We start from the raw sequence: 115,343 nt of genomic DNA on the forward strand, positions 1-115,343 counted from the left end.
CGTCAACCCGATGTATGCGATTTCGTTCCTGCACGACCATGCGCTGCAGGCGTTCATCGTGTTGGGTTCGGTGTTCCTGGTGCTGACCGGCGCTGAGGCGCTGTACGCCGACATGGGCCACTTCGGCGCCCGTCCGATCCGCTGGGCGTGGTTCTTTATCGTGGCGCCCAGCCTGCTGCTGAACTACTTCGGCCAAGGCGCGATGTTGCTGACTGACCCAAGCACCATCGAAAATCCGTTCTATCGTTCGGTGCCCGAAGCACTGCAACTCCCGATGGTGGTGTTGGCTGCGGCCGCCACCGTCATTGCCTCGCAAGCTGTGATTTCGGGCGCGTTCTCGCTGACGAGCCAGGCGATCCAGCTGGGTTTTGTGCCGCGCATGCGCATTCGCTACACCTCGGAAGCGGAGATCGGCCAGATCTATGTGCCGATGGTCAACTGGATGCTGCTGATCCTGGTGGTGGGCGTTGTGCTGGCGTTCAAGAAGTCCGACAACCTGGCCGCCGCCTACGGCATTGCCGTGACCACAACGATGGTCATCACCACGGTGCTTGCGGCAGTGGTGATGCGCTCGGTCTGGCGTTGGCACCCAGCGCTGGTGACGCTCGTGAGCCTCTGTTTCCTGGTGGTCGACATGGCGTTCTTCTCGGCCAACCTCTTGAAGATTCGCGATGGCGGTTGGTTCCCGTTGACGCTGGGCGCCGGTGTGTTCTTCCTGCTGATGACCTGGTACAAGGGCAAGAAGCTTTTGCGGGCTCGCAGCCTGGAGGATGGCATTCCGCTCGAGCCGTTCCTGGCGGGGTTGCTGGCGCATCCGCCGCATCGTGTCGAGGGCACGGCCGTTTTCCTCACCGGCAATACTGAATTCGTGCCGGTGTCGTTGCTGCATAACCTCAAGCACAACCGCGTGCTTCACGAGCGCGTGATCTTCATCAGCTTCGTCACGCGCGATATTCCCTACGTGGACGACAAGCACCGCGTGTCCGTGCGCGATCTGGGTAGCGGCATCTACATCGTCAAGGCGGAGTACGGCTTTAAGGAAACGCCGGACGTGTACCGCGTGCTCGAACTCGGTCAGCCGCAGATCGGCACGCGGTGCGAGCTGATGGATACGTCGTTCTTCATCGCGCGCGAATCTGTGGTGCCGTCCAAGCTGCCGGGCATGTCGATGTGGCGTGAGCGTCTGTTTGCGTGGATGCATCAGAACGGCGCCAAGCCGTCCGACTTTTTCCATATCCCCGCGAACCGCGTGGTGGAGTTGGGTACGAAGGTCGAAATCTGACCGACTGTACCGCTGCATAACAAACGGCCCGTGCGAGAGAAACGCACGGGCCGTTTTGTTTGGGTGTCAGGCGATGTTCGGGTTAGATCTTCGAGGCGTCGCGGTCGCGTTTGTGCACTTCATGGTTGCGCGCGTGTACGTCGTGGTTGCGATCCTTGACGTCGGCGTGCAGGTCCTTGCGGTCCTGGTGCAAATCACGGCGATCGGCATTGACCTGATGCTGATCTTGAGCGCGTTGCTTGCTCCAGTATTCGGCACCCTTGACGTTGCCGTTTGCCAGGTCGCGATCTTCGCGGCGTTGCGCGGTATTGCGCTCAGCGCGTTCGTCAGTCAGCGCGGCCTTGTCGTTGCCGATATCGGCACGGTCGTGGCGGATGTCGCGGTTGTCGTGGCGGATGTCACGGTTGTCCTGATGGATCTTCTGATTGTCTTGCTGGACTTGGGTAACAGGCGACACAGGAGCCGGCGGCGTGGTCTGCGCGAAAGCGGCGGTACCGGCAACAGCAAGCAGGGCAGCGACCAGGGTGTGGCTCGTCTTCATGGAGTTTCTCCTCGTGGGTGCCAGGCGGTGTGTGCCTGTGTCTCCATAACGGGCCGAAGAGACAAGGCGACGACGCGCGAGTGTTAGGAAAGATCCATGCGCGTAAGGACTTGTAACGACCGCGCTCAGCCATGAAAAAACCCGCCGAGTCCGAAAACCGGGCGGGTTCCGCTAAACAGGGTCTGCTTTAACGCTTGAGCTTGGCGAACGCTTCCGCCATGGCGCCGGATGGTTCCGGCGCGCGACGTTGCTGGCCGCCGTGGCGACTGCCGCCGCTGCTCGGCCGGTCGCCGCCTCCGGTGCGCGGGGCCGCCTGACCCGGCTCATCCGACAGGCGCATCGTCAGGCCAATGCGGTTGCGCTTCACGTCGACTTCCATCACCTTGACCTTGACGATCTGGCCGGGCTTGACCACCTCGTGCGGGTCGCGCACGAACTTAGTCGACAGCGCCGACACGTGTACCAGACCATCCTGATGCACGCCGATGTCGATGAACGCGCCAAACGCCGCCACGTTTGTCACTACGCCTTCGAGCACCATGCCGGGCTGCAGGTCCTTGATGTCTTCCACGCCGTCCTGGAATGTCGCCGTCTTGAACTCTGGGCGCGGGTCGCGGCCGGGCTTTTCCAGTTCAGAAAGAATGTCGACCACGGTCGGCAGGCCGAACTTCTCGTCGGTGAAGTCGCGAGCGGTCAGGCCGCGCAGCGCCTCGCGGTTGCCGAGCACGTCGCCGATGCCCTTTTTGATGCTGTCCAGGATGCGCTTGACCACCGGATACGCTTCCGGGTGCACCGACGAGCGATCGAGCGGATTGTCGCCGTCATTGATGCGCAGGAAGCCGGCGGCCTGCTCGAAAGTCTTGTCGCCCAGGCGCGGCACTTTCTTGAGCGCGTCGCGGTTGGCGAACGCGCCGTTGGCATCGCGGTACTCGACGATGTTCTTGGCGAGGATCGAATTCAGCCCCGACACACGCGCCAGCAGCGGGGCAGAGGCCGTGTTCACATCCACGCCGACTGCGTTCACGCAATCCTCGACGATGGCGTCCAGCGCGCGGGCCAGCTCGCGCTGGTTGACGTCGTGCTGATACTGGCCAACGCCGATCGACTTCGGGTCGATCTTCACGAGTTCGGCCAGCGGGTCTTGCAGGCGTCGTGCGATCGAAACCGCGCCACGCAGCGACACGTCCAGCTCCGGGAATTCCTTGGCCGCCAGCTCCGACGCCGAATACACCGACGCGCCGGCCTCGCTCACCACGATCTTGGTCAGCTTCAGTTCCGGCGCGTTACGCATCAGGTCTTGCACCAGCTTGTCTGTCTCGCGGCTGGCTGTGCCGTTGCCGATGGAAACCAGTGCCACGCCGTGTTGTTTCGCCAGCCGCGCGAGCGTGGCCAGCGAGCCGTTCCAGTCTCGACGCGGCTCGTGCGGGTAGATCGTGGCCGTTTCCAGCAGCTTGCCGGTGTGGTCGACCACGGCGATCTTGCAGCCCGTGCGGATGCCTGGGTCGATACCCATCACCGCCTTGGGGCCAGCCGGCGCCGCCAGCAGCAGGTCGTGCAGATTGCGACCGAAGATCTTGATGGCTTCGGCCTCGGCGGATTCGCGCAGCTGCGTGAGCAACTCGGTTTCGATATGCGGCTGGACCTTTACGCGCCAGCACCAGCGGCATACATCCGACAGCCACTTGTCAGCCGCGCGGCCCTTGTTTTCGATGCCGACGTGGCGCGCGATCATGATTTCGCACGGGTGCGGGTTCAGCGCGTCCTGTTCTTCGCCCAAACCGAGCTTCACAAACAGCACGCCCGCGTTGCGGCCGCGGAACAGTGCCAGCGCGCGGTGCGACGGCACGTTCCGGATCGGCTCGCTGTATGCGTAGTAATCGCGGAATTTTTCTTCTTCGGCGGTTTCCTTGCCTTCCACCACGGTCGACGAGACCTGCCCCTGATTCCAAAGGTGGTCGCGCACCTTGCCAAGCAGCTCCGCCGTCTCGCCAAATTGCTCGGAGAGGATGTCGCGCGCGCCGTCCAGCGCTGCCTTCACGTCCGGCACGCCACCATCGGCAGTCGGGTTGCCGTTGACGAACTTGGCGGCTTCCGTTTGAGGATCGAGCGTCGGGTCGGCCAGCAGGGCCTGGGCCAGCGGCTCCAGGCCGCATTCGCGGGCGATCTGGGCGCGCGTGCGGCGCTTGGGCTTGTAGGGCAGGTAGAGATCTTCCAGCACCTGCTTGGTTTCGGCCGCCTCGATGGCGGTGCGCAGGGCATCGGTCAGCTTGCCTTGCTCTTCAATGGAAGCCAGGATGGCCGCGCGGCGGTCTTCCAGTTCGCGCAGGTACAGCAGGCGCTCTTCCAGGTTGCGCAGTTGCGTGTCGTCCAGGTTGTCCGTCACTTCCTTTCGGTAACGTGCAATGAAGGGCACGGTGGCGCCTTCGTCCAACAGTTGCACGGCGGCGGCAACCTGCTGCGGCCGGACCGCCAGTTCAATGGCGATGCGGGAGACGATCTTCTGCAACACGGAATCAGTCATTGCTTCCAGAGAGTGCGATGGAAAGCCGCGCATTTTGCCACAACGCGAACCCTGTTCCTGAGCTGAAATCCGTGGCCGCGCGGCGTTTGCCGCACAGGCGCGGTGATAAAATGCGCGTTATGCCTACGCTCCTGTTTTCTGCCCGTCGCCGCGCAGCTGCGCGCCGCGCCTCCCGTCTGGTTCTGCCGGCGTCCATGCTCAGTGTTGCGCTGCTTGCCGCGCCCGCATGGAGCCAGTCTTCGCCGGCCTCCGCGCCAGCCGCGGCGGTGCCCGCCACGCAGCCCGATTTCGGCACCGAGCACGATCGCATTACCAGCGCCAAAGCCTGGGCGGAATACCGCTACGCCCAGGCCGAGCGCGCTTGCTACGACAAATTCCTCGTCACGCGCTGCATCGACAAGGCCAAGGATGTGCGTCGCACGGAGCTCCACACCATCCGCGAACGCGAGCTTGCACTGGACGAAGCCGAGCGTGCCGACCGCGCTGCCCGCCGCGACCAGGAGCGTGCCATCCGCGAGGCTCAGTACAACGCCGAGCGCCCCCAACGCGAAGCCGCCGAGCAGAAGAATCGCACCGATTTCGCGAACAAGCAGGAGCAGCAGCGTCTGAATGAAGCGCAGCGCCAGGCCGAAGCGCCGCAGCGCGCCGCCAATGCGCAGGCGGCGGCCAAGAAGCAAGCCGATTACGACGCCAAGCTGAAGGCGGCGCAGGAGCAGGGCGCCGCCAATGCCGCCAAGCGTGCGGAAAACGTCAAGCAATTCCAGGAAAAGCAGCAAGACGCGGCCAAGCGCCAGAAGGAACTGGAAGAGCGCCGCGAACAAAGCAAGCACCGCAAAGAGCAAAACCAGAACAACACCAGTCCGCTGGGGTTCTAAACTTCAGCCAAGGCCGGGTTTCCGGAGGAGAGCGATGGACAGCGATCTGAATACGATCTCGCGTCGCATCATTGAATTGCAGATCGAGCACCGCGATCTCGATTTCCTGATCGACCGGCTGGCAGCGACCGTCGGTCACGACGAATTGCAGTTGCGCCGCCTCAAGAAGCGCCGTCTGAAACTCAAGGACACCATCACCCTGCTACAGTTGCAGGTTGAGCCGGACGTGCCGGCTTAACGCCTGCCCAAAGCGGGTTCGACTCTCATCCCGAGAGGCCGCAATCACGTGCGGCCTCCGTCATTTGACCCCACGGATTCCGCGTTGACTTCGCTTTCCCCGCTGGCCGAGCCGTCGGCTGATTCCGACGCCGATACCAGCGACGCTTCGGCTCCCGCTGCCTCTGTCCCTGCCGATGCCCATCATGCCGAGCTGGCGACGCTGTTCGCCGACGAAGGCACGCTGGCCAAGGGTATCGATGGCTATCGGCCCCGCAGTGCCCAACTAACGATGGCGCAGGCCGTGGCCAACGCCATCGAGGCCGCCGATTCGATCATCGTCGAGGCTGGCACGGGCACCGGTAAAACCTACGCTTACCTGGTCCCGGCGATGCTCTGGGGCGGCAAGGTGATCCTGTCGACCGGGACGAAAAACCTGCAGGACCAGCTTTTCCTGCGCGACATCCCGACCGTGCGCAAGGCGCTGAATGCGCCGGTGTCGGTGGCGCTGCTCAAAGGGCGCGCCAACTACGTTTGCCATTACCACGTAGAGCGCACGTCGCAGAACGGGCGCCTTTCTTCGCGCCAGGACGCCGCGTGGCTGCGCCAGATCAATCTGTTCCTGAAGACCACGAAAACGGGCGACAAAGCTGAACTTGCGAGCGTGCCCGAGAACGCACCGGTGTGGAATCTCGTCACGTCCACGCGCGACAATTGCCTGGGTTCGGACTGCGCGTATTACAAAGACTGCTTCGTCATGCGCGCCCGCAAGGAGGCGCAGCAGGCTGACGTGGTGGTGGTCAACCATCACCTGTTCTTCGCGGACGTGATGTTGAAGGACACCGGCATGGCTGAACTGCTGCCCGCCGCCAACACGATCATCTTCGACGAAGCCCATCAGCTGCCCGAAACCGCCACGTTGTTCTTTGGCGAGACGATCTCTACGAACCAGATTCTCGAGCTTGCGCGCGACAGCGTGGCCGAAGGCCTTTCGCACGCACGCGATGCGGTGGATTGGGTCGCGATTGCTGCGCCGCTTGAGCGTGCCGCGCGTGATCTGCGCTTGGTTTTCCGTCAGGACGGTTCACGCCTGTCGATCAAACAGATCGACAATGATGCAGCGCTCGCCAAGCCGTTCTACGAGGTGCTGCCCAAGCTGGAGCAGGCGCTTTCCGACTTTACCGGCGCGCTGGAAGCCCAGGCCGAACGCGCCGAGACCATTGAGCAATGCCATCGCCGTGCAGTTGCGCTGTGTGAAAAGCTTGAAGCGTGGGCCGATCCCAAACCGCCTAAGGCGCCCAAGAAAGAAGGGGAGGCTGCGGGCGCGGACAGTGAGAGTGCGGCCCCCGTTGACGAGCGTGTGCGCTGGGTCGAGGTGTTTGCCAATTCCGTGCAATTGCACCTGACGCCGCTGTCGATCGCGCCAATCTTTTCGCGCCAGCGTGCCGGTCAGCCGCGCGCGTGGGTCTTCACCTCGGCCACGCTTTCGGTGCGCGGCAACTTCACGCATTACGCTGCGCAATTGGGCCTGGATCGTGATCGCTCCATGACGCTCGACAGCCCGTTCGATTACGCAGCACAAGGCTTGCTGTATGTGCCGCGCGATCTGCCGCAGCCGAGCGATCCGCGCTTTACCGATGCGGTGCTCGACGCCACCTTGCCCCTCATCGAGGCGGCGGGCGGCAAGACGTTCCTGCTATGCACGACGCTGCGCGCAGTGAATCGCGCCGCCGAGCGGTTGTCAGATGAGTTCGCTCAACGCGGCTGGGATTTCCCGCTGCTCGTGCAGGGCCAGGCCAGCCGTACGGAATTGCTGGACCGTTTCCGCGCGCTCGGCAACGCCGTGCTGATCGGCAGCCAAAGCTTCTGGGAGGGCGTGGACGTACGCGGGGAGGCCCTATCGCTGGTCGTCATCGATAAATTGCCGTTTGCCCCGCCCGACGATCCGGTGCTGAGCGCCCGCATGGAAGCGCTGGAGAAAAAAGGGTTGAGCCCGTTTGCCGTCCACCAATTGCCGCACGCGGTGATCACGCTCAAGCAGGGTGCAGGGCGGTTGATTCGCTCCGAGACCGATCGCGGCGTGCTGATGATCTGCGATCCGCGGCTTGTTGAGAAGAACTACGGCCGCCAGATCTGGCAGAGCCTGCCGCCGTTCAAGCGTACGCGCGAGGCGGAGACGGCTGCCGAATTCCTGCGTTCGCTGCGGCCGGAGAGTTCGGAGGATCTGCCTGCCGGTAACACTGAAGACTGATTCGCGAGCACAAACAAAAAGCCCGGCCAATCGACCGGGCTTTTTGCTGTGCTATTCAAGCCTTGTTTACCACCACTGGTACCAGGGCTTGTCTTTCTTGCGCTGGCCGTAGGCGAGGAAGTCGCTCTTCGGGTAGTTCTGTTTGATGATGCGTTCGGTGTCGTCGCGCATGTCTTTCATGCCCAGCGCCTCGTACGACTTCATCATGATGTACAGCGCTTCTTCCACAGCGGGGGCGCGGTCGTAATCCTTGATGGCGTCTTGCGCGCGGTTCACGGCCGCGAGGTACGCCCCACGGCGATAGTAGTAGCGCGCGGCGCCCACTTCATGCTCGGCCATCGCGTTCACGATGTACTGCATGCGTTGCGTGGCGTCCGGCGTGTACTTGCTGTTCGGGAAACGCGTGATCAGCGTCTTGAACGCGTCATAGGCAGCGCGCGCGGCCTTCGGGTCGCGCTCGCTCAAGTCCTGGTTCGAGAAGCGGCCGAGCCAGCCCAGGTTGTCGTTGAAGTTGATCAGGCCCTTGAGGTAATAGGCGTAATCGACGCTGGGATGATTTGGGTGCAACTGGATGAAGCGATCCACCGCGGCCAGCGCGGCAGCCGTCTCGCCATCCTTGTAGTTGGCGTAGGCGGTTTCGATCTGGGCTTGTTGGGCGTACGGGCCGAATGGATAGCGGCTTTCGAGCTTTTCGTAGTACTTGACCGCCTTGGCGTAGTCGCCGCCGTCGAGCGAGTCCTTCGCTTCCGAATATAATTTGTTGGCTGACCAGCCGGCAGTTTCGTCTTGCTGTTCCGGCAGGATGCCGCAGGCCGAGATAGCCAAGCATGCAACGCCTGCCACCAACACTGCTCCAATTTGTGCGCGGATCCGACTGCCGATTCGGCTGCCGATTCGATTACCAATACGCGCCTGCTTTACGCTCGTGACCGACATGGGCACCTTTTCTGAATGAAAAATCGCATCAAGCATTATAGCCCAAGCCCTGTGTCAGACGACGCAGCAGCTGACGTTTCCCTCACTGTGCAGGAGACGGAAGACACCCTCGATGATGAGGCGCTCGATTTGCCTACGGCCGGTGCGGCCCAGGCCGCCGAGCCGATCATCGTGGAGATCCCTGAAGCCATGCACGGCGAACGCCTGGACAAGGCGCTTGCCAAGCTGCTGCCCGACTATTCGCGCAGCCGTCTCCAGCAATGGATTGATGCCGGCGCGGTGCGCCTGCGTGGTGAGGTGGTGCGCCCGCGCGCGGCCATCTCCGGCGGTGACCGCATCGAAGTCGTCCCGCAACGCGCGGCCGACGAAAACGCCTTCGTTGCCGAGCCTATCGATCTGGATGTGGTGTACGAAGACGACACGCTGCTCGTCATCAACAAGCCGGCCGGGCTGGTGGTGCATCCCGCTGCTGGCAACTGGAGCGGCACGGTGCTCAACGGCCTGTTGCACCGCTATCCCGACGCCGCGGAGTTGCCGCGTGCCGGCATCGTCCACCGCCTCGACAAGGACACGTCCGGCCTGATGGTGGTCGCCCGTACGCTGCCAGCGCAAACCGATCTCGTGCGCCAACTGCAGGCACGTACCGTCAAGCGTACTTATCTCGCGCTCGTGTGGGGCGAAACGCCGGAAGAGGCCACCATTGACGCCCCGATCGGCCGTGACCCGCGTGACCGCACGCGCATGGCCATCATCGAGACGGCCAGCGGCAAGCCGGCGCGCACGCATTTCAAGACGCTGGACGTGGTAGGCCTCGGCCGAGCGCAGGTATCGCTGGTGCGTTGTCAGCTCGAGACTGGCCGTACACACCAGATCCGTGTGCATTTTGAATCGGAGGGGCATCCGCTGCTTGGTGATCCGGTGTACACGCGCAATTTCCGTCGTGGCCAGCCACAGACGATCAAGGCGCCGCTGCCGGTGCCCTTTACGCGGCAGGCGCTGCACGCGGTGCGCCTGGGGCTCGTGCATCCCGCCTCGGGCAAATCGGTGCATTGGGAGGCAGGTGTACCCGACGATTTCGCCGCTCTGCTGGAAGCCCTCGACCTGGATCCCGATGCCGACATCAACTGACTGGATCGTTCCCGACTGGCCCGCGCATCCGCGTGTCAAAGCGCTTGCCACGACTCGCCTGGGTGGTGTCAGCACGGGGCCTTACGGATTGGCCGGTGGTTTGCCCGGTGGGCTGAACCTTGGTCAGCACGTCGGTGATGCGCCGGAAGCCGTTGAACAGAACCGCCGCATCCTGCGTGCAGCGCTGCCGGCTGAGCCGACGTGGATGGAACAGGTGCATGGCACCGGTGTCGCTGATCTTGATCAATTTGTCGGTAAGTCGGCGCCTGTAGTGGCCGATGCTGCGGTGGCATCCTGGCGGGATCGGGTCTGCGTGGTCATGACGGCAGATTGCCTGCCTGTCTTGCTGAGTGACGCTCGCGGCGTCACGGTGGGTGCTGCGCATGCGGGCTGGCGTGGACTATGCGGCGGCGTGATCGAGCGCACGCTGGATGCGATGACGCAACGATTGCGCGCCAGCGGCCAGGAAGCCGATCCAACGTGGTTGGCATGGCTGGGGCCGGCCATCGGGCCGACATGCTTTGAAGTGGGTGCCGAGGTGCGCCAGGCCTTTATCGAGGCGTCCCAGCCCGGCGAATTACCGGCCACCCAGGCGGCCTTCGTGGAAGGCGCACCCGCCGACAAGTTCTTCGCTGATCTGTATGCGCTGGCCCGGCTGCGGCTGGCACGCGTCGGCTGTACTGACGTGTACGGCGGCGGCCTGTGCACGATGACAGACGCCGAGAGCTTCTATTCGTACCGCCGGGAGCGCACCACGGGCCGCATGGCCACGCTGATCTGGCGCGCAGAGTGAGCGTTCAGACGGCGCCATCGCCTCCATCGCTGCTCAGTGTGGGGGCGGTGTCCGCCCGGTCCTGCGCGGCTTCCTGAGCCTTGCGGCGGCGCCTGCGTGCCGGCGTGCCGACAATCCAGAGGAAGAGCGATAACGGGGCCACGCCGTAGAAGACAAATGTGCCGATGCCGGCAATCCAAGATTGCTCAGTCAAGGACATCATCAGTACGACGTAGAGCCAGGCGATGGCGACGATATACATGAGAAAAAGCGGTGCCCGGCATTGGCGCAATGCGGCAGTCTCGCACGAAATTGCGCAAATTGGACCATAGCCCCGGTTCTGCGCTTAACCATTTGGTCGGAGCCGTTTTCGGTGAATGTGGCAAAACCCGCGCTGGCTCTACGTTTCCGGCCGATCATTAACTAACTCCGATTGACAGCCTTGAAACGGCAAGGCAACAATGCCCCGCAATACTACGAGTTGCGCCGCCGTTCCAACCGGAGCGGCGCATATCGTCGGATCGAGGGCACTATGGCATCGCGTCAATCGACATCATCCAAAGCATCTAGCGCCCACACTCAAGCTCCCTGGCAGGGCTTGTCGGACCCTACGCAGTGGGCAGAGCAGTTCAAGCAATGGCAAGCCTTTGCGGGCACCTTTGCACAACCCGGTGCGGCGGCGCCTGGTCTTGGCCAGTTCAACGGCGCAGCGATGGGCGAAGGCGCGGCTCCTTTCGCGCTGATCCCGCACGAGCGCCTGGCCGAAATCCAACAGAAATATCTCGAAGAGTGGCTCCAGATCTGGCGCCACATGAGCACCGGCGAAAGCGCCGAGGCCGTGGCGCCGTCTGATCGCCGTTTCTCGAACGACGCCTGGCGCAAGAGCCCGCTCTACGGCTACGCCGCTGCGTTCTACGTGCTCAACGCCCGCACGCTGATGGAAATGGCAGACGCCGTGCAAGCGGACGCCAAGACCCGCGAGCGCGTGCGTTTTGCCGTGTCGCAATGGACGGCCGCCATGTCGCCGTCCAACTTCCTTGCGACCAACCCAGAGGCACAGAAGCATCTGATTGAATCGCGTGGCGAATCCCTGCGCACCGGCATCCTGAACATGCTGCAGGACATGGAGCGCGGCAAGATCTCGCAGACGGACGAGACGGCATTCGAGATCGGCCGCAATGTCGCCAACAGCGAAGGCGCCGTCGTCTTCGAGAACGACTATTTCCAGCTCATCCAGTACAAGCCGCTGACGGCCAAGGTGCATGCGCGCCCGCTGCTGCTGGTGCCGCCGTGCATCAACAAGTTCTACATCCTGGATCTCCAGCCGGCCAATTCCCTCGTGCGCTATGCGGTGGAGCAGGGCAATACCGTGTTTCTGGTGTCCTGGCGCAATCCGGACGCGAGCATGGCCTCCCGCACGTGGGACGACTACATCGAAGGCGGCGCGATCGAGGCCATTCGTGTCGCACGCGAGATTTCTGCGCAGGACCAGATCAACGTGCTGGGCTTCTGCGTGGGCGGAACGATCCTTTCCACTGCCTTGGCGGTACTGGCGGAGCGCGGCGAGCATCCGGCCGCAAGCCTGACGCTGCTGACCACGCTGCTCGACTTTACGGACACCGGCATTCTCGACGTGTTCGTCGACCAGGCTCAGGTGGAAATGCGGGAGAAGACCATCGGCAGCAATGCGCCGACCGGCCCGGGGTTGCTGCGTGGCGTGGAGCTGGCAAATACGTTCTCGTTCCTTCGACCGAACGACCTGGTCTGGAACTACGTTGTCGAGAATTATTTGAAGGGCAAGACGCCCGCCCCGTTCGACCTGCTGTATTGGAATGGCGACTCGACCAATCTTCCAGGCCCGTGGTACTGCTGGTACCTGCGCCATACGTATCTGCAGAACGACCTCAAAACGCCGGGCAAGCTGAAGGTGAACGGGACCCCGGTGGATCTGGGCAAGATCGACGTGCCGGTCTACATCTACGGCTCGCGTGAAGACCACATCGTCCCGTGGAAGTCCGCTTATGGCTCGGTGCCGCTGCTCAAGGGCAAGCGGCGTTTCGTGCTCGGTGCCTCGGGACATATCGCAGGCGTGATCAACCCGCCCGCGGCCAATAAGCGTTCGCACTGGATCAATGCCAAGCTGCCCGATACGGCTGATGCGTGGTTCGAGGGTGCCAAGGAGCATCCGGGCAGCTGGTGGCCGGATTGGTCTACCTGGCTGGCATCGCACGCAGGCGCGCAGAAGGCTGCACCCAAGAGCTACGGCAATGCGGACTACCCGGCCATCGAGCCGGCGCCTGGCCGCTACGTCAAACAGAAAGCGTAAGATCGCGCGCATGAATCCCCGTTGCCGTCGCGGCTTCGGCCGCTGACGGTGTCCAACGACCCTCTCTTTCGACAGTGGAAGGTAAGCAAATGACCGATGTTGTGATCGTATCGGCGGTACGCACCGCCGTGGGCAAGTTTGGTGGCTCGCTGGCGAAGATCGCTGCGCCTGAGCTTGGCGCAACCGTGATCCGCGAAGCTCTGGCGCGCGCCAAGGTGGCGCCGGACCAAGTGAGCGAAGTCATCATGGGCCAGGTGCTGACTGCCGGCTCGGGCCAGAACCCGGCGCGCCAGGCTGTCATCAAGGCGGGGCTGCCGAACATGGTGCCCGGCCTGACCATCAACAAGGTGTGCGGCTCGGGCCTGAAAGCCGTGATGCTGGCCGCCAACGCCATCATGGCGGGCGATGCCGAGATCGTCGTGGCCGGCGGCCAGGAAAACATGTCCGCCGCGCCGCACGTGCTGCCGGGCTCGCGCGATGGTTTCCGCATGGGGGATGCCAAGCTGATCGATTCGATGATTGTGGATGGGCTGTGGGACGTCTACAACCAGTACCACATGGGCATCACGGCCGAGAACGTCGCGAAGGAATACGGCATCACGCGTGAAGCGCAGGACGAGTTTGCCGTGGCTTCGCAGAACAAGGCGGAAGCCGCGCAAAAGTCGGGCCGCTTCAATGATGAAATCGTTCCGATCCTGATCCCGCAGCGCAAGGGCGATCCGATTGCCTTCGCACAGGATGAGTTCGTTCGCCATGGCGCCACGCTCGAATCGATGGCCGGGCTGAAGCCTGCTTTTGACAAGGCCGGCACGGTGACTGCGGCCAACGCCTCGGGCTTGAACGATGGTGCCGCCGCTGTCGTGGTGATGTCGGCTGCCAAGGCCAAGGAACTGGGTCTGACGCCGCTGGCTACGATCCGTGCATACGCGAGCGCCGGCCTGGACCCGAAGGTCATGGGCATGGGGCCGGTACCGGCATCGAAACGTTGCCTGTCGCGTGCCGGCTGGTCCGTGGGCGATCTGGACCTGATGGAGATCAACGAGGCGTTTGCCGCTCAGGCGCTGGCCGTGCATCAGCAGATGGGCTGGGATACGTCCAAGGTCAACGTCAATGGTGGTGCGATTGCGATCGGTCACCCGATCGGCGCGTCGGGCTGCCGCATCCTGGTCACGCTGCTGCACGAAATGCAGAAGCGCGATGCGAAGAAGGGCCTGGCCTCGCTGTGTATCGGCGGCGGCATGGGCGTGGCGCTGGCGGTTGAGCGTCCGTAAGTTTTTTGCAGTGGGATTGGCGTGGGGTGGAACGAATACCGCACACGCCAATCCGAGACACCTGAGCATCCGCTGCCGGGCAAGAGGCCAGGCAGTTCTAACAACAAGGACTAGGAGTGGACATGACCAAACGCATTGCATACGTCACCGGTGGCATGGGCGGTATCGGAACGGCGATTTGCCAGCGCTTGGCGCGCGACGGTTTCACCGTGGTCGCGGGCTGCGGCCCGAACTCGCCGCGCAAGGCAAAATGGCTCGAACAACAAAAGGCGCTGGGGTTCGATTTCGTGCCGTCCGAGGGCAACGTCGGTGATTGGGAGTCGACCAAGGCCGCGTTTGACAAGGTGAAGGCCGAAGTGGGCGAGGTGGATGTCCTGATCAACAACGCCGGCATCACGCGCGACGTGGTGTTCCGCAAGATGACCCGCGCCGACTGGGATGCGGTGATCGATACCAACTTGACGTCGTTGTTCAACGTGACCAAGCAGGTCATCGACGGCATGGCGGATCGCGGCTGGGGCCGCATCATCAACATCTCGTCGGTGAATGGCCAGAAAGGTCAGTTTGGCCAGACCAACTACTCGACGGCCAAGGCTGGCTTGCATGGCTTCACGATGGCGCTGGCGCAGGAAGTCGCTACCAAGGGCGTCACGGTCAACACGGTGTCGCCGGGCTATATCGCCACCGACATGGTGAAAGCGATTCGTCAGGATGTGCTCGACAAGATCGTCGGCACGATCCCGGTCAAGCGCCTGGGCGAGCCGACCGAGATTGCGTCGATCTGCGCATGGTTGGCGTCTGAAGAGTCTGGCTTCTCCACCGGCGCGGACTTCTCCCTCAACGGCGGCCTGCACATGGGCTGACGCTCCCACGCCCATGCTGCGGCGATGCTGCAGCATGGGTGCAGCAATTTTCCCCCTTGCTTTGCCCTGCATGCTGCGATGCTCGATTGCATTGCAGCAGGCCTTTTGCCGCCTTTCCGGGCAACTGTCCGGGTGCATGAGTCGCATCAAAATGCTGCGGGTTTTTACCGGGGGAGGTCGCCTTTTCTTTGCAGGGCGATCCGCATAGAATCCAATCACGGAGGCGCTCCGCAGGGAGACACGGGGCGTCCGATCATAACCGGATGCATCTGCGCTGCTGTTGAATGCAGCATTCGCGCGCAGATCGGAATAGCCGGGCAACCGCGTAATTTGCTGCATCGCTCGGTGCAGTCATTTCGCACTGCATCGGCTGCACCGCAGCAGCATCGCCAACACGGAAAGGCACGATGGCCACCAGCAAGAAGGGCACCGAACGGCTGATCAAGAAATATCCCAACCGCCGGCTGTACGATACCCAAACCAGCACATACATCACGCTTGCAGACGTCAAGCAACTCGTGATGGAAACCGAAGAGTTTCGCGTCGTCGATGCGAAATCCGGTGAAGACCTGACCCGCAGCATCCTGCTGCAGATCATCCTCGAAGAGGAAACCGGCGGCGTGCCGATGTTCTCCGGCGCGATGCTCGCTCAGATCATCCGTTTCTATGGCAACGCCATGCAGGGCATGATGGGCACGTACCTGGAAAAGAACATCCAGGCGTTTGTCGACATCCAGAGCAAGCTGGCTGAAAACTCAAAGGATCTGTACAGCGGCAATTCCTTCAACCCTGACATGTGGTCGCAGTTCATGAACATGCAGGGGCCGATGATGCAAGGGATGATGAGCAACTACATCGAACAGAGCAAAAACCTGTTCGTGCAGATGCAGGAACAAATGCAGAGTCAAGCCAAGAACATGTTCGGGACTTTCCCGTTCAATCAGCCGCCCGAGAAGAAGTAAGTTCGGCGGGTTGGCAAAACAAGGCGAATCGCAGGGCGGTTCGCCTTTTTTGTTAGGCGCACGCCGCAGAGGACGGCAAGGTAAAATGCCGGTCTTTCAGGTGAGGTGGACGCCTCACCGACGATCACGTTTCCCGCTCCCGTCTCCCATGTTTGATGTTCGCTTCCGGCCCATGCGCCGGCCGTCCTCCCTTTTCGCATGAGCCGTCTTTTGCTTGCCCCAATGGAGGGGGTCGCGGATTACGTCATGCGAGACGTGCTGACCCGGGCCGGTGGCTACGACGGATGCGTTTCGGAGTTCGTCCGGGTGACGGGCTCGCTGCTGCCAGCGCGCACATACGAACGTGAGACGCCCGAGATCCGCAACGGCGGCTATACGGCTAGCGGTACGCCGATGACCATCCAGCTCCTCGGCAGCGATCCGGAATGGCTGGCCCGCAATGCAGCGTACGCGGCAACCCTCACGCCGCATGGCATCGACCTCAACTTCGGCTGCCCGGCCAAGGTCGTGAACCGGCACGGCGGCGGCGCCATGTTGCTCGCTACGCCGGAAGTGCTGTACGACATCGTCCACGCCGTGCGGGCCGCTGTGCCGGCCAATATTTCGGTGACGGCCAAGATGCGGCTCGGCGTTTCCGATACGTCCCGCGCGATTGACTGTGCAACGGCGCTGGCGGAAGGCGGTGCCGAATCGCTCGTCGTGCATGCCCGCACGCGTGACCACGGCTACCGTCCGCCCGCTCACTGGGACTGGATCGCGCGCATCGCCGACGCCGTGAGCATCCCCGTCACCGCCAATGGCGAAGTCTGGACCGTGGCCGACTGGGAGCGCTGCCGGGCCGTCAGTGGCTGTAGTGACGTGATGATTGGGCGTGGCGCCGTGTCTGATCCGTTCCTGGCCCAGCGCATTCGCGGGCAGATGGACGAGGCGCCGTCCGCGGCGGAATGGCCGGTTGTGCTGGGCTATCTCGCCGATTACCTGAAGAAGCTGCATGCGCGCATCTCGGCCAAGCATGAGCATGGCCGCGTCAAACTGTGGCTGAGCTATCTGAAGCGGACGTGGCCCCAGGCTGCGGAGCTGCATGATGCCATTCGCAGGCTGCAGGACGCGCTGGAAATCGAGCGCGTGATTGAACAGATGCAGCTTCGGCTTGGTCGCCCAAACGCGGCGAACGGTTAAAATACGCAATCGCGCGGCACACCCCACGTGCGCAGCGCAAATCCTCTCCCACATCAGGTTGTTCCCATGTCCGACGTCAGTACCCAGAGCCCCAAGGTGGGGTTCGTCAGTCTCGGTTGTCCCAAGGCCTTGGTCGATTCCGAGCAGATCATCACCCAACTGCGCGCGGAGGGGTATGAGATCTCCGGCACGTACGGCGGGGCGGACCTGGTGGTTGTCAACACCTGCGGCTTCATCGACGAGGCTGTGCAGGAGAGCCTGGATGCGATTGGCGAGGCGCTGGCCGAGAACGGCAAGGTGATCGTCACCGGCTGCCTGGGTGCCAAGAAGGACGCCGCGGGCCAGGACATCATCACCAGCGTGCACCCGAAGGTGCTGGCTGTGACGGGCCCTCACGCGTTGGGCGAGGTGATGGAAGCGGTGCACACGCACCTGCCCAAGCCGCACGACCCGTTCATTGATCTTGTGCCGCCGCAGGGCATCAAGCTCACGCCCAAGCACTACGCATATCTGAAAATTTCGGAAGGCTGCAACCACCGCTGCAGCTTCTGCATCATCCCGTCGATGCGGGGTGACCTCGTCTCGCGCCCGGTGGCGGAAGTGATGCTGGAGGCGGAAAACCTGCTGAAGGCCGGCGTCAAGGAACTGCTCGTCATTTCGCAGGACACCAGCGCTTATGGCGTCGACGTCAAATTCCGCATGGGCTTCTGGAACGGCCGCCCGCTGAAAACGCGCATGACCGAGCTGGTCGGCGCGCTGGGCGAGCTGGCGTCGCAGTACGGTGCCTGGGTGCGCCTGCACTACGTCTATCCATACCCGAGCGTGGATGAGGTGATGCCGCTGATGGCCGAAGGCAAGGTTCTTCCGTATCTGGACGTGCCGCTGCAGCACGCTCACCCCGACGTGCTCAAGCGCATGAAGCGCCCCGCCAACGCCGAGAAGACGCTAGACCGCATCCGCGCTTGGCGCGAGGTGTGCCCGGAGCTGACCATCCGCAGCACATTCATCGCCGGCTTCCCCGGTGAAACGGAAGAAGAGTTCCAGACGCTGCTCGACTTCATCGCCGAAGCCGAGCTGGACCGCGTGGGCTGCTTCGCCTATTCGCCGGTCGAGGGTGCCACCGCCAACGACCTGCCGGGCGCATTGCCCGACGAGGTGCGCGAGGAGCGCCGCGCGCGCTTCATGGAAGTCGCCGAGCGCGTGTCCGCCCGCCGCCTGCAGCGCAAGGTGGGCAAGTCGCTGCGCGTGCTGGTGGATGAGGTGAATCAGGACGGTGGCATCGGCCGTTCGTCGGCGGATGCGCCGGAGATTGACGGCCTCGTCTATATCGCGCCGCCGTCGAAGCCGTACAAGCGCTACAAGGCGGGCGATTTCGTGTCGGTCAAAATTACCGGCGCCGATGGCCACGACCTCTGGGGCGAGGTCTGATCCCCTTAGGTAGTCGTACCTAAATTTTGCGAACGGTCGTGCGTTTATACTGGCCGCCATCCAATTTCGATGGCACAGGAGACAGCAATGGCACGTGAAGTGGTGGTGGTCAGCGGCGTTCGTACCGCAATCGGGACCTTTGGCGGCAGCCTGAAGGATGTGGCGCCGTGCGAGCTGGGTGCACTCGTCGTGCGAGAGGCACTGGCCCGCGCTGGCGTGAAGGGCGAAGAAGTCGGTCACGTGGTGTTTGGCCACGTGATCAACACCGAGCCGCGCGACATGTATCTCTCGCGCGTGGCCGCTGTGAACGGTGGTGTGTCGGCCGAAACGCCCGCATTCAACGTCAACCGTCTGTGCGGCTCGGGCCTGCAGGCTGTGGTGAGCGCGGCGCAGACCATCCTGCTCGGCGATGCCGATGTCGCCATCGCCGGCGGCGCCGAAAGCATGAGCCGTGCGCCGTACCTTGCGCCCGCGGCCCGCTGGGGTTCGCGCATGGGCGACGCCAAGATGGTCGACATGATGCTGGGCGCGCTGCACGACCCGTTCCACACGATCCATATGGGTGTGACGGCAGAAAACGTCGCCCGCGAATTCGGCATCAGCCGCGAGCAGCAGGACCAGACCGCGCTCGAATCCCACCAGCGTGCCTCGCGTGCCATCCAGGCCGGGTACTTCAAGGATCAGATCGTTCCGGTGACGATCAAGTCGCGCAAGGGCGACATCCAGTTCGATACCGATGAGCACGTCCGCCACGACGCGACCATCGACGACATGACCAAGCTGAAGCCGGTCTTCGCGAAAGAGAACGGCACGGTCACGGCTGGCAATGCCTCGGGCCTGAACGATGCGGGCGCGGCACTGGTGCTGATGGAGCGTTCGGTGGCCGAGAAGCGCGGCCTGAAGCCGCTGGCACGCCTGGTGTCGTACGGCCATGCCGGCGTGGATCCGAAGATCATGGGCATCGGCCCGGTGCCGGCTACGCGCAAGGCGCTGGAGCGCGCTGGCCTGTCGGTCAAGGATCTGGACGTAATCGAAGCCAACGAGGCGTTCGCCGCCCAGGCCTGCGCGGTGACGAAGGAACTCGGTCTGGACCCAGCCAAGGTCAATCCGAACGGCTCGGGTATTTCGCTTGGCCACCCGATCGGCGCAACGGGTGCGCTCATCACGGTCAAGGCGTTGCACGAGCTGCAACGCATCGGCGGTCGCTACGCGCTGGTGACCATGTGTATTGGTGGAGGACAAGGCATTGCGGCGGTGTTCGAACGCATCTGAACGCATTTTCTCGATTGAACGCCTGATTCGGCCCGTCGGCGCGCTGCTCGCGCTGATGCTGGCCGTAGGCGTGGCGCCAGCGTCTGCCCAGACGCGGGCCGCCAACAACGGCTACGACGTGTCGACCGGCAGCGCCAACGTGCAGCCGGGTGACCTTGGCCTGAACCGCGCCATTGCCGATGGCGACAAGCGCCGCGCTCAGGCCAGGAAGGGCGACAACGGGTTCTCTGCACAGACTGCGCCGCCGCCTGTGCTGCAACCGCAACCCGACTACGCGAAATATCCCATCTATACCGGTGTGATCGGCGACATGCCGATCCGCATGCGTCTTGGCCGTAAGGCCGGTGAAATCGATAGCGTCCACGGCGAATACGTCGCCGGCAACGCGGCAGGCGTGCGCTTGGTGACCGGCGAATACGAAAACGGCGGCTTCCTCATGGAGGAGTCCGATGACGGTACGCACGTCACCGGCACTTGGGAAGGCGCCATTGACGGTCACGGCGTCGTGCGCGGCACGTGGACGGACGTCGGCCACGACGGTCATACGCTGCCGTTTGTCCTGCGGCCCGTCGCGGTGGTGGTGATTCCGCCATACGATGCCGCAGCCAACAGCAATGCCGCAGTGCCCGCAACGCCAATGACGCCGCTGGTGCCCGCTGCGCCGGGTCAGATTGCGCCACCGTCCAGCAATCCAACGCGATCAAGCGCGCACTGGTAAATGGCCGGCAATCGCTCATACGCCATCAAACAGGAAACCTCGTGAACGACGACACCAAGCTCCCGCCCATGTTTCCCGCGACCCAGGCTGTGCATCCGGAACTGCGGATTCCGCCGGGCTTCACGGCGTTCTCGCATGCCACGCATCGTGCGTCCACGGTGGTGTTCAAGAACCTCGCCGACATGCGCGCCTTCGGTAGCGGCAGCGTGGTGCACTGGCGCTACGGCCTGCATGCCACGCCGACGTCCGACACGCTGTGCCAAGCGCTGGCACAAATCGAAGGCGGCTCGCACGCGCTGCTGCTGCCCTCGGGACTGGCGGCGATTTCGCTGGTGTATTTCTCTCTGATCAAATCCGGCGACGACGTGCTGATTCCGGACAACGCCTACGGCCCGAACCGTGACCACGGCGAGTGGATGGCGCGCCAGTTCGGCATTACCGTGCGTTACTACGACCCGATGATCGGCGCCGGCATTGCCGACCTGATGCGCCACAACACGAAGCTCGTGTGGCTCGAAGCGCCCGGTTCGGTGACGATGGAAGTGCCCGACTGCACAGCCATCGCCGGGGTGGCGCGCAAGGCCGGCGCCATCACTGCCATCGACAATACCTGGAGCGGAGGCGTGTACTACCAGCCGTTCGAGCACGGCATCGACATCTCCGTACAGGCGCTGACCAAGTACCAATCGGGAGGCAGCGATGTGCTGATGGGCGCGGCTATCACCAACGATGAAGCGTTGCATCACAAGCTGCTTGCCACACGCATGCGCATGGGCTGGGGTGTGTCCGCGGACGACTGCTACTTTGTGCTGCGCGGCCTGCCGAGCCTGCCGACGCGTCTGGCTGCGCACGACGCGCACGCCCGCGAAGTGGCCGAATGGTTGGCAGACCGACCCGAAGTCGTGCGCGTGCTGCACCCGGCGCTGCCCGATTGTCCGGGCCATGAAAACTGGAAGCGCGACTTTACCGGCGCAAGCGGATTGTTCTCGATCGTGTTGCACGAGCGCTATTCGCAGGCGCAGATCGATGCCTTTATCGAAGGCCTGCGCTACTTTGCGATCGGCTTTTCGTGGGGCGGGGCGCACAGCCTGGCGCTGCCATACAACATTCCGTCGATGCGCACGGCGACTGCCTGGCCGCCGGCCGATTGGGAGAACGCGGGCGGTTTCGTGCGGTTGTATATCGGTCTGGAAGATCCGCGTGATTTGATTGCGGATTTGAAGCAGGCGATGGAGACGCACCTGCGGGCTTGACCTTTCAAGCGTCAGAGGGCGGCGATGGCGGGGCGTGCGAGTCGATCGCGTCGCCCCGTTTTTAATGGCCGCAGCTACAGTGTTTCAAGCAGGCGCGTAATGATTTCAGGCGAAGGCAACTGGTCCTGCAACTCCTTCGGCAGGCTCTTGGTGATGGCGTAAGTCGCGACGCCAATCGGTTTTCTTGCATCGCGCAGAGCGTATTCGACGATGGTGCGCTTCTTTTCCTTGCACAGGATGATGCCGATGGACGGGTTCTCGTCGTTCTGGCGAACCTGCTCGTCGAGGGCTGCGAGGTAGAACTGCATCTTGCCGACAAACTCAGGTTCGAATTTACCGATTTTCAGTTCGATGGCGACCAGCGAGCGCAAGCGGCGGTGGAACAGGAGCAGATCGATGAAATACTCGTCGCCATCCACTTCAAGCCGGTACTGGCTACCCAGGAAGGCAAACATGCCGCCCATTGCGCGCAGGAAATCTTCGATGCGGGTGATCAGCGCGCGCTCCAGCTCACGTTCGCTATGCTGGTCTCCGAGCTCGAGAAAATCAAAGGCGTATTCGTCTTTTACCGCCAGCTTGGCTTGCGCGCGCAGGGTTGGCGTCAGCGCCTTGTCGAAATTGGTCTGGCCCAGCAGTGATTTTTCGTAGCTCTGGTTATCGATCTGATGGGCGAGAACGTTCTTTGACCAACCGAATTTACGCGTCATGCGCAGGTAAAACTCGCGCTCTTGAGCGTCTTTGCAGCGCTCAAGGATAAGCAGGTTATGGCTCCAACCGATTTCTCGCACCAGTGGTGCGAGTTTTGTCGCGCCGCGGTAGGTTTCGAAGAAACCCTTCATCCGCCACAGGTTGGATGCTGAAAAACCGCCCGTGCCTGGAAAGCTCGCCTGCAGGTCTGCGGCGAGTTGCTGTACGACGGCTTTACCCCACCCTTCGGTTTGCTGCCGCGCCACGATCAGTTGTCCGATGTCCCAATACAGGCCCACCAGCTCTTTGTTGACCGCCCGTAAGGCCGCGTATTGCGCAGCGTGAATGCGCGCCCTGACCTCGGTGAGCAGGGCTGCGTAATCCCGCGCATCTACCGTTTCTCGCACCACCGGTGCGAGTTTTCTGCGGGCAGGTTGGCGAGTCGCCATCGCGGCTTACTGCTGCGGGAACAGATTCAACAGCCCATCCAGGCCGACAACGTTGAACGCCACGTCGGCCTGCGCCTGCACGATGGGCTTGGCGCGGAACGCGACCGACAGGCCGGCCACGCCCATCATCTTCAGATCGTTCGAGCCGTCGCCCATCGCGATGGCGTTGTGTGGCGATACGCCCAGATCCTGGCAAAACGCCTTGAGCGTCTGCGCCTTCACATCCGCATTGACGATCTCGCCGAGCACCCGGCCGGTGAGCTTACCGTCGACGATCTCCAGGGTGTTGGCGCGCGTGCGGTCAAGGCCCAGACGCTCCTGCAGGCGCGAGGTAAAGAACTCGAAGCCGCCCGATACCAGCAGCGTCCGGATGCCCAGTGCCTGCACGGCCTTCAGCATCTTTTCTGCGCCCAGGGAGAGCTGCAGGCGCTCTGCATAGACGCGCTCCAGCACGCTCGCATCCAGGCCCTTGAGCAGTTCGACGCGGCGCGTCAGGCTCTCGTTGAAATCCTTGATCTCGCCCCGCATCGACGCTTCGGTAATGGCGGCCACTTGCGGCTTGAGCCCGCAGAAATCCGCAATCTCGTCGATGCACTCAATCGTGATGAGCGTGGAATCCATGTCCATCGCCAGCACGCGAAAATCGCCGAACGTCCATTCGTCCGGAATCCACGCGTAGTCCATCTTCAAGTTGGCACAGATGGCATCAAGCTGGACGCGCAATTCGCTGGGTAGTTCGTGCACCCACTCGATAGCGGCAACGTTGGGGGCGCGCAGCTCGTAGGTGGCGCTGCCGAACAGGCTGCGGACGGATTCAATGTCGCCAGAGGACAGCGGCGACGGGCTTTGCAGGATGACGGGCATGGAGTGACAGGAGCGGGGGAGCGGGCAGTTCGACGCCGAAGGAAGCCCGCTATTGTAGCGAACGCCCCGGGCAGAACGCGCCCCACCAAAAGGTGAGGCGTTGCTGTGTAAGCATCAGGCGGACGCGGTTTCGACCATCAGGCTGCGCGCCACTTTGGCGAGGAAGCGGTCGCACGCGTCGAGCTGGGCGAGTTCGACATATTCGTTGGCCTTGTGCGCCTGTTCGATGTTGCCCGGGCCGCACAGCACGGCAGGAATGCCGGCGCGCTGGAAGAGCCCCGCTTCAGTGCCGTAGGCGACCTTGCGTTTGTCGTTGTCTTCAGTCAGCACGCGCACAAGCTGCGTGATGGCGGCTTGCTCCGATGCGTCCAGCGAGGGCGCAGCGGCAATCTCGTCGAGTTCGATGCGGGCGTCCGGGTGTTCGCGCTGCATGGCGGGCTCGATGGTTTCGCGCACGTAGTGCTCGACGCGCGCGCGGATGGCCGGTGCATCCACGCCCGGCAGGTTGCGGAATTCGAATACCAGTTCGCACAGCGCGGGGATCGTGTTCAGCGCAATACCGCCGTTGATGAGGCCGGTCGATGCCGTGGTGAACGGCACGTCAAATGCATCGTCGAACGGGCCCTTGGCGCGGAATTCATCGGCCAGGTCGCGCACGAAACAGATGATGCGCGCGGCGTATTCGATGGCGTTGACGCCCTGCGGCGTGAGCGACGAATGCGCAGCGCGGCCGTGCACGCGGCAGCGGTAGGCGTTGATGCCCTTGTGCGCGACGATCGGGCGCATGGAGGTGGGCTCGCCGACGATGCAGCCGGCGGGCTTGATGCCGCGGGCGACCAGGCCTTCGATCATGCGCGGGGCGCCCACGCAGCCGACTTCCTCGTCGTATGACAGCGCAAAGTGCAGGGGCTCGCGCAGCTTGGCCTGGAGCAGCGACGGCACCAGCGCCAGCGACGAAGCGATGAAGCCCTTCATGTCGCACGTGCCGCGCCCGTAGAGCTTGCCGTCGCGCACTTCCGGCGCAAACGGGTTGCTGTCCCATTTCTGGCCGTCCACCGGCACCACATCGGTATGGCCCGACAGAACGATGCCGCCTTGCACACTGCCATCTGCTGCCGGGATCGTGGCAAACAGATTCGCCTTGTTGCCATCGTCGTTGTGCGAGAGGTGCGATTCGAGACCGACGCCGCGCAGGTAGTCGCGCACGGTTTCGATCAGCGCCAGGTTGGAGCCACGGCTGGTGGTATCGAAGCTGACGAGCTTGTTCGTCCAGTCGAGGGTGGAGAACGGTGTGGGGGCGGTGCTCATGATGGTGTCCTTGTTCTGATCGGCCGATCCTACCGGATCACGTCAATTGCCGCATGGCGTGGCGAATGGTCTGCGCCAGCGCGCCGAACTCGGCCGGAATGTTCTCGATACGCAAGCGATCCTGCCCCGCCAGCTTGATCTGCCGGTTCTTCTGCACGAGATCGATAATCTTGATGGCATCGACAGGCGGGTTCGGTATGAACTGCAGCGTGACGGCGTTCGTGCCGGTGTCGATCTTGCGGATGCCCAGTGGCGCGGCGGCAATGCGCAGCCGGTGCGTTTCGATGAGCGATTGCGCCTGCGGCGGCAGCTTGCCGAAACGGTCGATCAGCTCCTCCTGGATGTTGTCGATCGTCTCGCCGCTTTCGCAGTTGGCCAGGCGCTTGTACAGCGACAGGCGTTCCTGCACGTCGCCGCAATAGTCTTGCGGCAGCAGGGCCGGCGTGCCGAGATTGATCTCGGTCGTGGCCGCGAGTGGCGCCATCAGGTCGGGCTCCTTGCCGGCCTTGAGCGACTTCACGGCCTGGTTGAGCATGTCGGTGTAGAGCTGGAAGCCGATCTCGGAAATCTCGCCCGATTGCTTGTCGCCCAGCACCTCGCCCGCACCACGGATTTCCAGGTCGTGCATCGCCAGGTAGAAGCCCGCCCCGAGTTCTTCCATCTGCTGAATGGCTTCAAGGCGGCGCTGTGCCTGCTTGGTCAGGCCGTCCACGTCGTGCACCAGCAGGTACGCATACGCCTGGTGGTGCGAGCGCCCGACGCGGCCACGCAACTGGTGCAACTGCGCCAGGCCGAACTTGTCAGCGCGGTGGATCAGGATCGTGTTGGCGGTCGGCACGTCGATGCCGGTCTCGATGATCGTCGTGCACAGCAGGATGTTGGCGCGCTGGGCCACGAAATCGCGCATCACGCGTTCGAGTTCGCGCTCGTGCATCTGGCCGTGTGCGACGACCACGCGCGCTTCCGGAATCAGCTCTTCCAGTTTGGCGCGCTTGTTCTCGATGGTCTCGACCTCGTTGTGCAGGAAGTAGACCTGCCCGCCGCGTTTCAACTCGCGCAGGATGGCCTCGCGCAGCACGCCGTCTTCCTCGCGGCGCAGGAACGTCTTGATGGCCAGGCGCTTTTGCGGCGCCGTGGCGATCACCGAGAAATCGCGCAGGCCTTCCAGCGCCATGCCCAGCGTGCGCGGGATCGGTGTGGCGGTCAGCGTCAGCACGTCCACCTCGGCACGCAGCGTCTTGAGCGCCTCCTTCTGGCGCACGCCAAAGCGATGCTCCTCGTCGATGATGACGAGTCCCAACCGGTCGAACTTCACGTCCGGCGAGAGCAGCTTGTGCGTGCCGATCACGATGTCGATCGTGCCGGCGTTGATGGCGTCGATCGCGGCGTCGATCTCTTTCTTGTTCTTGAAACGCGAAATCTCGGCAATGCGCACCGGCCAGTCGGCAAAGCGGTCGACCAGCGTCTGGTAGTGCTGCTCGGCCAGCAGCGTAGTCGGCGCCAGGATGGCCACCTGCTTGCCGCCCATCACCGCAACAAATGCGGCACGGAGCGCGACTTCCGTCTTGCCAAAGCCGACGTCGCCGCAGACCAGGCGGTCCATCGGCTTGCCCGACGTCATGTCGGCGATCACCGCAGCAATGGCGGCGGCCTGGTCGGGCGTTTCTTCAAAGCCGAAGCTCTCGGCAAACGTAGCGTAGTCCTCGGGCGTGAGCGGGAACGCGAAGCCCTGGCGCAATGCGCGCCGCGCGTACAGGTTCAGGAGTTCAGCCGCCGTATCGCGAATCTGCTGCGCGGCCTTGCGCTTGGCTTTTTCCCATTGGCCCGAGCCAAGCGAATGCAGCGGCGCGGTTTCCGGATCGGCACCCGAGTAGCGCGAGATCACGTGCAACTGATGCACCGGCACGTAAAGCTTGCTGCCCTTGTCGTAGTCGAGGTGCAGGAATTCTTCCTCGCCGTTGCCCATGTCGATAGAGACCAGCCCCTGGTAGCGGCCGATGCCGTGTTCGCTGTGCACCACCGGATCACCGATCTTCAGCTCGGCCAGATCGCGCACCATCGAATCGACGGCGGTGGCCTGTTCCTGCTTACGGCGACCGGCGCGGCGCACGGTCTGCGCGTACAGCTCGGTTTCGGTGATGAGCGCGATGCGTTCGTCGCCGAGGATGAACCCCTGGTACAGCGGTGCCACGCCCAGCACGAACTTGGCATCGCCGCGCATCAGATCGGCAAAGTCCGCGACGCCCTCGGGGTGCAGGCCGCTGGCGGCAAGCATTTGCGCAAGCGTCTCGCGGCGGCCTGCGGATTCGGCGCAGATCATCACACGGCAATTGCTGCGCATGAGGAACGATTCGAGATTGACCAGCGGGTCTTCTGCGCGGCGGTTGACGGCAACGTTCGGCAACGGCAGCGAAAGCGGTGCATCACCCGGCTCGGCGCGCAACACCAATCGCGCGTGCGGCTTGGCCGCGACGAAGAACGCCTCTTCATCCAGATACAGCGCGGAAGGCTGCAGCAGCGGCCGCTCGCGGTCGTGGCGCATGAAGTTGTAGCGCTGCGTGGTGTCGGCCCAGAAGCGGCGCACCGCGCCTTCGATGTCGCCTACGAAGGCGAGATGCGTGGCGCCCGGCAGGTAGTCGAACAGCGTCGCGGTCTCTTCGAAGAACAGCGGCAGGTAATACTCGATGCCGGCACTCGGCACGCCGTTGCCGATGTCCTTGTAGATGGGCGAGCGCGTCGGGTCACCTTCGAACACCTCACGCCAGCGACCGCGGAAGGCCGTGCGCGAGGCTTCGTCCATCGGAAATTCGCGGCCCGGCAGCAGGCGGACTTCGTTGACCGGGTAGAGGCTGCGCTGCGTGTCGGGATCGAATGAGCGGATGGTCTCGATTTCGTCGCCAAACAGGTCGAGCCGATAGGGCAGCGGCGAGCCCATCGGGAATAAGTCGATGAGGCCGCCGCGCACGGAGTATTCGCCGGGGCGCATCACGGCGCTGACGTGCTCGTAGCCGGCCAGCGTGAACTGCGCTTTCAACGCCGCCTCGTCAAGCTTTTCGCCCTTCTTGAAGAAGAACGTGTAGGCCGCCAGGAACGATGGCGGCGCCACGCGTTGCAGCGCCGTGGAGGCAGGCACCAGCAGGATGTCGCATGCACCGTTCTGGAGGTCATGCAGCGTCGCCAGCCGCTCGGAGATCAAATCCTGGTGCGGCGAGAAATTGTCGTACGGCAGCGTTTCCCAGTCCGGCAGCAGCTTCACACGCGCCTGCGGGGCAAACCAGCGTAGCTCCTCGGCCAGGCGCTGAGCATCGACGGCATTGGCGCAGACCACCGCCAGCATCGGCACGGCGGCGCGATGCTGCTCCAGGTAGCGCGCCAGCAGCAGGGCATCTGCCGCGCCCTGCAGGCCGCTGAAGACGAAGCGCGAGCCCGGTTTGACGGCGGGCAGGGCGGAGAGCGAAAAATCGGACATGGGGTGTCAGGTTCTGGGGGGCACGACTGCAAGACAAAGCACGACACCCCACCGGCATGTGCAGGCGGGGTGTCGTGACGTAGACCGCTATTATAAAATCCGCGCCAGCTGCGTGCTTGCGAGGGCCAAAAACCACGCAAATGCCGCGCCCACGTTCACATTCCCGCCTGTCATGTCGATTTCCTTCCCCGGCCGACGCCGTTTTGCGCTGATTCCCTCGGCCGGCACTGGCTCGCGCGCCGGTGGCGATCTGCCCAAGCAATATCAGGTGATCGCCGGGCGGCCGATGCTCTGGCATACCGCGCAGGCGTTCCTGGCCAGCCCCGAAATCGACACCGTGCTTGTGGTGACGACGCCCGGCGCACAGCCGCTCGTGCAGCGCTTTCCCGACGGTGGTTTCGATGCGCCCAAGCTGGTCGAAGTCGATTGCGGAGGCGACTCGCGCCACGCGTCCGTCGCCCATGGTTTGGCGGCGTTGCGTGGCCTGGGTGCACACGATGACGACTGGGTGCTCGTACATGATGCGGCGCGCCCCGGCTTGACGCCCGCACTGATCGCCCGTTTGGTCGCAGCCGTGGAGGCCGAAGGCACGCAAGCTGCGGGGGGCATCCTTGCGCTGCCCGTGGCAGACACGCTCAAACGCGCAGATGCGGCAGAGCATATCGACGCGACCGTGCCGCGCGACGGCCTGTGGCAAGCGCAGACGCCGCAGATGTTTCCGCTCGGGCTGCTGGAGCGCGCCTTGCGGGAAGCGCTGTTGCAGCATCGCATCGTCACCGACGAAGCCAGCGCCATCGAAGCCGCCGGTCACCCGCCGCTGCTTGTGCCGGGTGCGCTGCGCAACTTCAAGGTGACGTATCCCGACGATTTCGCGCTCGCCGAGGCCATCCTCGGGCAGAACGCACAACCCAACGAGGCATCGCAAGCATGAACTGGATGGACATCCGCATTGGCCAGGGCTACGACGTGCACGCGCTGGTGGAGGGCCGCAAGCTGATCCTGGGTGGCGTGGAGATCCCGCACACGCGCGGCCTGCTCGGCCACTCCGATGCTGACGCGCTGCTGCATGCGATTACCGACGCGCTGTTCGGCGCCGCCGGCCTGGGCGACATCGGCCGGCACTTTCCCGACACCGATCCGGCCTTTGCCGGCGCCGATAGCCGCGTGCTGCTGCGCGAAGCGGTGCGCCGTGTGCACAAGGCCGGTTATGCGGTCGGCAATGTCGACGCCACCGTCATCGCGCAGAAGCCCAAACTCGCGCCGCATGTGCCGGGCATGGTCGCCAACCTTGCCGAAGACTTGGGCATTGCGCCTGAGCGGTGCAACGTCAAGGCCAAGACCAACGAGAAGCTCGGTTTTGAAGGCAAGGAAGAAGGCATCGTTGCGCAGGCCGTGGTGTTGATCTATCGCGCAGAAGCCGCCGAGCAGGACTGAGTTCGGGGCGCCATCACGCCAAGGCAGACGGCAGCACCGGAGCGAACCGGGCTGCCGTTTTCGTTTGTGCAATCGGCGCGATTATTCGGCCGCAATGACCTGCGCCGCCGCATTGATGGCCGCCGCAATACGGCCGACGTCGCGCAATTGCTGCGCGCTCATGCCCTGGTGATTCTTCAGCAGGTCGTAGTGCGATTTGATGCAGAAATGGCACTTCCCGATGATGGAAGCGGCCAGCGCATACATCTCGAACCGGCGCTTGTCGACGCCGCCGTTGTTGGCGTAGGCATTCATGCGCAATTCCGCCTTCTGCTGCGCAAGGTCGGAGTCATCAGCCATCTCGACGTACGGATACCAGACGTTGTTCATGCCCATGAGGGCAGCGGCGGTCAGTGCGCCGTTCACTTCCTCGGGCGACAGCACCCCGGCATTGCGGATGGCATCGGTCAGCACTTTGCTCTTCGTGGCAAACGCGGCCGCCAGCGCGACGCCCACCGCGTCATTGCCCTCTAGCGACGAGCGCGCGATCGTGCTGTCCAGGTTCAGGCGGATGTCTTTGGCGTAGTCGGGAATCCGGCCCTTGATCGTCTGCAGAAATTCCATCAATTCCTCCTGTCAGCGGGCACTGAAAACGAAAGCCCGCGGCAAGGGCGGGCTTCGGCTGAGCGCTGCGCGGCCGTTACAGCGTCGAGCCGCCAACCGCGCGGTTGCACGGGCACAGCTCATCTGTCTGCAGGCCGTCGAGAATGCGCAGCACTTCGTCCGGGTTGCGACCCACGTTCAGATTGTTGACCGACACGTGCTGGATCACGTTGTCCGGGTCGACGATGAAGGTCGCGCGCAACGCAACGCCGGCCTCGTGCTCGCGTACGCCAAGCTGGTCGACCAGCGCACCCGTGGAGTCTGCAAATGACCACTGGTTGAGCTTGTTCAGATCTTTGTGCTCGCGGCGCCATGCAAGCTTGACGAATTCGTTGTCGGTCGAGCCGCCAAGCACGATCGTGTCGCGGTCGGCAAAGTCGTCGTTCAGTTTGGCGAAGGCGACGATTTCGGTCGGGCACACAAAGGTGAAGTCCTTCGGATAGAAGAAGATGACTTTCCATTTGCCTGGGAACGAGGTTTCGGTGATGTCTTCGAACGCCGACTCGCCGTTCTCCTCGTGATTATTGAACCCGGGCTTGACGCCGACGACCTTGAACGGTTCGAGCTTGTCACCAATGGTCTTCATGAGCTTCTCCTGGAGTTGTGTGGCAATGGGTAAGTAACCCAAACGGGGATTTGCAAACACACGCTCACCGGCCGACCGGTCAGGCTGGGGCATCCGGACGGATACGAAGAACGCGCAGGCGTGCAGCCTGGCGGCTGGAGTATTGGCGATGAATTGAAAACCGGCCAATTGATATTCTCAACGCCGGCCATAGCGCTGCCCGCCGCCGCACCTTATCGGCGACGCATGACAGTGGTGGAAGCAGGGGGTGTGCCCGGACGCGCCGGCCAGACGGTGTGCCTGATCAGGCGCGTGCGTAGCAGGCGCTGACGAGCAGTCCCGTTTCGGGCGGCGTGCGGTTCTCAAGCACAAGGCGGCCGCCGCTGCGCTGCAGGATGCGATTGACGATCGACATACCCAGCCCGGCGCCCTTGGCTTCGCTGCGCGCCGATTCAAGGCGGTAGAACGGTCTGGTGAGCAACGCAAGCTGATCCGTCGGCACACCCGCACCGCGATCGGCCACGCACAATACAACCTCGTTGCCTTGCAGGAACGTGCTGACGGTAATCTCGGCGCGGTTCGTGCCTGGGGTCTTGCCATAGCGCCGTGCGTTTTCGATCAGGTTGTCGAGAATGCGCTGCGTTTCCATGCGGTTGCAGCGGGCGATGGCCTCGGGCGCGAGCTTGAGCGTGAGGTCGATATCGTCGTGTGCCGAGTAGACGGGCGCCGTGTCGCGCACGAGTTCGGTCAGGTCCACGTCTTCGAGCATTTCGCCGCTGGGGCGCGCGTAGTCGAGGAACTGGCCAATGATTGCGTCCATCTGTTCGATGTCGGCCACCATCAGTTCGCGCGTTTGCTCGTCGACGGGGCTCATTTCCGTTTCCAAGCGCAGGCGCGTGAGCGGCGTGCGCAGGTCGTGCGAGATGCCGGCCAGCATGACAGCGCGATCAGCCTCAAGCTGTTTGAGGTCGCGCACCATCTGGTTGAAGCTGTGATTCGCCTGCGCCACTTCGGTGCCGCCGCCCTCGGGCAGCGCCTTCGGATCGTCTCCGGCACTGATGGCGCGCGCCGTATCAGCGAGGCGTTTGAGTGGCTGGTTCACGCGTGACGTAATGAACGCCGCGCCCAGCACCGACAGCACCAGCGCCGCCATCGACCACCACAGCCATTGCAACCCCGGCACGTGCTCAAACCGGTCGGGGCTGATGGCGACCCAGTAGTCGTCGCCCTCGATCTGGAAGCTCACCCACACGCCCGGGATGTCATTGACGGCCGTGGCGATTACCGCGTCGGCACCGAGCCGGTTGCGGATTTCCTGCTGGACAAGCTGCGTCAGGTACGGATTGGTGTGCGGTTCGCGGTATTCGTCTTCCTTCTCGCGCGGGTAGACCTTGATGCCCTCGTTCTGCACGAGATCGAGCAGCAGGAAGCGGCGTCGCGACGGATCCGAATACAGCAGCGCCGCCCGCGTGAGCTTGACCACGCTGACCACCTGCATGGCGATCTGCTGCGCGCGCGGCTCACGCTCGAAAATACGGAAGCTCTGGAACCACACGCCCAGAGAGATCGCGATCAGCAATGCGATCAGCATGAAGGTTCGCCAGAACAGCGAACCAAACACACTGATCAGCAGACGCCGCAACGCGGCCGGACGCGGAATGCGCAAGTCGGATGCGGAAAAGAAGGGTTGCTCGGATGCTTACTTGGCGCCGTCGGGAATGAACACGTAGCCCAAGCCCCACACGGTTTGGATGAAGCGGGGGTTGCTGGCGTCCGGTTCGATCAGCTTGCGCAGGCGGGAAATCTGCACGTCCAGGCTGCGGTCGAACACTTCGTATTCACGGCCGCGCGCCATTTCCATCAGCTTTTCGCGCGATAGGGGTTGGCGCGGATGGCGCGCAAACACCTTGAGCACGGAGAATTCGCCCGTCGTGAGGGTGATCTCTTCGTCGTTTTTCTTGAGCGTGCGCGTGGCCAGGTTGAGTACGAAATCGCCAAACGCGAAGGTTTCGGGCGTCTCTGACGGAGCACCGGGGATTTCGGCCGGCCCGCGGCGGCGCAACACGGCGTGAATGCGCGCGATCAGCTCGCGGGGGTTGAAGGGCTTGGGCAGGTAATCGTCCGCGCCCATTTCGAGGCCGACAATGCGGTCGACGTCTTCGCCCTTGGCGGTGAGCATGATGATCGGCGTCTGATCGTTTGCGCCGCGCAGGCGACGGCAGATCGACAGGCCGTCTTCACCCGGCATCATCAGGTCGAGCACGAGCAGATCGAAGCGCTCGCGCAGCCAGAGTTTATTCATGGCCGTGGCGTTTTCTGCCACCAGCACGGTGAAGCCCTGGTCCCCGAGGTAACGGCGCAGCAGATCGCGCAGGCGAGGGTCGTCGTCGACGACGAGAATCTTTTGACCGGAATTTTCCATGGCGCTAATGGTAACGACAAAAACATGGGCCCAATGGACAACAGAAGGCAGTAAAAGCCCAATTGAAACAGACGGTTACATTATTTACCGAGTCACGCGAACAGTCTGTAGGACGCGCAGCTACACTGCTCTGGCAGTTCCTCGCAACGGTTTGGGGTCTGTCGACCCCCGCGGAGGGGACTGGCGTGCAATGCGGTTGCCTGTTATCGATTGTCGCGCAATGATGCATGGCGCATCGGTTTCCAGCAACAAAGACGTGGCTTCTCAACTTCCTTTTTCGAATCGCTCGGTGATGTCTCGGCGGCGCGCGGCGCTGTTGACCTGTGTTCTTGCCCTCTGTGCGGCCGGCTCGCAGGCGCACGCGCGCGGTGAACGCGGTGGCTTTGGCGGATTCGGCGGCTTTTTCGGCGGCGGGCATGCGATGCACGCCGGCGCGCCTGATAAGAAGGGTGGACAGGGTCCGGCGCGCGGCCGTGGGGGCGAGGAACGTAGCCGCCGCGCCGCTGCGATGGAGAACCGCCGTGGAGAGAATGCCGATCGTGGGGCTCCGCAACGCAAGCTGTCTCCGGAAGAGCGCAGGCAATTGCGTCAGAACATCTATGACGTCACGCGGGATATCTACCACCGTGGCGGCTAGGTAGGGGCCGAGGAAAGGCGCGCGAGTCGCTGCCCCGGCAAAGCAGTAGGGTCGTCTCGGGGGACCGACATGCGAATCCGTAGCACCACGATCTTCTTGGCGCTGGCAGCCGCCGGCGCGCTTTCACTGCAGACCGCGCATGCGGCAACGCAGAACACGCCACATCGCCATACCGCGCAAGCCAAGGCGTCCGCCGCCGACGAGCAGCGCCTGGACCGCGACGATGCGCGTTATTTCCTCACCCGCATCGGGTTTGCGCCTTCCGAGAGTGAGCTCGACGCCTACGCCGGGCTCACGCACCGCGAAGCTGTCGACCGCGTCCTTGCTCAAACGGGCACTGTTGCCACGCAGGCGCCGCCCGCTTGGGTGAACGATCCGATCATCCCGTACAACAAGCTCCCGGACGAAGACGCCCGCAAGGCGGCACGCCAGAAGAACGGCGCGCACGAGCTGGAACTGCGTGCGTGGTGGATGGGCGAGATGATCAAGACCCCGTCGCCGCTGACAGAGCGCATGACGCTGTTCTGGCACAACCATTTCGTTTCCAGTTCGCAGAAGGTGCAGTTCGCACAGTTGATGTACCGGCAGAACGTGCTGCTGCGCCAGAACGCAGTCGGCAATTTCGGCACGATGCTGCACGCCATCGGCAAAGACCCGGCGATGCTGATTTACCTGGACGGCGCCGCAAGCCGCAAGGGCAAGCCGAACGAGAACTTCGCACGTGAGGTGATGGAGCTGTTCACGCTCGGCGAGGGCCATTACACCGAGCAGGACATCAAGGAAGCGGCGCGCACCTATACCGGCTGGAGCATCGACCGCGAGCACGATTTCGCCTACATCTGGCGGCCGCAGATTCACGACACGGGCGTGAAGACGGTGTTCGGCCAGAGCGGCGATTACGACGGCGACCAGATGCTCGACATCCTGCTGTCTCGGCCGGAGACGGCGAACTTTATCGTCACCAAGCTCTGGCACGAGTTCGTTTCGCCGGACGTGGATGTGGCACAGGCCCAGCGGGTGGCCGATGCGTTTCGGGCAAGCGGCTACGACATCAAGGTGGCGCTGCGCGGGCTGTTCTTGACGCCGGCGTTCTGGGCTCCGCAATCGCGCGCGACGCTGGTGAAGTCGCCGGTAGAGATGATTGTCGGCACGCTCAAGCAGTTCAACGTGCAGTACACCGACCCCACGCCGTTTGCGATCAAGTCCGCGCAGCTCGGGCAGAACCTGCTGGCACCGCCCAACGTCAAGGGCTGGCCCGGCGGCGATGCCTGGATCAACTCGAACACACTGCTGGGGCGCAAGCAGTTTCTCGATCAACTATTCCGCTCCACCGAGATGAAGGGGCCGCCGGCCAAGCAACAGGCGCAACAGCAGAAGCCCGGCATGATGATGGCCGCCATGCGGGAAGACCTGAAACAGGGAGGCTCCGTGCAGGGCCTGGGCCTGGCGCTCAAGGGCATGGGGAGGGAAGGCCGCTTCAAGCTGGCGCAGTCGCAGACGATGGTGTCGTTCAACTCGGACAAATGGCTCGCGCAGTTCGGTGCGGATGGAGATGACCCGCCGCAACTTGCACCGCGCATCTCGATCCAGCGCGCGGTGTTGCCGATCGAGCCGACCGCGCCGATTCCCGTCAAGCTGGCCGGTACGGCGTACCTGCGCACGCTGATGATGGACCCGGCTTTCCAGTTGAAGTAACACCACCGCCGCAGGAGCACACATCATGGAACGTCGCGATTTTCTGAAGGCCGGTGCCATGCTCGGCGTGGGTGGCGCAGTGCCGGGGATTGTCTTTGCGCAAGGGCAGGACAAGCGCAAGGGCTACGGCAACCTGCTCATCCTCATTGAACTCAAAGGCGGCAACGACGGGCTGAACACCGTTGTGCCGTATACGAGCGCGCAGTACTACGCGCTGCGCCCGCGCATCGCCATCAAGCGGGAGCAGGTGCTGCAACTGGACGACCGCTACGGCTTGCATCCGTCTTTGCAGGCGATGATGCCGCTGTGGCAGGCGGGTGAATTGTCGGTGGTGCAGGGGCTGTCGTATCCGCAGCCGAATCTTTCGCACTTCCGCTCGATCGAGATCTGGGACACGGCCTCGCGCTCCGACCAATACCTGCGCGAAGGCTGGCTGACGCGTGCGTTTGCCGCGAAGCCCGTGCCGTCATCGTTCGGCGCCGACGGCGTGATCATCGGCAGCGCGGATCTTGGCCCACTCGACGGCGGCGCACGCGCGGTCGCGCTGGCCAATCCCGATGCGTTCCTCAACGAAGCCAAGCTCGCGATGCCTTCCCATGCGATGGGCAACGCCACGCTCGCACATGTGCTGAAGGTCGAGGCGGACATTGTCAAAGCCGCCGACGGCCTGCGCCCGAAGTCTGGCAAGTTTGCGTTCCAGACGCACTTTCCCGACGGCGGGTTCGGCAATTCGATCAAGGCGGCGATGCAGGTGGTGGCTGCGCCAGGCCATGGCGGTGCGGACGTAGCCGTGGTGTGCCTGTCGCTCGGCAGCTTCGATACGCATACCAACCAGCCGGGCACGCAGGCGAACTTGCTGCGCCAGTTGGGTGAGGGCATGGCTTCGCTCAAGAGCGCGTTGACCGAGTTGGGCCGCTGGAACGATACGCTGATCGTCACGTATTCGGAGTTCGGCCGCCGCCCGCGCGAGAACCTGAACAACGGTACGGATCACGGCACGGCTGCCGCGCATTTCGTGGCTGGTGGCCGCGTAAAGGGCGGACTGGCCGGGCAGGGGCCGGTGCTGGAACGCCTGGACGGCGGCGGCAATCTCGACCCGTCGGTCGATTTCCGCTCGCTTTACGCCACGGTGCTGGAGCGCTGGTGGGGGATGGATTCCCAATCCGTGCTGGCGGGCCGGTTTGCGCCGCTGGATCTCATCAAAGCCTGAGTAACGCCTATCGGGCGGGCAGATTGCCTCTGCAGGCGTTAAGCCCGCCCAACTCCATCGATCTTCTCTGATAGGTTTCGCGCTTGCCATGGCGATGCACGGGAAAACCCTGCCTTGACCATTGATATATCAATAAATAGATTCTGATATATCAAAAAGGCGTGTGCCGACCCAATTGGCGGACCACAACAACAATGAGGAGACCTTCGTGAGTGCATTGCAGACAATGAAAAAGCGGCACCGACAATCGGCTGGCTTGATTGCGATGCTGATTGCAGCGGCAATCGGGCTGGCGGCATGCGGCGGCGGCGATGCGACATCGTCGAACACATCGGGCACTGGCACCGGCAGCCCGGCAGCCGCCGTCTTTCAGGTCGGCACAGCCACCACCGATGCAAACCTGCCACCCGAGCCAACGCTGCCGACCGACGCGCAGGTCTGTGCGACGCTGCAGGCGAGCAATTCATTCGTGAGCCGACCGGACGGTGCGCTGCCGCCGGAAGCTGATCCGTCGACAGTTGGTGTGGGTGTTGCAGTGACGACAGCCAAGGCGAACCCAGACCAGGCGCGCATCCAGGCCGCGCTCGATGCGTGCGGTGCGTCGGTTGACGCGGAAGTCGGTGCAACCATCGCCGCGGCGGACGCGACTGCCACGGCTGCTCAGACTGCGGCTGCAGTCCCCAATGTCAACATCGCCGGTGCGACTGGCGAAGAGCTTGCGAAATCGCAGTACCGTGCGTCCAAGTTTGCCGTGCGTCTTGTTGTGAACCCGAGCGGCCCGGGCAACGCGTTCATTAGCGGCCCGCTGACATTGCCCTCTGGCGTGACGCTTTGGATCGACAAGGGCGTCACGCTGTATGCGTCGCGCGATGTCATGGCCTATTCGCCCAACGCGGCAGGGCCGTACTGCGGCAACACGGCCGTCAGCGCGACAAAGGCTGGCAGTTCCAGCAACTGCACGGCGCTGATCACCGGTACGAACATCGTCAACTCCGCCGTGGTTGGCGATGGGCGGATCGATGGCCGTGGCTACGCAGAAATCGTCACGTCAAATGCCAAGTACCCGCTGATGAAGGTCGACCTGACCTGTTCGAACACCTACGCCGCGTACAAAACCGGCACTGTAGCGGCTGACGGTACGCCTTGCGACAACGGCGGCACGGTGGTCGATTCGAAATCGCCGGCGCGCAACATGACGTGGTGGGATCTGGCCTATCTCGGCAACATGGTCGACAACGGCACGACGGGCGTCGGTTCGCAGTCGAACTTCCGGCTGATGGTGTTCAACTATGCGAAGAACCTCACGCTGTATCGCGTCACGCTGAGCAATAGCCCGAACTTTCATGTCGTGCCCAGCGGCGTCGATGGCCTCACCGTCTGGGGTGTGAAGGTGCAGACGCCCAACCTTGCCGCGTTTGCGAACCCGGCAGGCAACGGCAATCCGCTGTACACCGGTGCGACGTTCACGCGCGACAACGTGAAGAACACGGACGCGTTTGATCCGGGTTCTGCTTCGAAGGCGATCTCGGGCAAGTTGTCGACCGGCAGCACGACCACATCGGCCGGTCCCATTTCGTTTGATGGCTATCTGAAGAACTTCGTGTTTGCCTACAACTACGTCAGCACAGGCGACGACGACATCGCGCTCAAGGGGAGCGCCAACCCGTCGCCGGCCGGCTCGGGCCTGTTCGGGGTGGATGGCAACCGTGGCGTGCGATCCGACCGCAAATACGGCATCGTGATCGCGCACAACCATATCTACTGGGGTCACGGCATCTCGATCGGCAGCGAAACGAATGCGGGCGTGACGAACGTGCAGGTCTACGACAACGCGTTCTGGAATTCGGAAGAGGGCCTGCGCATCAAATCGGATTACGCGCGCGGCGGCGAAGTCAGCAACATTCAATACGCCAACATCTGCATTCGCGATGCGACGAACGCGCTGCTGTTCACGCCGTACTACAGCACGAAGGCCGTGCCGTCGGGTGGGCCGCTGTATCCGAATTTCCACGATATTTCGCTGAACAACGTGGTCATCCAGGGCAGCGCCGGGGTGAAGCTGCAGGGCTTTGAAGCGAACACCGGTGGATATGGCGAGCCGGCATTCCCGCTCGGGATGTCGTTGACCAACGTGATTGCCGATACGCCAGCCAGCATCGCGGTGACGTCGTCGGACGCCAACCTGACGCTCAACAACACGAACCTGCCGCTGTTCCCGTCGACGGCAAATCGCGTGGCATTGACGGGCAGCCCAACGCAGTCGATCGATCCGACCCAGTACCTTGATTGTTCGAAGGCGTTTGTTGACTTTCCTGGGATCGATCAGTCAAGCATTTTCGGTACGACCTGGGCTTCGCAATAAGGCGGGTCAGGCGCGGATCTGCGTCTTCCAGGCCAGCCACAGCTTGCGCAGCGGCGTCAGGTCCGTGCGCTGCGTAAGCACCTGGAAGCCGTCGGCTTCCACCTCGTCGAGCAGGCGCATGGCCAGCACGCCGCGAATCAGCGTCGAGCGCTGGGCGCGGCGATCTTCTGCCGGCAGCGCGGCCAGGGCTTCCTTGTACGTTGCGCGGGCGCGCTCGGCCTGAAATGCCATCAACGGCTTGAAGCCCTCGGCATACCGGCGGTTGAACAGATCGGCAGCCGGTACGTTGAAGCGCTGCAGTTCGTCGACGGGGATGTAGACGCGGTTGTGGCGCACGTCTTCGCCCAGGTTCCGGACGAAATGCACGAGCTGCTCGGCCAGCGCCATCAGCCGTGCGAAATCCAGCGTGCGTGCATGCGTCTGTCCGGCAATGCGGGCCGTCAGCCGACCTGCCACGCCAGCCACTTGATCGCCGTGGCGGCGCAGGTTGGGCCAATCCAGATAGCGGTTCTGCATGGCATCGGCCTCGACGCCGGCCAGCAATTCGCCCAGATGCACGGCGCCGATATCGTAGCGAGCCAGATGTGGCTGCAATGCCTTGGCCGCCGGGTGCTCGGGGCGGCCGTCAAACAGCCGCGCCAGTTCTTGTCGCCACCACTGCAGCTTCGATTGCACGACCGCCGGATCGCTCGCATCGCGCACGGCGTCTTCCAGCTCACGGCGCACGGCTTCCAGGGCGATGGTCGCGCGGCGGCGTTCGGGTGCCAGAAACAATACGCTGTAGTACACGTCGCTGCCGGGCGGGGCGGCCTTGTCGGCGCAGTAATCGTCGGGGGTCACGGAAAGGGCCGTCGTGGTGAGGTTTGAAGCAGGGCGGCCATTCTACAGCGCGTTGCAGCGCAGCATGCCGCAACGCCTTGCTTGAACAGCTACCAAGAAAAGTCAATCAGACGCGGCCGTGTCGTTGACCCTGCGCATTGCCGTGGGTATATTACTGACCGGTCAGTTATTTACTGAGAGCGTGTCATGCCAGCGTTGCGTTTGCCGTACCCGCATTCCGACTTCACCGGTTTCTCCGACACGCGGTCTCGGCCGCGCAGGCGTTCATTGCCGATGACGACATCGGCCGCCTTGTTGATCGGCGCGGCGCTGCTGGCCGGATGCAGCAAGGAGGCGCCCAAGGCGCCCGAAGTGCGCCCCGTGCGCACCATGACCGTCACCAGCGAGCAGGGCGCCGGCACGGCGGAGTTCTCAGGCGACGTACGCCCACGCATTGAATCGCGCCTGGGCTTCCGTGTGCCGGGCAAAATCATCGCCCGCCTGGTGGACGTGGGCGCCACCGTCAAGAAAGGCCAGGTGCTCGCACGGCTGGACCCGACCGATCTCGCCCTCGCTCAGCAATCGTCCCAGGCTCAGTTGTCCGCCGCCAAGACCGACCGCGATCTGGCCGCGGCGGATCTCAAGCGCTATTCCGAACTGTTCGCCAAGGGCTTCATCAGCGCGGCCGAGCAGCAACGCCATCAAGCCAACTATGACGCCGCACAGGCTCGCTACGAGCAAGCCGGAGCCGGTTATCGCAACCAGGTGAATCAAGCCGGATATGCCACGCTGGAAGCCGACGCCGATGGCGTGGTGACGGGTGTCGATGCCGAGGTCGGGCAGGTGGTGTCGGCCGGCCAGCCGGTCGTGCGCGTGGCGCAGACGGCAGAGAAGGAAGTCGTGGTCGGCATTCCCGAGGATCAGGTCGATACGCTGCGCAAATCGCCCGAGGTGAGCGTCAAGTTGTGGGCCGATCAGTCGCGCAGCATTCCGGCCAAGGTACGTGAGATTGCACCTGCGGCCGACCCGCTCACGCGCACGTACACCGTAAAGATTTCAGTACCGAATCCGCCGCCTGAATTGAGGCTCGGCATGACGGCAGTGGCCACGTTCGTGCGGCCCGGCGGTGGCGCGGACAGCGGCGGCATGGGCGTACGCGTGCCGATCAGCGCGCTGCTGCAGGATCAAGGCAAGAACGTGGTGTGGCTGTACGACGCCGCATCGCAAACGGTCAAGCCCGTGCCGGTGACGGTGGGCGCGCCGCGCGACAACGTGCTGCTGGTAACGAGCGGCCTGCAGCCCGGCCAGACCATCGTGACCGCTGGCGTGCACCTGCTCAAGGCCGGCCAGAAGGTGATGCCGATGGCACCGGCCGATCAGCCGTCGGCGCAGTCCGCCATCACGCCGCGCCGGTAAGCCGCATCCGGCTTCCGCCCCAACACGCCAAACTTCGCGCGTATGGAACATTCCCGCTTCAACCTGTCACGCTGGGCGCTTGAACATCAGCCGCTCACGCGCTTCTTGCTGGTGGCGCTGTTGCTCGGCGGCATCTTTGCGTATTCCAAGCTGGGGCAGGATGAGGATCCGCCCTTCACCTTCCGCGCGATGGTCGTGCAGGCCTTCTGGCCCGGCGCCACGGCCGAGCAGATGTCGCGCCAGGTGACCGACAAGATCGAGAAGGCGCTGCAGGAAGTGCCGTACGCCTGGAAGATCCGCAGCTACTCCAAGCCCGGCGAAACGCTCGTGACCTTCCAACTGGCCGACACGTCGCCCGCCAAGGAAACGCAGCAGCTCTGGTACACCGTGCGCAAGAAGGTGGGCGATATCGCGCCCACGCTGCCTCAGGGTGTGCGCGGACCATACTTCAACGACGATTTCGGCGACGTGTATGGCTCGATCTATGCGCTGTCAGCCGATGGCTTTACATACCGCCAGCTCAACGACTACGCCGATGCGATCCGCCAGCAATTGCTGCGCGTACCCAATGTCGCCAAGGTCGAGCTGCTGGGCGACCAGGACGAAAAGATCTACATCGAGTTCCAGCAGGCCAAGCTGGCGCAGATGGGCCTCGATATCAACAGCATCGCCACGCAGATCAGCCAGCAGAACAACATCGGCCCCAGCGGTGTGCTGGTCACCCCGACCGATAACGTGCAGATTCGCCTCTCAGGCCAGTTCTCGGACATCCGCGATCTGGAAAACCTGACGCTGCGCGGCCCAGGCGGCACGACGAACATCCGCCTGGGCGATATCGCCACGGTCAAGCACGGCTACGTGGATCCGCCGCACGCCAAGATGCGCTTCAACGGCAAGGAGGTGATCGGCCTGGGCATCTCGATGACCAAGGGCGGCGACATCATCCAGCTTGGCAAGGACTTGCGCGCGACGGTCGACAAGATCCGCGCGAAGCTGCCCGTGGGCGTTGAGATGGAGCAGGTGCAGAACCAGCCGAAATCGGTGCAGAGCTCCGTGGGCGAATTCGTGCATGTGCTGATCGAGGCGGTGGTGATCGTGCTGGGCGTGAGTTTTCTTTCGCTCGGGCTGCACACCAAGCCGAAGCTGCGCATCGACGTGTGGCCGGGCTTGGTGGTGGGCCTGACGATCCCGCTGGTGCTGGCGGTGACGTTCCTGTTCATGAACATCTTCGACATCGGGCTGCACAAGATTTCGCTCGGTGCGCTGATCATCGCGCTGGGTCTGCTGGTGGACGACGCGATCATCGCGGTCGAGATGATGGTGCGCAAGCTGGAAGAGGGCTTCTCCAAGATGGAAGCGGCCACCTTCGCGTACACCTCGACCGCCATGCCGATGCTGACCGGCACGCTGATCACCGCCACGGGTTTCCTGCCGGTGGGGCTTGCGCGCTCGACGGTGGGTGAATACACGTTCGGCATCTTTGCGGTGACGGCGCTGGCGCTGGTGCTGTCGTGGTTTGCCGCAGTGGTGTTTGTGCCGTATCTCGGCTTCCTGCTGCTGCGGACCAAATCGCATGTGGAAGGCGGCGGGCACCATGAGCTGTTCGACACGCCGTTCTACAACCGCTTTCGCGGCTGGGTGAATTGGTGCGTGGAGTACCGCAAGACGGTGATCGTCATCACGCTGGTGGCGTTTGGGCTGGGCGTGTTCGGCTTCAAGTATGTCGAGAAACAGTTCTTCCCCGATTCCAGTCGCCCTGAGCTGATGGTGGAGCTTTGGTTGCCGGAAGGCTCCAGCTTCAACCAGACCGAAACCGAAGCCAAACGCTTTGAAGCACTGATGCGCAAGGCGCAGAACGTCGATAGCGTGACGCTGTTCATCGGCTCCGGCGCGCCGCGCTTCTATCTGCCGCTGGACCAGATTCTTCCGCAAACCAACGTCGCGCAGGCCATCGTGATGCCCACCTCGCTGGAGGCGCGCGAGGGGGTTCGGCAACACGTCATCGGGCTGCTCAAGTCGCAATTCCCGCATCTGCGTGGCCGTGTGAAGCTGCTGCCGAACGGACCGCCCGTGCCGTATCCGGTGCAGTTCCGCGTGATGGGCCCGGACATTGGCGGGGTGCGCAAGATTGCCGATCAGGTCAAGGCCATCATGAGCGCCAACCCGAACACCGTGGGCGTGAACGACAACTGGAACGAGAACGTCAAGGTGCTGCGCCTGGACATCGACCAGGACAAGGCGCGCGCCCTGGGCGTGTCGACCGGTTCCATCTCGCAGGTCACGCAGACGGTGATGTCTGGCGCGCCTATTGCCCAGTACCGCGACGGCGACAAGCTGCTCGACATCGTGATGCGTCCGCAGGAAGACGAGCGCAACACGCTCGACGCCCTGCAGCGCGTGCAAGTCCCGACCAGCAGTGGCCGCACGGTGCCGCTGACCCAGGTGGCGCGCGTTGGTTTTGCGTGGGAACCTGGCGTGATCTGGCGCGAGAACCGCGACTACGGCATCACCGTGCAGTCCGACGTGGTGGACGGTGTGCAGGGCCCGACCGTGACGGCGCAGATCAACCCGCTGCTCGACAAGATTCGCGCTGACTTGCCGCCGGACTATCAGATCAAGATTGCTGGCGCGGAAGAGGAGAGTGCCAACGCAGGTGCATCGATTGCCGCGCAGATGCCGCTGTGCATCTTCATCATTTTCTTGTTGCTGATGCTCCAGCTGCATAGCTTCTCGCGTTCTGTGATGGTGTTCCTGACGGGGCCGCTGGGCCTGATTGGGGCTGCGGCGACGCTGCTGCTATTGCGCGCGCCTATGGGCTTCGTTGCGCAGCTTGGCATCACGGCGCTGATCGGCATGATCATCCGCAACTCGGTCATTCTGGTCGACCAGATCGAGCAGGACGTGGCGGCCGGCGTGCCGACCTGGACGGCTATCGTCGAAGCGGCCGTGCGGCGTTTCCGCCCCATCATCCTGACCGCGGCCGCGGCGGTCCTGGCAATGATTCCGCTGTCGCGCAGCGTGTTCTGGGGTCCGATGGCCGCCGCCATCATGGGCGGGTTGATCATCGCCACGGTGTTGACGCTGCTGTTCCTGCCGGCACTGTATGCGGCGTGGTTCCGCGTCAAGCGGCCCGATGCGGAGGCGGCGGCGCCGGCTGTCTGACGTTTGCGTTCCTGGGGCAGGTGCGAGGGAGGGGACTCGAACCCCTCCACCAAGACACGCAGCGCGGGGGATGGAAACCCCCGAGCGACTGCGATATAATCGCGGGCTTCCTTTCCGGCGCTCCTACTCAGGGGCGCCGCGATCCATCCGGCGAGGGTGGCGAAATTGGTAGACGCACCAGGTTTAGGTCCTGACGCCAGCAATGGTGTAGGGGTTCGAGTCCCCTCCCTCGCACCAAAATTCCCATTGAAGATCAATGGCTTAGATTTTCAAATTGTTGAAAATCCAGCCGTTCTCCCGCATCCGGCTTTCCGGTCGGCTTGCCTGCGCTCAGTCGTCGAGGACGGCGGAGGCTTGCAGACGCCGTGGTTCTCTAGCGATCCGCACCCGTCTGGGAGCACACTTTGCTGAAGGCTCTCAGGTCGCCTGGACCCGGCGCCCGCTTGGCATTGTTCGGAGATATTCCATGCTCAAAGACAGCGACGTATCAACTCGGATTCCGGCGCAGGACCTCGCACGCGCACGGCAGTTCTATTCGTCAAAGCTGGGGCTGGAGCCGATTGAAGAGCGGCCCGGTGGCTTACGTTACAAGTGCGGGAATGGCTATTTCACGTTATTTCAGTCGGCCGGAACGGCGTCTGGTGCCCATACGCAAATGGGTTGGGAAGTCCATGACATCGAGGCGACCGTTAGTGAGCTGAAACGGCGAGGCGTTGCCTTTGAGGAATACGACTTTCCCGGCCTCAAGACCGTCAACGGCATTGCACGCATTGAAGGAAATTACCCATCCAAGGCGGGGGCGGCAGAAAAGGGAGCCTGGTTTCGAGACAGCGAAGGCAATCTCCTGGCCATCGGGCAGACTGTTTTTTGAGCGCGACAGGGGCGGTTGCATCGTGCATCGGCGACATATTTGCTCCGCTGCGCGTGTAAAAAAAGGCGACCGGTTGGTCGCCCTTTTTGCGGGGTCATGAGCATCAGCGCCAGGAGGCTGTGCCCATAACGCAAGGCCCTTAGCGGGACTTCTTCGCGATGTCCTTCGCTGCTTCCTTGACGTCGCCAGCGTCCTTGCGCGCTTGGCCGCCGGCTTGCTGGAGGTCACCCTTCAGCTCACGTGCGGGGTTGTTCGTCGCCTTGCCCATGGCCTCGTTGACCTTGCCCTTCATTTTCTCGACAGTACCTTTCACTTGGTCCTTGTTCATGGTCTGCTCCTTTGAAAAGGCGCTCGTGCGCACTGCGGATTGACTAGCAGTTCGCGTGCCTAAGGAGTTGCTGAGGTGTGTAGCGACCGCGCGTTCGCCAACGACTTAGCTTGCTCGGCTGAGGTGCTAAGTGGAGCCGTTGGCCCGTGAATGCTACTTGCGCAGTTCTTCGGCGAGCCCGAGCAGAATTCCTTCTGGCCCCCTGATGTAGCACAACCGATACACGTCGCCGTATTGCACGACGTCACCGACAAGGGCGGCGCCGCGTTTACTGAGCCGGGCGACCGTATCGTCGATGTCCTCAACGGTGAACATGACCCTCAGGTAACCGAGCGCGTTGACCGGCGCGACGCGGTGATCGGCGACTACGGGCGGGGCCAGAAAGCGGGAAAGCTCCAGCCGGCCATGACCGTCCGGCGTGCGCATCATGACAATTTCAACGCGCATGCCGGGCAACCCCGTGACGCCATCGGCCCAATCTCCCTCGATTGGGGCGCGCCCTTCGAGTTCGAGGCCGAGTTCGGTGAAAAACGCAACGGCAGCATCGATGTCGGCGACAACGATGCCGACGTTGTCCATACGTTTGACGGTCATGCGGGTTCCTGGGTGGTGAGTCTACGAGTCTGGCGTTCCGAGCGCCTTATTGATCCGCAGCGCTACCAGCGTCCCCACCACGCCTGAGAGCAGGTACAGGCTCACCGCACCGAGCCCGAACAGCGACGACAAACCTAACGCCACGAGCGGCGCGAAGGCCGCACCGAACAGCCATCCAAAATCGGTGGTCAGCGCAGCGCCGGTGTAGCGGAATCGGCTTTCGAAGTTGGACGTGACCACGCCGGCCGCTTGCCCATAAGACAACCCCAGCAGACCGAAGCCGATCAGGATGAAAGCGTCCTGGCCCGCAACACCGCCATCGAGCAGCCAGGGCGCGGCCAGGCTGAAGATGCCGATCAGCACGGCCATGGCCGCCAAGGTGGTGCGTCGGCCGAAACGGTCTGCGATCAGGCCGGAGACCAGCGTACCCACAAACGCAATCGCAGCGCCGATGATCTGGACGGTCAGCACGGCAGGCACAGTCTGTGTCTTGCGCAGCGACACCCATGACAGGGGAAACACGGTGACCAGATGGAATAGCGCGTAGCTTGCCAGCGCGGCGAAGGCGCCCAGGAAGATGTTGAAACCTTGCGCATTCACCATCTGCAGGGTGCTGATGGGCTCCAGCTCTTCTTCCTCAAGCAGTTGCGTGTATTCGTGCGTGACCACCAGCCGCAGCCGCGCAAACAGCGCCACCACGTTGATGGCAAACGCGACATAGAACGGATAACGCCAGCCCCAATCGATAAATTCCTGAAACGTCAGGCTGGTGTAGAGGAACAGGAACAGCGCGCCAGCAATGATGAAGCCGGTGGGTGCGCCCAGTTGTCCGACCATGGCGTACCAGCCGCGCTTGTTTTCCGGCGCATTCAATGCCAGCAGCGATGGCAGACCGTCCCACGAACCGCCAAACGCGATGCCCTGCATGAAGCGGAACAGCGCCAGCAAATAGATTGCCGAGTGGCCGATCGACGCATACGACGGCAAGAACGCAATGCCCACCGTGGCCGTGCCAAGCAGGAATAACGACGCTGTCAGCTTGGTGCTGCGCCCCCATCGGCGCTGGATGCGCATGAACAGCGCCGTGCCGAAAGGGCGGCCGATAAAGGCGAACGAGAAGACCGTGAAGCTGAACAAGAGCCCAGCAAGTTCACTCGCAAACGGAAAATAGACCGTCGGGAACACCAGCACCGAGGCGATGCCGTAGACGAAAAAGTCGAAGTACTCCGACGCTCGCCCGATCACGACGCCTATGGCGATCTCTGCCGGAGCAACTTCATGGTGTCCTGGTGCCGGAGGTGCAGTGGGCGACGCGCGATGCTGGTGGGTCAGACTTGCCATCGTGGAGTCTCCATCGAGATTTCGGGGGAGGGGGTGTCGTACGGCGATCAAAAAAAGTCCGTCATCACAAGACCAGAATAGCGCCTAAACTGCAACGACAAGTCGAAAGATCGTTGGGCCATCCCAGCGCGACGTTAACCAAACGCCACTTCCGAGACCCATGCCACGCTTCAATGCAGTAGTGACACCCCTTGGAATTACGGGAAGGTCGCTTTGGCGAGGTGCAGCAATTGCCTTGTTGGTGACCCTTGCTGGTTGTAGCAACGCCGTGCTGTTGTCGCCGGCTGGCGACATGGCGGTGCGACAGCGGGACTTGATCATCATTGCAACGTGCCTGATGTTGCTGATCATCGTGCCCGTGATCTTTCTTACGCTGCTGTTTGCGTGGCGATATCGGGAGAGCGCCGAAAACGCGCCCTACAACCCCGATTGGGATCATTCCACCGTGCTGGAGCTGGCCATCTGGGCTGCCCCGCTGCTCATCATCATCACGCTGGGCGCCATCACCTGGGTCAGCACCCATCAGTTGGATCCGTATCGGCCGCTGACGCGGCTTGATCAGAATCGTCCGGTGCCTGCCGAGACGAAGCCACTCACCGTGGAAGTGGTGGCGATGGACTGGAAGTGGCTGTTCGTCTATCCCGAGCAAGGCATTGCGACTGTCAACGAGTTGGCCGCTCCTGTTGACCGCCCGATTTCGTTCCGTATCACGGCGACCACGGTCATGAACGCGTTCTTCGTGCCGTCGCTGGCAGGCATGGTCTATGCGATGCCGGGCATGGAAACCAAGCTTCATGCGGTGATCAACCGGCCCGGCGTTTATGACGGGTTCTCGTCCAACTACAGCGGCGCGGGCTTCTCGCACATGCGGTTCAAATTCCATGGTCTGTCGAACGAAGAGTTTGACCGGTGGGTCCAGCAGGTCAAGTCGTCGGGCACGGCGCTGTCCAAGGACACCTATCTGAAGCTGGCCACGCCCAGCGAGAGCGAACCGGTGCAGCGTTACGCCAGCGTGGCGCCAGACCTGTATGACCGCATCCTGAACCGCTGTGTGGATGGCCAGGCATGCCTGGCGGACACCATGGCGAGCAACCGCAACGTCAGGCGCTTCGACCCTACGGCGGAAATCTGTACCGCCAGCAATACGGCCGATGCCATGCCGATGTTTGCGCCAGATGCCGCCATCAACGACGGTCGAAGGCTGTTGCGGTAGCCGGGGGCCTTGAGTCGTTCCGGCCCTTTCCGCTTTTCAGCTCTTTCAGTCCCTTTGACGTTTTTCGCCAACATTGATCGGCCAGAATTGGTCAATACAGGCACAGGTGACATCCATGCCCGAGCGTTCCGAACTCGCCAACATGATCTTTGGCCGCCTGACGTGGGAGGCCATTCCGTATCACGAGCCCATCCTGCTCGCTACCTTCGCGGTCGTCGCGCTTGGCGGCCTTGTGGTGGTCGGGGCGCTGACGTACTTCCGGCTCTGGGGCTACCTCTGGCGTGAGTGGTTCACGAGCATCGACCACAAGAAGATCGGCATCATGTATGTCGTGCTCGGCATCGTGATGCTGCTGCGCGGCTTTGCCGATGCCGTCATGATGCGCATCCAGCAGGCGGTGGCCTTTGGCGACAACCTTGGCTACTTGCCGCCGCATCACTACGACCAGATCTTCACCGCACACGGCGTGATCATGATCTTCTTCGTCGCCATGCCGCTGGTGACGGGGCTGATGAACTTCGTCATGCCGCTGCAGATTGGCGCGCGCGACGTGGCGTTCCCGTTCCTCAACAACTTCAGCTTCTGGATGACCACGGGCGGCGCCGTCCTGGTGATGATGTCGTTGTTCGTGGGCGAATTCGCGCGCACCGGCTGGCTGGCCTATCCGCCGCTATCGGGCATCCTTGCAAGCCCGGATGTGGGCGTCGATTACTACATATGGGCGTTGCAGATAGCGGGGGTCGGTACCGTGCTATCGGGCATCAATCTGCTGGTGACCATCGTCAAGATGCGCGCGCCGGGCATGACGCTGATGCGCATGCCGATCTTCACGTGGACGGCACTGTGCACCAACGCGCTCATCGTTGCAGCGTTTCCGGTGCTGACGGCCGCCGTGACCCTGCTCGCCTTGGACCGCTACGTCGGCACCCATTTCTTTACGGTCGAGCAGGGCGGCAGCGCAATGATGTATGTGAACCTGATCTGGATCTGGGGCCATCCCGAGGTCTACATCCTGGTGCTGCCCGCGTTCGGCATCTTCTCGGAAGTGGTTGCCACGTTCTGCCGCAAGCGCCTGTTCGGCTACGCGTCAATGGTCTACGCAACGGTCGTGATCACCGTGCTGTCTTACCTCGTGTGGCTCCATCACTTCTTCACCATGGGGTCTGGCGCCAGCGTCAACTCGTTCTTCGGGATCACGACGATGATCATCTCGATCCCGACGGGCGCCAAGATCTTCAACTGGCTGTTCACGATGTACCACGGCAAGATCCGCTTCGAGCCGCCGATGCTATGGACGATCGGGTTCATGGTCACGTTCGTGGTGGGCGGCATGACCGGCGTGCTGCTGGCGGTGCCGCCGGCAGACTTCTCGCTGCACAACAGCCTGTTCCTGATCGCACACTTCCACAACGTGATCATTGGGGGCGTGCTGTTCGGCCTCATGGCAGGCATCACCTACTGGTTCCCCAAAGCGTTTGGGTACCGCCTCGTATCGTCGTGGGGCAAGGCTTCGTTCTGGTTCTGGTTTGTCGGCTTCTACTTTGCGTTCATGCCGCTGTACTGGCTGGGCATGCTTGGGGTGACACGCCGCATGAACCATTTCGATGATCCCTCCTTGCAAATCTGGTTTCAGATCGCCGCGTTCGGTGCGCTGCTGATCGCCATCGGCATCGCCTGCTTCCTGATCCAGCTCGTGGTCAGCTTCCGGCGCCGCGAGGAACTGCGCGATACGACAGGCGACCCGTGGAACGGCCGCACGCTGGAATGGTCAACGTCGTCGCCGCCGCCGCAGTACAACTTTGCGTTCACGCCGCTCGTCCATGACGCCGATGCCTGGTGGCAGATGAAGCAGTACGGCTACCGACGTCCGCAGGAGGGTTTCAAGCCGATTCACATGCCCAAGGGCACCGCTGCCGGCATCGTGCTCGCGGGGCTCTCGACGGTGTGTGGCTTTGCGCTGATCTGGCATATCTGGTGGCTTGCCATCGCGTCGTTCGCGGCCACGATCGTCTCGGCAATCATTCACACCTTCAACTACAAGCGCGATTACTACATTCCGGCCGAAGATGTGGTCCGGACCGAAGCATCGCGCACCCAACTGATGGCAGGCCATGGCTGAAACGACCACATCCCTGCATGTGACCGGCCCCACGGGTACCACAACGGTGGATGACGTACCGCCGGGCGGGTATCAGTTCCACGTCACCGAAGAACCTCACGTACCAAACGGCACGCTGCTCGGGTTCTGGCTGTACCTGATGAGCGATTGCCTGATCTTCGCGTGCCTGTTTGCCGCTTACGGCGTGCTCGGCCGCGAGTATGCCGGCGGGCCCACCGGGGCGGAACTCTTCGAGCTGCCGCTGGTGGCGCTCAACACATCGTTCCTGTTGCTGTCGTCCATTACCTATGGCTTTGCGATGCTGCAGATGCAGCAGAACAAGGTCCCGGCCATGCAGATCTGGCTGGCCATCACGTGGGTCTTAGGCGCTGCGTTTCTTGCGGTGGAGCTTTACGAATTCGCGCACCTGATACACGAGGGCGCGGGGCCCACGCGCAGCGCGTTCCTGACCTCGTTCTTCTCGCTGGTCGGCACGCACGGGCTGCACGTAACGTTTGGCCTGATCTGGTTGATCGTGCTGATGCTGCAAGTGTCGAGGCACGGGCTGATCACAGCCAACAAGCGCCGGCTGATGTGCCTATCGATGTTCTGGCACTTTCTGGACGTTGTCTGGATCGGCGTCTTTACCTTCGTCTACCTGATGGGAACGCTGCCATGAGCGCGCAAGATCAAACGATGAACGGACACGGTGGTGCCCACGATGCGCATCATCACGAAGAAGAGATCGGACCGCACGCCACGCTGGGCGGCTACCTGACAGGGTTCGTGCTGTCCGTCTTCCTGACGGCGATTCCGTTCTGGCTGGTGATGGCGAACGTCTTCGACAGATCATCGACCACGGCGGTGGCGATCCTGCTCATCGGCGCGGTACAGATCGTGGTGCACATGATTTATTTCCTGCACATGAACGCCAAGTCCGAAGGCGGCTGGAACATGCTGTCGCTGATGTTCACGCTCGTGCTGGTGGTCATTACGCTCAGCGGTTCGCTGTGGGTGATGTACCACCTGAATACAAACATGATGCCGCACATGCGGCCGGCGCAGACGACACCCGCCGTCCTGCCGGCCCGGACGCAATAGAGGCAATAAGGTTTGCATGCAGGCTCCGGAAATCATCGTCACCGACGCGGCGGATGAAGAATCGATCCAGATCATCGGCAGCGGGCTGAACCACTTCAACGATCAGCACGTCGGCTACGGTGATCGCCAACCGTTGGCGGTCCTGGTCCGCGATCCTCAGAGCGGCGAGGTGGTCGGTGGCGCGAGCGGGCGGACGTCGTTGGGGATGTTGTTTCTGGATCTGTTCCATCTGCCCGAGACGTTGCGCGGCATTGGCATCGGCACCGAGGTGTTGCGCAGGTTCGAAGAAGAAGGGCGCCGACGGGGCTGTCGCTCGGCAGTGCTTTATACGATCAGCTTTCAGGCGCCGGAGTTTTACGAACGCAACGGCTGGGTGCGGTTTGGAGAGGTCCCTTGCGATCCGCCCGGTACGAACCGGATCTTCCTCAGCAAAATGCTGTGAGTTGAGCCTTCAAGGTTTCACGTTCTCGTGCGCAGCGGCTTCTAGGTACTCGAGAAAGCGGCTTGCTACCGGCTCTGCATCGCCGGTGCGTCGTAATGACAGCACGGGCGATTCTTTTTTGCCACCGGCCAGCGGCACGAAGCTCACGCGCGCATCGCCGGCGTGTTGCAGCGTCTTGGGCACCAGCGCCACGCCCATGCCGAACCCCACCATCGTCACCACGGTTTGCCAAAGCCGTGCCTCGTGGCGGATCACCGGGCTGAACCCCGCATCCACGCACAGCGCGATGATCAGGTCGTGATAGTGCGGTGACACCGTGCGTGGGAAGAGGATGAACGGCTCTTGTGCGAGCGCATCCAGCCCCAGGCTCTTGCGGCGCGCCAGCGCGTGGCCGGCGGGCAGGCAGGCGACGAAGGGCTCCGAGAAGATCGGCGTGGAAACGACGTCGGCGGGAAACGTGCCCCAATATGCGCAGCCCAGGTCGATCTGCTGACGCTGGATGGCCTGGACCTGCTCGCCTGTGTTCATTTCGCGCAGGATGATTTCCACGGCGGGGTGATCGGCCTCGAAGCGCTCCACCGCGCGCGGCAGGCCGCGATACAGCATCGAATTGACGAAGGCGACGCGCAGCCGGCCCGCCAGCCCGTGCGCAGAGCGCTGCGTGATGCGCTCGACCTCTGCCGCTTGCTGCAACAGCTTGCGGGCCTCGTCCAACAACACCTGACCGGCGTTCGTGAGCGCCACGCTTTTGCTGGTGCGCGCGAGCAGTTGCACGCCCAGCTGGTCTTCGAATTTGCGGATGTCGAAACTCAGCGCCGGCTGGGAGATGAACAGCCGTTGCGCCGCACGCCCGAAGTGCAGTTCTTCCGCCACGGCAACGAAATAGCGCAGTTGCTTCAAGTCCATTACGGGCGTGATCGTCGATAAGGGATTCTTATCGTACAGGACAAAACCTGTATTGGACGATTATCGATAGCGTTTCTATGCTGGCCGGACAAAACAGGAGACAGCGAGGCCAACCGCATGAACGACATCGCCCGCGAGCCGCTTACGACCCAGTCCGGCGGCCACCAGAACATCCCCGACAGCCGGGGGATCAATTTCTTCCACGTCGATCCTGACCTCGGGCGCCTTTTGCGGCTGTACCTGGGCGACGCCCGATACCGCGAGCTGGAGCCCCAGCTCAAGTCGCTCGGCCAGCGCGCCTCGGACGAACTCGACGCCTGGGCCCTCAGCGCCGATCACAACCCGCCCCAGCTACGCCACCGCACCCGTCGCGGCGAGCCCGTGCAGAGCATCGACAAGCACCCCGATTACGTTGCGCTGGAGCGCGTGGCCTATGCCGAGCTAGGTCTCGCATCCATGAGCCATGTCGGCAACGCACCGCCGCCGCTGGTCAAATACGCGCTCACCTATCTGTTCGTGCAGGCGGAGTTCGGCTTGTGCTGCCCGGTCAGCATGACGGATTCGCTCACGCGCACGCTGCGCAAGTTTGGCGATCCTGCAGTCGTGGCGCGCTACCTGCCGATGCTGGCTTCGCGCGACTTTGATGTGCTGTACCAGGGCGCGATGTTCATGACCGAGCAGGCGGCCGGGTCGGACGTCGCCCGAATCGCCACGCGCGCCGCCTTGGAAACCGCCCCCAACGGCACGCAAACCTGGCGGCTGTACGGTGACAAATGGTTCTGCTCCAACGCCGATGCCGATCTCGCCATGGTGCTCGCCCGACCGGACGGTGCGCCATCCGGCATCAACGGTCTGGCGCTGTTCCTGTTGCCCAAGGCGCTGCCCGACGGCTCGCGCAACCACTACCGCATCGTCCGCCTGAAAGACAAACTGGGCACCCGTTCGATGGCCAGCGGCGAGATCGTGCTCGAGGGCGCCGCCGCATACCTGATCGGCGAGATCGGCCGAGGCTTCCACCAGATGGCCGACATGATCAACATGTCGCGGCTGTCGAACGGTGTGCGCGCTGCCGGCCTGATGCGCCGCGCCACGACCGAAGCGTTGCACATTGCGCGCAACCGTGAAGCCTTCGGCCGCAAGCTGATCGACATGCCGCTGATGCAGCGCCAGCTTCTGAAGATGTTGCTGCCGACGGAGCAGGCGCGCTCGATGTTCATGCAGATCGCGCAACGGCTGCCGCTGGCAGATGCAGGTGATGCGCAGGCCGCCAAATGCGTGCGCATCCTGACACCGCTCATCAAGTTCCGCGCTTGCCGCGACGCGCGCCGCGTAACCGGAGACGCGATGGAAGTACGCGGTGGTACCGGCTACATCGAAGAGTGGAGCGATGCGCGCCTCGTGCGTGACGCACATCTGGGCTCCATCTGGGAGGGTACGAGCAACATCGTCGCGCTTGACATTGCACGCGCTGTGAAGCGCGAAGGCGCGTTGGAGCCGTTGCGCGCCTATCTCATCGGCATGCTCGATGGCGTCACGCTGCCGCCGCAGAGCGATGCGTTGCTGCGCGCCACGCTCGACCGCGTATGCGGTGCAATTGCCAAGGTGGCTGAAGACGGCAGCGACGAACTGGTGCGTCAGGCCGGCTCTGCGCTGTATCACATCACCACAGCCATCTTCATGGCGGTGGAAGGCGTGCGTCTGGCGCCGGACCATCGCCGGCTGGCGCTTGCGCATCTGGTGCTGCGTCACAAGCTGCTGCCGGTCGATCCGCTGGCCTTGCCCGAGAACGATGATGCGCTGCTGTGTGATGCGCTCGTCAAGCAGCGCGAGGTGTCATTTGCCCTGGCGATGCAGGCGTTGCCGACCGGAGACGTGCAATGAGCACAATCCACGGCGCATTGCACGGCCTGAAGGTCATCGACCTGAGCCGCGTGCTCGGCGGTCCATATTGCACGCAGGCACTCGCCGATCACGGCGCGCAGGTCATCAAGCTGGAGCCGCCCGTTGGCGATGAAACCCGCACCTGGGGCCCGCCGTTCGACGAGAGCGATACCGCCTGGTACTTCAACGGCGTCAACCGCAACAAGCTCGGTATCTCGGTCGATCTGTCGAACGAAGAGGGCCGCGCCGTGCTCTGGCAATTGCTGGAAGACGCCGATGTGCTGGTCGAGAATTTCAAGCCTGGCACGCTCGCCCGCTGGGGCATGGATTTCGAGCGCGACCTGCAACCGCGCTTTCCGCGCTTGATCCACTGCGCCGTTTCCGGCTTTGGCCCTGACGGCCCGCTCGGTGGGTTGCCCGGCTACGACGCCGCCATCCAGGCCATGGCTGGCCTGATGAGCGTCAATGGCGAGCGCGATGGCGGCCCGATGCGTGTCGGCCTGCCGATCGTCGATATGGTGACGGGGCTCAACGCGCTCGCCGGCATCCTGCTGGCGCTGGCCGAGCGCGAGAAGAGCGGGCGCGGGCAATCGATCGATATTGCTCTGTACGACTGCGGTGTGTCGCTGCTGCATCCGCATCTGCCCAACTACTTTGGCTCGGGCAAGGTGCCGCAGCGCAGCGGCAATGCGCACCCGAACATTGCCCCGTACGACAGCTACCAGACCGGCACCGCGCCGATTTTTCTGGCGGTGGGCAACGATCGCCAGTTCGCCAAGCTGTGCGCGCATATCGGCGCGCCGGAATTGGCGCACGACGCGCGCTTCGCGGACAACCGCAGCCGCTGCGCGCATCGCCCGGAGCTGAAGCACGCGCTGGAAGCACAACTGGCACGCTTCGACTGCGAGACGCTTGCACAAGACCTGATCCATGGCGGCGTACCCTGCGGGCCCGTGTTGAGCGTCGATGTGGTGGCGCGCCATCCGCATACGCTGCACCGGCAGATGGTGGTCGCACTGGGCGAGTACCGCGGGACCGGTTCGCCGATCAAGCTGTCGCGCACGCCGGCTACGTATCGCAACGCGCCGCCTGCGCTCGGCGCCGATACCGATGCCGTGCTGGCTTCGCTGGGCATTGACGCAGACACCCGGCAGCGCTTGTTTCAGGCTGGCGTTTTGAAATGAAGTAACCCAGGTTCACCACAACAAGGCAGACAGCCCAGCAGAGGCTTCGCCAAACCGGCAGTACCACCAAGGAGACCAACATGCCTCATCAGCCTGCGCCCCAGACCGACGCGGCCGCAAATCTGCAGCCGCGCCGTGCCGCGGTGGCCGCATTCATCGGCACCACCATCGAGTGGTACGACTTCTACATCTACGGCCTTGCTGCCGCGCTTGTCTTCGGCAAGGTGTTCTTCTCCAAGACGCTGGACCCGGGCATCGCGACGCTGTTGTCGTTCGTCACGTTGTGGGCGGGCTTTGCGGCGCGGCCCATCGGCGGGATCATCTTTGGCCATCTGGGCGACAAGATTGGCCGTAAGACCACACTCATCATCACGCTCATCCTGATGGGCGTGGCGACGATGGGCATTGGCCTGCTTCCGGGCTATGCGCAGATCGGCATGTGGGCGCCGGTGGGCTTGGTGGTGCTGCGCGTGATCCAGGGCGTGGCCGTGGGCGGCGAGTGGGGCGGTGCAGTGCTGATCGCCAGCGAAAGCGCACCCAAGCGCAAGAGCATCCTGTACTCGGCATTTGCGCAGCAGGGTTCGCCCACGGGCAATCTGCTTGCAACGCTGGTGTTCTTTGCGCTGAGCGCATTGCCGACACCGCAGTTCATGCTGTGGGGCTGGCGCGTGCCCTTCTTGCTGTCGGCGCTGCTGGTGATTGTCGGCATGGTCATCCGCCTGAAGCTGGAAGAGTCGGATGACATGAAGCGCGTGCTGGCACAGAAGAAGACCGTCAAACTGCCACTCAAAGATGTGGTGCGTGACCATTGGGGCCTCGTGCTGCTGGGTGCTGGCACGCTGCCGCTCATTCACGTGACGTACCTGAAGAGCAATTTCGCGCTCGCGTGGGCCACGAAGGAGCTCGGCTACGCGCAGGACACCTTCCTCGGCATCATCGCGATTGCGTTGGTGGTGCAGTTCATCACGCAGCCAATCGGTGCATGGCTGGTTTCGCGCATGGACATGCGTCGTGCGATCTGCCTGATGGTGCTGCCGGAATTCCTGCTCATGCCGGTGATGTTCTTTGCCATCGAGACCAAGGTGTATTGGATTGCGTTGCTCGGCATGTGCCTGGCAACGATTCCGCATTCGATGTTCTACGGTGCCATCGGCGGCATTCTGGCGCGCGTGTTCCCGACGCGCATCCGCTATACGGGACTGTCGCTGGCGTACCAGCTGTGTTCGCTTGTGGTGGGGGGTGGCACGCCCGTGTTTGCGCAGTGGATGCTCAACAGCAGCGGCAATATCGTGGGCGTGGCGGTGTCCTCGGCGCTGTATGCGCTGGTGTCGCTGGCGTGCACGCTGGTACTGCTCAACCGCACGGGCTATCGCGCAGACGAGCTGTCCACCGCCGAACGCGCAGATGCAATGGACCTCGGGCAAGGCGATGCCGAGATCGCTCGACCCCTCGACGGCCCCGGGCGCAAGCCGCTGCCTGCCGTTTGAGTAATGGCTGGCACCGTGTCCTACACGAAACGTGCGGTGGCAGACCAGCCGGGCGTTCCCTACGATGGCAAGGCAAGCCATACGAAACGGGGAAGCGTGCCATGTCCATTTTTGACGAGAACGAGCATCGCGAGGCCTTCTGGGAAACCGTGCGCCAGGCCATTGAAGCGCGCCACCAAGCCGATGAGGCCCGTCGCGCTGGGAGGTTGACTGGGCTGGCAATCGGCCTGTCTGTGGCCGCGCTGGCGGTTGCGTTCATGGCTTGGCAGCGCCGGTCCCCGGACGATCGGGTCTAGCGCCATCTTGCTGCTCCTCGCCAATTCCTAGCGCACCCTTCTGGATTGGCATTTATCGGACCCGGCAGAGGTATTGTGCGACGCCCTCATGTATGGACTGGCAGCGCTGAAGAGACCGGCTTGGGGGCACACCGTACGCTTATCCGGCCGCGATAACCAAGCATCCAATGATCGTGCAGCCGGTGAGTCTGGCCGACCCGGCCTCCGGGGAAAGACGGTAGGCAGACTGCTTCAGATCAAGGCGCAAGGGAAGGGCGGCGTTACAATTCGCCGCTTCTTTCTAAGGTGTTTCATGCCACGCGGCCTCGTTCTCGCCACGCCTCAGCTCACGTCGGACGGCACGCCGTTCTCCGCAGAGTACGACGACGTCTATCACAGCTCCGAAGGCGGTTGGGCGCAGGCGCAGCACGTCTTCCTGGGCGGCAACCGCTTGCCGGCTGCATGGCAGGGCAAGCGCACCTTCACTATCGTCGAAACCGGCTTCGGCCAGGGCCTGAATTTCCTGGCCACGTGGGCTGTATGGCGCGACGATCCGCAGCGTTGCGCGCGGCTCGATTTCGTCTCGATCGAGAAGCATCCGTTCGATCGCGCAGGCCTGTCGATCGTGCATCCGAAAAGCGGTGCGCTGGCCCCGCTGGCCGAGACGCTCCGTCAATCATGGCCAGTGCCGGTGCCCGGTGTGCATCGCCTTGCGTTCGACGGCGGCCGCGTCACCCTCACGCTCCTGTTCGGTGATGCGATGGAGACGCTGCCACAGCTGTCGTGCGCCGCCGACGCGTTCTATCTCGACGGCTTCTCCCCAGCCAAGAATCCTGACCTGTGGCAGCCGCGCGTGTTCAAGCAGCTCGCGCGGGTCGCTCGTGCCGGCGCGACATTAGCCACGTACACCGCCGCAGGATTCGTGCGACGCGGCCTGCAGGAGGCTGGCTTCGAGGCGCACAAGGCGCCCGGTTTCGGCTCCAAGCGCGACATGACGGTCGCGCAGTTCCCAACCCATTGGCGCACCAGGCGCGGACCGGCTGAAGCGCCCGCCTGGAGCCAGCATCACGCCATCGTGCTCGGCGCGGGGCTTGCAGGCTGCTCTGTTGCGGAGCGGCTCGCATCGCGCGGCTGGCGCATCACCCTCATCGACGCAAACGACGGCCCCGCGCTCGGCACGTCGGCGCATCGCGCAGCGGCCATGCATCCGCATGTGTCCATCGACGACAGCGTGCTTTCGCGCCTTTCGCGCACCGGCAACCTGCTCGCACGCCGCCATTGGGACGCACTCGATCGCGCCGGCTTCGCCACAGGTTTCCAACCTACCGGCGTGCTCCAACTCGCCGAACATGCCGACGACGCTGTCGAGCAGCAACGCATCGTGCAAGCGCTCGGCTATCCGACGGATTACATCGATTGGCTCGACGTGAACGAAGCCGCCCGACGTGTCGGCGCCAGGGTGCCGCAGGGCGGCTGGTGGTTTGCGCAAGCCGGCTGGGTTGCGCCGCCTGATGTTTGTCGCGCCAATCTGGCCGCTGCTGGCGCCGCAGTTGATGCGCGCTGGAATACGCACGTCGAATCGCTGCGCCAAGACGGCGATCAATGGCATGCGCTGGATTCGCAAGGCGATGTGATTGCGAGTGCGCCGGTCGTCGTTCTCGCCAACAGTCTGGGTGCCGCACGCCTGGCTCCGCTGACATCTGCGTCGCTCAAGCCGGTGCGCGGTCAACTCACAGATGTGCCCACCAGCAGCTTGGAGCCGGGTGCTGCCTGGCCGAAGGCCGTCGTTTGCGGCGATGGCTACCTGCTGCCCGCCGAAGCGGGGGCAAGGACGGTACGTACAGGCTCGTCGTTCCAGCCGGGCGAATCCGATCTGGCCGAGCGCGTCGCTGATCACGCGGCTAACCTCGATCGGCTTGGTCGATTGCAGCCAAAGCAATCGGGCGCGCTGGCGAAGCTGAATCCTGCAGAACTGCATGGATATGTTGGTGTGCGGTGCGTCTCCGCCAACCGGTTGCCGTTGATCGGTCCGCTGGTGGATGAGGCGGCGGCCAGGGCGCCCGGCTTTCGCTTGCGCGGGCCGCATGCGCAACTGCCTCGCCTCGGCGGGCTGTATGCCGCCCTTGCGTACGGCTCGCGCGGGCTCACATGGTCTGTGCTGGGCGCTGAGTTGCTGGCGGCCCAGATCGACGGCGGTCCGCTGCCGCTGGAATCGGATCTGGCCGCAGCGCTTGATCCCGGCCGTTTTATCTTGCGAGCATTGCAGCATGGACGCTCGCAAGAGCAGAGCGCTGCACCCACCCAAAACGAAGCTGCGCAACTGCTGGACTAATGCGCTGTTTGGAGGGTTTTCCAAGCATTCCGAGCCAAAAAATCAGGGCCGCCGAACGTTCCATGCCATAATATGCGTTTTGCGCTTGCCAGCCTGAACGCGCCCGTTGTGCCGTGCATTGTGCTTTGAAGCGGCCCTCGCGCCGCATTCCTGCAAGCCCGGCAAGACCAAGAACTTTGAACCACGGCTGCTGCTGGCGCTGCGCCGTTCGACGCAACCATCTTCTGAATCTGGAATTACGACCATGTCGACTATCGAAAACCTCGGCAAGCTTGATCGCAAAGTGACCCTGGCTGTCCCGAAGGCCGAAGTGGAGCAAGAGAAGCAAAGCCGTCTGGCGCGTCTGTCCAAGACCGTCAAGATGTCCGGCTTCCGCCCGGGCAAGGTCCCGATGAAGATGGTCGAGAAGCAATACGGCCAACAGGTCGAATTCGAAGTCCGCTACGACAAGGCTGCCCGTCAGTTCTTCGACATCACCAACGAGCAGGGCGTGAAGGTTGCCGGCCAACCGCGCTTTGAGCTGAAGACCGAAGGCGTGGCCGATGACCAAGTCGCGTTCGACGCCACCTTCGAGGTGTATCCGGAAGTCAAGCTCGGCGATCTGGCCGGCGCAGAACTGACCCGCACCAAGACCGAAATCACCGATGCCGAGATCGACAAGACGCTCGACATCCTGCGCAAGCAACGCGTGCACTACCACCCGCGCGGCGAAGCCGGCGAGCACGGCGACGGTGGTGCAGCGGTTGCACAGGATGGCGACCGCGTAACGGTCGATTTCGTGGGTACGATCGACGGCGTGGAATTTGCCGGCGGCAAGGCTGAAGGTTTCAGCTTCGTGCTGGGCGAAGGCCGCATGCTGCCCGAGTTCGAACAAGCCACGCTGGGCCTGAAGCAAGGCGAGTCGAAGAAATTCCCCCTGGCATTCCCCGAGGACTACCACGGCAAGGACGTCGCCGGTAAGACGGCTGAGTTCACCGTTACGCTCAAGCAAGTCGAGTGGGCACACCTGCCGGAAGTCAACGAAGCCTTCGCGCAATCGCTGGGCATCGCCGACGGCAACCTCGACAAGATGCGCGCCGACATCCGCGAAAACCTCGAGCGTGAAGTCAAGCGCCGCACGCACGCGCTGCTCAAGGACCAAGTCATGGAAGCGCTGCTGAAGGTGGCAGAGCTGGACGTACCGAAGTCGCTGGTCGAGCAAGACCAGGAGCGCCTGGTTGAAATGGCCCGCCGTGACCTCGAATCGCGTGGCATGCCGAACGCCAAGAACATGCCGATCCCGGCCGAGATGTTCACGCAGCAAGCCGAGCGTCGCGTGAAGCTGGGCCTGGTGCTGGCAGAAGTCGTGAAGGCCAATGGCCTGGAAGCCAAGCCGGAGCAGATCAAGGCCGAGATCGAAGAGTTCGCCAAGAGCTACGAAGATCCGAAGGAAGTCATCCGCTGGTACTACGGCGACCAACAGCGCCTGGCCGAGATGGAAGCCTACGTGCTCGAAAACAACGTGGTAAATTTTGTGTGCGACAAGGCCAAGGTTACTGACAAGGCCGTGTCGTTCGAAGAGCTGACCGCCACGCCGGCGCAAGGCTGATTCGATCGATAGAGTTTCCGAAATAAGCACCGGAGAACCGCATGATCCGCAATGAACTGATCGACCAACTTGCCCGTACCCAGGCTTCCGCGCTCGAAACGCAGGGGCTTGGTCTGGTGCCGATGGTGGTCGAACAGTCTGGCCGCGGCGAGCGCGCCTACGACATCTACTCGCGCCTGCTCAAGGAGCGAGTGATCTTCATGGTGGGCGAGGTCAACGACCAGACTGCCAACCTCGTGGTGGCACAGTTGCTGTTCCTGGAAAGCGAGAATCCGGACAAGGACATCTCGCTGTACATCAACTCGCCGGGCGGTTCGGTATCGTCCGGTCTGGCGATGTACGACACGATGCAGTTCATCAAGCCGGATGTGTCCACGCTTTGCATGGGTATGGCGGCCAGCATGGGCGCATTCCTGCTGGCGGCCGGCGCGAAGGGCAAGCGCTTGGCCTTGCCGAACTCGCGCATCATGATTCACCAGCCGCTGGGCGGTGCACGTGGCCAGGCCTCGGACATTGAGATCCAGGCGCGCGAGATTCTGTACTTGCGTGAGCGCCTGAACACTGTGCTTTCGGAAGCGACCGGTCAACCAGTCGACAAGATCGCGCGCGACACGGATCGTGACAACTTCATGAGCAGCGAACAGGCCAAGGAATATGGCCTGATTGACCAGGTCATCGCAAAGCGCTGAAGTGTCACAGTCATGCGTCGATGTGCGCGGTAGGCGGTATTGCCGGTGCGTTCCACGGCACACCGGTTAACCGCGTCAAACATGTCAAGCGGTGTCAAAAACGAGGCCTCGCGCCTCGTTTTTGCTTTGAACAACACCTGCGGATCGTCGCCAGATAATTTGGCGTATGATGCTGCCAAGAACTACTGGTAATCGTTATGGCGGACAAGAAAGGCTCGACTGGCGAAAAGCTGCTGTATTGCTCGTTCTGCGGCAAGAGCCAGCATGAGGTCAAGAAACTGATTGCCGGCCCCTCGGTCTTCATCTGCGATGAATGTATCGACCTGTGCAACGAGATCATCCGGGACGAAGCCGCCATCTCCGAAAAGGAAGGTGGTCTGGCGGTCAAGTCCGATCTGCCCACGCCGCATGAAATTCGCCAAAGCCTGGACCAATATGTGATCGGTCAGGAGCAGGCCAAGAAGATCTTGGCGGTGGCGGTTTACAATCATTACAAGCGTTTGAAGCACCTCGGCAAGAAGGACGATGTCGAGCTGTCCAAGAGCAACATCCTGCTCATCGGGCCGACCGGCTCGGGCAAGACCCTGCTTGCTCAAACGCTGGCGCGTCTTTTGAACGTGCCGTTCGTCATCGCCGACGCCACCACACTGACCGAAGCTGGTTATGTGGGCGAGGATGTCGAAAACATCATCCAGAAGCTGCTGCAGAACTGCAATTACGAGGTGGACAAGGCCCAGCGTGGGATCGTCTACATCGACGAAATCGACAAGATTTCGCGCAAGTCTGACAACCCTTCCATCACCCGGGACGTTTCCGGGGAAGGCGTCCAGCAAGCGCTGCTCAAGCTGGTGGAAGGGACGATGGCGTCGGTGCCCCCGCAAGGTGGTCGCAAGCATCCGAACCAGGACTTCCTGCAGGTGGATACGACCAACATCCTGTTCATTTGCGGTGGGGCGTTCGATGGCCTTGAAAAGATCATCATGCAGCGCTCCGACAAGACCGGTATCGGTTTTGGGGCGGAGGTGCAGAGCAAGGAAGAGCGCGACGTCAGCGAAGTGCTGCCGCAAGTGGAGCCAGAAGATCTCATCAAGTTCGGTCTGATTCCCGAGTTGATTGGCCGTCTGCCCGTGGTGGCGACGCTGGCCAAGCTCGACGAGGCTGCCTTGATGGAAATCCTGGTCGAGCCCAAGAATGCAATCGTCAAGCAGTACCAGAAGCTGCTGGCAATGGAAGGGGTGGAACTGGAAATTCGTCCGAGTGCGCTGACGGCAATTGCTCGCAAGGCAATCAAGCGCAAGACGGGGGCGCGCGGTCTGCGTTCCATTGTCGAGCACGCTCTGATGGATGTGATGTATGACCTCCCCAACCATAAGGGTGTGCAAAAAGTGGTGATCGATGAAAGTACGATCTCTGACGAAGGCAAGCCCTTGCTGATTTACGAAGAGCAACCCAAGGTTGCAGGTTCCAACTGACGCGAATGCCCGGCCGGGATGCGCCGTATGCATCCCATGCAGGAAGCCGTTCGCTCGCGAGCGGCTTTTTTTGCTTCGGGAAACCGGGTCGGCATGCGACTTGCAGCAGCGGTCTTGTAAAACCGTCGCTGTGCCCAATTTAGCCCTTACATGACTTTCTGGGGAAAATAATGTCCGGAACCCAACTTTTACCCGCTGAGCAGATTCGCCTGCCGCTGTTGCCGCTGCGTGACGTGGTGGTGTTTCCGCACATGGTGATTCCGCTGTTCGTGGGGCGCCCCAAATCCATCAAGGCGCTGGAAGCCGCGATGGAGGCGGGCAAGAGCATCATGCTCGTGGCGCAAAAGACCGCCGCCAAGGACGAGCCGACCGACAAGGATCTCTACGAGGTCGGCTGTATCGCCAACATTTTGCAGATGCTGAAGCTGCCGGACGGCACCGTGAAGGTGCTGGTCGAGGGCACGCAGCGCGCCAACATCCTTTCCGTTACCGACGACGAATCGCACTTCTTCTGCGAAGCCGTGCCCGTCGGCCCGGAACCCACTGAATCGGCTGAGACCGAGGCGCTGCGTCGCGCCATCGTGTCGCAGTTCGATCAGTACGTGAAGCTGAACAAGAAGATCCCGCCCGAGATCCTGACGTCGCTGTCGGGCATCGATGAGCCGGGTCGTCTGGCTGACACCATCGCCGCGCATCTGCCGATCAAGCTCGAGCAGAAGCAGAAGATTCTCGAGATGTTCAACGTGACCGAACGTCTGGAGAGCCTGCTTTCGCAGCTTGAAGGTGAGATCGATATCCTGCAGGTGGAAAAGCGCATCCGCGGCCGCGTCAAGCGCCAGATGGAGAAGAGCCAACGCGAGTACTACCTGAACGAGCAGGTCAAGGCCATCCAGAAGGAACTGGGCGAAGGCGAAGAGGGCGCCGATCTCGAAGAGCTGGACAAGAAGATCAAGGCCGCCCGCATGCCGAAGGAGGCCAAGAAGAAGGCCGAGTCCGAGTTCAAGAAGCTCAAGCTGATGTCGCCGATGTCGGCCGAGGCAACGGTCGTGCGCAACTACATCGACACGTTGGTCGGTCTGCCGTGGCGCAAGAAGAGCAAGGTCAACAACGACCTGTCGAACGCCGAGCAAGTGCTGGATCAAGACCACTACGGTCTGGAGAAGGTCAAGGAGCGCATCCTTGAATACCTCGCAGTGCAACAGCGTGTGGACAAGCTGAAGGCGCCGATCCTGTGCCTCGTGGGGCCGCCGGGTGTTGGCAAGACCTCGCTTGGGCAGTCGGTGGCGCGTGCAACGAACCGCAAGTTCGTGCGCATGGCGCTGGGTGGCGTGCGTGACGAGGCCGAGATTCGCGGTCACCGCCGTACGTACATCGGGTCGATGCCGGGCAAGATTCTGCAGAGCTTGACGAAGGTCGGCGTGCGCAACCCGCTGTTCCTGCTCGACGAAATCGACAAGATGGGTGCGGACTTCCGCGGCGACCCGTCGTCCGCGCTGCTCGAGGTGCTGGACCCGGAACAGAACCATACGTTCCAGGACCACTACATCGAGGTGGACTTCGACCTGTCGGACGTGATGTTCGTGGCGACGTCGAACTCGCTGAACATTCCGGCGCCGTTGCTGGACCGGATGGAAGTGATTCGTCTGTCGGGCTACACGGAAGACGAAAAGGTCAACATCGCCCGCCGCTACCTGCTGCCCAAGCAGATCAAGAACAATGGTCTGAAGGAAGGCGAGATTGAGGTGACCGAAGCCGCGTTGCGCGACATCATCCGCTACTACACGCGGGAAGCTGGTGTGCGTTCGCTGGAGCGCGAGGTCTCGAAGATCTGCCGCAAGGTCGTCAAGCAGCTGCTGCTGAAGAAGGAAGGCGGTACGTCGGTGAAGGTCGATTCGGAGAACCTCGACAAATTCCTTGGCGTGCGTCGTTTCGACTTTGGTCTGGCCGGTAAGGAAGACCAAGTCGGCCAGGTGACCGGTTTGGCATGGACCGAAGTGGGCGGCGATCTGCTGACCATCGAAGCCGCGCTGATGCCGGGCAAGGGCAACATCACCCGCACGGGTTCGTTGGGCGACGTGATGAAGGAGTCGGTTGAGGCTGCGCGCTCGGTGGTACGTTCGCGTTCGGCTCGGCTGGGTATCAAGGATGAGATGTTCGAGAAGCGCGACATCCACATCCACGTGCCCGAAGGTGCGACGCCCAAGGACGGCCCGTCGGCGGGTATCGCGATGACGACGGCGCTGGTATCGGTGCTGACCGGTATTCCGGTGCGCGCCGACGTGGCGATGACCGGCGAAATCACCCTGCGCGGCGAGGTGCTGCCGATCGGCGGCTTGAAAGAAAAGCTGCTGGCTGCACACCGCGGCGGCATCAAGCTGGCGCTGATTCCGGAAGAGAACGTTAAGGACTTGGCGGACATTCCGGACAACGTGAAGAACAGCATCGAGATTCAGCCGGTGCGCTGGATCGACAAGGTGTTGGAACTCGCGCTGGTGCGCAAGCCGGAGCCGCTGCCGGAAGAAGAAGCCAAGCCGGCACCCGCCAAGGGCGACGACGGCAAGTCGCAGGAAATGGTGCATCACTGACACCGTAGCCTGCCAAGGTTGAGGAAGGGCCCGACATGTTCGGGCCCTTTTTCTTTGCGCAGGCTGCGACGTGTGGCGCCCCGTTCTTCGCCTTGACACGTCGATTGACGGCCACTTTAATAAATCCACACTAAGCGGGTGTTCGGGGAGGTGGCACGATGAACAAGACTGATCTCATCGACCATGTGGCGGCACAAACTGACATGTCAAAAGCCGCGGCGGGGCGCGCCATCGACGCGCTGATCGACGGCATCAAAGATGCGTTGTGCGAGGGCGGGTCGGTCACGCTGGTTGGCTTCGGTACGTTTCTCGTCGGCAAGCGATCTTCACGTAATGGACGCAATCCGCGTACGGGTGCAGCCATCACGATCGAAGGCGGCAAGGTTGCGAAATTCAAACCTGGCAAAGCGCTGAAAGATGCGCTAAACTAGCGGGCTTTGGTGCTCGTGAGTGACAACACGGGCGCCGGACAGTCCGGCTCACGCCGGCAGTACGAACGGGTGCTTAGCTCAGTTGGTAGAGCAGCGCCCTTACAAGGCGCGGGTCGGGAGTTCGAGCCTCTCAGCACCCACCATCGTTCGTATTGCCGCTCCAGCGTCGGGTGGTCCGATCCAATCTGGAGCGGTAGTTCAGTCGGTTAGAATACCGGCCTGTCACGCCGGGGGTCGCGGGTTCGAGTCCCGTCCGCTCCGCCAAATCCTGTACAAAGGCCCGATTCGTTCGGGCCTTTGTCTTTTCAGCGGCGAATGCGTTGCGGGTCATGCCTGCACGCTGCGCCGCGATTGTCCGGAATGTCGGCGGCACCTGATAGAATCGCCGGATTTTCCATCTTCCATTCACCTCCGGTCCAGCATGCTTGATTTCGTACGTACGCATCGGCGCTTGATGTTTCTGGTGCTGCTGATTCTGGTGTTCCCTTCGTTCGTGTTCTTCGGCGTGCAGAGCTATTCGAGCTTCATGGACAGCTCGCATGACGCGGCCAAGGTCGACGGCAAGGTCATCTCCACCAACGAAGTCGACGCGCGCGTGCGCGAGCAGACGGAGCGTCTGCGCCAGATGCTTGGTGCGCAATATGATCCGCGCCAGTTCGAAGGTCCGCAGATGCGCCGTGATGTGCTCGACGGCATCATCCAGCAACGCGTGCTGGCCAATGAGGTTGTGCGTGCAAACCTGACCACCTCGAACGAGAAGATTCGCGACACGATCCTGCAGATTCCGGCCGTGGCAGCGCTGCGCAAGCCGGATGGCTCGTTTGATCAGGAAGCCTACGTCCGCTTGCTCGCCGCGCAGAACATGACGCCCGAGCAGTTGGAAGGCAATCTGCGCTTCGAGCTGTCGCAGCAACAGATTCCGCAATCGATCGTATCGTCGGCGTTCGTGCCGAAGTCGCTGGTGGAGCGCCTCATCCAGGTACGTGATCAGCAACGCGAAGTGCAGGCGCTGTTGTTCAAGCCGGCTGACTACGCTGCAAAGGTCAACGCGGACGACAAGGCGATTCAGGCTTATTACGACGCGCACCAGCAGGAGTTCTCCGTGCCGGAGCAGGTCAAGGCCGAGTATGTCGTGTTCTCAGGCGAAGACATGATGAAGCAGATCCCGGTCACGCCTGAGCAGATCAAGGAGTACTACGATCAGAACGCTGCGCGCTTCAAGACGCAGGAAGAACGCCGCGCCGCGCACATCCTGATCAAGCTGCCCGAGAACGCCAAGCCCGCCGACAAGGAAGCCGCCAAGAAGAAGGCTGAAGAAGTGCTTGCCGAGGTGCGCAAGAACCCGGCGAGCTTCGCTGAGCTGGCCAAGAAGTACTCGGGCGATCCGGGTTCGGCTGCACAGGGGGGGGAACTGGGCTTCCTGGGCAAGGGCGCGACCGTGCCGCCGTTCGAGAACGCACTGTTCGCCCTCAAGCAGCCGGGCGACATCAGTGACGTGGTGCAAAGCGATTTCGGTTTCCACATCATTAAGCTGGAAGAAGTGAAGGGCGGCGGCGTGCAGCCGCTGGAAGCCGTCAAGCCGGAGCTTGAGCGCGAACTGCGAACGCAACTCGCCAACAAAAAGTATTCGGAGCTGGCCGATGCGTTCTCCAACACCGTGGAAGATCAGTCAGACAGCCTGAAGCCGGTGGCTGACAAGCTCAAGCTGCAGATCCAGACGGCTGACAACGTGACCCGTACGCCGAGCCCGGCGCAGTCAGGCAGTCCCATCGGCAACGACAAGGTGCTCAAGGCGCTGTTTGCAGACGACGTGATCAAGAATCACCGCAATACGGCCGCCATCCAGGTGGGCCCGACCACGCTCGTTGCCGCGCGTGTCGCCGAGTACCGTCCGGCCACGGTCAAGAAGCTGGCTGACGTGCGTGAGCAGGTCAAAGCCAAGGTGATCGCCGAGCAAGCGGCTGCGCTGGCCAAGAAAGCTGGCGAAGAAAAGCTGGCCGCAGTGAAGCAGAGCAACAACGCCGATGGCTTCAGCGCCGCCCAGACGGTCTCGCGCCAGCAGGCGCAAGGCACGTCGCCTGCTGCACTGACGGCCATCCTGCGTGCTGATGCGACCAAACTGCCGGTCACCATCGGCGTGGACCTTGGTGCCCAGGGCTACGCACTGTATCGCATCAACAAGGTGCTGCCGCCGGCCAACGTGGACGAGGCGCGCCGTGCTGCCGATGCCCAGCAACTGGCTCAGGCCGCCGGTCAGACCGAGTTCAATGCCTACTACGAAGCACTGAAGGCGCGCTCGAAGGTGAAGATCAACAGCAACGTGATTGACGCCAGCAAACCTGCCAATACGGCAGAGGACTGATACGGCGCGCAGAAGGTAGCCTGACGAAAAAGCCCCCTCAACATCGAGGGGGCTTTTTCTTTGCGTACTTTCTTTGGGAGCGACTAGTCCAGCGGCTTGCCGATGCGTCCGAGGCGCGGCATGTACCAGTGGTCCGGATAGAATGAGAGTGCCACGTGGGAAGCGCGGGCGATCAGGTTCTTGCGCGGTACGAGGCCGAAATAACGCGAGTCTCGGCTGTTGTCGCGGTTGTCGCCCAGCATGAGGTAGTGGTCTTGCGGGACGGTGATGGGACCGAAACTGCGCAGGGCACGCACCTCCGGCAACACCATCACGGTGTGCTCTCGGTCGGGTAGCGCTTCGGACCAGAGTTCGTGCGGCAGCGTTGCTGTTGCCTGCAGCAACGTACCGGGTGCGACGTCTGGCAGCGGAGCATAGGCCGTGCGCTGGTGATTGATGTAGAGCGCTTCGCCGCGCATTTCAACGACATCGCCAGGTAGACCAATCAGCCGCTTGACGAGCTTCGTACCATCTTCGGGCGAGGAAAAGACAACGACATCACCACGTTGAGGCTCGCTGCCGCGTTTGAGCCAGACGGTGGTGGCCGGTACGCGCACCCCATAAGCCAACCGGTTCATCAGGATGTAGTCGCCCTCGATGAGGGTGGGGTTCATTGAACCGCTGGGCACGACGGCCCAGTCTGCAATGCAGGCACGGAAGGCAAAGAGCAACGACATGCCAACCAGGAACCGCTTGTTGTCGCGCGCTGCTCGCAGCCCGTTTGCCAGAAGCTTCATGGTGCCCGCCCGTGTGAGATGAGGCCGCGCGCTCCGCTTAAGAATCCGATGTACCTGATGGCGCAAGACGGCGCGGCAAAACCGTCATCTTCGGACCCGGACCTTGAGAAGAGGTTCCAGTTTGGGCCACACGTTATCGAGCATCGTCGGCTGCGCTGCGGCAATGGGGTGGATGCGGTCTTCCTGGAACCAGTCGGGCCGTTGCGCAACGCCTTCGAGCAGGAACGGCACCAGCGGTAGCTTGTACTGCTGCGCCAGCTTGCCGAACATGGCGAAGAAGCGCTCGCTGTAATCCGGGCCGTAGTTGGGCGGAATGCTCATGCCCACCAGCAGCACCTTCGCGCCTGCTGCTTGCGAGGCTTCGATCATTGCCTTCATATTGCCCTCGCTGGAGGCGAGCGAGAGACCGCGCAGTGCATCGTTGCCGCCTAGTTCGAGAATCACGACAGAGGGCTTTTCGCGTGCCAGCACGGCAGGCAGGCGCGAGCGGCCGCCTGCCGTGGTGTCGCCGCTGATGCTTGCATTGGCGACGCTATAATCGGGCTTCCGTTCTTTGAGGCGCTTGTCGAGCAACGCGACCCAGCCTGTGCCTTGCGCAAGGCCGTATCCCGCCGACAGGCTGTCGCCCAGCACCACCACGCGATGCGATGCCGGCGCGCCTTGTGCTGCAGCCGTCTGCGCGAGTGGCAGCATGCCGAACACTGCGCAGCCAAGCGCTGCTACAAGTGACTTCACGCTGCGTCTTCTCCTACCTACCAGTCCAATCATGTCGTCTTCCGCTACCTGGGTGATTGAAGTCGATTCGCTGCACAAGACTGTGCGCGATGCCACCGGTGAGTTGCCTATTCTGAGCGATGTTGCCTTCCGTGTGGAAAGGGGTGAGACATTGGCGATTGTTGGCGCTTCCGGTTCGGGCAAATCGACGCTGCTTGGGTTGCTCGCAGGCCTGGACTTGCCGACGTCGGGTTCGGTCAAGCTGCTGGGCAACGACCTGTTCAAGTTGGATGAGGATGGCCGTGCGGGCGTGCGCGGCAGCCACGTGGGCTTTGTCTTCCAATCCTTTCAACTGCTGCCCCACCTGACGGCACTCGAGAACGTGATGCTGCCGTTGGAGTTGCGTGGCGATGTCGGCACCGCCGAAATGCGCCGTCGCGCCACCGTTCTGCTGGAGCGCGTTGGCCTCGGGGCACGGCTGTCGCACTATCCGAAGACGCTGTCCGGTGGCGAGCAGCAGCGCGTGGCCCTAGCACGCGCGTTCGTGACCGAGCCCGACATTCTCTTCGCCGATGAACCGACGGGCAGTCTCGACACCGCCACGGGCGAGGCCGTGATCGCGCTGATGTTCGAACTCAACCGCAGTGCCGGCTCCACGCTGGTGCTGGTGACGCACGACCGCTCCGTCGCGGCACGTTGCAGCCGCATTCTCACCATCGAAGCCGGGCATCTTGTCGGCGACGAGACCGTCACCGAACTCTGAACGTTTGCGTCAGAGTGCAGCTTTGGCGCGGCGGATCAACGCCGCCGTCGATGCGTCATGCGCCACGGAGGCGGGCGCGCCTTCCAGCTCCGCCTGGATCGGCTTGGCGAGCTTCTTGCCAAGCTCCACGCCCCACTGATCGAACGAGTTGATGTTCCACACCGCGCCCTGCACGAAGGTGCGGTGCTCGGCGCAGGCGATCAACGCGCCGAGTGACGCAGCATCGAGCCGTTCCATGAGGATGGTCGTGCTCGGTCGATTGCCTTCGAACACCATGTGCGGCACGAGTGCTTCGTCGGTGACGCCGCCCGCGCGGACTTCATCGGCGGTGCGGCCGAGCAGCAGTGCCTCGCCCTGCGCGAAGCAATTGGCGAGCAGTTTGGCGTGGTGTCCGGGCAGGCTGCGCACGGGCTCCAGCGTGGTGATGAAATCCACCGGCACGATCTGCGAGCCCTGGTGGATCAACTGGAAATACGCATGCTGTCCATTGGTGCCAGCCGTGCCCCAGACGATGGGGCCGGTGTCGGTATCGATGGCTGCGCCGGTACGCTGGACGGATTTGCCGTTGCTCTCCATCTCCAGCTGTTGCATGAAGTCTGTCAGCAGCTCAAGCGGCGCGCAGTAGGGCACGGTGCAGGCGCTCGGCGCGTCGAAGAAGCCGCGATACCAGACCGACAGCATCCCGAGAATGAGCGGCAGGTTCTCGCGCGGCGCGGCGGTGGCAAAGTGCCGGTCCATCGCACGCGCGCCGTGGAGCATCGCTTCAAACTGCTGCGGCCCGATCGCCAGCACGATCGACAGGCCCACTGCCGACCACAGCGAGAACCGCCCGCCAACCCAATCCCAGAACGTGAACATGTTGTCCGGGTCGATGCCGAACTGCACGACGGCCTCGCGGTTGGTGGACACGGCGACAAAGTGCTGCTTGAGCTGGCTTTCCGCCACGCCATGTTCGATGAACCACCGGCGCATGCTATGCGCGTTGGCCATCGTTTCGAGTGTGGTGAACGTCTTCGAACAGACGATGGCGAGCGTGGTATCCGGATTCAGATGGTCGAGCGTTTCGGCCAAGTCCGTGCCGTCGACATTGGAGACGAAATGCACACGCACCTGCGGCACGGCAAGGTGGTCGAGCGCGCGGCACACCATGCGGGGGCCGAGGTCCGAACCGCCGATGCCGATATTGACGATGTCCGTGATGCGCTGGCCGGAATGGCCCGTCCACGCGCCGCTATGCACGCGGTTGGCGAAGTCGTGCATCTGGGCCCGCACGCGCAGCACTTCGGGCATGACGGGCTCGCCGTCTGCGCGATAGCCGTCTTCCTCTTGCCCGCGCAGGGCCATGTGGAGGACGGAGCGGTGCTCGGTGTTGTTGATCCGGTCGCCGTGCAGCATGGCATCGCGCAGCGTGAGCACGCCAGCCTCGTCGGCCAGTTGCAGCAGCAGGGCGAGCGTCTCAGGGGTGATGCGATTTTTCGAGTAGTCGACCGTCAGACCTGCCGCTTCAAGCGTGAAGGCGCGTACCCGTTCCTCGGCGTCCGGCGCGGCAAACCAGTTGCGCATATGCGTCGCGCGAATCGATTCAGCATGTTGCGTCAGGGACTGCCAGGCGGGTAGGGCTGTGGGCATACGGGCGGGATATGACGTGAAGTTGTGGCGGGAAAACGAATGCGCAGTATAACGGCGCTGTATGACGGCTTTCTATCGGCGAACGTCCGACGCCAGCAGGGCGTTGAGCGCACGTCGTGCCGGTGCGCATAGCTCGCTGGCGTGCAGGCCGATGGGGCCGACGCCCGCTTGGACAAGATCGTCGGCGGCCCGGCCATGCAGCCACACAGCCGCGAGTGCGGCTTCGCGCGCACCCATGCCTTGCGCAAGCAATGCACCGATCATGCCGGTCAGCACATCGCCCGTACCACCCGTTGCGAGCCCGCCGTTGCCGGTTGGATTGATGGCCGGCGAGATGCCTGGTGCAGCGATGAGCGTGCCGGAGCCCTTGAGCACGACTACCGCACCTGTCCGATTGACGAGCGCCTTGGCGGCGGCCAGCCGATCGTGTTGCACGGCGTGTGCATCGGTATGCAACAGGCGCGCAGCTTCCAGCGGATGCGGCGTCAGCACCAGCGGGACACCGCTTCCGGCCAATTGCGTGAGGCGCGTGAGCATGGCCGGCGTTTTCGCAAAGAGGTTGAGTGCATCGGCATCGAAGACGGCCGGCGTGCGCGCAGAGAGCATGCGGTCCAGCAGATGGTCGAGTGCGGCTTCTGACTCCTTGCCGGTGCCCATGCCGGGGCCCACAGCCAGCGCCTGCATGCCACCCAGATCGAGTGCGCCCCAGGTACGCAGCATCAATTCAGGTTGCGCTGGGTCGACCCGTGGCGCATCGGCAGCAAGCGAGACCACGTTCACCTTGCCTGCGCCAAGATAGAGCGCGCCGCGCGCCGACAGCAAGGGCGCTCCGACCATGCCGGCCGCACCGCCCACGATTGCCACAGTGCCGTACGTGCCTTTGTGCCCGGCATGCCGCCGGCGCGGCACGTGCGCGAGCCAGCGTGACGGCGTGTTGACGAACGCCTCCGCTTCAATCACGCCGTCATAAGCGGCCTGCGCGGCTTGCAGGTCGGCCAGCGCGATGTCCCCGGTCGCGTCGCGGCCATCCCCCGTCAGCAAGCCTGGCTTGACCGCCAGAAAGGTGATGGTGGCGCGCGCCTGGATAACGGGCGAATCCGGGGCAGGTGGCTGGCCCGTATCACCGTTCAACCCCGAGGGGATGTCCAGTGCGTATACCGGCAAGCCGCTGGCGTTGATGGTGTCGACCAGCGCCGCATGCAATCCCCTCAGCGGCCGCGCGAGCCCAATACCAAAGAGGCCGTCGACGATGGCTGAGGTGGCAGCCGGCACCGAAGCCGTCGCGTGCAGGCGTTCGATGGGGACATTGGCCGCACAAGCCTCCGTCCAGGCGCGGCGCGCGTCGTCCGGCAGCTTGGCCGGATCTGCGGCAAGCCACACCGTGACGGCGCGCCCAGCCAGATGCAGCACCGTCGCCGCAACGAGCGCGTCGCCGCCGTTGTTGCCTGGGCCGGCAACGAGCAGCACGTGCCCATGTGGCGCACGCGTCTGTAGCCAATCGGCGGCGGCCTCGCCAGCGCGCGCCATCAGAGTGAAAGGTTCGAGGGATCGGTAAGCCGCCGCTTCCAGTGCGCGGATGCCGGCGGTTCCGAAGAGCAGGTCCGCGCCGGTGTGTGCGGCCAGGGCACCGTCGATCAGGATTTCGCGCCAGGTGGGGTGTGAGGACATGGTAACTACGCTTTTATCCATGCAGACATGACGATCTATTCTCTTACAATAGCCCGCGTTTCCGGTCCTTTCCCTGCCCGTTGCAATGTCCAAATCGCCGACCACCCCGAAAGCTGATCTGCCGCAATCCGCAGCCAATGAGGATGCAGGGAAGGGCGGGCCGATCGTGTCTTCGTCACACCTGGTGTCGGCACGCAGCCCAGAGTTGTCGGAGTTCGAGTTTGCGCTCAACACCGCCTACAACGCCTACAACCGCTGGTGCGTGCGCTGCATGGCCGCCGCCGGCGTGCGCGACCTGACCTTCCTTGATGTGCTGGTGGTGCACCACGTCAACCACCGCGGCCGCGCCAAGCGCCTGGCTGACATCTGCTTCGTGCTGAACGTGGAAGACACCCACCTTGTGACGTATTCCCTCAAGAAACTGCAGGGGATGGACCTGGTGGAGGGCACCCGCAACGGCAAGGAAGTCACCTACACCACCACCGAAGCCGGCGAAAAGGCCTGCGCCCGGTACCGAGAGATCCGCGAGCAGTGCCTGACCAGCAATATTTCGCCCAGCGGCGAGGAAAATGCTGAGATTGGCGAGCTGGCGCGCCTGCTGCGGGTGCTGACGGGCCTGTACGAGCAGGCAGCACGGTCCGCCACGTCGCTGTAAAACGGGCGTTTGCAGCCGGTTGCAGCCGAGGCGGCGCCATTTTCGCCCGATTTGAGGGTCGGTAACGAGGGCAGGGCAAGGTACAATAGCGGTTTCCCCGCGCACGCCGGGAACTCCTCCTTCCAGCTACTGCCTGCCTTGCCCACCATGGCGCATTTCTCGTGCTTTCCCGGCGCTCTCGCGCTGTCCGCCTTCCGTCAGCAACGCCTGCTTTCCACCCTCAAGCGCATCGATCCCGATATCGATGCCGTCAGTGCCCAATACCTGCATTTCGTGGCCGCCGACACGCCGCTGTCGGCCGATGAATCCGCACGTGTGCAAGCGCTGCTGACCTACGGGTCGCCCGCCCCTGCCGATGTCGAGGGCGACCGCTTCGTGGTCATTCCGCGCTTTGGCACGATCTCGCCGTGGGCCAGCAAGGCGACGGAAATCGCCCGCCACTGCGCACTGCCGCAAATCCATCGCATCGAGCGCGGCGTGGAATTTACCGTCACGTGCAAAAAGGGCCTCATCCGCAGCCTGACCGGCACTGCCAAGCATCTGGACGACGCCACCCGGGCCGCCGTGGCCGAGCACCTGCACGACCGCATGACCGAGACGGTCATCGACTCGCGCGAAGCCGGCTACGGCCTGTTCGACGTGTTGCCCGCCAAGGCATTGCGCTTTGTCGATATCGCCGGTGGCCAGGATGCTGGTCGTCGTGCCTTGGAAGCCGCCAACGTCGAGATGGGCCTGGCCCTGTCCGATGATGAAATCGACTACCTGGTCGACGCCTACCGCAAGCTCGAACGCAACCCGACCGACGTCGAGCTGATGATGTTCGCGCAGGCCAACAGCGAGCACTGCCGCCACAAGATCTTCAACGCCGACTGGACCATCGACGGCGAGACGCAGGACAAGTCGCTCTTCGCGATGATCCGCAACACCCACCAGCTCGCGCCGCAGGGCACGATCGTCGCGTATTCGGACAACGCCGCCGTGATGGAAGGCGGCATGGCCGAGCGCTGGTTCGCGCACGCAGGCACGGAAGGCGAGACGGGCGTGCCGCAATACGGCCCCCGCGAAGCCCTCACGCACACGCTGATGAAGGTGGAGACGCACAATCACCCGACGGCCATCTCGCCGTTCCCGGGCGCGTCGACGGGGGCGGGCGGTGAAATCCGCGACGAAGGTGCAACCGGCCGCGGCGCCAAGCCCAAGGCCGGCTTGACGGGCTTTACCGTGTCGAACCTGCTGCTGCCGGAAGCCGTGCAGTCGTGGGAAAACGCCCGCGATACCGCGCAGCCCGTGGCACACCGCAACCCGGATGAAGCCGCACCGGGCCCCGTCGGCAAGCCTGACCGCATCGCCTCGCCGCTGCAGATCATGATCGAAGGCCCGATCGGCGGCGCCGCGTTCAACAACGAATTTGGCCGGCCCAACCTGGGCGGCTACTTCCGCGTCTACGAGCAGAACGTCGGCGGCACCGTGCGCGGCTATCACAAGCCGATCATGATTGCCGGCGGCATCGGCAACATCGATGCTGGCCACACGCACAAGCACGGCCTGCCGGCCGGCACGCTGCTGATTCAACTGGGCGGCCCCGGCATGCGCATCGGCATGGGCGGCGGCGCGGCCAGCTCGATGGCCACCGGCACCAATACCGCTGACCTGGATTTCGATTCCGTCCAGCGCGGCAACCCGGAAATGCAGCGCCGGGCGCAGGAAGTCATTAACGCGTGCTGGGCACTGGGCGAAGACAACCCGATCCTGTCGATCCACGACGTGGGCGCGGGCGGCATCTCCAACGCCTTCCCGGAAATCGTCGACGGCGCCGAGAAGGGCGCGCGCTTCGACCTGCGCCAGGTGCATCTGGAAGAGTCCGGCCTGAGCCCGGCTGAAATCTGGTGCAACGAATCGCAAGAGCGCTACACGCTGGCGATTGCCCCCGGCGATTTCCCGCGCTTCCAGGCCATGTGCGAGCGCGAGCGCGCGCCGTTCTCGGTGGTCGGTTTCGCCACGGATGAGCAGCAGCTGCAAGTCGTTGACAGCGACACCGCACCTGACGTCGCCGAGCACTTCCCGGTCAACATGCCGATGGACGTGCTGCTCGGCAAGCCGCCGCGCATGCACCGTGACGTGCGCCGCGTCGCGCAGGAGCTGCCGGAAGTCGATGTCACCGGCTTGGACCTGGAAGTTGTCGCACGCGACGTGCTGCGTCATCCGACCGTTGCCAGCAAGTCATTCCTCATCACGATTGGCGACCGCACCGTTGGCGGCCTGAACACGCGCGACCAGATGGTCGGCCCGTGGCAGGTGCCGGTGGCCGACGTGGCCGTCACCACGCTCGACTACAAGGGCTACGCCGGCGAGGCGATGACGATGGGCGAGCGCACGCCGTTGGCCGTCATCAACGCGCCTGCATCGGGCCGCATGGCCATCGGCGAGTCCATCACCAACATCGCCGCCGCGCCGATCGATTCGCTCACGCAACTCAAGCTGTCGGCCAACTGGATGGCCGCCTGCGGCGTGAACGGTGAAGACGCCCGCCTGTACGACACCGTCAAGGCGGTCGGCATGGAGCTGTGCCCGGCACTGGGCATCAGCATTCCGGTGGGCAAGGATTCGCTGTCGATGCGCACCAAGTGGGAAGACGAAGGCGCAGCGAAGGAAGTGGTTGCGCCGGTGTCGCTGATCGTCTCGGCGTTTGCCCCGGTGACGGACGTGCGCAAGACGCTCACGCCGCAGCTCAAGCAAGTCGAATCGGCCAACGCGCCGGCCGACACCACGCTGATCCTGATCGACTTGGGCCGCGGCAAGAACCGTATGGGCGGCAGCATCCTGGCGCAAGTCACCGAGCAGATCGGCAACAGCGTGCCCGACGTGGACGACGCCGAAGACCTCAAGCGCTTCTTCGCCGCCATCCAGCAATTGAACGCAAGCGGCTCGCTGCTGGCGTATCACGACCGCTCCGACGGCGGCCTGTGGGCGACCGTCTGCGAAATGGCCTTCGCCGGACACTGCGGCGTGTCGATCAACGTCGACATGCTCACGCTCGACGGCACGCATGAATCCGACTACGGCGACGCCAAGAACTGGGCGCAGCAAGTCTCCGGCCGCCGCGCGGACCTCACCTTGCGTGCGCTGTTCTCCGAAGAACTCGGTGCTGTCATCCAGGTACCGCTGGCCCAGCGCGACGCTGTGTTCGCGGTGCTGCGCGAGCACGGCCTGGCCGGCTGCAGCCACGTGATCGGCGCCCCCAACGCCAACGACCACATCGAAATCTGGCGCGACGCCAAGAAGGTGTTCAGCGCGTCGCGCATCGAGCTGCAACGCACCTGGACGGACGTCTCCTGGCGCATCGCCAGCCTGCGCGACAACCCCGAGTGCACGCAGAGCGAATACGACCGCATCCTCGACGCCGAAGACCCGGGCATCTCGCCCAAGCTCACGTTTGATATTGCGGAAGACGTGGCCGCGCCGTTCATCGCCACGGGCGCCCGCCCGCGCATGGCGATCCTGCGTGAGCAGGGCGTGAACTCGCAGATCGAAATGGCCTACGCGATGGACAAGGCCGGCTTCGACACCTACGACGTCCACATGAGCGACCTGCTGGCCGGCCGCACGAACCTCGCCAGCTTCAAGGGCTTCGTCGCCTGCGGCGGTTTCAGCTACGGCGATGTGCTTGGCGCGGGCGAAGGCTGGGCGAAGACGATCCTCTTCAACAGCATGCTCGCCGAGCAGTTCGCGGCCTTCTTCAACCGCGCCGATTCGATCGCGCTGGGTGTGTGCAACGGCTGCCAGATGATGGCGAACCTCGCCCCGATCATCCCGGGTGCCGGCGCATGGCCGAAGTTCACGCGCAACCAGTCGGAGCAGTACGAAGGCCGCCTGGTGACCGTGCAGGTCGAAGCATCCCCGTCGATTTTCTACGCGGGCATGGAAGGCAGCCGCATCCCCATCGTCGTCGCGCACGGCGAGGGTTATGCCGACTTCTCGCAGCAAGGCGACATCGGCAAGGTCGCCGTTGGCCTGCGCTACGTCGATAACCGCGGCGAAGTCACGCAGACGTACCCGCTGAACCCGAACGGCTCGCCGCAGGGCATTGCTTCGGTGACGACGCATGACGGCCGTTTCACCGCCCTGATGCCGCATCCGGAACGCGTGTTCCGCGCCGTGCAGATGAGCTGGCATCCGAAGGAGTGGGAAGCCGCTGGCGACGGCAGCAGCCCGTGGATGCGGATGTTCCGCAACGCTCGGAAGTGGATGGCGTAAGCAGTCCGCTGCGCAGCAAAATGAAAAACGCGCCGGGGCGACTCGGTGCGTTTTTTTTTTCGCCCTCCGTTGATGCGACAAGCCCCCAGCCGTAAAGCAACCCTGACCGACAGCCCGGGCAATATTTCCTAGGCAAGTGTTATATTTCGCGCGCATGCGCCCGGGCCTATGAGCCGAAAACGCAATACCCGCAGCCGGCGCGCCAGAGAACGACAACACAAAAAAACGGGTCACCCGCGCCACGGTCCTGCCTCTCAACGATCAGCGCCCGACCCATGGGTCAATACAACGAGGGGATCGACATGAACCGGGTCTATCGGCTGGTCTGGAGCCGCAGCTTGCGTGCTCCGCAAGTGGTGTCCGAATGTACAAAGGCGTCGCACGGGGGCGTTGACGCTGGCAACGACACGACCCATGCGCGGCGGCGAGCATCCATCGTTTCAATCAGCGTATCGCTTGGGCTGGCTGGTGCGGCGCTCCCAGGCTGGGCCGCGACCTGCTTGCCCAGCACCATCGCGAACTGCAGCGCGGCCGGCGGCGCCGGCATCCCGAACCGCAGCGGCAATGGGGGCAGCGGCAACGGCGGTGGCGGCGGTTCGTCCGGCCTGGGCAACGGTGGCGCAACGGTGCAGATTCCTGGCGGTGCAACGTCGGGCGGGACCGGCGGCACCGGGGCCCTGAACGAATTTGGGCAAAACGGCCCCGGCGGAGCGCCGGCAGTGGTGCTCGCTGGCGATGCGGTGGTCAATACGAACGTACAGGGCGGGTCGGGCCAAGCGTTCGACGGATTCAATTTCGCTGGCGGCGCCGGTGGCGGGGGCGCCGGCGTGTACTCCACGGGCACCAGCCTCACGGTCAACAACGGGATGACCGTGCAGGGCGGCGCCGGCGGAAATGGCGGTGCCGGCACATCGGGGCCGGCCTCCAACGGCGGCGGTGGCGGCGGTGGCGGCGCTGCCTTGGTGATGGTGACGCCGGCTGCCGACGTGAACAACCAAGGCACGCTGGTCGGGGGTAATGGCGGTAACGGAGGGGGCGGCGGAAACCCGGGCGGCGGCGGTGGCGGCGGCGATGGGCTGCTGACCTTGGGTTCCGGCACTCAGGTGACCAACATTGGGACGATCGTGGGCGGTGTAGGCGGCGCTGCCGGTGGCGGCGGCAGCACGGCTGGTGCCAGTGGCGCGGGCGTCAATCTGGCTGCCGGGTTCAACGTGCTCACCAACGTCGGCACGATTACCGGCGGTGCGGGCAACGGCGGTGCCGCGGGCGTGGGTGTCATTGCCAATGGCGCGGTCATCGTCAATGGCGGCACCATCAGCGGCGGGCTGTTCAGCGACGGCGTGACGCGTGCGGCAGCCATCCAGTTCAACGGGACGAACAACACGCTGCAACTCGTTACGGGTTCCAACATCGTCGGCAACCTCGATGTGGCAGCGGGGGCGGCGGCCAAGATCACGGCCGGCAGTGCAGGGCTCTCGCTGTCCAATAACGTCACGCTGGGCGACGCTACGTCCCGCGTCACGCTCGATTCGACCACGACGAACCTCGTGGTGTCAGGCGTCATATCGGGTGCGGGCAGCGTGGGTGTCACCGGCAGTCGAACGATCACGCTGACGGGCGACAACACCTACACGGGCGCGACCACCATCACCACCGGCACGCTGCAGATCGGCAACGGCGGCACCACGGGCTCGGTGGCGGGCAATATCGTCAACAACGGCACACTGGCCTTCAACCGCGGCGATGCGATGACGTACGCCGGCACCATCAGCGGCACGGGCAATCTGGTGCAGGCAGGGTCTGGCACGCTGACGATCTCGGGCACGGCGGGCTATGCCGGCAGTACCACCATCAACGCCGGCACGCTCGCGTTGTCGGGCGCCGGCAGCATTGCCGCCTCCAGCGGCGTGGTGAACAACGGCACCTTCGATATCTCTGGGACGACTTCGGGCGCCACCATCAACGCATTGACGGGCACAGGCGCTGTCGCCCTGGGTGGCCAGACCCTTACGCTGGCCAACGCAGCCGGCACGTTCAGCGGCGTCATCGGCGGCGCAGGCGGGCTCACTGTGGCGGGTGGCACGCAAACGCTGTCGAGCACAAACGTCTTTACCGGCGCAACCACCATCAACGCGGGCACGCTCGCGCTGTCGGGTGCAGGCAGCATTGCGACCTCCGGCGGGGTGGTCAACAACGGCACGTTTGATATTTCTGGGACGACCTCCGGCGCCACCATCAACACCCTGACAGGTACGGGCACCGTCGCGCTGGGTGGCCAGACGCTGAAGCTGGCCAATGCAACCGGCACATTCAGCGGCGCGATCGGCGGTACGGGCGGCCTCACTGTCAGCGGTGGCACGCAAACGCTGTCGGGCGCGAACGGCTTTACCGGCGCAACCACCATCAACGCCGGCACGCTCGCGTTGTCGGGCGCCGGCAGCATTGCGGCGTCCTCGGGAGTGGTCAACAACGGCACGTTCGATATCTCCGGGACGACCTCCGGCGCCACCATCAACGCGCTGACAGGCTCGGGCGTGGTGGCTCTGGGCAGCCGGACGCTCAACTTGGCGAATGCCTCCGGCACGTTCAGCGGCGCCATCGGTGGTACGGGCGGCCTCACGCTGGATGGCGGCACGCAAACGCTGTCCGGCGTGAACACCTATGGCGGGGCAACGACCATCAACGCCGGCACGCTGGCGTTGACGGGCGCCGGCCGCCTGGCTTCGGCTACGAGCGTCACGCTCACGGGAGCCAGTTCGACACTCGATCTGTCCGCAGGGGCCAACCAGACGGTCACGCATCTCTCCGGCGTCGCCGGCAGCCGCGTGGTGCTGAACGGCAGTGCGCTGACGCTGGCTGACGACTCGTCCCAAACCTTCACCGGCAGCCTGAGCGGCAATGGGTCGTTGATCAAGCAGGGCACGGGCACGCTCACGCTCAACGGTGTCAGCAGCGGCTTCTCGGGGTCGACCACGGTAGCGGGGGGCACCCTGGCGGTTGGCGACGCGGCAAACGCCAGTGCGGTGCTGGGCGGCAATGTCCTGGTGAACGCGCTGGGCACGCTGCGCGGCCACGGCACGGTTTCGGGCGATATCAGCAGCAGCGGGGTGGTCGCGCCGGGCGGCTCCATCGGCACGCTCTCGGTGGGCGGAAATTACACGCAAGCGTCGGGCGGCACGCTCTCCATCGAAGTCAGCCCGACGGACGCCTCGCAACTGCGTGTGGGTGGTGCTGCGGCGCTTGGCGGGTCGCTTGCCATCGTGTTCGATCCGGGCACCTATACCGCTCGTCGCTATACCGTGCTGAGCGCTGGCAGCGGCGTGACCGGCCGCTTCGCCAACGTCAGCACGGCAACGGCAGGCGCCAGCCTCGGTACGCTGCAGACCTCGGTGGACTACGGAACGAATGCGGTCGATCTGCTGCTCGCAGAAGCAACCGCGCCCGGCACCCCGGGCAGCCCGACCGTGGTCGCACCCACGAAGACTTCCATCTACACGGCGCTTGGCACGACGGCGCTGCTGCAGGCGCAGGGCGCTAACGCCGCACTGCTCGGCCGGGTGTCCGGGCCGCAAGACGCGCTGGGCGGCTCCAACAACGTATGGGCTACGGCCAGCGGCTCCAGCACGAAGGTGGGCGGCACAGGCAACGCGCCGGGCTTCCTCACGCATGCCTACGGGTTCCTCGCAGGAGCGGAGGGCCGCATGGGCGCAGCCACCGTGGGCGCTGCGGGCGGCTACACGCACACCACGCTCGGCGAAGACACCACCGGCGCATCGGGCGCCATCGACACGCTGCGTGTGGCGCTTTACGGGGCGCAGCCGACGGGTGCCGTCAACCTGTCGGCCACCGTCGGCTACGGGCTTGATTTCTTCTCGCAGAAGCGGCCGTTCGGCAGCGTGGGTACGGCCGAAGGCGACCATCTCGCGCACGAATTCACGGCCGCCACGCAGGCCAGCTTGCCCATGGAGATGGGCGGCATTCGGCTCGCGCCGCACGTGGGGCTGCGTTATGCCTATGTGCGCGGCAGCGGCTTCGGCGAGAACGGTGCCAACGGCCAGAACCTGCAAGTCGGCCCGGACAGCGCGCGCAGTTTCCAGCCGTATGTGGGCGTCACGCTCGACAAGGCCTTCGGCGAGGTGCGGCCGGTCAACGTGCAGCTTCGCCTGGGCTATGCGCACGAGCTGATGAACGCCGGCCGCGTCGTCCAGGTGCAGAGCCAGGATGGCACCGTGTTCGCGGCCCCGGGCACCGATCTGCCTCGTTCGTTCTTGACGACGGGGGCCAGCGTCACGCTCCAGGCAGCCAAGGCAACCACGGTGTCCTTGGGCGTGGATGCCACCATCAATACGAGCCACGTGTCTGCGCAGTCCGCGTACGTGCGGGTCAACCACAAGTTCTGACGGAGCAGGGCGTGCCGATGCGCACGCTCAGGCGATGACGAACAACGCGCCGGGGCAACTCGGCGCGTTTTTTCTTTTGCGCGCTGAGCCAGGCGTGTCGGGCATGTTGACTTGCATCAACGGCAAGAACGGCATGGCGTCTAGATTTCCGTAGAGGGGCTGTAGCGGCCACAAACCAACAGAGTCAGCGAGCTACAGAGCGCGGGACGCATCCACGGAGACGCACATGAACACGATACGCACACTCGCTTCCACGCTCGTCGTGGCGGGCCTAACGGTAACTGCGCAGGGCATCCACGCGCAGACGCTGGAAAAGATCGCTGCGGCAGACAAGATCACGGTGGGTTATCGCGAAGCGGCGGTTCCGTTCAGCTACTTGCTGGCCCCGAACAAGGCGGTCGGGTTTTCCGTCGATCTGACTCAAGCCATCGTCGACGATGTGCGCGCCCGGTTGAAGAAGCCGTCTTTGCAGGTCGACGCGATTCCCGTCACCGGCACGAACCGCATTCCGTTGCTCGTCAACGGCACCTACGACCTCGAATGCGGATCGACCACCAACACCAGCGCGCGCGGCAAGGAGGTGGCTTTCTCAATCAACTTCTTCTACGCAGGAACGCGCCTGCTGACCAAGCGCGATTCGGGCATCAAGAACTACACGGACCTGGCCGGCAAGACCGTCGCCAGCACAGCCGGCAGCACGAACGAAAAGGTGCTGAAGAAATTTGCCGTCGACCACAACATCGACGTCCAGATCATCTCCGGCAAGGACTATGCAGACGGGCTGAAGCTGGTCGAAACTGGCCGTGCATCGGCATTGGCGCTCGACGACGTGCTGCTGTATGGCCTGCGCGCCAACTCCGCGAATCCGGCGGCGCTCGAAGTCGTGGCAGAAACCCTGCAGGTCGAGCCGTATGCCTGCATGGTCCGCAAGGACGACCCCGTCTTCAAGCGGCTCGTCGATGCCACCATCAAACGCCTGATGAAATCCGGCGAGTTCACCGCGCTGTACAAGAAGTGGTTCGAGTCGCCCATCCCGCCGGCCGGGGCAAACCTCGACATGCCGATGAGCGATGCGCTGCGCGCCAATCTGAAAAAGCGCAGCGATAAGCCGGCGCTCTGAGCGCACTCGCTATCGACCAAACTGTTCGACGACACCACGCCACAACGCCTCCCGCTCAGCGCCCAGGTGCGCGCCGCTCGCATCGCCGGCCGCGTCCTGGCCCACTGCAAGATGGACCATCGTGAGCCTGGATTGCGGGTCCACGTAGATTGCCTGTCCATGGATGCCGAGCAGCACGAACCGCCGCGCTTGTCCCGGCAGGAGCCACACCTGGAAGCCGTACCCGTAGTAGCGGCTGCCGTGATACGTCATCTGCCCCGGGCGAAACGCATCAGGCTGGCGCGATGCGTCGGTCATGTCGAGCAGGAACTCACGCGGCACGAGTTGGCGGCCTTGCACCACGCCATCGTTGGCGAGCATGGACCCGAGGCGCGCGTAGTCCCGCGCCGTCGCATTGAAGCCGCCTTGTGCAAACGCCGATCCGTCGGATTGGCGCACGAGGTAGGTCGCCTTGGCTTCTGCCCCCATCGGCTTCCATAGCTTGTCGTCAACGAAGTCGCACAGGCTGCGGTGCGTGGCCGCCTGCAGCACCAGCGCCAACACTTCGGTTTGCGCGCCCGCGTAGTTGAAACGCGTGCCCGGCGCGTCGGCGCGCTCGTTGACCTGGGCCGCTGCCGCGAGCACGCCTTGCTTCGCTGCCGTCTTGAGAAAGCGCGCCCGGTCGTCGGTCGGGGTGTAGTCCTCGACGTACTTCGCACCGGAGGCCATGCGCAGCAGATCGACGATGCGCGTTCCACCGTACAGCGTGCCCGCCAGCTCCGGCACGTATTGGTCCACACGGTCATCCAGCGAGTGCAGGCTTCCATCCTCCAGCGCCTTGCCGATGGCCAGTGCAACCAGCGTCTTGGCCATCGAGTTGGACAGCATGCGCATGTCTTGCGTGCGGTCGTAGCCGTAATGCTCGGCCAGGATCACGCCGTCCTGAACGATCAGCACAGCGGTCGCGCGCTGATGCTCCATGTAGTCGGCCAGCGTGTACTCGCGATTGCGGAAGCGATACCGGACATCCGCCTCCTTTTCTGAAGTTTTGAGCTGCACCGGTTTGTCGGCCGGCGCCAGGTCGCAAGACGGCGAGATGCGGTCCATTCCGCTGAAGGCCCCCACGATGTACTGCGCCTCGTGGATGCGTGCCGCGCTTGGGGCAAGCGGATAGCCTTGCGCCTTGCCGAGCCGATCTTCATCGGGCGAGGCGATGGCGACGCTGCAAGCGAGCAACGCGCACATCGCACAGTGTTGGAGAGCGTTCATTGGCTGGGTCGGGGTGAGGTTGCTGACTGCGGCAAGCCGTGAGACTACACCGGCCGCAAGGCAGAGCGACTACGCATTCGTGCCGAGCGGTTCCAGATACGGCCCCAGCAACTCGCTCATCCAGTTCATGAAGACCTGCACCCGAACCGGCAGGTTTCGCCGGTTCGGATACACCAGCGACACCGGCATCGGCGGCGGCCGGAAATCAGGCATGACGTCGATGAGCGTGCCGTCCGCAATCGCCGACGACAGCCCCGCGTACACCGGCGCCTGGATCATCCCCAGCCCCGCGCGGCACGCAGCGTCGTAGCTCTCGGCCGAGCTGACGGTCACCGCGCCTTTCATCGACCGGAAGGCCGAGCGGCCATCGATCGTGTATTCCCACCCCGGCGACTTCGTCCCCAGCGTCTGCACGTAATGGACGACGCGATGGTGGTCGAGATCATCGAGCGTTTTCGGCATGCCATAGCGCGCGATGTAACTGGGGCTCGCGCAGTTGACCTGATGCAACTGGCCGAGCGGGCGCGCAATCAGGCTGCTGTCGGTGAGGGTGCCGATGCGCAGTACGCAGTCGAAGCCTTCGCGTACCGGGTCCACGCGGCGGTCGGTGCTGGACAGTTCGATTTCCAGCTCGGGATGCGCGTCGAGCAGCGCGGGCAGGGCGGGGATGACGATGCGGCGCGCGACGCCCACCGGCATGTCAACGCGCAACCGGCCGCGCAGCGCTTGCGGGCTCTGGCGGAACATCGTCTGCAGCTCGTCCATGTCGGCTAGCAGGTCCTGGCAGCGCTCGTAGAACGTCTGGCCGTCCTGCGTGAGCTGCACCTTGCGGGTGGTCCGGTGCAGCAGGCGCGTGCCGAGCATCGTTTCCAGCTGCTGCACCGCCACCGAGGCGGCCGGCTTGGGAATGCTCAAGGCTTCGGCCGCACGCGTGAAGCTGGCAAGTTCAGCCACGCGCACAAAGATCTGCATGGCTTCGAGTCGGTTGGTGGACATGGCGGGGTGGGCTGATTGTTATCTGTGGGCAAACACAGCGATAGGATAAGCGAGATTTATTCTTTGTTTGTCGCCCAATACCATGCTCTCACGGTGTTCGACACCCATCCCAAACACAACCGGAGAGCAAACATGACGCAGACCCATACCCCCATCGCCATCGTCACCGGCGGCAGCCGCGGCCTTGGCAAGAACATGGTGCAGAAGCTCGCGCAGCGCGGCACCGACGTGATCTTCACCTACCGCAGCAACCGCGCTGAAGCCGACGCCCTTGTCGCTGAACTGACTGCGCTGGGCCGCCGCGCCGCCGCCTTGCAACTCGACGCGGGCAAGATCGCCACGTTCCCCGCCTTTGCCGAGGCCGTGCGCGGCGTGCTGGCGCAGTGGAAGGCCGAGCGCTTCGATTACCTCGTCAACAACGCCGGCGTTGGCGTGCATGCCGCCGTGGCCGAAACCACCGAAGCCCAGTTCGACGAACTGATGAACGTGCATTTCAAGGGCGTGTTCTTCCTCACGCAGATCCTGCTGCCGCTCATGGCGGACGGCGGGCGCATCGTGAATATCTCGTCGGGGCTGGCGCGCTTTGCGCTGCCGGGCTACGGCGCGTATGCGGCAATGAAGGGCGCCGTGGAGGTGCTGACGCGCTATCTGGCGAAGGAACTTGGCTCGCGCAGCATTGCCGTGAACGTGGTCGCGCCGGGCGCCATCGAGACAGACTTTGGCGGCGGTGCCGTGCGCGACAACGCGAGCCTCAATGCGATGGTGGCATCCAATACAGCGCTGGGGCGCGCTGGTGTGCCGGACGACATCGGCGGCGTGGTGGCCTCGTTGCTGTCGCCGGACAACCGGTGGATCAATGCGCAGCGCATCGAGGCATCGGGCGGGATGTTCCTGTAAGCAGGGCAGAGCCGCGCGCATGGGGTTCAGAACGCCAACTGTGGGGTTCTGGACTTCATGTATCGGGTTCGGAACGCCATTCGGTGGGGTTCAGAACTTCATGTGAGGCGTTTTGAACCTCATATGCCGGCGTTCTGAACCTCATTTGTCGAGTTCGGAACCCCGTGCGGCGGGTTTTGAACCTCATGCGTGGAGTTCTGGACCCCATGCATGGGGTTCGGGAACGGCATGCGTCGAGTTATTAGCTCCGTGTGTTGGGTTCAGAACTGGAAACGTGGCGGCTTGGTGCTTGGCGCGGCGGCGCATCTCTTGTTTCACCCCCTGCCGGGGGCGACTCACTTTCTTTGTCTTGCCAAAGAAAGTAAGCAAAGAAAGGCGCGCCCGAGATGGCGACTTCCCCTTGGATTTCTGTAACCGGGCGGAGACGGGGAAAACTCGCTGCGCTCAGACAGTTCCCCGTCTTTTTTCCGCCCGCTTACAGAAATCCAAGGCGCCATCAAGGGCAGGAACGTCAACGGCCACACCGACGGTGTGCTGGCCTAGATGGCACTTATTTTTGCTGTTGTTGCTCGCTTTACTTCGCGTTGTGTTGGTGGTTCCTGCTGCACGGGTGATCGATGGTTTGGCCTTTGACTTTCCTGCCCTATGCGGCGCCTTGAATTTCTGTTGCAAGGAGGAAAAAGGAAGGGAAACTGTCTGAGCGAAGCGAGTTTTTTCCCTTCCCCTCCTTGCGACATAAATTCAAGGAGGGGTTCGCCGCATCGGGCGCGCCTTTCTTTGCTTACTTTCTTTGGCAAGACAAAGAAAGTGAGTCAGCCCCGGCAGGGGATGAAACAAGGGATGGACCACAAGAAACAATCCAAACCAAAAGCCCAAACAACCAAAACCAAAAACCCTTACGCCACCGCCTTGGCCGCAGCCCGCCCCCGCAACCACTCAAACGTCAGCAGCAGCCCCGTCGAGAACACAATCAGAATCGTCGCCAGCGCTGCAATCGTCGGCGAGATGTTCTCGCGGATGCCCGTGAACATCTGGCGCGGCAGCGTGACCTGATCCGCTCCCGCCAGGAAGAGCGTCACCACCACCTCATCGAACGACGTGGCAAACGCAAACAGCGCGCCGGAAATCACGCCCGGTGCGATGACGGGCAGGGTAATGCGGAAGAACGTCATGACCGGGTTGGCACCCAGCGACAGGCTCGCCCGCACGAGGTTGTGATTGAAGCCCTGCAGCGTCGCCAGCACCGTCGTCACCACAAACGGCACGCCCAGCGCCGCATGCGCGAGGATCAGCCCGATATACGTATTGGCCAGGCCCAGCGGCGCGAAGAACAGGTACATGCCCACGCCGACCACCACCACGGGCACGATCATCGGCGACACCAGCACCGCCATCAGCAGGCCCTTGCCTCGGAAGTCGGCCTTGTTCAGCCCGATGGCGGCCAGCGTGCCGAGCACCGTTGCGACGATCGTGGCGGCGGGGGCGACGATGAAGCTGTTCTTGGCCGCCATGCGCCATTCGTCAGACGTGACGAGGTTCTGGTACCAGCGCAGCGAATAGCTCGGAATCGGATACGAAAGGAACGTGCTCGACGAGAACGACAGCGGCACGATCACCAGCACCGGCAGCACAAGGTACAGCAGCGTCAGCACGGCCAGGCCGCGCAGCGAGAAGTACCAGATGCGCTCGATGAGCGAGGTGTGCGGGGCGAACATCGGTTTGGCGAGTTTCATTGTCGATGGGCTCCGTTCAACCAACGCGGACCTTGGGCCGCGTGAAGCGTCCATACACGGCGTACAGCACCAGCGTTGCCAGCAATAGCAGCGCACCCAGCGCGCACGCCATGCCCCAGTTGATCGTGACGTTGGTGAAGTAGGCCACGTAGTAGCTGACCATCTGGTCGTTCGGCCCGCCCAGCAGCGCGGGGGTGATGTAGTAGCCGAGCGCCAGGATGAACACCAGCAGCGCGCCGGCGCCGATGCCCGGATACGTCTGCGGTACATACACGCGCCAGAACGCGGCAAACGGATGGCTGCCCAGCGACACGGCCGCGCGCTGGTACGTGGGCGGGATCGACTTCATCACGCTGTACAGCGGCAGGATCATGAACGGCAGCAGGATGTGCGTCATCGAGATGTACACGCCCACGCGGTTGAACAGCAGCGCCAGCGGCTCCTTGATGATGCCGAGGTCCATCAGCCCGTGGTTGATCAGGCCTTCGGTCTGCAGCAGCACGATCCACGCCGCCACGCGCACGAGGATGGACGTCCAGAATGGGATCAGCACCATCACCATGACGAGGTTGGCGCGGCGCTCCGGCAGTGAGGCAATCCAGTACGAGAGCGGATAGCCGAGCAGCAGGGCGAACAGCGTCACCATCGCGCTGATGACGAAGGTGCGGATGAACACTGTCACGTAGATCTGCTCGTCGGGGTCGGTCGCTTCGATATGGCCGAAGGCATCTTGCCGGTGGTCCAGCGCGGCCAGCAGATAGAACGGCGACGTGCGGCTGCTGTTCTTGGCGATGGCCTGCCAGTAGGTGACATCGCCCCAGCGCTCGTCGAGTTCGAGGAGCTTGGCGCGGGTCTGGCCGGGCGTGAGCGTCAGTGCCTTGCCCTGGTCATCGGCCAGCGGCATGGCGCGCGCGGTCTTGGCAACCAGCGAGCGGAAGCCCGGGATTTCAGTGTTGAGGCGGCGGGCCAGTGCGCCCATCGCTTCGCCTTCGCTCACGATGGTGAGGTCTGCGGCGAGCGCGGCGTAGGCGGCGTCGGCCGGCGGGCTCTTGCGGTCCCAGTCCTTCAGGGCGATGACCGTCTTGGGCAGCGCGTCGGCCACCTCGGGGTTCTGCACGGCGCGCGTGAGCAGGGCGCCGATCGGCACGACAAAGATCAGCAGCAGGAAGATGGCGAGCGGCGCCACCAGCGCCAGGGCCATGGCACGCCTGCGCGCCTCAGCGCTCTTCAATTCGCGTTTGAGTTTGGCCGTCGAATCAGGAACCGATTCAGCCGCGATCGTCATGGTGTTCAATGCTGCCTCGCCATCGCTACGGGAATTCGTCCGCGCGGTTGCCTTGCCAAGCCGGCAGGGCACCGCGCGGTCACTGCGTTACACCGCTATGCGGTTACTTCGATGCCCACGAGGCGAAGCGCTGTTCCAGCTCGTCGCCGTGGTCGGTCCAGAACTGCAGGTTCTGCAGCACGGCGTTCTTGGCGTTCTCTGGGGAGTTCGGCATGTTCGCCTGCGTCTTTGCGTCGAGCGCCTTGATGGCCGCTACGTTGGCCGGGCCGTAGGCGATGTGCTTGGCGTACTCCTGCTGCGGCTTTTGCGAGAGCGTGTAGGCGATGTACTGCTCGGCCAGCGCCTTGTTCGGCGTGCCCTTGGGGATGGCCCAGTAGTCCAGGTCGTAGATGCTGCCGTTCCAGACCACCTTCAGGTTCTTGCCTTCGCGCTGGGCTGCGTCGATGCGGCCGTTGAAGGCGGTGGACATCACCACGTCACCCGCCACCAGGAATTGCGGCGGCTGCGCACCGGCTTCCCACCACTGGATGTTCGGCTTGAGCTGGTCGAGCTTCTTGAACGCGCGGTTCTGGCCGTCCTTGGTGGCCAGCACCTTGTACACGTCCTTGACGGGCACGCCGTCGGCCATCAGCGCGAACTCGAGGTTGCCGCGTGCACCCTTGCGCATGCCGCGCTTGCCCGGGAATTTCTTCACGTCCCAGAAATCGGCCCAGCCGGTCGGGGCGGTCTTGAGCTTGTCGGCGTTGTACGCCATCGCGGTCGACCACACGAAGAAGCCCACGCCGCAGGTGCTCGGCGACTCGGGGATCAGATCGCTCTTCTTCGCGATCTTGCTCCAGTCGAGCTTCTCGAACAGGCCTTCATCGCAGCCGCGGCCGATGTCACCCGATTCCACTTCCACCACGTCCCAGTTGACGTGCTTGGCTTCGACCATGGCCTTGATCTTGGCCTGCTCGCCGTTGTACTCGACCACGGTGACCTTGTTGCCGGTCTGCGCCTCGAACGGCTTGTTGAAGGCCGCCTTCTGCGCGTCGCCATTGGCGCCGCCGAAGTTGACGACGGTGATTTCCGCTGCGTGCGCGCCGAATGCAATGGCGAACGCACCGGCAAGCACGGACAGACGCGTCTTTGTGATGTGTTTCATTCCTGGCTCCTCTTATTGGCGTGTGGGTACAACGTGTGGTCGTGGCATGCGGGCAGGGTTGCCCGCGTGCGTCATGCAAAAACGCGCAGGTGTTCGGGTGCGAACTCAAGCTGGATCGGTGCGCCCGGCGCGAAGCCTTCGAGCGCGCGCGTGCCCAGCGGCACCTTCACGAAACATTCGGGCTGATCGGGCAGGGCGCAGCGCATGCGCACGTGGTCGCCAAAGTAGACGAGGCCGCGTGTCTGGCCCTGCAACGCATTGCCGGCAGCGGAGGCACCCTCGGCCAGCCGCATGCGCTCGGGGCGGATGCAGCCGGTGGCGGTGGCCCCCACGTTGGCGCCGGCGATGTTGCGGCCGATGATGCGGGCGCCGTCGTTGAGCTGCAGTTCGCAGTAGTCGCCGTCGACGCGGGTGACGGTGCCGCGCAGCGTGTTGCTGTCGCCGATGAAGTTGGCGACGAACTCGTTGCAGGGGCGTTCGTAGAGGCTGTCCACGGTGTCGAGCTGCTGCACGATGCCCTTGTCGAACACGGCCACGCGGTCGGACATGGTGAGCGCCTCGCCCTGGTCGTGCGTCACGTAGACGAAGGTCACGCCCAGCTTTTCGTGCAGCGACTTCAGCTCGTACTGCATGTGCTCACGCAGTTGCTTGTCGAGCGCGCCCAGGGGTTCGTCCATCAGCACGAGCTTGGGCTCGAACACCAGCGCGCGGGCCAGCGCAATACGCTGCTGCTGGCCGCCCGAGAGCTGCGCGGGGTAGCGCTTGGCAAAGCCTTCCATGCGGACCATCTGCAGGGCCTTGTGCACGCGGTCTGCACGCTCGCTGGCGGGAATCTTGCGCACCGTCAGCGGGTATTCCACGTTCTGCGCCACCGTCAGGTGCGGAAACAGCGCGTAGTTCTGGAACACCATGCCGATGTTGCGCTTGTGCGGCGGCACGTTGTTGAGCAGCGCGCCTTCCAGGCGGATCTCACCGCCGGTCGGGAATTCGAACCCGGCCAGCATCATCAGGCACGTGGTCTTGCCCGAGCCGGAGGGGCCCAGCAGGGTCAGGAATTCGCCCTGGTAGATGTCCAGGTCCAGATGCTTGACCACGAGGGTCTCGCCGTCATACGTCTTGCGTACACCGCGAAAGCTGACGATCACGTCGTCGGTCTTCATTGCTGCCTCCTGCCGTTCTCCGATCCTTTCGGGTCGGTCAACATGCCGTGTTGTGACGAATTGTTGATGGACTATAGCGGCTCATTGTTCTGCAAAGTGGACCCAATCCTGGTTATTTGATGGAGCCATTTTTAGCGACACCTCAGGCGCGGCCTACGGGCGTGCGGCCCGTGGCACCACAATAGGGAAAACCCCGGATGCCTTGCCCGAGCAAGCTCGGCGGCCGATCGTGTGGTGGTTGCGATGTGTTTGAGTTTAGGTCGTGCGCCAGCCCACGTGCGGCGGGCATAACAGAGCGCGGATGGAACCAATTTTGGCGGAACAGCGGGCCGGGTCAGGGCGCGTGGAAATGGTGCGCCGCGTCGTCACGCAAATGGTGCACGGCGTTGGGCAGGTTTATGGAGCGCTAGGAAGACGATGTTGTCGTGCAGCAACCCGCGTTCAGGCGGGCGTGTCCTCCGCCAACGCCAGGGCCAGGTAGACGCTCACGGTCAGGCCCCCACCGGGCGTTTCAGACAGCGCGACCGTGCCGCCGTGCAGGCGAGCGATCTCGCGGACGATCGCCAGCCCCAGCCCGCTGCCGTCGTGGCCTTCCGATGCCGCACCGCGATAGAAACGGCCGAATACGGCATCGCGCTCGGGCACGGCAATGCCGGGGCCATCGTCTTCCACTTGCAGCACGGCCTGCTCGCCGAGCATCGCCATCGCCTGCCGCTTGACCCGCAGCGTGACGCGCGCGCCGTTGCCCGCATAGAGGATGGCGTTGTCGAGCAGGTTGCTGATCAGTTCCTGCAGCCATTGGGATTCGCCCGCGATCGTCACGGGTTCGCCTTCAAAGCCGAGGTCGACGCCGGATTTGCGGGCCACGGGCGCCAGTTCCAGCGCGACATCGCCGGCCAGGGTGTCCAGGCGCAGCGGCTGGAGCTGCGGTGCGTAGCCGCTGTCGGTCTCCAGGCGCGAGAGCGACAGCAGTTGCTGCACGCCCCGCGCGGCCTGGCGCACGGTGCCGTGCAGCGGCTCAAGGTGGCGGCGGATGCGTTCTCCATCGGGCTCGCGCAGCGCGAGTTCGGACTGCGCCTGGATCACGGCCAGCGGCGTCTTCAATTGATGTGCGGCGTCGGCAAAGAAGCGCTTGCGGGCTTGCACCATGCGCAGCAGGCGCGCCACATACTGATTGATGGCCTCGACCAGCGGAGCCACTTCCGCCGGTAAGCCTTGCTGCGGTAGCGGGGCAAGCTCATCGGTACCGCGTCCGGTAACGGTCTCGCTCAGTTGGCGCAGTGGTCGCAGGCCCCGCCTGATACCCAGCCAGACAATGCCGACCGCCAGCACCACGAGCAGGCCCTCTTGCTGGAGGGAGCCCGCCAGGATCTCGTGCGCCAGCGCCTCGCGCGGCTCCAAGGTCTCACCCACCAACAGCCACACGAGCTGGATCTGGGCAGACTGGGCGTCCCGCACGGGCACGGCTTGCGCAGCCAGGCGCACGGGCATGCCCTGGAATTGGCTGTCGTAAAAGACGGAGCGATAGGGCGCCGGCCGCCGCCCGGTCGGCATGGGCAGGTCGTCATAACCGGTCAGCGTCTTGCCGTTGGCATCAGTCAGGCGATAGAAGACGCTGCTGCCGGTTTCCGATTGCAGAACGTCCAGCGCGAGGTAGGGCAGGTCGATGGCGAACTGCTTGTCGCGAAGGCGCACGCCCTCACGCATGGCCTTGAGCGACGCTTCGAGCGTACGGTCGAACGCGGCGTTTGCAGCCGTCATGGCCCGCGCGTACGTAAGCCACGCGTCGAGCGCGAGCAGCCCCATGAGTGGCAGCAGCAGCCAGAACGAAAGCTGTCGGCGCAGGGTGGGCGGGCTCATCGGCCTGCGGTCGCAGTCGTGCTGGGCGTGGCTTCCAGCAGATAGCCGAGACCGCGCAGCATGACGATGGCCACGCCGCTGCCGTCGAGTTTTTTGCGCAGGCGGTGCACGTAGATCTCGATGGCATCGGCGTTGACCGATTCGTTGATGCTGAAGATCTTTTCCGAGATGGCGGCTTTGTTGACAGCGCGGCCATCGCGCAGCATCAGCACCTCCAGCACGGCGCGCTCGCGGCCGGTGAGGGCGAGCAGTTCGCCATGAAGCGTGAAGGCCCCGCTGATGCCGTCGTAGTGCAGCGGGCCGCATTGCAGCTGCGTGCTCTCGTGCCCGTGGCTGCGGCGGATGAGCGCCCGGGCGCGGGCCTCCACTTCGGTCAGGTCGAACGGTTTCGCAAGGTAATCGTCAGCCCCGAGGTTCAGGCCGCGCACGCGTTCTTCCACGGCGCCATGTGCGGTCAGGATCATCACGGGCAGCGGGTTCTTGCGGGCGCGCAAGCGGCGCAGCACCTCCAGCCCGTCCATGCGCGGCAGGCCAATGTCGAGAATAGCGAGCGCGTAGTCCTGCGTGGTGAGCAGCAAGTCGGCCGCGTGGCCGTCATGCACGCAATCGACCGTGAAGCCGGCCTGGCCGAGGGCTTCTTCCAGCGTGCTGGCCAGCTTCAGGTTGTCTTCCACCAACAGGATGCGCATATCGGACGTCTCTCAATCAGCCGCAGAGGAATACAGACATCGCCGCATGTTTTGAAGCTAGGGAAACCCCCGAGAACGCCGCGACACACACCGGCAATTTCCCGCCAATCGAAAGTGAACTGAAAGTGCGCCCCTCATACGATCCGTCCCGCCCAAAGCCCCTGTGACCGGGGCTCTTGCGCAAGGACAACGAATAAGGGAGACCTGATGAACAAGACTTCGATGGCGCTGGCAGTGGTTGCGCTCGCCACCGCGACGACGGCCGGCACGGCCGCCGCACAATCCTCCAACGTGACCCTGTACGGGATCATGGATTCGGGTATCGAGTACGTGAACCACGCTGGCCCGAACGGCGGCAGCGCCACGCGCCTCGTCTCGGGGGGCAAGAACACGTCGCGCTGGGGCATGCGCGGCACGGAAGACCTGGGCGGCGGCCTGAAGGCCGTGTTCAACCTGGAAAGCGGCATCGCCATCGACACCGGCAAGCTCGACACCGACAACACGCTGTTCGACCGCCGCGCGGTGGTTGGTCTGGCGGGCGGCTTCGGGCAAGTGGTGGCAGGTCGCACCTTCACGACCACGTACGACTTCATGCTGCCGTACGACCCGATGGGCTACGCGCCGAACTACTCGTGGGCAACGTCGTCCACGGCCACGGGCGATCGCAAGGACGGCCTGTTCTCGCGCGCCTCCAACGCTGTGCGCTATGACGGCAAGTTTGGCGGTCTGAAGCTGGGTGCCACCGTGGGCTTTGGCGAGGCGGCCGGCAACTTCAAGAGCAGCTCCAAGTACGACCTGGGCGTCGGCTACAGCGTGGGCGGCTTCTCGGCCGCAGTCACGTGGGATCGCCAGAATGGCGCGGGCACCAGCACCACGCCGGCAGACACGACCGATTACATCCAGGGCATCCATGCGGGTGCCAGCTACGACTTTGGTGCACTGAAGCTGTTTGCGGGCTACCGCAACTACAAGCGCGCCTTTACCACGGCCGCCGCCAGCCTGCGCAGCGACATGTACTGGGCTGGCGCCAGCTATGACGTGACGCCGGCCTTCACGCTGTACGGCGCGGTGTACAAGCAGAACATCAAGGACGGCACGGATGCCGATCCGATCCTGTTCTCCGTGCGCGGCCAGTACGCACTGTCCAAGCGCACGACGGCGTATCTGTCTGCCGGTTATGCCAAGGCCAAGAACGGCCAGAATGTGAGCCTGTCGCGCGACGTGATCGGCTACGCCAACAACCAGGTTGGCGTGACGATGGGCCTGCAGCACCGCTTCTGATCGGCCAATCGAACGATCGCTGTAAAGAACACGGGCACCTTCGGGTGCCCGTTCTGTTGGATCGGTGCGCAGCTCAACAGGCCATCAGTCGAGCACTGGGCGGGATTTCAGCATGCGCCGCACGTCTTTGAAATCGTCAAAGGCGGCAAGGTCCTGCTCGATATTGCGGACGTGTTGGCGCAGCGCTGCGATGTCGATATCGAGCTTTTGCAAGATGGCGTCCGGCGGAAGTGCCCCGAACCGCTGATACCCGTATGTGTACCGAAACGTCGTCTCGACACGATGGATTTGCCGGTCCAGCTCGCGCACCTGGTCTTTCAGGATTTGGTTGTAATGCGTCAGCCGCGCTTCGCTGATCTGGTTGATCGAGCGCTGGTCGATGTGCTCCAGCTCAAGCTGCAACTCCAGCAGTTGCAGCAGGTTGTTCTTGTCGTAAGCCTCGTTGACGCGCTGCATGAGCCGCGTCTTCCGGTCGCGCTCCTGCGGATCGCTCTCTCGGTCGGGGTGCAGGGCGCTGGCGAGCTTGCGATAGACCTCGCGGATGGAGATGCTGATCTGCGCCTGTTCATCTTCTTCCCGCGCTTCTGCCGCAAGTTGCTTCGGAGATTTCTTTCGCGCGGCCCGGCGGGCTTCACGCTTGGTTGCGGCGGCGGCCTTTTTCTCGGCGCGTTGCTCGATGTGCACGCGAGCGCGTTGCAGTAGCGCTTCCTCTGAGTGGACATCCGCGTCGTCGCCCAGGTCGACGCCGAGGGCGGCCTCCAGCCTAGCTTTCATCTCTGCGGCTTGCAGCGCGGCTTCCCGGTCGAAGTCCGTGCCGCTGTACTTGTTGTAAAGCGCCTTCAGGCGTGTGTCTTCATCGATCAGATCGCGTGTCAGATTGATGATGAGGGCGGATATCTTGCGGCGCTCGGCTTTGGTAAAGCCGTCGTGCTCATAGACCTGGTCGAGGCTGCGCACAAAGCGGATCTGCAATGCGATGCGGTTTCGCTCCAGCGGCAAGAACTCGCCGGCATATCGGCTCTGGAACTGAACGGTGGCCGTCTCCCAATCCGCCAGCCGCTTGCGCCGATTCTCGATCTGCTTGATCAGCGCGTTGAATGCTTTCTGGCCTTTTGTCAGCGCTGATGAGTCGTCCGCATGCTGATCGGGCGCGATGCTGATGGCAGGGCGATGGGCCTTGGTCATGGAGCGGAAATGTCGCGGGCTCCGCTAAGGGAGCCCGGTCTGTGTGTGATGTGCCCTGAGCGTCGTGGTGACGCCCAGGAACGGGATCAGCCCAGCAACAGCGCGTCGTCGTCCACCTTGGCGCCGCGCGTTTCCTCGAACTTCTGCAGCAGGTGCGGCACGTCCAGGTCGCGGCGTTCCTCGCCTTGCACGTCGAGGATCACGTTGCCCTGGTGCAGCATCACCGTGCGATCGCCGTAGTCGAGCGCCTGGCGCATGGAGTGCGTCACCATCATCGTCGTCAGCTTGCTCTCCGACACGATCTTGGCGGTCAGCTCCAGCACGAAGGCGGCCGTTTTCGGGTCCAGCGCGGCGGTGTGCTCGTCCAGCAGCAGGATGCGCGACGGCTGCAGCGAGGCCATCAGCAGGCTCACGGCCTGGCGCTGGCCACCCGAGAGCAGGCCGATGCGATCGGTCAGGCGGTTTTCGAGGCCCAAGTCCAGCCGACGGAGTTGCTCGCGGAAAATCTCGCGCCACTTGCGGTTGGTGGCGAACGAGAAACCACGACGCTGCCCGCGGCACATGGCCAGCGACATGTTCTCTTCGATGGTCAGGTTTTCGCAGGTGCCGGCCATCGGGTCCTGGAACACGCGGGCGACCTTGTCGGCGCGTTGCCACGCGGTCTTGCGCGTGACGTCTTCGCCGTCGATGGTGATGCTGCCCGAATCGACGATGTAGTCACCGCTGATGGAGTTCAGGAACGTCGACTTGCCGGCGCCGTTCGAGCCGATTACGGCCACGAACTGGCCTGACGGGATCTCGAGCGACAAGCCGCGCAGCGCGCGCGTCTCGATGGGCGTGCCGGGGTTGAAGGTGAGGGTGAGTCCTTGTGCGCTCAGCATGTCAGTTCCCCTTGGTACCGGTCTTGGCCAGCTTGCCGAACACCTTGCGACGCATGCCGGGCAGCACCAGGGCGATCACCACCAGCGCAGCGGTCACCATGTTCAGATCCTGCGCCTGCAGGCCGATGAAATCGCTGTTGAGCGCAAGGGCGATGAAGAAGCGATACAGGATCGCGCCGACCACCACGGCCAGCGTGGTCAGCACCAGGCGGCGGGCCGGCAGCACGGTCTCACCGATGATGACGGCGGCCAGGCCGATGACGATGGTGCCGATACCCATCGACACATCGGCGCCGCCCTGCGTTTGCGCGTAGAGCGCTCCAGCAAGCGCTACCAGTGCGTTCGACAGCGCCATGCCGGCCAGCGTGGCAGCGCCGGTGGCGATGCCCTGGGCGCGGGCCATGCGCGGGTTGGCGCCCGTGGCGCGCAGCGACAGGCCGATCTGCGTGGAGAAGAACCAGTCCACCAGCAGCTTGACCACTACCACCACGACAGCCAGCAGCACGGGGCGGAACACGTAGTCGGGCATCCATTCCGGCTGCAGCAGCGAGAAGACCGTGGGCTCGGAGATGAGCGGCACGTTTGGTTTGCCCATGATGCGCAGGTTGACCGAGTACAGCGCGATCATCATCAGGATACTGGCGAGCAGATCCATGATTTTCAGGCGCACGTTGAGCCAGCCCGTGATGAAGCCGGCAGCGGCACCGGCCAGGGCGCCACCCATCGTCGACACGAACGGATCGTGGCCGCCGGCGATGAGCGTGGCCGCCACGGCGCCGCCCATCGGGAAGCTGCCATCAACGGTGAGGTCAGGGAAATTAAGGATGCGGAAGGAAATCAGCACCCCGAGCGCCACGAGGCTGAAGATCAGACCGATCTCCAGGGCGCCGAGTAATGAAAACAGTGACATGACAGAGTGGGGCGCGGTGATTGGGCACCGGCCTGTGTGCAATGAACGGGGACGCTTGTGGGTAGCAGCGTAAGCGCCCGGCCATTATGCGGCGGATAGCCGCGTTGGGGCTCGGGCAGCCAGACCCGCGCCAGGCCGGCTCCGTCAGGCGGAAGCCGACCTGGCGCCTTGCGAGTTACTTGATGACTTCCTTGGCGTCCTTCAGCAGATCTGCCGACAGGGTCGCGCCTTGCTTCTTGGCCGCGCCTTCGTTCACGAACAGTTCCAGGTCGGTGCTGCCGGCCGACGCAATCGCGCCCGGCTTCTCACCCTTCAGGATGCGGGCGACGACCTTGCCGGTCTGCTGGCCCAGCTTGTAGTAGTTGATGCCCAGCGCAGCGATGGCACCACGCTTCACGCTGTCAGTGTCGCCGGCAACCAGCGGAATCTTCGCTTCGTTGGCCACTTTCACCAGCGATTCGTACGCCGACACCACGTTGTTGTCGGTGTTCGTGTAGATCACGTCGACCTTGCCGATCAGGTTCTTGGCCGCCGGCGCGATGTCCACGGTACGCGGTGCGGCCGACTCGACCAGCGTCATGCCTTGCGCCGACAGCAGCTTCTTCAGTTCAGTGACGACCACGACCGAGTTCGCTTCACCCGGGTTGTAGACCATGCCCACGCGCTTGGCATTCGGCACCACGCGCTTGATCAGGGCAATCTGCTTGTCCAGCGGCAGCTTGTCGGACACGCCGGTCACGTTGGTGCCGGTCGGCGCCCAGCTCTTGACCAGTTGTGCCGCAACCGGATCGGTCACGCCGGAATACACAACGGGGATCGACTTGGTAGCGGCCACAACAGCCTGCGCCGACGGCGTGGCGATGGCGATGATGGCGTCCGGCTTGTCGCCGATGAACTTGCGGGCGATCTGTGCGGCGGTGGCAGTGCTGCCTTGTGCGCTCTGGTATTCCCACTTCAGGTTCTTGCCTGCGTCAAAACCTTCGGCCTTGAGTTGTTCCTTGGCGCCGTCGCGGATGGCGTCGAGCGCCGGGTGCTCAACGATGGCCAGCACTTCGACCGACTTGGTGGCCTGGGCCAGTGCCGGTGCGGCTTGCAGCAGTGCCATCGGAATGGCGGCAAGCGCGGCAATGCGCAAGGCGTGCTTGAACGTGGACATAAGGATCTCCTGTTGCCTTTTGGGTGGTTTCGCTCTGGCGGCGAGCGGGATATGCCCGTGCCGGCGTGGTTGGTTTTTGAGACTCTCGATTCTTGAGCGCACCGAAGCAGTGCAATGCCGGCGCACGTGGGCGCACATTATGGGACAAATCGCAATGCTTTTCAGCAAACACTTCAAAAGAACTCGGGGGCAGGAAAGGGGATTCCGGTTGCGTGCGATGCAACGCAGCCATTAAATCAAAAAGGGGCACGAGGCCCCTTTTTTTACTGCCCCAACGGGCCGCTGCTTACTGGATCTTCGCTTTTTCGCGCAGGTCTTTCAGCATCGCCTGGAACTTGCTGCGTTGCCAATTCTGATCGCCCATCATCATTTCAAGCAGTTGCGGCTTCACGTCTTCGTACGACGGGATCTTCGCGTCGCGCGTGTCGTCCAGACGGATCACGTGCCAGCCGAATTGCGTCTTGACCGGCGTCTGGGTGATCTGGCCCTTCTTCAGGCTGGTGAGCGCGGCCGAGAATTCCGGCACGTAGGTGCCCGGGTTCGCCCAGTCCAGATCGCCGCCGTTGGCGCCCGATCCCTTGTCCTTCGACTGCGCCTTGGCGATGTCTTCAAACTTGGCGCCAGCCTTCAGCTTGGCAATGATGGCCTTTGCGTCGGCTTCCTTGTCCACCAGGATGTGGTGGGCATGGTATTCCTTGCCGTTGCCGAACTGCGCCTTGATCTTGTCGTACTGCTTGTGCAGCTCTTCTTCGGTGGCGGGGCTGTTCTTGACGTAGTCTTCGAACTCGGCGGCCACGAGCACGTTCAGGCGGGCCGATGCCAGCTGTTCCTGAATGTCGTCGCGCTCCAGCAGGCCGCGCTTGGCGGCGTCCTGCTCGATCAGTTCACGGTCGACCAGCATGTCGCGGGCCTTGGCACGCAGCTCGGGCGATTCGGGCTGGCCCGACTTCTTGATCAGCGCGTCCACCTTGGCGCTCGGGATGGCTTTGCCGTTGACCACCGCGGCGTTTTGCGCCATAGCGGGAGCAACGGTCGCAGCAAAGGCAACAGCCAGCAGGCTGGCAGTGAGGCTGGAAATCTTCATGGGATTGCGTTCGAGGGAAGGACGAGTGAGCGTGGAATGCGCTTACGTGTTTTCTTCGGGAGTGACCGCGCGGATCGCCAGCGCATGGATTGCCGCCGGCCACAGCGTGTGCAGCGCATCATACACCATGCGATGACGCGCCAAACGGTTCTTGCCGGCAAAGGCCGCGCTGACGATTTCGACGTTGTAATGTCCGCCGCCGGAGGCCGCGCCGGCGTGTCCGGCGTGCTTGGCACTGTCGTCTTCCACGACGAGGTGGGCGGGCTGAAACGCCTCGCGCAGAAGGCGTTCGATTTCTCGCGGATCGGCAGCCATCAGCGGTCGTCTCCGATGTTGGCGTCGTTGGCCGCATTGGCGGGGCGCTCCTGCATGTGGCGCGCCAGCCAGACACTCTGCACGAGGATGAACACCACCATCAGGCCCATCGAGCCGAACAGCTTGAAGTTGACCCACACGTCGGTGTCGAAGTTGTAGGCCACATAGAGGTTCAGGCAGCCCATGACCAGGAAGAATGCCGCCCACACCAGGTTCAGACGGGCCCAGAGCGGATCGGGCAGTGAAACCTGCTGCTCCATCATGGCGCGGATGAGGTTCTTGCGAACGAACACCACGCTGCCCAGCAGCACCACGCCAAACAGCCAGTACAGCACTGTCGGTTTCCACTTGATGAAGGTCTCGTTGTGGAAGATGAGCGTGGCGCCGCCAAACACGCCGATGATGAGCAGCGACAGCCACTGCATGGCGTCGACCTTGCGGTGCTTGAACCACACCCAGGCGATCTGCAGCACGGTGGCGACCATCGCGACGGTGGTCGCCACATAAATACCGGCCACCTTGAAGGCAGCAAAGAACAGGATGACCGGGAACAGATCGAACAGGAATTTCATGCGGGAACGCGCTTAGGCGGGCAGGTGCGGAAGATCAATCGCCGAATTTTAGCGCAGCCGAGTTAATGCAATACCGCAGGCCGGTGGGCGCAGGGCCATCTTCGAACACGTGGCCAAGGTGCGCGCCACAGTTCTTGCACTGCACTTCGATGCGCAGCATGCCGTGCGAGCGGTCGGTTTTCTCGGCGATCACCTCGCCGTTGATGGGCTGGAAATAGCTCGGCCAGCCGCAGCCCGCATCAAACTTGGTCGACGATTCAAACAGCGGCGTGCCGCAGCAGACGCAGTTGTAGACGCCCCGGTCCCAGTGGTCCCAGTACTTGCCTGTGAAGGGGCGTTCGGTGGCGGCTTCGCGGGTGACGCGGTATTCGATGTCGGAGAGTTGGTCGCGCCATTCGGCGTCGGACTTCGTGACGGTCATGGTGATGAGACTCCTTGTTGGATTCGGCAACCGCGGGATGGAAGCGATCGGGCGGCTGACGTTGTTTTGTCGTGCTGCTGCGGTAATCCTGACAGGCGCGGATTAGAGCACGGTGTCAGTTCCGGCGCATCACGCCTGCCTGCATGTCGGCATGCCGGATTACGACGAGCAGCTCACTTCCAGCGATGACGCCCAATCGGGCGCAGGCTGCGCGTAGTGCTCGAAGCCGGGGTGGTCGTCAAACGGGCGGGCCAGCACGGCGCGCAGGTTCTCGACTTCGGAGAAATCCTTTTCCTTGGCGCGGCGGATGGCGATTTCAGCCAGGTGGTTGCGCAGCACGTATTTCGGGTTGACGCGGTGCATGGCTGCCGCGCGCTGGTCGTCGGATTGCGGTTCGGCCTGCAAGCGCTGGCGATAGGCAGCAAGCCACACGTCTGCGGCCGTGCGGTCGAAGAAGAAATCACGCACGGTGCGCGCTTCTGCCGCGGCGGGCGTGTCGTCACGGCGCACGTCGGCAAGGTGGCGGAAGAACAGCGTGTAATCGGTGCGTTGTGTGTGCAGCAGCTTGAAGAGGTCGCCGAACAGCGTTTCGTCTTCGTCCTGCTCAGTTGAGAGGCCCAGCTTGGCGCGATAACGTGCGTAGAAGGCGGCGCCGTAGATGTCGCGGTAGGTCAGCAGCACGTTTTGCGCGGCGTCGATCGCGGGTTGCGCCTGGGCTTCGTCGCTCAAGTTGACGAAAACGTCGGGATCTTCGCCGAACAGCGGCAGCAACGCCTGCGCGAGGCAGAACAGGTTCCAGTAGCCGATCTGTGGCTGCTGAGCGTACGCGTAACGGCCGCCGGTGTCGGAGTGGTTGCAGATGTGGTTGGCGTTGAAACCATCCAGGAAGCCGAACGGGCCGTAGTCGAGCGTGAGACCGAGGATCGACATGTTGTCGGTGTTCATCACGCCGTGGCAGAAGCCAACGGCTTGCCAGTCCGCCATCAGTTCGGCGGTGCGGCGGGCGAGTTCACGCAGCAGGGCGAGATACGGTTGCGGCTCGCTGCGGCAGGCGGGGTAGAAGCGGTCGATGACGTAATCGGCAAGTGCGCGAAGCTGGGGCAGTTGTTCGCTGGCCGAAAAGTGCTCGAAGTGGCCAAAGCGTACGAACGACGGCGCGAGGCGCGTGACAACGGCGGCGGTTTCGATCTCTTCGCGGCGAATGGGGGCGTCGGCGCCGGTCACGCACAGGGCGCGTGTGGTTGGAATGCCGAGGCCTGCCATGGCTTCCGAGCACAAAAACTCGCGGATGGACGAGCGCAGCACGGCGCGCCCGTCGCCCATACGCGAATATGGCGTACGGCCGGCACCTTTGAGCTGGACTTCGCAGGGGCCTTCGGCGGTCTGCAGCTCGGCCAGCAACAGCGCGCGGCCATCGCCCAGTTGGCCAGCCCACACGCCGAACTGGTGGCCTGAATAGACGGTGGCAAGCGGATCGCTCCAGGGGGCGACGGCGTTACCGGTAAAGACAGCCAGCCCTGCGGGGGTGTCAAGTTCCGCCCGCGAGATGCCAAGCGACGCTGCAGCGTCTGGTGAAAAACCCACGAGATACGGCGTGCCGATCGGCCCTGAAGGCATGGGCATGGGCGGCAGGCGCGTCAGAAAGCGTTCGCCAAGCGCAGAAAAACCAGCGGCCGCGGCGGGGCGGCCGGGCCAGTCGAAAGGGCTCGCAAGGGAATCGTCAGGCAAGGCAGCAGGGGAAGAAGTCATAGGGTGGGGCGGCAGGGCAGGCGGCCGATAGCACAGGAAACGGCGCAAAAACAGTGCCGAACCTTCAAACGTTGTGCGCTTTGCAGCGCAGCAAAATACGCTTTACGTAGGGGAAAACGCCATGTTGAGACGCAGCAACGCTATCGCGTATTGTACTTGCGAGTAAAGAAAGCTGCAGCCTGCGAACCCTTGCACCACAACGATTCGCACGGTTTTTCAGATGGCCGGGTAAACATGGGGGCCGATGTGGCAGCGCACAACAATATCCCGTTGACGTGCTTGGCGATCACGGGAACAATCGGCCAAAAAATAGAACGGTTGTTCAGTTTTTTTCTAGGAGACACCATGGCCCTGATGGGACAAATGATGAGCGCCCCTTTGCTCGTCTCGACCATCATCGAACATGCAGCGCGCAATTCCGGTTCGACTGAAGTCGTGTCGCGCCGTGTCGAGGGCGATATCCATCGCACCACGTACCGGCAAGTGCGAGACCGCTCCAAGCAACTGGCAAATGCGCTGGCCGCACTCGGTGTGCAGCCCGGCGAGCGCGTCGGTACGCTGGCCTGGAACGGCTATCGCCACCTTGAAATCTATTACGGCGTGTCTGGTTCGGGCTCGGTGTGCCACACCATCAACCCGCGGCTGTTTCCCGACCAGATCGCCTACATCGTCAATCACGCTGAAGATCAGTACGTCTTCTTCGACCTGACGTTCGTGCCGCTCATCGAGGGCATTGCGCCGCATTGCCCGAACGTGAAGGGCTGGGTGGCAATGACCGATCGCGCGCACATGCCCACCTCCAGTGTGCCGATGCTCTGCTACGAAGAGCTGCTGGACGCGCAAAGCGCCGACTACACCTGGCCGCAGTTCGACGAAAACACCGCAGCCGGCCTGTGCTACACGTCGGGCACCACGGGCAACCCGAAGGGCGCGTTGTATTCGCATCGATCCACGGTGCTGCATTCATATGCGTCAGCATTGCCTGATGCCCTTGGGTGTTCGGCGCAGGACGTGATCCTGCCGGTGGTGCCGATGTTCCACGTCAACGCCTGGGGGCTGCCGTATTCGGTGCCGTTGGTGGGTGCCAAGCTGGTCTTCCCGGGGCCGAAATTGGATGGCGCCTCGCTGTATGAGCTGTTCGAGCAGGAGAAGGTGACGTTCTCCGCCGGCGTGCCGACCGTGTGGCTAGGCTTGCTGCAACACGTGCAGGCCAACAAGCTGAAATTCTCGACGTTCCGCAAGACCGTGATTGGCGGTTCGGCTGCGCCGCCGGCCATGATCCGCACGCTCAAGGAACTGGATGTGGAAGTCATCCATGCGTGGGGCATGACCGAGATGTCACCACTGGGCACCACGTGCAAGCTGATGGGCAAGCATGCAGACCTGCCCGATGAGGCCAAGCAACACGTGCTCGAGCGCCAGGGCCGCGCCATCTACGGCGTCGAAATGAAGATCGTCGATGCTGAAGGCCAAGAACTGCCGTGGGACGGCAAGGCCTTTGGCGATCTCTACGTGCGCGGGCCGTGGACGATCCAGAGCTATTACCGCAACGACAAGTCGCCCCTGATCGACGGCTGGTTCCCCACGGGTGACGTGGCGAACATCGATGCCGACGGCTACATGCAGATCACGGATCGCAGCAAGGACGTGATCAAGTCCGGCGGCGAGTGGATCTCGTCCATCGATGTGGAAAACGTGGCAGCTGCGCACCCCGGCGTGCACATGGCCGCGTGCATCGCATGCCATCACCCCAAGTGGGACGAACGCCCGCTGCTGGTGGTGATGAAGAAGCCTGGCGTGGAACTCACGCGCGAGGAGATGCTCAAGTTCTTCGAAGGCAAGGTCGCCAAGTGGTGGATTCCGGATGACGTGGTGTTCGTCACCGAAATTCCGCTCACGGCCACCGGCAAGATGCAGAAGCTGAAACTGCGCGAGCAGTTCAAGGATTATCAGTTCCCCGCTGTACAGGCTTAGCTACATATAGAAACCGCCGCCCGTGCACGGGTCACCCCGGCACGAGGACGGCGGACGTAAGACAACCGGATCAGGGCCGGCCGCCGCGCGACGGACACGTCGACGCGGTGGGATGAAGCCCGGGCGCGTTGCAACCTGGAGACGCAAGCAGCCGCACGCCCACCAGAGGCACGCGGAGAGTGACTCGCCGGCGGCTCCACCACATGAAGGAGACACGCATGACGAAGTTCCGTCCGTTGGTTGTGGCTGTTGCATGTGTTGCGGCAATCGGTGGGGCAGTCCTGCCCACTGCATCGTCCGCCGCCGAAACCGTGAAGATCGCCTGGATCGATCCGTTGTCCGGCCTGATGGGTGCGCTGGGCCAGAACCAGTTGCGCAGCTGGCAGTACATCGCCGATCTCGCCACGCAGAAGAACTGGGCCGGCGACGGCACGAAGTTCGAAGTGGTGGGCTTTGACAACAAGCTCTCGCCGCAGGAAAGCCTGACGGCCCTCAAGCAGGTGGCCGATCAGGGCATCCATTACATCGTGCAGGGCAATGGCTCGAGCGTCGGCATGGCGCTGGAAGATGCCGTGGCCAAGTACAACGAGCGTAATCCGGGCAAGGAAATCGTTTACCTGAACTACGCTGCGGTGGATCCGGATATGACGAACAGCAAGTGCAATTACTGGCACTTCCGCCTGGACGCCAACTCCGACATGAAGATGGAAGCGCTGACCAGCTTCCTGGCGAAGGATCCCAAGGTCAAGAAGGTCTACCTGATCAACCAGAACTATTCGTTCGGCCATCAGGTGGCGCGTGCGGCCAAGGAATACCTCAAGCGCAAGCGTCCGGACATCGAGATCGTGGGTGAAGACCTGCACCCGCTGGCGCAGGTGAAGGACTTCTCGCCGTACGTGTCGAAGATCAAGTCGTCGGGTGCCGATACCGTCATCACCGGCAACTGGGGCAGCGACTTGGCCCTGCTGATCAAGGCCGGCAAGGATGCAGGCTTGAACGCGAACTTCTATACGTACTACGCCTCGACCACGGGCGTGCCGACAGCTATGGGTTCTGCAGGCGCAGATCACGTGAAGTACGTGGGCTACTGGAACGTCAACAACGACGGCTTCAAGGGCGCCGATATCGTCGAGGGCTACAAGAAGAAGTACAACGACGATTACTACCTCATGGCCTCGTATACCGGCATCGCCATGCTGGCCAAGGCCATCAAGCAGACCAAGTCTGTCGAACCCGCCAAGGTTGCCAAGGCCTTCGAAGGCATGAAAGTCGACAGCCTGAACGGCACCTTCGAGATGCGCGCGTCTGACCACCAGGGCCAGCAGCCGCTCTACATCGCCACCTGGGAAAAGACGAACGGCAAGAACGTCAAGTTCGACCAGGAAAACACCGGCTACGGCTGGAAGACCGACGCTGTGCTCGATCAGTACGTCGCGTCGCAGCCGACCTCCTGCCAGATGAAGCGTCCGCAGTAAGGGCGCGGGTAGTGTGCCGAAGGGCTGCCCGATGCTATCGTGCGGCGATGTTTTAAACGGAGTCCATGGGCCACGCATTGATGCGTGCGTCCCATGCTCCGCCGAATCTGCTGGAAGGGCTGCAGCGTGGAATTTCTAGTCATCAATCTCTTGAACGGCATCAGCTACGGGCTGTTGCTGTTCATGTTGTCTTCGGGCCTGACGCTGATCTTCAGCATGATGGGTGTTCTCAATTTTGCGCATGCCAGCTTCTACATGCTGGGCGCGTATTTCGCCTATGTCGTGAGCGGCTATCTCGGCTTCTGGGCCGCGCTGATCGTGGCACCGCTGCTCGTGGGTGCGCTGGGCGCCGTGGTCGAGCGCTACGGCCTGCGCACGGTGCACCGCTATGGCCATGTCGCCGAACTGCTGTTTACCTTCGGTCTGGCCTATCTGATTGAAGAAGGCGTGAAGCTGGTATGGGGCCTGCCCGCCGTGGCGTACCGCGTGCCGGACGCACTGGATGGCCCGCTGTTCACGCTGTTCACCTCGTCGTTCCCCAAGTACCGCGCCTTCATGATGCTGGTGTCGCTGCTGATGCTGGTTGGCATCTTCCTGCTGCTCACGCGCACGCGTATCGGGCTCGTCATTCAAGCCGCGCTGACGCATCCGGACATGGTCGAAGCGCTGGGCCACAACGTGCCGCGCGTGTTCATGCTGGTGTTCGGCGGCGGCTGTGCGCTGGCCGGCTTGGCGGGCGTGATTGGCGGCAATGCGTTCGTGACCGAGCCATCGATGGCGGCAGCGGTCGGCTCCATCGTCTTCGTGGTGGCGGTCGTGGGTGGCATGGGGTCTCTGGTGGGGGCGTTCATCGCGTCGCTGCTGATCGGCTGCATCCAGACCTTTGCCGTCACGCTTGATATCTCAGTGACGAGCGTGCTGGAGAAGATCGGCGTCACGCTCAATCCGGACGTGCCGCTCATCTCTGTCTGGAACCTGACGATTGCGCAAGTCGCACCGGTGCTGCCGTATCTGCTGCTGGTGCTGATGCTGATTTTCCGCCCGCGCGGGCTGATGGGTACGCGGGAGAGCTAAATGGAACGCACCATGCACCAACAAGCGCAACAACAAGCCGCGCTGCCGGCCAACGATCGAGCGCGGACGATGAAGTTCAAGCCGGTCAATCTTGCTCGCTGGCTGCTCTGGGGCACCACCGCGCTGGTAATGATCGTGCTGCCGCTCATCTGGCCGCAGGGTTTTGCCATCACGCTGCTCTCGCAGATGGGCATCATGATCATCTTCGCGCTCTCGTACAACATGCTGCTTGGCCAGTCCGGCATGCTGTCGTTCGGGCATGCGGTGTACGCCGGCCTGGGCGCCTTCATGGCTGTGCACGCGCTCAACAAGATCGGCGCCATGCAGACACTGGGCATCGGCGGTCCGCTCGCCGTTGCGCTATTGCCCATTGCGGGCGGCCTGGGCGGCGCGCTGTTCGGCGTGATCTTCGGCTACGTCACCACCAAGAAGGCCGGCACGACGTTCGCCATGATCACGCTCGGTATCGGCGAGATGGTGTTTGCCAGCGCGTTGATGTTTCCGGACTTCTTTGGTGGCGAGGGCGGTGTCTCCACGAACCGCAGCATCGGCGACGCGCTGTTTGGCGTGACGTTCGGGCCGGGGCGCCAGGTGTATTACCTGATCGCCGCGTGGTGCCTGATTTCGATGGCGCTGATGTATGCGTGGACGCAGACGCCGCTGGGCCGCATCGCCAACGCCGTGCGCGATAACCCCGAGCGTGTGGAGTTCATCGGCTACAACACGCAGCGCGTGCGCTTTCTGGTGGTGATCCTGTCCGCGTTTTTCGCGGGCATTGCCGGCGCACTGTCCTGCATCAACTTTGAGATCGTGACGGCCGAGAACGTGTCGGCAGTGCGCTCGGGCTCGGTGCTGCTGGCGGCCTTCATTGGCGGCATGGGCAGCTTCTTCGGGCCGATCATCGGCGCGGTGCTCACGGTGTTCTTTACCGTGGCGCTGTCGGGCATCACCAAGGCGTGGCTGCTGTACCTGGGGTTGTTCTTTGTGCTGATGGTCATGTACGCGCCGGGCGGCATCGCCAGTCTTCTGGTCATGCACCTGCCGATCCTTCGACGCGGCAAGCTCAAGACGCTGCTGCCGGCTTACGGTGTGGCGATCGTGCCGACCATCATCCTGCTGGTTGCGTTGATTTCCACGGTGGAAATGATCTACGCCGTGCAGGACGACGCCTCGGGTGGCGTGGCCACGCTGTTTGGCCTGTCTGTCGAACCGAATACCTTCAAGCCGTGGATCGTTACCGCCGTGCTGTGGCTGGTGGGCGCCTTCGGCCTGCGTGCCGCGGCTGGCAAGCTGCGCACCGCTTGGGATCACGCATTGCAGGAGCCGCAACCATGAGCCAACCGACATCTGGGCCGACCGCTGCGCTCGAGTTGCGCGATGTTCGCAAGCGCTTTGGCGCAACGGAAATCATCCGAGGGGTCAACCTCACCATTGGCAAGGGCGAGCGCCATGCGCTCATCGGCCCGAACGGCGCTGGCAAGTCGACCACGTTCAACTTGATCTCGGGCCGCTTTCCGGCGAGCTCGGGCAGCGTGCGCTTGAACGGCGAAGAGATCAGCGGTTTGGCGCCGTTTGAGATCAACCGCAAGGGCCTGTCGCGCAGCTTCCAGATCACCAACATCTTTCATCGGTTGTCGGTGTTCGAGAACCTGCGCTGCGCGGTGCTCTGGTCGCTCGGCTACAAATATTCGTTCTGGCACAAGCTGGCCGAGCTGCGTGACGCACGCGAGCGCGCTGAAGAAGTGCTCGAGCAGATCGGCATGACACATCGGCGAGACGCCGCCGCGGGCCTGCTGACCTACGCCGAGCAACGGGCGTTGGAAATCGGTATCACCATTGCGGGCGGTGCCGACGTGATCCTGCTGGATGAGCCGACCGCCGGCATGAGCCGATCTGAATCCGACCACGCGGTGGACCTCATCCGCAAGGTCACGGTCGGCAAGACGCTGGTGATGGTCGAGCATGACATGAGCGTGGTGTTTGGCCTGGCCGACCGCATCTCGGTGCTCGTCTATGGCGAAGTGATCGCCACCGACACGCCCGAAGCCATTCGCAATAACCGCCGCGTGAAAGAGGCCTACCTCGGCACCACGCTGGACGAACCTGCAGGAGCGCATTGATGGCAACGAATACTCCGATGTTGGAGGTGCGCGACCTGCACGCGTACTACGGCAAGAGCCACATCCTGCACGGCGTCGACATGCACGTCGGCGAGGGCGAGATCGTTGCGCTACTCGGGCGCAATGGCGTGGGGCGTTCGACCCTGGCCAAGTCCATCATGGGCATGGTCCGGCACGAAGGCGAAATCCTGCTGCGCGGCAAAAGCGTGAGCGGCCTGCGAACCTTTGAAGTCGCGCACAAGGGCATCGGCTATGTGCCCGAGAACCGCGACATCTTCCCCACGCTGACGGTGCGGCAGAACCTGCTGCTTGGCGAGAAACGCAACCCCAGTCAGCCCAAGCCGCGTTGGCAGGTGGAAGACATGTATCAGATGTTCCCGCGTTTGAAGGAGCGCGAGAACACGGCTGCGGGTGTGCTGTCAGGCGGCGAGCAGCAGATGCTGACGCTGTGCCGCACGCTGATGGGGGACCCCGACTTCATCATCATCGACGAGCCGACGGAGGGTCTTGCGCCGCTGGTGGTGACGCTTGTCGGCGAGTATTTGAAGACGCTCAAGGAGCGGGGGATCTCCGTGCTCCTGGTGGAGCAGAAACTGGCCATTGCCCTCGACATTTCACAGCGGGTGTATGTGATGGGGCACGGTCAGATCGTGTTTGAGGGGACGCCCCAGCAGTTGAAAGCCGATGCGAAGGTCCGGCAGGAGTGGCTGGAGGTTTAAACGCCGCAGGTCGATCCACGGCGTACAGATGGCTCGCATGGACAACCGTGCGGGCTTTTTTCTGACAGTCAGTTGACGACTGTGCCCGCCGCTGAGGCTTCCGTGGTCGCCTTGGCCTGCTGCAGATGCTCGGCGCTGAACTGCATCTCGGAGTACTTCACAAACCGCGTCTTGAACTTCCAGCGGTAAGCCAGCCAGATCACCACGAACAGAATCACGCCGCAATACGTTGCGATGAAGGCGCCGAAGTTGTCGACCGGCGCAAACAGCGCCTTGGTATTCTGCCCAAGAATGATCACCACGCACAGGATCGCCACCATGATCGGCCCGAATGGAAAAAACGGCGACCGATACGCCAGTTGCGCCACGGAATGCCCCTGGCTCGTGAACCCCTTGCGGAACCGGTAGTGCGCCAGCGCAATGCCGAACCAGGCGATGAAGCACGTGACCGCAGACGTATTCAGCAGCCACAGGTAGACCACCTGGTCGCCAAACAATGAACTGAAGAAGCACAGTGCGCCAACCGCCGACGTGGCCAGCAGCGCGCGGTGCGGCACGCCGTTGGCCGACACCTTGGCAAACCAGCGCGGCGCCTGACCTTCAAGCGACAGGTCGTACAGAATCCGCGTCGACACATAGAGGCTCGACGTGCCGGACGACAGCAGCGCGGTCAGCACCACCGCATTCATCATCCCAGCCGCAAACGCAAGGCCCGCATGCTGGAACACCAGCGCAAACGGGCTGACGCCGACGTCCGTCGCTTCATTGCGCAGCAGGTTCGGGTCGGTGTACGGCAACAGCACGCCGATGATCAGGATCGCCAGCACATAGAACAGCAGGATGCGCCAGAACGTCTGGCGGATGGCGCGCGGGATCGTGCGGGAGGGGTTCTCCGCCTCGCCGGCGGCCACGCCAATCGTCTCGACGCCCTGGAACGAGAACCCGGCGATCATCGCCACGCCGACCATGGCCGGCACGCCGCCCACGAACGGCGCATCGCCCACGGTGAAGTTCTGCCAACCCGACTGCGGCCCGCCGTGCATGATGCCGAAGATCATCGCCAGGCCGATCAGCAGGAACACGACGATGGTCACCACCTTGATCATCGAGAACCAGTATTCCGCCTCGCCAAAACCGCGCACGGAGAAGGCGTTGAGGCCAAACATCAGCAGCAGGAATGCGGCGCTCCAGACCATGCCCGACACGCCTGGGAACCAGTACTTCATCACGAGTTGCGCGGCAGCCAGTTCCACGGCAACGGACACGGCCAGCGCAAACCAGTAGTTCCATCCGAGCGCAAAGCCGAAGCCTTCTTCGACAT

Annotated in this window: 92 protein-coding genes and 3 tRNA genes (2 of these 95 only partly in view); 56 read left to right on the forward strand and 39 right to left on the reverse strand. The window is 63.3% G+C overall.

Annotated elements, in window-relative coordinates; translation table 11 throughout:
• Positions 1 to 1,282, forward strand: partial view of a potassium transporter Kup gene (locus ACU8YE_RS06240; RefSeq protein ID WP_232042927.1) — the 3' portion only. 620 nt of this gene lie to the left of the window's left edge; only the last 1,282 of its 1,902 coding nucleotides appear in the window; its start codon lies beyond the left edge, outside the window; it ends in the stop codon at positions 1,280 to 1,282.
• A gap of 82 nt (positions 1,283 to 1,364) precedes the next feature.
• On the opposite strand, the gene ACU8YE_RS06245 is transcribed toward ACU8YE_RS06240, so the two are convergent.
• Together ACU8YE_RS06245 and ACU8YE_RS06250 are read right to left on the reverse strand one after the other, a co-directional pair.
• Positions 1,365 to 1,823, reverse strand: coding sequence for a hypothetical protein (locus ACU8YE_RS06245; RefSeq protein WP_414560702.1), 459 nt, complete (start codon positions 1,821 to 1,823; stop codon positions 1,365 to 1,367).
• Between the two features lie 187 nt (positions 1,824 to 2,010).
• Positions 2,011 to 4,344: a Tex family protein gene (locus tag ACU8YE_RS06250; protein WP_260802387.1), complete on the reverse strand. Its 2,334-nt coding sequence runs from the start codon at positions 4,342 to 4,344 to the stop codon at positions 2,011 to 2,013.
• A 110-nt stretch (positions 4,345 to 4,454) separates the two neighbouring features.
• On the opposite strand from ACU8YE_RS06250, the gene ACU8YE_RS06255 reads away from it, so the two are divergent.
• From ACU8YE_RS06255 to ACU8YE_RS06265, 3 genes are all read left to right on the forward strand, one after another.
• Positions 4,455 to 5,219, forward strand: coding sequence for a hypothetical protein (locus ACU8YE_RS06255; RefSeq protein WP_446928337.1), 765 nt, complete (start codon positions 4,455 to 4,457; stop codon positions 5,217 to 5,219).
• A 34-nt stretch (positions 5,220 to 5,253) separates the two neighbouring features.
• Positions 5,254 to 5,457: a DUF465 domain-containing protein gene (locus ACU8YE_RS06260; protein WP_232042923.1), complete on the forward strand. Its 204-nt coding sequence runs from the start codon at positions 5,254 to 5,256 to the stop codon at positions 5,455 to 5,457.
• 84 nt (positions 5,458 to 5,541) lie between these two features.
• On the forward strand, positions 5,542 to 7,686 hold the full coding sequence (locus tag ACU8YE_RS06265) for a helicase C-terminal domain-containing protein (RefSeq protein ID WP_433864473.1): 2,145 nt from the start codon (positions 5,542 to 5,544) through the stop codon (positions 7,684 to 7,686).
• Between the two features lie 66 nt (positions 7,687 to 7,752).
• Here ACU8YE_RS06265 and ACU8YE_RS06270 read toward each other — a convergent pair whose 3' ends face one another.
• The gene (locus tag ACU8YE_RS06270) at positions 7,753 to 8,622 is read right to left on the reverse strand and encodes an outer membrane protein assembly factor BamD (RefSeq protein ID WP_313903694.1); all 870 of its coding nucleotides are present in this window, start codon (positions 8,620 to 8,622) and stop codon (positions 7,753 to 7,755) included.
• A gap of 15 nt (positions 8,623 to 8,637) precedes the next feature.
• Between ACU8YE_RS06270 and ACU8YE_RS06275 the strand changes: the two genes are divergently transcribed.
• Positions 8,638 to 9,750 carry an RluA family pseudouridine synthase gene (locus ACU8YE_RS06275; RefSeq protein WP_260802389.1) on the forward strand — a complete coding sequence of 371 codons (1,113 nt, stop codon included), beginning with the start codon at positions 8,638 to 8,640 and terminating at the stop codon, positions 9,748 to 9,750.
• Complete coding sequence (pgeF, locus tag ACU8YE_RS06280; RefSeq protein ID WP_446928338.1) at positions 9,734 to 10,543, forward strand: peptidoglycan editing factor PgeF; 810 nt, start codon at positions 9,734 to 9,736, stop codon at positions 10,541 to 10,543. Before ACU8YE_RS06275 ends, pgeF begins: the two co-directional genes overlap by 17 nt.
• A 4-nt stretch (positions 10,544 to 10,547) precedes the next feature.
• On the opposite strand, the gene ACU8YE_RS06285 is transcribed toward pgeF, so the two are convergent.
• A complete protein-coding gene (locus tag ACU8YE_RS06285; RefSeq protein WP_414560698.1) occupies positions 10,548 to 10,784 on the reverse strand; it encodes a hypothetical protein in 237 nt (78 codons plus the stop codon).
• A gap of 270 nt (positions 10,785 to 11,054) precedes the next feature.
• Between ACU8YE_RS06285 and phaC the strand changes: the two genes are divergently transcribed.
• The 9 genes from phaC to ACU8YE_RS06330 all read left to right on the forward strand — a co-directional run bounded on the left by phaC (position 11,055) and on the right by ACU8YE_RS06330 (position 21,794).
• Positions 11,055 to 12,848, forward strand: a complete 1,794-nt coding sequence (phaC, locus tag ACU8YE_RS06290) for a class I poly(R)-hydroxyalkanoic acid synthase (protein WP_433864467.1) — start codon at positions 11,055 to 11,057, stop codon at positions 12,846 to 12,848.
• A gap of 89 nt (positions 12,849 to 12,937) precedes the next feature.
• On the forward strand, positions 12,938 to 14,119 hold the full coding sequence (locus ACU8YE_RS06295) for an acetyl-CoA C-acetyltransferase (RefSeq protein WP_232042917.1): 1,182 nt from the start codon (positions 12,938 to 12,940) through the stop codon (positions 14,117 to 14,119).
• Between the two features lie 122 nt (positions 14,120 to 14,241).
• Positions 14,242 to 14,982, forward strand: coding sequence for a 3-ketoacyl-ACP reductase (locus ACU8YE_RS06300; RefSeq protein ID WP_124382283.1), 741 nt, complete (start codon positions 14,242 to 14,244; stop codon positions 14,980 to 14,982).
• A 407-nt stretch (positions 14,983 to 15,389) separates the two neighbouring features.
• The gene (gene phaR / locus ACU8YE_RS06305) at positions 15,390 to 15,944 is read left to right on the forward strand and encodes a polyhydroxyalkanoate synthesis repressor PhaR (protein ID WP_024975563.1); all 555 of its coding nucleotides are present in this window, start codon (positions 15,390 to 15,392) and stop codon (positions 15,942 to 15,944) included.
• Positions 15,945 to 16,142: 198 nt separating this feature from the next.
• The gene (locus tag ACU8YE_RS06310) at positions 16,143 to 17,123 is read left to right on the forward strand and encodes a tRNA dihydrouridine synthase (protein WP_446928339.1); all 981 of its coding nucleotides are present in this window, start codon (positions 16,143 to 16,145) and stop codon (positions 17,121 to 17,123) included.
• Between the two features lie 66 nt (positions 17,124 to 17,189).
• On the forward strand, positions 17,190 to 18,551 hold the full coding sequence (gene rimO, locus ACU8YE_RS06315; protein WP_009240757.1) for a 30S ribosomal protein S12 methylthiotransferase RimO: 1,362 nt from the start codon (positions 17,190 to 17,192) through the stop codon (positions 18,549 to 18,551).
• A gap of 87 nt (positions 18,552 to 18,638) precedes the next feature.
• Positions 18,639 to 19,823 carry a beta-ketothiolase BktB gene (gene bktB / locus ACU8YE_RS06320; RefSeq protein WP_316871206.1) on the forward strand — a complete coding sequence of 395 codons (1,185 nt, stop codon included), beginning with the start codon at positions 18,639 to 18,641 and terminating at the stop codon, positions 19,821 to 19,823.
• A complete protein-coding gene (locus tag ACU8YE_RS06325; RefSeq protein ID WP_446928340.1) occupies positions 19,798 to 20,541 on the forward strand; it encodes a hypothetical protein in 744 nt (247 codons plus the stop codon). The genes bktB and ACU8YE_RS06325 overlap by 26 nt, the downstream gene beginning before the upstream one ends.
• 41 nt (positions 20,542 to 20,582) lie before the next feature.
• Positions 20,583 to 21,794 (forward strand): cystathionine beta-lyase, encoded by a 1,212-nt coding sequence (locus ACU8YE_RS06330; RefSeq protein ID WP_433867527.1) that lies wholly within the window; start codon positions 20,583 to 20,585, stop codon positions 21,792 to 21,794.
• Between the two features lie 74 nt (positions 21,795 to 21,868).
• Here the strand turns inward: ACU8YE_RS06330 and ACU8YE_RS06335 are convergent, their stop codons facing one another.
• The 4 genes from ACU8YE_RS06335 to mfd all read right to left on the reverse strand — a co-directional run bounded on the left by ACU8YE_RS06335 (position 21,869) and on the right by mfd (position 28,571).
• Positions 21,869 to 22,930: a PDDEXK nuclease domain-containing protein gene (locus ACU8YE_RS06335; protein ID WP_446928341.1), complete on the reverse strand. Its 1,062-nt coding sequence runs from the start codon at positions 22,928 to 22,930 to the stop codon at positions 21,869 to 21,871.
• Positions 22,931 to 22,936: 6 nt separating this feature from the next.
• Positions 22,937 to 23,794, reverse strand: a complete 858-nt coding sequence (gene serB / locus ACU8YE_RS06340) for a phosphoserine phosphatase SerB (protein WP_232042911.1) — start codon at positions 23,792 to 23,794, stop codon at positions 22,937 to 22,939.
• Between the two features lie 114 nt (positions 23,795 to 23,908).
• Entirely contained in the window at positions 23,909 to 25,102 is a 1,194-nt protein-coding gene (gene argE, locus ACU8YE_RS06345; RefSeq protein ID WP_446928342.1) for an acetylornithine deacetylase, read from the reverse strand.
• Between the two features lie 37 nt (positions 25,103 to 25,139).
• Positions 25,140 to 28,571 (reverse strand): transcription-repair coupling factor, encoded by a 3,432-nt coding sequence (gene mfd / locus ACU8YE_RS06350; RefSeq protein ID WP_446928343.1) that lies wholly within the window; start codon positions 28,569 to 28,571, stop codon positions 25,140 to 25,142.
• A 172-nt stretch (positions 28,572 to 28,743) separates the two neighbouring features.
• Here mfd and ispD point away from each other — a divergent pair, with 172 nt between their 5' ends.
• Positions 28,744 to 29,502, forward strand: a complete 759-nt coding sequence (gene ispD, locus ACU8YE_RS06355; RefSeq protein WP_446928344.1) for a 2-C-methyl-D-erythritol 4-phosphate cytidylyltransferase — start codon at positions 28,744 to 28,746, stop codon at positions 29,500 to 29,502.
• Complete coding sequence (ispF, locus tag ACU8YE_RS06360; RefSeq protein WP_012435874.1) at positions 29,499 to 30,005, forward strand: 2-C-methyl-D-erythritol 2,4-cyclodiphosphate synthase; 507 nt, start codon at positions 29,499 to 29,501, stop codon at positions 30,003 to 30,005. Before ispD ends, ispF begins: the two co-directional genes overlap by 4 nt.
• An 81-nt stretch (positions 30,006 to 30,086) precedes the next feature.
• Here the strand turns inward: ispF and ACU8YE_RS06365 are convergent, their stop codons facing one another.
• From ACU8YE_RS06365 to ompR, 4 genes are all read right to left on the reverse strand, one after another.
• Positions 30,087 to 30,608 (reverse strand): carboxymuconolactone decarboxylase family protein, encoded by a 522-nt coding sequence (locus ACU8YE_RS06365; protein WP_433867518.1) that lies wholly within the window; start codon positions 30,606 to 30,608, stop codon positions 30,087 to 30,089.
• A gap of 76 nt (positions 30,609 to 30,684) precedes the next feature.
• Positions 30,685 to 31,233 carry a peroxiredoxin gene (locus tag ACU8YE_RS06370; RefSeq protein ID WP_027681312.1) on the reverse strand — a complete coding sequence of 183 codons (549 nt, stop codon included), beginning with the start codon at positions 31,231 to 31,233 and terminating at the stop codon, positions 30,685 to 30,687.
• A gap of 283 nt (positions 31,234 to 31,516) precedes the next feature.
• Positions 31,517 to 32,878, reverse strand: a complete 1,362-nt coding sequence (locus ACU8YE_RS06375; RefSeq protein WP_232042906.1) for an ATP-binding protein — start codon at positions 32,876 to 32,878, stop codon at positions 31,517 to 31,519.
• A gap of 33 nt (positions 32,879 to 32,911) precedes the next feature.
• Positions 32,912 to 33,634, reverse strand: a complete 723-nt coding sequence (gene ompR, locus ACU8YE_RS06380) for an osmolarity response regulator transcription factor OmpR (protein WP_446928345.1) — start codon at positions 33,632 to 33,634, stop codon at positions 32,912 to 32,914.
• Between the two features lie 220 nt (positions 33,635 to 33,854).
• On the opposite strand from ompR, the gene ACU8YE_RS06385 reads away from it, so the two are divergent.
• The 4 genes from ACU8YE_RS06385 (at position 33,855) to ACU8YE_RS06400 (ending at position 39,538) form a co-directional block, all read left to right on the forward strand.
• Positions 33,855 to 34,271 carry a hypothetical protein gene (locus tag ACU8YE_RS06385; RefSeq protein ID WP_433896905.1) on the forward strand — a complete coding sequence of 139 codons (417 nt, stop codon included), beginning with the start codon at positions 33,855 to 33,857 and terminating at the stop codon, positions 34,269 to 34,271.
• 69 nt (positions 34,272 to 34,340) lie between these two features.
• Entirely contained in the window at positions 34,341 to 35,966 is a 1,626-nt protein-coding gene (locus ACU8YE_RS06390; RefSeq protein WP_446928346.1) for a DUF1800 domain-containing protein, read from the forward strand.
• Between the two features lie 25 nt (positions 35,967 to 35,991).
• Positions 35,992 to 37,176: a DUF1501 domain-containing protein gene (locus ACU8YE_RS06395; RefSeq protein ID WP_322016761.1), complete on the forward strand. Its 1,185-nt coding sequence runs from the start codon at positions 35,992 to 35,994 to the stop codon at positions 37,174 to 37,176.
• Between the two features lie 226 nt (positions 37,177 to 37,402).
• The gene (locus ACU8YE_RS06400) at positions 37,403 to 39,538 is read left to right on the forward strand and encodes a glycoside hydrolase family 28 protein (protein ID WP_446928460.1); all 2,136 of its coding nucleotides are present in this window, start codon (positions 37,403 to 37,405) and stop codon (positions 39,536 to 39,538) included.
• A 6-nt stretch (positions 39,539 to 39,544) separates the two neighbouring features.
• On the opposite strand, the gene hpnD is transcribed toward ACU8YE_RS06400, so the two are convergent.
• Entirely contained in the window at positions 39,545 to 40,378 is an 834-nt protein-coding gene (hpnD, locus tag ACU8YE_RS06405) for a presqualene diphosphate synthase HpnD (RefSeq protein WP_446928347.1), read from the reverse strand.
• Between the two features lie 186 nt (positions 40,379 to 40,564).
• Between hpnD and ACU8YE_RS06410 the strand changes: the two genes are divergently transcribed.
• From ACU8YE_RS06410 to ACU8YE_RS06425, 4 genes are all read left to right on the forward strand, one after another.
• Positions 40,565 to 41,773 (forward strand): efflux RND transporter periplasmic adaptor subunit, encoded by a 1,209-nt coding sequence (locus ACU8YE_RS06410; RefSeq protein ID WP_433867511.1) that lies wholly within the window; start codon positions 40,565 to 40,567, stop codon positions 41,771 to 41,773.
• Between the two features lie 42 nt (positions 41,774 to 41,815).
• Positions 41,816 to 44,935 (forward strand): efflux RND transporter permease subunit, encoded by a 3,120-nt coding sequence (locus ACU8YE_RS06415; RefSeq protein WP_322016759.1) that lies wholly within the window; start codon positions 41,816 to 41,818, stop codon positions 44,933 to 44,935.
• Between the two features lie 150 nt (positions 44,936 to 45,085).
• Positions 45,086 to 45,172 (forward strand) — tRNA-Leu (locus ACU8YE_RS06420).
• A 229-nt stretch (positions 45,173 to 45,401) separates the two neighbouring features.
• Positions 45,402 to 45,806 carry a VOC family protein gene (locus ACU8YE_RS06425; RefSeq protein ID WP_322016758.1) on the forward strand — a complete coding sequence of 135 codons (405 nt, stop codon included), beginning with the start codon at positions 45,402 to 45,404 and terminating at the stop codon, positions 45,804 to 45,806.
• Between the two features lie 139 nt (positions 45,807 to 45,945).
• Here ACU8YE_RS06425 and ACU8YE_RS06430 read toward each other — a convergent pair whose 3' ends face one another.
• The 3 genes from ACU8YE_RS06430 to ACU8YE_RS06440 form a co-directional block, all read right to left on the reverse strand.
• A complete protein-coding gene (locus tag ACU8YE_RS06430) occupies positions 45,946 to 46,134 on the reverse strand; it encodes a CsbD family protein (protein ID WP_232042898.1) in 189 nt (62 codons plus the stop codon).
• 153 nt (positions 46,135 to 46,287) lie between these two features.
• A complete protein-coding gene (locus tag ACU8YE_RS06435) occupies positions 46,288 to 46,728 on the reverse strand; it encodes a VOC family protein (protein ID WP_446928348.1) in 441 nt (146 codons plus the stop codon).
• A 21-nt stretch (positions 46,729 to 46,749) separates the two neighbouring features.
• Positions 46,750 to 48,069, reverse strand: coding sequence for an MFS transporter (locus ACU8YE_RS06440; protein ID WP_322016755.1), 1,320 nt, complete (start codon positions 48,067 to 48,069; stop codon positions 46,750 to 46,752).
• A gap of 160 nt (positions 48,070 to 48,229) precedes the next feature.
• Here ACU8YE_RS06440 and cyoA point away from each other — a divergent pair, with 160 nt between their 5' ends.
• The 5 genes from cyoA (at position 48,230) to ACU8YE_RS06465 (ending at position 52,923) form a co-directional block, all read left to right on the forward strand.
• Positions 48,230 to 49,282, forward strand: coding sequence for a ubiquinol oxidase subunit II (gene cyoA / locus ACU8YE_RS06445; protein WP_316871218.1), 1,053 nt, complete (start codon positions 48,230 to 48,232; stop codon positions 49,280 to 49,282).
• A 115-nt stretch (positions 49,283 to 49,397) separates the two neighbouring features.
• Entirely contained in the window at positions 49,398 to 51,401 is a 2,004-nt protein-coding gene (gene cyoB / locus ACU8YE_RS06450) for a cytochrome o ubiquinol oxidase subunit I (protein ID WP_433867427.1), read from the forward strand.
• Entirely contained in the window at positions 51,394 to 52,059 is a 666-nt protein-coding gene (gene cyoC / locus ACU8YE_RS06455) for a cytochrome o ubiquinol oxidase subunit III (protein ID WP_446928349.1), read from the forward strand. The genes cyoB and cyoC overlap by 8 nt, the downstream gene beginning before the upstream one ends.
• Positions 52,056 to 52,481: a cytochrome o ubiquinol oxidase subunit IV gene (gene cyoD, locus ACU8YE_RS06460; RefSeq protein WP_232042893.1), complete on the forward strand. Its 426-nt coding sequence runs from the start codon at positions 52,056 to 52,058 to the stop codon at positions 52,479 to 52,481. Before cyoC ends, cyoD begins: the two co-directional genes overlap by 4 nt.
• 16 nt (positions 52,482 to 52,497) lie before the next feature.
• Positions 52,498 to 52,923, forward strand: a complete 426-nt coding sequence (locus ACU8YE_RS06465) for a GNAT family N-acetyltransferase (RefSeq protein ID WP_446928350.1) — start codon at positions 52,498 to 52,500, stop codon at positions 52,921 to 52,923.
• A 9-nt stretch (positions 52,924 to 52,932) separates the two neighbouring features.
• On the opposite strand, the gene ACU8YE_RS06470 is transcribed toward ACU8YE_RS06465, so the two are convergent.
• Positions 52,933 to 53,829 (reverse strand): LysR family transcriptional regulator, encoded by an 897-nt coding sequence (locus ACU8YE_RS06470; protein ID WP_446928351.1) that lies wholly within the window; start codon positions 53,827 to 53,829, stop codon positions 52,933 to 52,935.
• A 117-nt stretch (positions 53,830 to 53,946) separates the two neighbouring features.
• On the opposite strand from ACU8YE_RS06470, the gene ACU8YE_RS06475 reads away from it, so the two are divergent.
• From ACU8YE_RS06475 to ACU8YE_RS06535, 13 genes are all read left to right on the forward strand, one after another.
• The gene (locus ACU8YE_RS06475) at positions 53,947 to 55,710 is read left to right on the forward strand and encodes an acyl-CoA dehydrogenase family protein (RefSeq protein WP_446928352.1); all 1,764 of its coding nucleotides are present in this window, start codon (positions 53,947 to 53,949) and stop codon (positions 55,708 to 55,710) included.
• Positions 55,707 to 56,894 carry a CaiB/BaiF CoA transferase family protein gene (locus ACU8YE_RS06480; protein ID WP_446928353.1) on the forward strand — a complete coding sequence of 396 codons (1,188 nt, stop codon included), beginning with the start codon at positions 55,707 to 55,709 and terminating at the stop codon, positions 56,892 to 56,894. Before ACU8YE_RS06475 ends, ACU8YE_RS06480 begins: the two co-directional genes overlap by 4 nt.
• Before the next feature lie 80 nt (positions 56,895 to 56,974).
• Positions 56,975 to 58,381 (forward strand): MFS transporter, encoded by a 1,407-nt coding sequence (locus ACU8YE_RS06485; protein ID WP_322016749.1) that lies wholly within the window; start codon positions 56,975 to 56,977, stop codon positions 58,379 to 58,381.
• 101 nt (positions 58,382 to 58,482) lie between these two features.
• Complete coding sequence (locus tag ACU8YE_RS06490) at positions 58,483 to 58,677, forward strand: hypothetical protein (RefSeq protein ID WP_232042887.1); 195 nt, start codon at positions 58,483 to 58,485, stop codon at positions 58,675 to 58,677.
• Between the two features lie 292 nt (positions 58,678 to 58,969).
• Positions 58,970 to 60,988, forward strand: a complete 2,019-nt coding sequence (gene mnmC / locus ACU8YE_RS06495) for a bifunctional tRNA (5-methylaminomethyl-2-thiouridine)(34)-methyltransferase MnmD/FAD-dependent 5-carboxymethylaminomethyl-2-thiouridine(34) oxidoreductase MnmC (RefSeq protein ID WP_446928354.1) — start codon at positions 58,970 to 58,972, stop codon at positions 60,986 to 60,988.
• Between the two features lie 244 nt (positions 60,989 to 61,232).
• Positions 61,233 to 62,576, forward strand: coding sequence for a trigger factor (gene tig, locus ACU8YE_RS06500; RefSeq protein WP_092970246.1), 1,344 nt, complete (start codon positions 61,233 to 61,235; stop codon positions 62,574 to 62,576).
• A gap of 41 nt (positions 62,577 to 62,617) precedes the next feature.
• Positions 62,618 to 63,265 (forward strand): ATP-dependent Clp endopeptidase proteolytic subunit ClpP, encoded by a 648-nt coding sequence (gene clpP / locus ACU8YE_RS06505; RefSeq protein WP_024975598.1) that lies wholly within the window; start codon positions 62,618 to 62,620, stop codon positions 63,263 to 63,265.
• Between the two features lie 197 nt (positions 63,266 to 63,462).
• On the forward strand, positions 63,463 to 64,737 hold the full coding sequence (gene clpX / locus ACU8YE_RS06510) for an ATP-dependent Clp protease ATP-binding subunit ClpX (RefSeq protein WP_009238059.1): 1,275 nt from the start codon (positions 63,463 to 63,465) through the stop codon (positions 64,735 to 64,737).
• A 170-nt stretch (positions 64,738 to 64,907) separates the two neighbouring features.
• Positions 64,908 to 67,322 carry an endopeptidase La gene (gene lon / locus ACU8YE_RS06515; RefSeq protein WP_446928355.1) on the forward strand — a complete coding sequence of 805 codons (2,415 nt, stop codon included), beginning with the start codon at positions 64,908 to 64,910 and terminating at the stop codon, positions 67,320 to 67,322.
• A gap of 158 nt (positions 67,323 to 67,480) precedes the next feature.
• Positions 67,481 to 67,753: an HU family DNA-binding protein gene (locus tag ACU8YE_RS06520; protein WP_012762050.1), complete on the forward strand. Its 273-nt coding sequence runs from the start codon at positions 67,481 to 67,483 to the stop codon at positions 67,751 to 67,753.
• Positions 67,754 to 67,820: 67 nt separating this feature from the next.
• A tRNA-Val gene (locus ACU8YE_RS06525) sits at positions 67,821 to 67,896 on the forward strand.
• 44 nt (positions 67,897 to 67,940) lie between these two features.
• Positions 67,941 to 68,017, forward strand: a tRNA-Asp gene (locus ACU8YE_RS06530).
• A gap of 157 nt (positions 68,018 to 68,174) precedes the next feature.
• The gene (locus ACU8YE_RS06535; protein WP_446928356.1) at positions 68,175 to 70,115 is read left to right on the forward strand and encodes a SurA N-terminal domain-containing protein; all 1,941 of its coding nucleotides are present in this window, start codon (positions 68,175 to 68,177) and stop codon (positions 70,113 to 70,115) included.
• Between the two features lie 83 nt (positions 70,116 to 70,198).
• Here ACU8YE_RS06535 and lepB read toward each other — a convergent pair whose 3' ends face one another.
• Both lepB and ACU8YE_RS06545 read right to left on the reverse strand, forming a co-directional pair.
• On the reverse strand, positions 70,199 to 70,891 hold the full coding sequence (lepB, locus tag ACU8YE_RS06540; protein WP_446928357.1) for a signal peptidase I: 693 nt from the start codon (positions 70,889 to 70,891) through the stop codon (positions 70,199 to 70,201).
• Positions 70,892 to 70,975: 84 nt separating this feature from the next.
• Entirely contained in the window at positions 70,976 to 71,584 is a 609-nt protein-coding gene (locus ACU8YE_RS06545) for an arylesterase (protein WP_446928461.1), read from the reverse strand.
• A 73-nt stretch (positions 71,585 to 71,657) separates the two neighbouring features.
• Here ACU8YE_RS06545 and ACU8YE_RS06550 point away from each other — a divergent pair, with 73 nt between their 5' ends.
• Positions 71,658 to 72,368: an ABC transporter ATP-binding protein gene (locus ACU8YE_RS06550; protein WP_260802420.1), complete on the forward strand. Its 711-nt coding sequence runs from the start codon at positions 71,658 to 71,660 to the stop codon at positions 72,366 to 72,368.
• A 9-nt stretch (positions 72,369 to 72,377) separates the two neighbouring features.
• Here the strand turns inward: ACU8YE_RS06550 and pgi are convergent, their stop codons facing one another.
• Together pgi and ACU8YE_RS06560 are read right to left on the reverse strand one after the other, a co-directional pair.
• On the reverse strand, positions 72,378 to 73,997 hold the full coding sequence (gene pgi, locus ACU8YE_RS06555; RefSeq protein WP_446928358.1) for a glucose-6-phosphate isomerase: 1,620 nt from the start codon (positions 73,995 to 73,997) through the stop codon (positions 72,378 to 72,380).
• A gap of 72 nt (positions 73,998 to 74,069) precedes the next feature.
• Complete coding sequence (locus ACU8YE_RS06560) at positions 74,070 to 75,665, reverse strand: NAD(P)H-hydrate dehydratase (RefSeq protein WP_440476580.1); 1,596 nt, start codon at positions 75,663 to 75,665, stop codon at positions 74,070 to 74,072.
• 85 nt (positions 75,666 to 75,750) lie between these two features.
• Here ACU8YE_RS06560 and ACU8YE_RS06565 point away from each other — a divergent pair, with 85 nt between their 5' ends.
• The 4 genes from ACU8YE_RS06565 to ACU8YE_RS06580 all read left to right on the forward strand — a co-directional run bounded on the left by ACU8YE_RS06565 (position 75,751) and on the right by ACU8YE_RS06580 (position 86,094).
• Entirely contained in the window at positions 75,751 to 76,320 is a 570-nt protein-coding gene (locus ACU8YE_RS06565) for a winged helix DNA-binding protein (protein ID WP_004626997.1), read from the forward strand.
• 147 nt (positions 76,321 to 76,467) lie between these two features.
• Complete coding sequence (gene purL, locus ACU8YE_RS06570; protein ID WP_446928359.1) at positions 76,468 to 80,574, forward strand: phosphoribosylformylglycinamidine synthase; 4,107 nt, start codon at positions 76,468 to 76,470, stop codon at positions 80,572 to 80,574.
• Between the two features lie 302 nt (positions 80,575 to 80,876).
• On the forward strand, positions 80,877 to 84,974 hold the full coding sequence (locus ACU8YE_RS06575; RefSeq protein WP_446928360.1) for an autotransporter domain-containing protein: 4,098 nt from the start codon (positions 80,877 to 80,879) through the stop codon (positions 84,972 to 84,974).
• Between the two features lie 226 nt (positions 84,975 to 85,200).
• The gene (locus tag ACU8YE_RS06580) at positions 85,201 to 86,094 is read left to right on the forward strand and encodes a transporter substrate-binding domain-containing protein (protein ID WP_260802425.1); all 894 of its coding nucleotides are present in this window, start codon (positions 85,201 to 85,203) and stop codon (positions 86,092 to 86,094) included.
• A gap of 9 nt (positions 86,095 to 86,103) precedes the next feature.
• Here ACU8YE_RS06580 and ACU8YE_RS06585 read toward each other — a convergent pair whose 3' ends face one another.
• Positions 86,104 to 87,342, reverse strand: coding sequence for a serine hydrolase domain-containing protein (locus tag ACU8YE_RS06585; RefSeq protein WP_446928361.1), 1,239 nt, complete (start codon positions 87,340 to 87,342; stop codon positions 86,104 to 86,106).
• Between the two features lie 69 nt (positions 87,343 to 87,411).
• Positions 87,412 to 88,338, reverse strand: a complete 927-nt coding sequence (locus ACU8YE_RS06590; RefSeq protein WP_316871243.1) for a LysR family transcriptional regulator — start codon at positions 88,336 to 88,338, stop codon at positions 87,412 to 87,414.
• 132 nt (positions 88,339 to 88,470) lie between these two features.
• On the opposite strand from ACU8YE_RS06590, the gene ACU8YE_RS06595 reads away from it, so the two are divergent.
• On the forward strand, positions 88,471 to 89,235 hold the full coding sequence (locus tag ACU8YE_RS06595) for an SDR family NAD(P)-dependent oxidoreductase (RefSeq protein ID WP_446928362.1): 765 nt from the start codon (positions 88,471 to 88,473) through the stop codon (positions 89,233 to 89,235).
• Between the two features lie 896 nt (positions 89,236 to 90,131).
• Here ACU8YE_RS06595 and ACU8YE_RS06600 read toward each other — a convergent pair.
• The 6 genes from ACU8YE_RS06600 to ACU8YE_RS06625 all read right to left on the reverse strand — a co-directional run bounded on the left by ACU8YE_RS06600 (position 90,132) and on the right by ACU8YE_RS06625 (position 97,106).
• Positions 90,132 to 90,968, reverse strand: a complete 837-nt coding sequence (locus ACU8YE_RS06600) for an ABC transporter permease (RefSeq protein ID WP_024975612.1) — start codon at positions 90,966 to 90,968, stop codon at positions 90,132 to 90,134.
• Positions 90,969 to 90,984: 16 nt separating this feature from the next.
• On the reverse strand, positions 90,985 to 92,253 hold the full coding sequence (locus tag ACU8YE_RS06605) for an ABC transporter permease (protein ID WP_316656449.1): 1,269 nt from the start codon (positions 92,251 to 92,253) through the stop codon (positions 90,985 to 90,987).
• Between the two features lie 103 nt (positions 92,254 to 92,356).
• On the reverse strand, positions 92,357 to 93,397 hold the full coding sequence (locus tag ACU8YE_RS06610) for an ABC transporter substrate-binding protein (RefSeq protein WP_012435582.1): 1,041 nt from the start codon (positions 93,395 to 93,397) through the stop codon (positions 92,357 to 92,359).
• A gap of 71 nt (positions 93,398 to 93,468) precedes the next feature.
• Complete coding sequence (locus ACU8YE_RS06615; RefSeq protein WP_446928363.1) at positions 93,469 to 94,557, reverse strand: ABC transporter ATP-binding protein; 1,089 nt, start codon at positions 94,555 to 94,557, stop codon at positions 93,469 to 93,471.
• 441 nt (positions 94,558 to 94,998) lie between these two features.
• Positions 94,999 to 96,417 carry a sensor histidine kinase gene (locus tag ACU8YE_RS06620; protein WP_232042867.1) on the reverse strand — a complete coding sequence of 473 codons (1,419 nt, stop codon included), beginning with the start codon at positions 96,415 to 96,417 and terminating at the stop codon, positions 94,999 to 95,001.
• Positions 96,414 to 97,106, reverse strand: a complete 693-nt coding sequence (locus tag ACU8YE_RS06625) for a response regulator (protein WP_260802432.1) — start codon at positions 97,104 to 97,106, stop codon at positions 96,414 to 96,416. The genes ACU8YE_RS06620 and ACU8YE_RS06625 overlap by 4 nt, the downstream gene beginning before the upstream one ends.
• Positions 97,107 to 97,313: 207 nt before the next feature.
• Between ACU8YE_RS06625 and ACU8YE_RS06630 the strand changes: the two genes are divergently transcribed.
• Positions 97,314 to 98,387: a porin gene (locus ACU8YE_RS06630; RefSeq protein ID WP_232042865.1), complete on the forward strand. Its 1,074-nt coding sequence runs from the start codon at positions 97,314 to 97,316 to the stop codon at positions 98,385 to 98,387.
• 84 nt (positions 98,388 to 98,471) lie between these two features.
• Here the strand turns inward: ACU8YE_RS06630 and ACU8YE_RS06635 are convergent, their stop codons facing one another.
• From ACU8YE_RS06635 to ACU8YE_RS06675, 9 genes are all read right to left on the reverse strand, one after another.
• A complete protein-coding gene (locus ACU8YE_RS06635) occupies positions 98,472 to 99,572 on the reverse strand; it encodes a J domain-containing protein (RefSeq protein ID WP_446928364.1) in 1,101 nt (366 codons plus the stop codon).
• Between the two features lie 86 nt (positions 99,573 to 99,658).
• Positions 99,659 to 100,453 (reverse strand): ABC transporter ATP-binding protein, encoded by a 795-nt coding sequence (locus ACU8YE_RS06640; protein ID WP_446928365.1) that lies wholly within the window; start codon positions 100,451 to 100,453, stop codon positions 99,659 to 99,661.
• Position 100,454: 1 nt separating this feature from the next.
• Positions 100,455 to 101,363, reverse strand: a complete 909-nt coding sequence (locus ACU8YE_RS06645; RefSeq protein ID WP_446928366.1) for an ABC transporter permease — start codon at positions 101,361 to 101,363, stop codon at positions 100,455 to 100,457.
• A 175-nt stretch (positions 101,364 to 101,538) separates the two neighbouring features.
• Positions 101,539 to 102,519, reverse strand: coding sequence for an ABC transporter substrate-binding protein (locus ACU8YE_RS06650; protein WP_260802437.1), 981 nt, complete (start codon positions 102,517 to 102,519; stop codon positions 101,539 to 101,541).
• A 286-nt stretch (positions 102,520 to 102,805) separates the two neighbouring features.
• Complete coding sequence (locus tag ACU8YE_RS06655; protein ID WP_232042860.1) at positions 102,806 to 103,603, reverse strand: peptidylprolyl isomerase; 798 nt, start codon at positions 103,601 to 103,603, stop codon at positions 102,806 to 102,808.
• A 42-nt stretch (positions 103,604 to 103,645) separates the two neighbouring features.
• A complete protein-coding gene (locus ACU8YE_RS06660) occupies positions 103,646 to 103,918 on the reverse strand; it encodes a BolA family protein (RefSeq protein WP_065855099.1) in 273 nt (90 codons plus the stop codon).
• The gene (locus ACU8YE_RS06665) at positions 103,918 to 104,490 is read right to left on the reverse strand and encodes a septation protein A (RefSeq protein WP_440075946.1); all 573 of its coding nucleotides are present in this window, start codon (positions 104,488 to 104,490) and stop codon (positions 103,918 to 103,920) included. The genes ACU8YE_RS06660 and ACU8YE_RS06665 overlap by 1 nt, the downstream gene beginning before the upstream one ends.
• Positions 104,491 to 104,524: 34 nt before the next feature.
• On the reverse strand, positions 104,525 to 104,911 hold the full coding sequence (gene msrB, locus ACU8YE_RS06670) for a peptide-methionine (R)-S-oxide reductase MsrB (protein WP_112184800.1): 387 nt from the start codon (positions 104,909 to 104,911) through the stop codon (positions 104,525 to 104,527).
• 159 nt (positions 104,912 to 105,070) lie between these two features.
• Positions 105,071 to 106,660 carry a protein adenylyltransferase SelO gene (locus ACU8YE_RS06675; protein ID WP_446928367.1) on the reverse strand — a complete coding sequence of 530 codons (1,590 nt, stop codon included), beginning with the start codon at positions 106,658 to 106,660 and terminating at the stop codon, positions 105,071 to 105,073.
• 345 nt (positions 106,661 to 107,005) lie between these two features.
• Here ACU8YE_RS06675 and ACU8YE_RS06680 point away from each other — a divergent pair, with 345 nt between their 5' ends.
• The 6 genes from ACU8YE_RS06680 to ACU8YE_RS06705 all read left to right on the forward strand — a co-directional run bounded on the left by ACU8YE_RS06680 (position 107,006) and on the right by ACU8YE_RS06705 (position 114,022).
• Positions 107,006 to 108,634: a 3-(methylthio)propionyl-CoA ligase gene (locus ACU8YE_RS06680; RefSeq protein ID WP_446928368.1), complete on the forward strand. Its 1,629-nt coding sequence runs from the start codon at positions 107,006 to 107,008 to the stop codon at positions 108,632 to 108,634.
• A 218-nt stretch (positions 108,635 to 108,852) separates the two neighbouring features.
• The gene (locus tag ACU8YE_RS06685) at positions 108,853 to 110,109 is read left to right on the forward strand and encodes a branched-chain amino acid ABC transporter substrate-binding protein (RefSeq protein ID WP_232042856.1); all 1,257 of its coding nucleotides are present in this window, start codon (positions 108,853 to 108,855) and stop codon (positions 110,107 to 110,109) included.
• A gap of 126 nt (positions 110,110 to 110,235) precedes the next feature.
• Complete coding sequence (locus ACU8YE_RS06690; protein WP_024975637.1) at positions 110,236 to 111,183, forward strand: branched-chain amino acid ABC transporter permease; 948 nt, start codon at positions 110,236 to 110,238, stop codon at positions 111,181 to 111,183.
• Positions 111,184 to 112,518, forward strand: a complete 1,335-nt coding sequence (locus ACU8YE_RS06695) for a branched-chain amino acid ABC transporter permease (protein WP_260802442.1) — start codon at positions 111,184 to 111,186, stop codon at positions 112,516 to 112,518.
• A complete protein-coding gene (locus tag ACU8YE_RS06700) occupies positions 112,515 to 113,303 on the forward strand; it encodes an ABC transporter ATP-binding protein (RefSeq protein ID WP_027681415.1) in 789 nt (262 codons plus the stop codon). Before ACU8YE_RS06695 ends, ACU8YE_RS06700 begins: the two co-directional genes overlap by 4 nt.
• The gene (locus ACU8YE_RS06705) at positions 113,303 to 114,022 is read left to right on the forward strand and encodes an ABC transporter ATP-binding protein (RefSeq protein ID WP_232042854.1); all 720 of its coding nucleotides are present in this window, start codon (positions 113,303 to 113,305) and stop codon (positions 114,020 to 114,022) included. The genes ACU8YE_RS06700 and ACU8YE_RS06705 overlap by 1 nt, the downstream gene beginning before the upstream one ends.
• A gap of 68 nt (positions 114,023 to 114,090) precedes the next feature.
• On the opposite strand, the gene ACU8YE_RS06710 is transcribed toward ACU8YE_RS06705, so the two are convergent.
• Positions 114,091 to 115,343, reverse strand: the 3' portion of a protein-coding gene (locus ACU8YE_RS06710; protein WP_414560659.1) for an amino acid permease. The gene runs 274 nt beyond the window's last position; the window shows 1,253 of its 1,527 coding nt (coding positions 275–1,527); its start codon lies off the right edge, out of view; the stop codon is at positions 114,091 to 114,093.

It is taken from the genome of Ralstonia sp. VS2407, assembly GCF_052950655.1.

Excerpts from the sequence above, each read along its gene's own strand:
- argE (WP_446928342.1), bottom strand. The coding sequence starts at position 25,102 with ATGAGCACCGCCCCCACACCGTTCTCCACCCTCGACTGGACGAACAAG.
- cyoD (WP_232042893.1), top strand. The coding sequence starts at position 52,056 with ATGAGCGCGCAAGATCAAACGATGAACGGACACGGTGGTGCCCACGAT.
- bktB (WP_316871206.1), top strand. The coding sequence starts at position 18,639 with ATGGCACGTGAAGTGGTGGTGGTCAGCGGCGTTCGTACCGCAATCGGG.
- ACU8YE_RS06575 (WP_446928360.1), top strand. The coding sequence starts at position 80,877 with ATGAACCGGGTCTATCGGCTGGTCTGGAGCCGCAGCTTGCGTGCTCCG.
- phaR (WP_024975563.1), top strand. The coding sequence starts at position 15,390 with ATGGCCACCAGCAAGAAGGGCACCGAACGGCTGATCAAGAAATATCCC.
- ACU8YE_RS06245 (WP_414560702.1), bottom strand. The coding sequence starts at position 1,823 with ATGAAGACGAGCCACACCCTGGTCGCTGCCCTGCTTGCTGTTGCCGGT.
- ACU8YE_RS06270 (WP_313903694.1), bottom strand. The coding sequence starts at position 8,622 with ATGTCGGTCACGAGCGTAAAGCAGGCGCGTATTGGTAATCGAATCGGC.
- ACU8YE_RS06310 (WP_446928339.1), top strand. The coding sequence starts at position 16,143 with ATGAGCCGTCTTTTGCTTGCCCCAATGGAGGGGGTCGCGGATTACGTC.
- ispD (WP_446928344.1), top strand. The coding sequence starts at position 28,744 with ATGTCGATTTCCTTCCCCGGCCGACGCCGTTTTGCGCTGATTCCCTCG.
- ACU8YE_RS06275 (WP_260802389.1), top strand. The coding sequence starts at position 8,638 with ATGAAAAATCGCATCAAGCATTATAGCCCAAGCCCTGTGTCAGACGAC.
- ACU8YE_RS06430 (WP_232042898.1), bottom strand. The coding sequence starts at position 46,134 with ATGAACAAGGACCAAGTGAAAGGTACTGTCGAGAAAATGAAGGGCAAG.
- pgi (WP_446928358.1), bottom strand. The coding sequence starts at position 73,997 with ATGCCCACAGCCCTACCCGCCTGGCAGTCCCTGACGCAACATGCTGAA.
- cyoB (WP_433867427.1), top strand. The coding sequence starts at position 49,398 with ATGCCCGAGCGTTCCGAACTCGCCAACATGATCTTTGGCCGCCTGACG.
- cyoC (WP_446928349.1), top strand. The coding sequence starts at position 51,394 with ATGGCTGAAACGACCACATCCCTGCATGTGACCGGCCCCACGGGTACC.
- lon (WP_446928355.1), top strand. The coding sequence starts at position 64,908 with ATGTCCGGAACCCAACTTTTACCCGCTGAGCAGATTCGCCTGCCGCTG.
- ACU8YE_RS06680 (WP_446928368.1), top strand. The coding sequence starts at position 107,006 with ATGGCCCTGATGGGACAAATGATGAGCGCCCCTTTGCTCGTCTCGACC.
- ACU8YE_RS06250 (WP_260802387.1), bottom strand. The coding sequence starts at position 4,344 with ATGACTGATTCCGTGTTGCAGAAGATCGTCTCCCGCATCGCCATTGAA.
- ACU8YE_RS06615 (WP_446928363.1), bottom strand. The coding sequence starts at position 94,557 with ATGAAGACCGACGACGTGATCGTCAGCTTTCGCGGTGTACGCAAGACG.
- pgeF (WP_446928338.1), top strand. The coding sequence starts at position 9,734 with ATGCCGACATCAACTGACTGGATCGTTCCCGACTGGCCCGCGCATCCG.
- ACU8YE_RS06620 (WP_232042867.1), bottom strand. The coding sequence starts at position 96,417 with ATGAGCCCGCCCACCCTGCGCCGACAGCTTTCGTTCTGGCTGCTGCTG.
- ACU8YE_RS06660 (WP_065855099.1), bottom strand. The coding sequence starts at position 103,918 with ATGGCTGCCGATCCGCGAGAAATCGAACGCCTTCTGCGCGAGGCGTTT.
- ACU8YE_RS06535 (WP_446928356.1), top strand. The coding sequence starts at position 68,175 with ATGCTTGATTTCGTACGTACGCATCGGCGCTTGATGTTTCTGGTGCTG.
- ACU8YE_RS06260 (WP_232042923.1), top strand. The coding sequence starts at position 5,254 with ATGGACAGCGATCTGAATACGATCTCGCGTCGCATCATTGAATTGCAG.
- ACU8YE_RS06370 (WP_027681312.1), bottom strand. The coding sequence starts at position 31,233 with ATGAAGACCATTGGTGACAAGCTCGAACCGTTCAAGGTCGTCGGCGTC.
- ACU8YE_RS06565 (WP_004626997.1), top strand. The coding sequence starts at position 75,751 with ATGTCCAAATCGCCGACCACCCCGAAAGCTGATCTGCCGCAATCCGCA.
- phaC (WP_433864467.1), top strand. The coding sequence starts at position 11,055 with ATGGCATCGCGTCAATCGACATCATCCAAAGCATCTAGCGCCCACACT.
- ACU8YE_RS06285 (WP_414560698.1), bottom strand. The coding sequence starts at position 10,784 with ATGTATATCGTCGCCATCGCCTGGCTCTACGTCGTACTGATGATGTCC.
- ACU8YE_RS06470 (WP_446928351.1), bottom strand. The coding sequence starts at position 53,829 with ATGGACTTGAAGCAACTGCGCTATTTCGTTGCCGTGGCGGAAGAACTG.
- lepB (WP_446928357.1), bottom strand. The coding sequence starts at position 70,891 with ATGAAGCTTCTGGCAAACGGGCTGCGAGCAGCGCGCGACAACAAGCGG.
- ACU8YE_RS06480 (WP_446928353.1), top strand. The coding sequence starts at position 55,707 with ATGAGCACAATCCACGGCGCATTGCACGGCCTGAAGGTCATCGACCTG.
- ACU8YE_RS06385 (WP_433896905.1), top strand. The coding sequence starts at position 33,855 with ATGATGCATGGCGCATCGGTTTCCAGCAACAAAGACGTGGCTTCTCAA.
- rimO (WP_009240757.1), top strand. The coding sequence starts at position 17,190 with ATGTCCGACGTCAGTACCCAGAGCCCCAAGGTGGGGTTCGTCAGTCTC.
- ACU8YE_RS06590 (WP_316871243.1), bottom strand. The coding sequence starts at position 88,338 with ATGTCCACCAACCGACTCGAAGCCATGCAGATCTTTGTGCGCGTGGCT.
- ACU8YE_RS06440 (WP_322016755.1), bottom strand. The coding sequence starts at position 48,069 with ATGGCAAGTCTGACCCACCAGCATCGCGCGTCGCCCACTGCACCTCCG.
- ACU8YE_RS06650 (WP_260802437.1), bottom strand. The coding sequence starts at position 102,519 with ATGTCCACGTTCAAGCACGCCTTGCGCATTGCCGCGCTTGCCGCCATT.
- ACU8YE_RS06410 (WP_433867511.1), top strand. The coding sequence starts at position 40,565 with ATGCCAGCGTTGCGTTTGCCGTACCCGCATTCCGACTTCACCGGTTTC.
- clpX (WP_009238059.1), top strand. The coding sequence starts at position 63,463 with ATGGCGGACAAGAAAGGCTCGACTGGCGAAAAGCTGCTGTATTGCTCG.
- purL (WP_446928359.1), top strand. The coding sequence starts at position 76,468 with ATGGCGCATTTCTCGTGCTTTCCCGGCGCTCTCGCGCTGTCCGCCTTC.
- ACU8YE_RS06520 (WP_012762050.1), top strand. The coding sequence starts at position 67,481 with ATGAACAAGACTGATCTCATCGACCATGTGGCGGCACAAACTGACATG.
- ACU8YE_RS06600 (WP_024975612.1), bottom strand. The coding sequence starts at position 90,968 with ATGAAACTCGCCAAACCGATGTTCGCCCCGCACACCTCGCTCATCGAG.
- ACU8YE_RS06640 (WP_446928365.1), bottom strand. The coding sequence starts at position 100,453 with ATGCTGAGCGCACAAGGACTCACCCTCACCTTCAACCCCGGCACGCCC.
- clpP (WP_024975598.1), top strand. The coding sequence starts at position 62,618 with ATGATCCGCAATGAACTGATCGACCAACTTGCCCGTACCCAGGCTTCC.
- ACU8YE_RS06295 (WP_232042917.1), top strand. The coding sequence starts at position 12,938 with ATGACCGATGTTGTGATCGTATCGGCGGTACGCACCGCCGTGGGCAAG.
- ACU8YE_RS06655 (WP_232042860.1), bottom strand. The coding sequence starts at position 103,603 with ATGAAGATTTCCAGCCTCACTGCCAGCCTGCTGGCTGTTGCCTTTGCT.
- ACU8YE_RS06415 (WP_322016759.1), top strand. The coding sequence starts at position 41,816 with ATGGAACATTCCCGCTTCAACCTGTCACGCTGGGCGCTTGAACATCAG.
- mnmC (WP_446928354.1), top strand. The coding sequence starts at position 58,970 with ATGCCACGCGGCCTCGTTCTCGCCACGCCTCAGCTCACGTCGGACGGC.
- ACU8YE_RS06630 (WP_232042865.1), top strand. The coding sequence starts at position 97,314 with ATGAACAAGACTTCGATGGCGCTGGCAGTGGTTGCGCTCGCCACCGCG.
- ACU8YE_RS06605 (WP_316656449.1), bottom strand. The coding sequence starts at position 92,253 with ATGACGATCGCGGCTGAATCGGTTCCTGATTCGACGGCCAAACTCAAA.
- ACU8YE_RS06365 (WP_433867518.1), bottom strand. The coding sequence starts at position 30,608 with ATGGAATTTCTGCAGACGATCAAGGGCCGGATTCCCGACTACGCCAAA.
- ompR (WP_446928345.1), bottom strand. The coding sequence starts at position 33,634 with ATGGAAAATTCCGGTCAAAAGATTCTCGTCGTCGACGACGACCCTCGC.
- tig (WP_092970246.1), top strand. The coding sequence starts at position 61,233 with ATGTCGACTATCGAAAACCTCGGCAAGCTTGATCGCAAAGTGACCCTG.
- mfd (WP_446928343.1), bottom strand. The coding sequence starts at position 28,571 with ATGTCCGATTTTTCGCTCTCCGCCCTGCCCGCCGTCAAACCGGGCTCG.
- ACU8YE_RS06550 (WP_260802420.1), top strand. The coding sequence starts at position 71,658 with ATGTCGTCTTCCGCTACCTGGGTGATTGAAGTCGATTCGCTGCACAAG.
- ACU8YE_RS06490 (WP_232042887.1), top strand. The coding sequence starts at position 58,483 with ATGTCCATTTTTGACGAGAACGAGCATCGCGAGGCCTTCTGGGAAACC.
- ACU8YE_RS06475 (WP_446928352.1), top strand. The coding sequence starts at position 53,947 with ATGAACGACATCGCCCGCGAGCCGCTTACGACCCAGTCCGGCGGCCAC.
- ACU8YE_RS06335 (WP_446928341.1), bottom strand. The coding sequence starts at position 22,930 with ATGGCGACTCGCCAACCTGCCCGCAGAAAACTCGCACCGGTGGTGCGA.
- ACU8YE_RS06705 (WP_232042854.1), top strand. The coding sequence starts at position 113,303 with ATGGCAACGAATACTCCGATGTTGGAGGTGCGCGACCTGCACGCGTAC.
- ACU8YE_RS06255 (WP_446928337.1), top strand. The coding sequence starts at position 4,455 with ATGCGCGTTATGCCTACGCTCCTGTTTTCTGCCCGTCGCCGCGCAGCT.
- ACU8YE_RS06700 (WP_027681415.1), top strand. The coding sequence starts at position 112,515 with ATGAGCCAACCGACATCTGGGCCGACCGCTGCGCTCGAGTTGCGCGAT.
- ACU8YE_RS06645 (WP_446928366.1), bottom strand. The coding sequence starts at position 101,363 with ATGTCACTGTTTTCATTACTCGGCGCCCTGGAGATCGGTCTGATCTTC.
- msrB (WP_112184800.1), bottom strand. The coding sequence starts at position 104,911 with ATGACCGTCACGAAGTCCGACGCCGAATGGCGCGACCAACTCTCCGAC.
- ACU8YE_RS06485 (WP_322016749.1), top strand. The coding sequence starts at position 56,975 with ATGCCTCATCAGCCTGCGCCCCAGACCGACGCGGCCGCAAATCTGCAG.
- ACU8YE_RS06675 (WP_446928367.1), bottom strand. The coding sequence starts at position 106,660 with ATGACTTCTTCCCCTGCTGCCTTGCCTGACGATTCCCTTGCGAGCCCT.
- ACU8YE_RS06685 (WP_232042856.1), top strand. The coding sequence starts at position 108,853 with ATGACGAAGTTCCGTCCGTTGGTTGTGGCTGTTGCATGTGTTGCGGCA.
- ACU8YE_RS06400 (WP_446928460.1), top strand. The coding sequence starts at position 37,403 with ATGAAAAAGCGGCACCGACAATCGGCTGGCTTGATTGCGATGCTGATT.
- ACU8YE_RS06635 (WP_446928364.1), bottom strand. The coding sequence starts at position 99,572 with ATGACCAAGGCCCATCGCCCTGCCATCAGCATCGCGCCCGATCAGCAT.
- ACU8YE_RS06625 (WP_260802432.1), bottom strand. The coding sequence starts at position 97,106 with ATGCGCATCCTGTTGGTGGAAGACAACCTGAAGCTGGCCAGCACGCTG.
- ACU8YE_RS06390 (WP_446928346.1), top strand. The coding sequence starts at position 34,341 with ATGCGAATCCGTAGCACCACGATCTTCTTGGCGCTGGCAGCCGCCGGC.
- serB (WP_232042911.1), bottom strand. The coding sequence starts at position 23,794 with ATGCCCGTCATCCTGCAAAGCCCGTCGCCGCTGTCCTCTGGCGACATT.
- ACU8YE_RS06595 (WP_446928362.1), top strand. The coding sequence starts at position 88,471 with ATGACGCAGACCCATACCCCCATCGCCATCGTCACCGGCGGCAGCCGC.
- ACU8YE_RS06435 (WP_446928348.1), bottom strand. The coding sequence starts at position 46,728 with ATGACCGTCAAACGTATGGACAACGTCGGCATCGTTGTCGCCGACATC.
- ACU8YE_RS06610 (WP_012435582.1), bottom strand. The coding sequence starts at position 93,397 with ATGAAACACATCACAAAGACGCGTCTGTCCGTGCTTGCCGGTGCGTTC.
- ACU8YE_RS06560 (WP_440476580.1), bottom strand. The coding sequence starts at position 75,665 with ATGTCCTCACACCCCACCTGGCGCGAAATCCTGATCGACGGTGCCCTG.
- ACU8YE_RS06695 (WP_260802442.1), top strand. The coding sequence starts at position 111,184 with ATGGAACGCACCATGCACCAACAAGCGCAACAACAAGCCGCGCTGCCG.
- ACU8YE_RS06580 (WP_260802425.1), top strand. The coding sequence starts at position 85,201 with ATGAACACGATACGCACACTCGCTTCCACGCTCGTCGTGGCGGGCCTA.
- ACU8YE_RS06465 (WP_446928350.1), top strand. The coding sequence starts at position 52,498 with ATGCAGGCTCCGGAAATCATCGTCACCGACGCGGCGGATGAAGAATCG.
- ACU8YE_RS06585 (WP_446928361.1), bottom strand. The coding sequence starts at position 87,342 with ATGAACGCTCTCCAACACTGTGCGATGTGCGCGTTGCTCGCTTGCAGC.
- ACU8YE_RS06395 (WP_322016761.1), top strand. The coding sequence starts at position 35,992 with ATGGAACGTCGCGATTTTCTGAAGGCCGGTGCCATGCTCGGCGTGGGT.
- ACU8YE_RS06545 (WP_446928461.1), bottom strand. The coding sequence starts at position 71,584 with ATGCTGCCACTCGCGCAGACGGCTGCAGCACAAGGCGCGCCGGCATCG.
- ispF (WP_012435874.1), top strand. The coding sequence starts at position 29,499 with ATGAACTGGATGGACATCCGCATTGGCCAGGGCTACGACGTGCACGCG.
- cyoA (WP_316871218.1), top strand. The coding sequence starts at position 48,230 with ATGCCACGCTTCAATGCAGTAGTGACACCCCTTGGAATTACGGGAAGG.
- ACU8YE_RS06300 (WP_124382283.1), top strand. The coding sequence starts at position 14,242 with ATGACCAAACGCATTGCATACGTCACCGGTGGCATGGGCGGTATCGGA.
- ACU8YE_RS06425 (WP_322016758.1), top strand. The coding sequence starts at position 45,402 with ATGCTCAAAGACAGCGACGTATCAACTCGGATTCCGGCGCAGGACCTC.
- ACU8YE_RS06665 (WP_440075946.1), bottom strand. The coding sequence starts at position 104,490 with ATGAAATTCCTGTTCGATCTGTTCCCGGTCATCCTGTTCTTTGCTGCC.